The sequence below is a fragment of the Neobacillus niacini genome, assembly GCF_023715785.1.
GTDB lineage: Bacteria > Bacillota > Bacilli > Bacillales > Cytobacillaceae > Neobacillus > Neobacillus niacini_E.
In genome coordinates this window covers 1-115,343 of record NZ_JAMBOX010000010.1, presented here as the reverse complement: position 1 = coordinate 115,343, position 115,343 = coordinate 1, and the positions used below count along the sequence as shown (strand labels likewise).

108 protein-coding genes and 1 pseudogene (1 of these 109 running past the window's edge) are annotated in these 115,343 nt (G+C 44.1%); 69 read left to right on the top strand and 40 right to left on the bottom strand.

The annotated features are described in order from the left end of the window. Nucleotides 1-163: the start of a PRD domain-containing protein gene (locus M3234_RS17885; protein WP_262306014.1), read on the bottom strand. Its footprint begins 653 nt before the window's first position; 163 of the gene's 816 nt are visible here — the first part of the coding sequence; its start codon is at nt 161-163; the stop codon falls past the left edge of the window. A 221-nt stretch (nt 164-384) separates the two neighbouring features. Here M3234_RS17885 and M3234_RS17880 point away from each other — a divergent pair, with 221 nt between their 5' ends. The 6 genes from M3234_RS17880 to M3234_RS17855 all read left to right on the top strand — a co-directional run bounded on the left by M3234_RS17880 (nt 385) and on the right by M3234_RS17855 (nt 6,259). Then, a complete protein-coding gene (locus M3234_RS17880; RefSeq protein WP_262306013.1) occupies nt 385-990 on the top strand; it encodes a class I SAM-dependent methyltransferase in 606 nt (201 codons plus the stop codon). Between the two features lie 19 nt (nt 991-1,009). Further along, complete coding sequence (locus M3234_RS17875) at nt 1,010-1,654, top strand: LytTR family DNA-binding domain-containing protein (protein ID WP_262306012.1); 645 nt, start codon at nt 1,010-1,012, stop codon at nt 1,652-1,654. A 141-nt stretch (nt 1,655-1,795) separates the two neighbouring features. Beyond that, a complete protein-coding gene (locus tag M3234_RS17870) occupies nt 1,796-3,310 on the top strand; it encodes an acetyl-CoA hydrolase/transferase family protein (RefSeq protein ID WP_262306011.1) in 1,515 nt (504 codons plus the stop codon). Nucleotides 3,311-3,678: 368 nt separating this feature from the next. Then, nucleotides 3,679-4,221, top strand: a complete 543-nt coding sequence (locus M3234_RS17865) for a histidine phosphatase family protein (protein WP_262306010.1) — start codon at nt 3,679-3,681, stop codon at nt 4,219-4,221. Nucleotides 4,222-4,266: 45 nt separating this feature from the next. After that, the gene (locus M3234_RS17860; RefSeq protein ID WP_262306009.1) at nt 4,267-5,142 is read left to right on the top strand and encodes an aldo/keto reductase; all 876 of its coding nucleotides are present in this window, start codon (nt 4,267-4,269) and stop codon (nt 5,140-5,142) included. Nucleotides 5,143-5,239: 97 nt separating this feature from the next. After that, nucleotides 5,240-6,259 carry a DUF418 domain-containing protein gene (locus M3234_RS17855; protein ID WP_262306008.1) on the top strand — a complete coding sequence of 340 codons (1,020 nt, stop codon included), beginning with the start codon at nt 5,240-5,242 and terminating at the stop codon, nt 6,257-6,259. Nucleotides 6,260-6,293: 34 nt separating this feature from the next. Here the strand turns inward: M3234_RS17855 and M3234_RS17850 are convergent, their stop codons facing one another. After that, nucleotides 6,294-6,749 (bottom strand): redoxin domain-containing protein, encoded by a 456-nt coding sequence (locus M3234_RS17850; RefSeq protein WP_262306091.1) that lies wholly within the window; start codon nt 6,747-6,749, stop codon nt 6,294-6,296. A 479-nt stretch (nt 6,750-7,228) separates the two neighbouring features. Between M3234_RS17850 and M3234_RS17845 the strand changes: the two genes are divergently transcribed. The 4 genes from M3234_RS17845 to M3234_RS17830 are packed head-to-tail and all read left to right on the top strand — an operon-like array spanning nt 7,229 to nt 10,875. Then, entirely contained in the window at nt 7,229-8,182 is a 954-nt protein-coding gene (locus M3234_RS17845) for an ABC transporter permease (protein ID WP_262306007.1), read from the top strand. After that, entirely contained in the window at nt 8,175-9,125 is a 951-nt protein-coding gene (locus tag M3234_RS17840) for an iron chelate uptake ABC transporter family permease subunit (protein ID WP_262306006.1), read from the top strand. The genes M3234_RS17845 and M3234_RS17840 overlap by 8 nt, the downstream gene beginning before the upstream one ends. Further along, nucleotides 9,122-9,883 carry an iron ABC transporter ATP-binding protein gene (locus tag M3234_RS17835; RefSeq protein ID WP_262306005.1) on the top strand — a complete coding sequence of 254 codons (762 nt, stop codon included), beginning with the start codon at nt 9,122-9,124 and terminating at the stop codon, nt 9,881-9,883. Before M3234_RS17840 ends, M3234_RS17835 begins: the two co-directional genes overlap by 4 nt. Before the next feature lie 41 nt (nt 9,884-9,924). Then, nucleotides 9,925-10,875, top strand: a complete 951-nt coding sequence (locus M3234_RS17830; protein ID WP_262306004.1) for a siderophore ABC transporter substrate-binding protein — start codon at nt 9,925-9,927, stop codon at nt 10,873-10,875. A 146-nt stretch (nt 10,876-11,021) separates the two neighbouring features. Here M3234_RS17830 and M3234_RS17825 read toward each other — a convergent pair whose 3' ends face one another. The 3 genes from M3234_RS17825 to M3234_RS17815 all read right to left on the bottom strand — a co-directional run bounded on the left by M3234_RS17825 (nt 11,022) and on the right by M3234_RS17815 (nt 12,675). Continuing rightward, nucleotides 11,022-11,558, bottom strand: coding sequence for a ribonuclease H-like YkuK family protein (locus tag M3234_RS17825; protein ID WP_262306003.1), 537 nt, complete (start codon nt 11,556-11,558; stop codon nt 11,022-11,024). Nucleotides 11,559-11,789: 231 nt separating this feature from the next. Then, complete coding sequence (locus M3234_RS17820) at nt 11,790-12,299, bottom strand: DinB family protein (protein WP_262306002.1); 510 nt, start codon at nt 12,297-12,299, stop codon at nt 11,790-11,792. 178 nt (nt 12,300-12,477) lie between these two features. Beyond that, a complete protein-coding gene (locus tag M3234_RS17815) occupies nt 12,478-12,675 on the bottom strand; it encodes a hypothetical protein (RefSeq protein WP_262306001.1) in 198 nt (65 codons plus the stop codon). A gap of 93 nt (nt 12,676-12,768) precedes the next feature. On the opposite strand from M3234_RS17815, the gene M3234_RS17810 reads away from it, so the two are divergent. Together M3234_RS17810 and M3234_RS17805 are read left to right on the top strand one after the other, a co-directional pair. Next, nucleotides 12,769-13,065 carry a hypothetical protein gene (locus M3234_RS17810; protein WP_262306000.1) on the top strand — a complete coding sequence of 99 codons (297 nt, stop codon included), beginning with the start codon at nt 12,769-12,771 and terminating at the stop codon, nt 13,063-13,065. 150 nt (nt 13,066-13,215) lie between these two features. Beyond that, nucleotides 13,216-13,809 carry a biotin transporter BioY gene (locus tag M3234_RS17805; protein WP_262305999.1) on the top strand — a complete coding sequence of 198 codons (594 nt, stop codon included), beginning with the start codon at nt 13,216-13,218 and terminating at the stop codon, nt 13,807-13,809. Between the two features lie 36 nt (nt 13,810-13,845). On the opposite strand, the gene M3234_RS17800 is transcribed toward M3234_RS17805, so the two are convergent. The 3 genes from M3234_RS17800 to M3234_RS17790 all read right to left on the bottom strand — a co-directional run bounded on the left by M3234_RS17800 (nt 13,846) and on the right by M3234_RS17790 (nt 17,127). Next, entirely contained in the window at nt 13,846-15,099 is a 1,254-nt protein-coding gene (locus tag M3234_RS17800) for a GGDEF domain-containing protein (protein ID WP_262305998.1), read from the bottom strand. A 318-nt stretch (nt 15,100-15,417) separates the two neighbouring features. Then, nucleotides 15,418-16,254, bottom strand: a complete 837-nt coding sequence (locus M3234_RS17795) for an aldo/keto reductase (protein ID WP_262305997.1) — start codon at nt 16,252-16,254, stop codon at nt 15,418-15,420. A gap of 138 nt (nt 16,255-16,392) precedes the next feature. Next, on the bottom strand, nt 16,393-17,127 hold the full coding sequence (locus M3234_RS17790) for an IclR family transcriptional regulator (protein ID WP_262305996.1): 735 nt from the start codon (nt 17,125-17,127) through the stop codon (nt 16,393-16,395). A 158-nt stretch (nt 17,128-17,285) separates the two neighbouring features. Here M3234_RS17790 and M3234_RS17785 point away from each other — a divergent pair, with 158 nt between their 5' ends. The 9 genes from M3234_RS17785 (at nt 17,286) to M3234_RS17745 (ending at nt 29,458) form a co-directional block, all read left to right on the top strand. Beyond that, nucleotides 17,286-18,140: a dimethylarginine dimethylaminohydrolase family protein gene (locus M3234_RS17785; protein ID WP_262306090.1), complete on the top strand. Its 855-nt coding sequence runs from the start codon at nt 17,286-17,288 to the stop codon at nt 18,138-18,140. 20 nt (nt 18,141-18,160) lie between these two features. Further along, nucleotides 18,161-18,922, top strand: a complete 762-nt coding sequence (locus M3234_RS17780; RefSeq protein ID WP_262305995.1) for a dimethylarginine dimethylaminohydrolase family protein — start codon at nt 18,161-18,163, stop codon at nt 18,920-18,922. 26 nt (nt 18,923-18,948) lie between these two features. Next, the gene (locus M3234_RS17775) at nt 18,949-20,568 is read left to right on the top strand and encodes a M20/M25/M40 family metallo-hydrolase (RefSeq protein ID WP_262305994.1); all 1,620 of its coding nucleotides are present in this window, start codon (nt 18,949-18,951) and stop codon (nt 20,566-20,568) included. Between the two features lie 23 nt (nt 20,569-20,591). Then, complete coding sequence (locus tag M3234_RS17770; protein ID WP_262305993.1) at nt 20,592-21,995, top strand: amino acid permease; 1,404 nt, start codon at nt 20,592-20,594, stop codon at nt 21,993-21,995. 310 nt (nt 21,996-22,305) lie between these two features. Beyond that, on the top strand, nt 22,306-23,688 hold the full coding sequence (locus M3234_RS17765) for an L-cystine transporter (RefSeq protein ID WP_262305992.1): 1,383 nt from the start codon (nt 22,306-22,308) through the stop codon (nt 23,686-23,688). Nucleotides 23,689-24,015: 327 nt separating this feature from the next. Next, complete coding sequence (locus M3234_RS17760) at nt 24,016-24,963, top strand: ATP-binding protein (RefSeq protein ID WP_262305991.1); 948 nt, start codon at nt 24,016-24,018, stop codon at nt 24,961-24,963. A gap of 410 nt (nt 24,964-25,373) precedes the next feature. Further along, complete coding sequence (locus tag M3234_RS17755) at nt 25,374-26,606, top strand: Zn-dependent hydrolase (protein WP_262305990.1); 1,233 nt, start codon at nt 25,374-25,376, stop codon at nt 26,604-26,606. A 310-nt stretch (nt 26,607-26,916) separates the two neighbouring features. Beyond that, a complete protein-coding gene (locus M3234_RS17750; RefSeq protein WP_262305989.1) occupies nt 26,917-28,542 on the top strand; it encodes a PAS domain-containing sensor histidine kinase in 1,626 nt (541 codons plus the stop codon). Nucleotides 28,543-28,696: 154 nt separating this feature from the next. Continuing rightward, nucleotides 28,697-29,458 carry an NRDE family protein gene (locus M3234_RS17745; protein WP_311315663.1) on the top strand — a complete coding sequence of 254 codons (762 nt, stop codon included), beginning with the start codon at nt 28,697-28,699 and terminating at the stop codon, nt 29,456-29,458. Between the two features lie 146 nt (nt 29,459-29,604). Here M3234_RS17745 and M3234_RS17740 read toward each other — a convergent pair whose 3' ends face one another. After that, nucleotides 29,605-30,510, bottom strand: a complete 906-nt coding sequence (locus M3234_RS17740) for an SDR family oxidoreductase (protein WP_262305988.1) — start codon at nt 30,508-30,510, stop codon at nt 29,605-29,607. A 227-nt stretch (nt 30,511-30,737) separates the two neighbouring features. Between M3234_RS17740 and M3234_RS17735 the strand changes: the two genes are divergently transcribed. Then, nucleotides 30,738-31,472, top strand: a complete 735-nt coding sequence (locus M3234_RS17735) for a sulfite exporter TauE/SafE family protein (RefSeq protein ID WP_262305987.1) — start codon at nt 30,738-30,740, stop codon at nt 31,470-31,472. A 49-nt stretch (nt 31,473-31,521) separates the two neighbouring features. Here M3234_RS17735 and ahpF read toward each other — a convergent pair whose 3' ends face one another. The 4 genes from ahpF to M3234_RS17715 form a co-directional block, all read right to left on the bottom strand. Continuing rightward, entirely contained in the window at nt 31,522-33,102 is a 1,581-nt protein-coding gene (gene ahpF, locus M3234_RS17730) for an alkyl hydroperoxide reductase subunit F (protein ID WP_262305986.1), read from the bottom strand. A gap of 14 nt (nt 33,103-33,116) precedes the next feature. Continuing rightward, a complete protein-coding gene (gene ahpC / locus M3234_RS17725) occupies nt 33,117-33,677 on the bottom strand; it encodes an alkyl hydroperoxide reductase subunit C (RefSeq protein WP_262305985.1) in 561 nt (186 codons plus the stop codon). Nucleotides 33,678-34,076: 399 nt separating this feature from the next. Then, nucleotides 34,077-35,048 (bottom strand): NAD(P)H-dependent flavin oxidoreductase, encoded by a 972-nt coding sequence (locus M3234_RS17720; protein ID WP_262306088.1) that lies wholly within the window; start codon nt 35,046-35,048, stop codon nt 34,077-34,079. Nucleotides 35,049-35,185: 137 nt separating this feature from the next. After that, the gene (locus M3234_RS17715; protein WP_262305984.1) at nt 35,186-35,674 is read right to left on the bottom strand and encodes a hypothetical protein; all 489 of its coding nucleotides are present in this window, start codon (nt 35,672-35,674) and stop codon (nt 35,186-35,188) included. A 191-nt stretch (nt 35,675-35,865) separates the two neighbouring features. Here M3234_RS17715 and M3234_RS17710 point away from each other — a divergent pair, with 191 nt between their 5' ends. The 7 genes from M3234_RS17710 (at nt 35,866) to M3234_RS17680 (ending at nt 43,459) form a co-directional block, all read left to right on the top strand. Further along, nucleotides 35,866-36,633 (top strand): YhfC family intramembrane metalloprotease, encoded by a 768-nt coding sequence (locus tag M3234_RS17710; protein WP_262305983.1) that lies wholly within the window; start codon nt 35,866-35,868, stop codon nt 36,631-36,633. A gap of 127 nt (nt 36,634-36,760) precedes the next feature. Beyond that, a complete protein-coding gene (locus M3234_RS17705; protein WP_262305982.1) occupies nt 36,761-37,750 on the top strand; it encodes a LacI family DNA-binding transcriptional regulator in 990 nt (329 codons plus the stop codon). A gap of 218 nt (nt 37,751-37,968) precedes the next feature. Beyond that, the gene (locus M3234_RS17700) at nt 37,969-39,372 is read left to right on the top strand and encodes a sucrose-specific PTS transporter subunit IIBC (RefSeq protein ID WP_262305981.1); all 1,404 of its coding nucleotides are present in this window, start codon (nt 37,969-37,971) and stop codon (nt 39,370-39,372) included. Nucleotides 39,373-39,430: 58 nt separating this feature from the next. Continuing rightward, nucleotides 39,431-40,894, top strand: a complete 1,464-nt coding sequence (locus tag M3234_RS17695) for a glycoside hydrolase family 32 protein (protein WP_262305980.1) — start codon at nt 39,431-39,433, stop codon at nt 40,892-40,894. Between the two features lie 462 nt (nt 40,895-41,356). Further along, nucleotides 41,357-41,704, top strand: a complete 348-nt coding sequence (locus tag M3234_RS17690) for a PadR family transcriptional regulator (protein WP_066320298.1) — start codon at nt 41,357-41,359, stop codon at nt 41,702-41,704. After that, nucleotides 41,691-42,689, top strand: a complete 999-nt coding sequence (locus M3234_RS17685; protein ID WP_262305979.1) for an HAAS signaling domain-containing protein — start codon at nt 41,691-41,693, stop codon at nt 42,687-42,689. Before M3234_RS17690 ends, M3234_RS17685 begins: the two co-directional genes overlap by 14 nt. A gap of 146 nt (nt 42,690-42,835) precedes the next feature. Continuing rightward, nucleotides 42,836-43,459 (top strand): histidine phosphatase family protein, encoded by a 624-nt coding sequence (locus tag M3234_RS17680; protein ID WP_262305978.1) that lies wholly within the window; start codon nt 42,836-42,838, stop codon nt 43,457-43,459. Nucleotides 43,460-43,614: 155 nt separating this feature from the next. Here M3234_RS17680 and M3234_RS17675 read toward each other — a convergent pair whose 3' ends face one another. Further along, nucleotides 43,615-44,598 carry a Gfo/Idh/MocA family protein gene (locus tag M3234_RS17675; RefSeq protein WP_262305977.1) on the bottom strand — a complete coding sequence of 328 codons (984 nt, stop codon included), beginning with the start codon at nt 44,596-44,598 and terminating at the stop codon, nt 43,615-43,617. 870 nt (nt 44,599-45,468) lie between these two features. On the opposite strand from M3234_RS17675, the gene hflX reads away from it, so the two are divergent. The 3 genes from hflX to M3234_RS17660 all read left to right on the top strand — a co-directional run bounded on the left by hflX (nt 45,469) and on the right by M3234_RS17660 (nt 48,166). Next, nucleotides 45,469-46,728, top strand: coding sequence for a GTPase HflX (gene hflX / locus M3234_RS17670; RefSeq protein WP_262305976.1), 1,260 nt, complete (start codon nt 45,469-45,471; stop codon nt 46,726-46,728). Between the two features lie 76 nt (nt 46,729-46,804). Then, nucleotides 46,805-47,707 (top strand): GNAT family N-acetyltransferase, encoded by a 903-nt coding sequence (locus tag M3234_RS17665; RefSeq protein WP_262305975.1) that lies wholly within the window; start codon nt 46,805-46,807, stop codon nt 47,705-47,707. Nucleotides 47,708-47,719: 12 nt separating this feature from the next. Beyond that, the gene (locus M3234_RS17660; RefSeq protein ID WP_262305974.1) at nt 47,720-48,166 is read left to right on the top strand and encodes a GNAT family N-acetyltransferase; all 447 of its coding nucleotides are present in this window, start codon (nt 47,720-47,722) and stop codon (nt 48,164-48,166) included. 171 nt (nt 48,167-48,337) lie between these two features. Here M3234_RS17660 and M3234_RS17655 read toward each other — a convergent pair whose 3' ends face one another. Continuing rightward, nucleotides 48,338-49,801 (bottom strand): purple acid phosphatase family protein, encoded by a 1,464-nt coding sequence (locus tag M3234_RS17655; protein ID WP_262305973.1) that lies wholly within the window; start codon nt 49,799-49,801, stop codon nt 48,338-48,340. 229 nt (nt 49,802-50,030) lie between these two features. Between M3234_RS17655 and glpA the strand changes: the two genes are divergently transcribed. The 6 genes from glpA (at nt 50,031) to glpK (ending at nt 57,315) form a co-directional block, all read left to right on the top strand. Then, on the top strand, nt 50,031-51,644 hold the full coding sequence (gene glpA / locus M3234_RS17650) for an anaerobic glycerol-3-phosphate dehydrogenase subunit GlpA (protein ID WP_262305972.1): 1,614 nt from the start codon (nt 50,031-50,033) through the stop codon (nt 51,642-51,644). Then, nucleotides 51,637-52,788: an FAD-binding protein gene (locus tag M3234_RS17645; RefSeq protein ID WP_262305971.1), complete on the top strand. Its 1,152-nt coding sequence runs from the start codon at nt 51,637-51,639 to the stop codon at nt 52,786-52,788. Before glpA ends, M3234_RS17645 begins: the two co-directional genes overlap by 8 nt. Beyond that, nucleotides 52,781-53,989, top strand: coding sequence for an anaerobic glycerol-3-phosphate dehydrogenase subunit C (locus tag M3234_RS17640; RefSeq protein WP_262305970.1), 1,209 nt, complete (start codon nt 52,781-52,783; stop codon nt 53,987-53,989). Before M3234_RS17645 ends, M3234_RS17640 begins: the two co-directional genes overlap by 8 nt. Nucleotides 53,990-54,143: 154 nt before the next feature. Continuing rightward, complete coding sequence (locus M3234_RS17635) at nt 54,144-54,725, top strand: glycerol-3-phosphate responsive antiterminator (protein ID WP_262305969.1); 582 nt, start codon at nt 54,144-54,146, stop codon at nt 54,723-54,725. A 256-nt stretch (nt 54,726-54,981) separates the two neighbouring features. Beyond that, a complete protein-coding gene (locus tag M3234_RS17630; protein ID WP_262305968.1) occupies nt 54,982-55,806 on the top strand; it encodes an MIP/aquaporin family protein in 825 nt (274 codons plus the stop codon). Nucleotides 55,807-55,824: 18 nt separating this feature from the next. Beyond that, on the top strand, nt 55,825-57,315 hold the full coding sequence (gene glpK, locus M3234_RS17625) for a glycerol kinase GlpK (RefSeq protein ID WP_262305967.1): 1,491 nt from the start codon (nt 55,825-55,827) through the stop codon (nt 57,313-57,315). A 67-nt stretch (nt 57,316-57,382) separates the two neighbouring features. Here the strand turns inward: glpK and M3234_RS17620 are convergent, their stop codons facing one another. Next, nucleotides 57,383-58,672, bottom strand: coding sequence for an NCS2 family permease (locus M3234_RS17620; RefSeq protein ID WP_262305966.1), 1,290 nt, complete (start codon nt 58,670-58,672; stop codon nt 57,383-57,385). Between the two features lie 185 nt (nt 58,673-58,857). On the opposite strand from M3234_RS17620, the gene M3234_RS17615 reads away from it, so the two are divergent. Then, nucleotides 58,858-59,658: a VOC family protein gene (locus M3234_RS17615; RefSeq protein WP_262305965.1), complete on the top strand. Its 801-nt coding sequence runs from the start codon at nt 58,858-58,860 to the stop codon at nt 59,656-59,658. A 46-nt stretch (nt 59,659-59,704) separates the two neighbouring features. On the opposite strand, the gene M3234_RS17610 is transcribed toward M3234_RS17615, so the two are convergent. Together M3234_RS17610 and M3234_RS17605 are read right to left on the bottom strand one after the other, a co-directional pair. Beyond that, nucleotides 59,705-59,893, bottom strand: a complete 189-nt coding sequence (locus M3234_RS17610; protein ID WP_262305964.1) for a hypothetical protein — start codon at nt 59,891-59,893, stop codon at nt 59,705-59,707. A 115-nt stretch (nt 59,894-60,008) separates the two neighbouring features. Then, a complete protein-coding gene (locus M3234_RS17605) occupies nt 60,009-60,791 on the bottom strand; it encodes a GNAT family N-acetyltransferase (protein ID WP_262305963.1) in 783 nt (260 codons plus the stop codon). A gap of 152 nt (nt 60,792-60,943) precedes the next feature. Between M3234_RS17605 and M3234_RS17600 the strand changes: the two genes are divergently transcribed. The 3 genes from M3234_RS17600 (at nt 60,944) to M3234_RS17590 (ending at nt 63,745) form a co-directional block, all read left to right on the top strand. Then, complete coding sequence (locus tag M3234_RS17600) at nt 60,944-61,627, top strand: response regulator transcription factor (protein ID WP_262305962.1); 684 nt, start codon at nt 60,944-60,946, stop codon at nt 61,625-61,627. Then, nucleotides 61,620-62,714: a sensor histidine kinase gene (locus M3234_RS17595; RefSeq protein WP_262305961.1), complete on the top strand. Its 1,095-nt coding sequence runs from the start codon at nt 61,620-61,622 to the stop codon at nt 62,712-62,714. Before M3234_RS17600 ends, M3234_RS17595 begins: the two co-directional genes overlap by 8 nt. 104 nt (nt 62,715-62,818) lie before the next feature. Then, entirely contained in the window at nt 62,819-63,745 is a 927-nt protein-coding gene (locus M3234_RS17590) for a D-alanyl-D-alanine carboxypeptidase family protein (protein WP_262305960.1), read from the top strand. Between the two features lie 44 nt (nt 63,746-63,789). Here M3234_RS17590 and M3234_RS17585 read toward each other — a convergent pair whose 3' ends face one another. Then, on the bottom strand, nt 63,790-64,989 hold the full coding sequence (locus tag M3234_RS17585) for a CynX/NimT family MFS transporter (RefSeq protein ID WP_262305959.1): 1,200 nt from the start codon (nt 64,987-64,989) through the stop codon (nt 63,790-63,792). A gap of 222 nt (nt 64,990-65,211) precedes the next feature. Between M3234_RS17585 and desA the strand changes: the two genes are divergently transcribed. Then, nucleotides 65,212-66,243, top strand: a complete 1,032-nt coding sequence (gene desA, locus M3234_RS17580) for a Delta(5) desaturase DesA (protein WP_262305958.1) — start codon at nt 65,212-65,214, stop codon at nt 66,241-66,243. Nucleotides 66,244-66,321: 78 nt separating this feature from the next. Further along, nucleotides 66,322-66,858 (top strand): response regulator, encoded by a 537-nt coding sequence (locus M3234_RS17575; protein ID WP_262305957.1) that lies wholly within the window; start codon nt 66,322-66,324, stop codon nt 66,856-66,858. A 49-nt stretch (nt 66,859-66,907) separates the two neighbouring features. Here the strand turns inward: M3234_RS17575 and M3234_RS17570 are convergent, their stop codons facing one another. Further along, on the bottom strand, nt 66,908-67,498 hold the full coding sequence (locus tag M3234_RS17570; protein ID WP_262305956.1) for a guanylate kinase: 591 nt from the start codon (nt 67,496-67,498) through the stop codon (nt 66,908-66,910). Between the two features lie 430 nt (nt 67,499-67,928). Between M3234_RS17570 and M3234_RS17565 the strand changes: the two genes are divergently transcribed. Together M3234_RS17565 and M3234_RS17560 are read left to right on the top strand one after the other, a co-directional pair. Further along, nucleotides 67,929-68,474, top strand: a complete 546-nt coding sequence (locus tag M3234_RS17565) for an RNA polymerase sigma factor (RefSeq protein WP_262305955.1) — start codon at nt 67,929-67,931, stop codon at nt 68,472-68,474. Next, complete coding sequence (locus M3234_RS17560) at nt 68,464-69,576, top strand: hypothetical protein (protein ID WP_262305954.1); 1,113 nt, start codon at nt 68,464-68,466, stop codon at nt 69,574-69,576. The genes M3234_RS17565 and M3234_RS17560 overlap by 11 nt, the downstream gene beginning before the upstream one ends. 50 nt (nt 69,577-69,626) lie before the next feature. Here M3234_RS17560 and M3234_RS17555 read toward each other — a convergent pair whose 3' ends face one another. The 3 genes from M3234_RS17555 to M3234_RS17545 all read right to left on the bottom strand — a co-directional run bounded on the left by M3234_RS17555 (nt 69,627) and on the right by M3234_RS17545 (nt 72,921). After that, complete coding sequence (locus tag M3234_RS17555; protein ID WP_262305953.1) at nt 69,627-71,549, bottom strand: endonuclease MutS2; 1,923 nt, start codon at nt 71,547-71,549, stop codon at nt 69,627-69,629. A 419-nt stretch (nt 71,550-71,968) separates the two neighbouring features. Then, a complete protein-coding gene (locus tag M3234_RS17550) occupies nt 71,969-72,091 on the bottom strand; it encodes an anti-repressor SinI family protein (protein ID WP_262305952.1) in 123 nt (40 codons plus the stop codon). A 131-nt stretch (nt 72,092-72,222) separates the two neighbouring features. Continuing rightward, on the bottom strand, nt 72,223-72,921 hold the full coding sequence (locus tag M3234_RS17545) for a response regulator transcription factor (RefSeq protein WP_262305951.1): 699 nt from the start codon (nt 72,919-72,921) through the stop codon (nt 72,223-72,225). Nucleotides 72,922-73,077: 156 nt separating this feature from the next. Between M3234_RS17545 and M3234_RS17540 the strand changes: the two genes are divergently transcribed. Next, on the top strand, nt 73,078-73,392 hold the full coding sequence (locus M3234_RS17540; protein ID WP_262305950.1) for a hypothetical protein: 315 nt from the start codon (nt 73,078-73,080) through the stop codon (nt 73,390-73,392). A 101-nt stretch (nt 73,393-73,493) separates the two neighbouring features. Then, a complete protein-coding gene (fabF, locus tag M3234_RS17535; RefSeq protein ID WP_262305949.1) occupies nt 73,494-74,732 on the top strand; it encodes a beta-ketoacyl-ACP synthase II in 1,239 nt (412 codons plus the stop codon). Between the two features lie 61 nt (nt 74,733-74,793). Here fabF and M3234_RS17530 read toward each other — a convergent pair whose 3' ends face one another. Beyond that, the gene (locus M3234_RS17530) at nt 74,794-75,876 is read right to left on the bottom strand and encodes a branched-chain amino acid aminotransferase (RefSeq protein ID WP_262305948.1); all 1,083 of its coding nucleotides are present in this window, start codon (nt 75,874-75,876) and stop codon (nt 74,794-74,796) included. 84 nt (nt 75,877-75,960) lie between these two features. Between M3234_RS17530 and M3234_RS17525 the strand changes: the two genes are divergently transcribed. The 5 genes from M3234_RS17525 to M3234_RS17505 all read left to right on the top strand — a co-directional run bounded on the left by M3234_RS17525 (nt 75,961) and on the right by M3234_RS17505 (nt 82,792). After that, complete coding sequence (locus M3234_RS17525) at nt 75,961-76,419, top strand: hypothetical protein (protein WP_262305947.1); 459 nt, start codon at nt 75,961-75,963, stop codon at nt 76,417-76,419. A gap of 229 nt (nt 76,420-76,648) precedes the next feature. Further along, complete coding sequence (gene licT / locus M3234_RS17520) at nt 76,649-77,497, top strand: BglG family transcription antiterminator LicT (RefSeq protein WP_262305946.1); 849 nt, start codon at nt 76,649-76,651, stop codon at nt 77,495-77,497. A gap of 308 nt (nt 77,498-77,805) precedes the next feature. Beyond that, nucleotides 77,806-79,749 carry a beta-glucoside-specific PTS transporter subunit IIABC gene (locus tag M3234_RS17515; protein ID WP_262305945.1) on the top strand — a complete coding sequence of 648 codons (1,944 nt, stop codon included), beginning with the start codon at nt 77,806-77,808 and terminating at the stop codon, nt 79,747-79,749. A 107-nt stretch (nt 79,750-79,856) separates the two neighbouring features. After that, nucleotides 79,857-81,287, top strand: coding sequence for a 6-phospho-beta-glucosidase (gene ascB, locus M3234_RS17510; RefSeq protein WP_262305944.1), 1,431 nt, complete (start codon nt 79,857-79,859; stop codon nt 81,285-81,287). A 74-nt stretch (nt 81,288-81,361) separates the two neighbouring features. Continuing rightward, entirely contained in the window at nt 81,362-82,792 is a 1,431-nt protein-coding gene (locus M3234_RS17505) for a glycoside hydrolase family 1 protein (protein WP_262305943.1), read from the top strand. Nucleotides 82,793-82,914: 122 nt separating this feature from the next. Here the strand turns inward: M3234_RS17505 and M3234_RS17500 are convergent, their stop codons facing one another. Next, nucleotides 82,915-83,502, bottom strand: a complete 588-nt coding sequence (locus M3234_RS17500; protein ID WP_262305942.1) for a hypothetical protein — start codon at nt 83,500-83,502, stop codon at nt 82,915-82,917. Between the two features lie 518 nt (nt 83,503-84,020). Between M3234_RS17500 and M3234_RS17495 the strand changes: the two genes are divergently transcribed. Next, a complete protein-coding gene (locus M3234_RS17495) occupies nt 84,021-84,800 on the top strand; it encodes an SDR family NAD(P)-dependent oxidoreductase (protein ID WP_262305941.1) in 780 nt (259 codons plus the stop codon). Nucleotides 84,801-84,916: 116 nt separating this feature from the next. On the opposite strand, the gene M3234_RS17490 is transcribed toward M3234_RS17495, so the two are convergent. The 5 genes from M3234_RS17490 to M3234_RS17470 all read right to left on the bottom strand — a co-directional run bounded on the left by M3234_RS17490 (nt 84,917) and on the right by M3234_RS17470 (nt 91,218). Next, nucleotides 84,917-86,050 carry a Ger(x)C family spore germination protein gene (locus tag M3234_RS17490; RefSeq protein ID WP_262305940.1) on the bottom strand — a complete coding sequence of 378 codons (1,134 nt, stop codon included), beginning with the start codon at nt 86,048-86,050 and terminating at the stop codon, nt 84,917-84,919. Continuing rightward, nucleotides 86,037-87,140 carry a GerAB/ArcD/ProY family transporter gene (locus M3234_RS17485; RefSeq protein WP_262305939.1) on the bottom strand — a complete coding sequence of 368 codons (1,104 nt, stop codon included), beginning with the start codon at nt 87,138-87,140 and terminating at the stop codon, nt 86,037-86,039. Before M3234_RS17485 ends, M3234_RS17490 begins: the two co-directional genes overlap by 14 nt. Next, a complete protein-coding gene (locus tag M3234_RS17480; protein WP_262305938.1) occupies nt 87,130-88,629 on the bottom strand; it encodes a spore germination protein in 1,500 nt (499 codons plus the stop codon). The genes M3234_RS17485 and M3234_RS17480 overlap by 11 nt, the downstream gene beginning before the upstream one ends. Nucleotides 88,630-88,847: 218 nt before the next feature. Continuing rightward, on the bottom strand, nt 88,848-89,975 hold the full coding sequence (nspC, locus tag M3234_RS17475) for a carboxynorspermidine decarboxylase (RefSeq protein ID WP_262305937.1): 1,128 nt from the start codon (nt 89,973-89,975) through the stop codon (nt 88,848-88,850). A 1-nt stretch (nt 89,976) separates the two neighbouring features. Next, entirely contained in the window at nt 89,977-91,218 is a 1,242-nt protein-coding gene (locus tag M3234_RS17470; protein ID WP_262305936.1) for a saccharopine dehydrogenase family protein, read from the bottom strand. Nucleotides 91,219-91,989: 771 nt separating this feature from the next. Between M3234_RS17470 and M3234_RS17465 the strand changes: the two are divergent. The 9 genes and pseudogenes from M3234_RS17465 to M3234_RS17425 all read left to right on the top strand — a co-directional run bounded on the left by M3234_RS17465 (nt 91,990) and on the right by M3234_RS17425 (nt 100,202). Continuing rightward, nucleotides 91,990-92,665: pseudogene (locus tag M3234_RS17465) on the top strand (uracil-DNA glycosylase). Between the two features lie 105 nt (nt 92,666-92,770). Continuing rightward, nucleotides 92,771-93,166, top strand: coding sequence for a VOC family protein (locus M3234_RS17460; RefSeq protein WP_262305935.1), 396 nt, complete (start codon nt 92,771-92,773; stop codon nt 93,164-93,166). 9 nt (nt 93,167-93,175) lie between these two features. Continuing rightward, entirely contained in the window at nt 93,176-93,547 is a 372-nt protein-coding gene (locus M3234_RS17455) for an MmcQ/YjbR family DNA-binding protein (RefSeq protein ID WP_262305934.1), read from the top strand. 197 nt (nt 93,548-93,744) lie between these two features. Beyond that, nucleotides 93,745-94,401 carry an acetate CoA-transferase subunit alpha gene (gene atoD, locus M3234_RS17450; RefSeq protein ID WP_262305933.1) on the top strand — a complete coding sequence of 219 codons (657 nt, stop codon included), beginning with the start codon at nt 93,745-93,747 and terminating at the stop codon, nt 94,399-94,401. Nucleotides 94,402-94,418: 17 nt separating this feature from the next. Continuing rightward, nucleotides 94,419-95,054, top strand: a complete 636-nt coding sequence (locus M3234_RS17445; RefSeq protein ID WP_262306087.1) for a 3-oxoacid CoA-transferase subunit B — start codon at nt 94,419-94,421, stop codon at nt 95,052-95,054. A 258-nt stretch (nt 95,055-95,312) separates the two neighbouring features. Beyond that, nucleotides 95,313-96,752, top strand: a complete 1,440-nt coding sequence (locus tag M3234_RS17440; protein WP_262305932.1) for a GntP family permease — start codon at nt 95,313-95,315, stop codon at nt 96,750-96,752. Between the two features lie 19 nt (nt 96,753-96,771). Next, a complete protein-coding gene (locus M3234_RS17435) occupies nt 96,772-97,557 on the top strand; it encodes a 3-hydroxybutyrate dehydrogenase (RefSeq protein WP_262305931.1) in 786 nt (261 codons plus the stop codon). Between the two features lie 117 nt (nt 97,558-97,674). Beyond that, nucleotides 97,675-99,108 (top strand): sigma-54 interaction domain-containing protein, encoded by a 1,434-nt coding sequence (locus tag M3234_RS17430; RefSeq protein ID WP_262305930.1) that lies wholly within the window; start codon nt 97,675-97,677, stop codon nt 99,106-99,108. 116 nt (nt 99,109-99,224) lie between these two features. Beyond that, nucleotides 99,225-100,202 (top strand): outer membrane protein assembly factor BamD, encoded by a 978-nt coding sequence (locus tag M3234_RS17425; protein ID WP_262305929.1) that lies wholly within the window; start codon nt 99,225-99,227, stop codon nt 100,200-100,202. 132 nt (nt 100,203-100,334) lie between these two features. On the opposite strand, the gene M3234_RS17420 is transcribed toward M3234_RS17425, so the two are convergent. From M3234_RS17420 to M3234_RS17400, 5 genes are all read right to left on the bottom strand, one after another. Further along, the gene (locus M3234_RS17420) at nt 100,335-101,042 is read right to left on the bottom strand and encodes an ABC transporter ATP-binding protein (protein ID WP_262306086.1); all 708 of its coding nucleotides are present in this window, start codon (nt 101,040-101,042) and stop codon (nt 100,335-100,337) included. Continuing rightward, nucleotides 101,035-101,814 (bottom strand): ABC transporter ATP-binding protein, encoded by a 780-nt coding sequence (locus tag M3234_RS17415; RefSeq protein WP_262305928.1) that lies wholly within the window; start codon nt 101,812-101,814, stop codon nt 101,035-101,037. The genes M3234_RS17420 and M3234_RS17415 overlap by 8 nt, the downstream gene beginning before the upstream one ends. Before the next feature lies 1 nt (nt 101,815). Continuing rightward, nucleotides 101,816-102,751: a branched-chain amino acid ABC transporter permease gene (locus M3234_RS17410; RefSeq protein WP_262305927.1), complete on the bottom strand. Its 936-nt coding sequence runs from the start codon at nt 102,749-102,751 to the stop codon at nt 101,816-101,818. A 10-nt stretch (nt 102,752-102,761) separates the two neighbouring features. Beyond that, nucleotides 102,762-103,640, bottom strand: coding sequence for a branched-chain amino acid ABC transporter permease (locus M3234_RS17405; protein WP_066320089.1), 879 nt, complete (start codon nt 103,638-103,640; stop codon nt 102,762-102,764). Between the two features lie 69 nt (nt 103,641-103,709). Beyond that, entirely contained in the window at nt 103,710-104,894 is a 1,185-nt protein-coding gene (locus M3234_RS17400; protein WP_262305926.1) for an ABC transporter substrate-binding protein, read from the bottom strand. A gap of 384 nt (nt 104,895-105,278) precedes the next feature. Between M3234_RS17400 and M3234_RS17395 the strand changes: the two genes are divergently transcribed. Beyond that, nucleotides 105,279-105,677 (top strand): hypothetical protein, encoded by a 399-nt coding sequence (locus M3234_RS17395; protein WP_262306097.1) that lies wholly within the window; start codon nt 105,279-105,281, stop codon nt 105,675-105,677. Here the strand turns inward: M3234_RS17395 and M3234_RS17390 are convergent. Next, complete coding sequence (locus M3234_RS17390) at nt 105,622-105,972, bottom strand: helix-turn-helix transcriptional regulator (RefSeq protein ID WP_262305925.1); 351 nt, start codon at nt 105,970-105,972, stop codon at nt 105,622-105,624. The two genes, M3234_RS17395 and M3234_RS17390, sit on opposite strands and share 56 nt — an antisense overlap. 142 nt (nt 105,973-106,114) lie before the next feature. Between M3234_RS17390 and M3234_RS17385 the strand changes: the two genes are divergently transcribed. Then, nucleotides 106,115-107,365 carry an MFS transporter gene (locus tag M3234_RS17385; protein ID WP_262305924.1) on the top strand — a complete coding sequence of 417 codons (1,251 nt, stop codon included), beginning with the start codon at nt 106,115-106,117 and terminating at the stop codon, nt 107,363-107,365. A 49-nt stretch (nt 107,366-107,414) separates the two neighbouring features. Here M3234_RS17385 and M3234_RS17380 read toward each other — a convergent pair whose 3' ends face one another. Then, nucleotides 107,415-108,584 carry a solute carrier family 23 protein gene (locus tag M3234_RS17380; RefSeq protein ID WP_285858518.1) on the bottom strand — a complete coding sequence of 390 codons (1,170 nt, stop codon included), beginning with the start codon at nt 108,582-108,584 and terminating at the stop codon, nt 107,415-107,417. A gap of 178 nt (nt 108,585-108,762) precedes the next feature. Continuing rightward, a complete protein-coding gene (locus M3234_RS17375; RefSeq protein ID WP_262305923.1) occupies nt 108,763-109,227 on the bottom strand; it encodes a CoxG family protein in 465 nt (154 codons plus the stop codon). 258 nt (nt 109,228-109,485) lie between these two features. Between M3234_RS17375 and M3234_RS17370 the strand changes: the two genes are divergently transcribed. Beyond that, a complete protein-coding gene (locus M3234_RS17370; RefSeq protein WP_262305922.1) occupies nt 109,486-109,977 on the top strand; it encodes a YehS family protein in 492 nt (163 codons plus the stop codon). Between the two features lie 67 nt (nt 109,978-110,044). Here the strand turns inward: M3234_RS17370 and M3234_RS17365 are convergent, their stop codons facing one another. Next, complete coding sequence (locus M3234_RS17365) at nt 110,045-110,461, bottom strand: DUF1284 domain-containing protein (protein WP_262305921.1); 417 nt, start codon at nt 110,459-110,461, stop codon at nt 110,045-110,047. A 201-nt stretch (nt 110,462-110,662) separates the two neighbouring features. Between M3234_RS17365 and M3234_RS17360 the strand changes: the two genes are divergently transcribed. The 3 genes from M3234_RS17360 (at nt 110,663) to M3234_RS17350 (ending at nt 115,098) form a co-directional block, all read left to right on the top strand. Continuing rightward, nucleotides 110,663-112,447 carry a sensor histidine kinase gene (locus M3234_RS17360; protein WP_262305920.1) on the top strand — a complete coding sequence of 595 codons (1,785 nt, stop codon included), beginning with the start codon at nt 110,663-110,665 and terminating at the stop codon, nt 112,445-112,447. Continuing rightward, complete coding sequence (locus M3234_RS17355; protein WP_262305919.1) at nt 112,422-113,159, top strand: LytR/AlgR family response regulator transcription factor; 738 nt, start codon at nt 112,422-112,424, stop codon at nt 113,157-113,159. Before M3234_RS17360 ends, M3234_RS17355 begins: the two co-directional genes overlap by 26 nt. 133 nt (nt 113,160-113,292) lie before the next feature. Continuing rightward, complete coding sequence (locus M3234_RS17350) at nt 113,293-115,098, top strand: carbon starvation CstA family protein (protein ID WP_262305918.1); 1,806 nt, start codon at nt 113,293-113,295, stop codon at nt 115,096-115,098. 38 nt (nt 115,099-115,136) lie between these two features. Here the strand turns inward: M3234_RS17350 and M3234_RS17345 are convergent. Then, the coding region (locus M3234_RS17345) for a hypothetical protein (RefSeq protein ID WP_396953965.1) at nt 115,137-115,343 on the bottom strand (207 nt) is incomplete at its 5' end.

Below are 115,343 nucleotides of genomic sequence, written 5' to 3'. Positions count from 1 at the left end.
ATTTTTCGTTTCCCTTAAGAACAAACAGCTTTTCAATTTTAGCCGGATTGACGATGTCATGCTTCTTTTTTTGAAAAGCGATGCCGGCGCCGATGGCGATCTTTTCTTCATTTTGATCCATAACGACAACGGCGTTGTTATTGAGGATTTTTTTGATTTTCACGGTCGAAATCTACTCCTTGGCAACCTGCCGGATAAATGGTTGATTATAGTTTTTAAAGGAATGATTTCATGCATGAATAACTTTAGGAATAAATCATTCTTAAAAGAAATTCGACATAATTTTTGTTTCTCCTGCAGGTACGGTCTCAAATCTGATAAACTGATGATGGCAGGCAGTTTTTTAGTTGATTAATGTCTATTTTACCTGACTGGGAGCCGTTTATGAAGGAATATTACTATGATAAATTGTTGAATATCAAAACAAGAGGCGAGCAGCAAGGCTTTTACAAGTCACTGCATTATCATCGCTACGAGCCAACTCCATACAGTGCGCTGGAGGAATTGTTTAAAAACTATGAGTTAAAGAGCAGGGATCATGTGGTGGACTTCGGCTGCGGCAGAGGCAGGCTGAACTTTTATATCGATTGTTTTTTCCATGCTTCGGTTGTGGGAATCGAGATGGATGAAACGCTGTTTGAGGCGGCGGTGGTGAATCGGACGAATTATTGGAGAAAAACAAAGCATCGTCGGGAAGGGATCGTGTTCCATTGCTGTTTAGCGGAAGAGTACCCGATTGCCCCATCGGACAACCGGTTTTATTTTTTCAATCCGTTTTCGGTACAGGTCTTTCGTAAGGTGGTCAATCGGATATTAATGTCGCTAGAAGAGTTTCCGCGGGATGTCGATTTGATTTTGTATTATCCGTCAGAGGAGTATGTTTATTTTTTGGAACAGGACACTGCCTTTGAATTGTTGCAGGAAGTGAGGGTGCCGTTTGTTTACGAGCACAATCAGAATGAACGATTCCTAATTTACCGGCTAGAATAGTAAAGGGGACGGGAAGTGGATGGAGAGTATTACGGTTGTTTCGTTATTGGACGTGATTAGTGAGCTGTTTTCTGAGGAGATTTCGATTGCCGTTTCGAATACACGGGAGTACATCTATTACCGGCCGAGCAAGCGGATTGATTTGAAGATTCGTCCGGGCGATTTGCTGAAGGAGGGGACGATTGCTTTTAAGGCAGTGCAGTCGAAGCAGAAGGTGTCCGAGTTTATTGACCGCGATGTTTTCGGTATTCCCTATCACGGGATGGCGGTACCGTTTTTTCATGAAGGGAAGCTGGAGGGCTGTGTGACCGCGATTTTCCCAGCGCTGACGAGTGGCAAATTGGTCGTGACGATTAAAACACAGGATGGCTGGGTTCCAGTGCCATTCTCACAGGTTATTTATTTTGAGGCCAAGGATAAAAAGACCCATGTTTACACCGAGTGGCACAGCGGCACCCATAAATATTCGCTTCAGGATTTTGAGTTTCAACTGCCGAAAGACGATTTTATCCGCTGTCACCGCTCGTTTATTGTCAATGTGAATCAAATAAAGGAGATTCATCCCGATACCCATTCAACGTTTATTTTAACCATGAAAAATAGCGATCGTGTGCCGGTGAGCCAATCCTATTCCAGTTATTTTCGCAGACTGTTGGGATTTTAGCATTTGGATGAAATTTGCTGCTTTAGACTATGGATTTTCTGTTTCATCTGAATTTTCCGTAATTAATCCTCGATTTTACAAGTTGAAAACCTTTATCGGTTAAAATTAGTATAAAAATTCCATTGGGGAGTGGGATGATTTATGGAAAATAATTTGGGGCGTATTAGAGACAAGCGGCTGTTGGACCGTATTGTAACACCTGAAGAGGCCGCATCATGGATTGAGGACGGCATGACGCTGGGGTTGAGCGGTTTTACACGTGCCGGTGATGTGAAAGCGGTTCCGTTTGCGCTGGTAAAGCGTGCCGAGACGGAATCATTCAAGGTAAATGTTTATACGGGGGCTTCTTTGGGCTCCGACGTAGATAAGCTTTTTGCCGAAGCAGGAATTCTTGGGAAAAGGCTGCCGTTTCAGGCTGACCCGACTATGCGCAGCAAAATCAACTCGGGGGAGATGCTGTTTGTCGACCAGCACTTATCGCATACAGCGGAATTGGTTCGGGCCGGGGTCATGGAACCGGTTGATTTCGCTATTTTGGAAGCGTATTCAGTTGCCGAGAATGGCATGGTGATCCCAACCACATCTGTAGGGAATTCATTATCGTTTGCATTAAACGCCAAGGCCATTATTATTGAAATTAATATGGCCCACCAAGCCAACCTGGAAGGGCTCCACGATTTGTATGAACCAGGGAAGCAGGGAGAGCGCGGCCCGATCCCGTTAATGGGGATCAAAGACCGGATTGGCACGATGGGGATTCCGGTGGATCCTGAGAAGGTGAGAGGAATTGTGTTTACGAACCAGCAAGATTCACCGTCAACGATTGTTCCGCCGGATGAGGAAACCGTGGTCATGGCCAACCACTTAATTCAGTTTTTGCGTGAAGAAGTGAAGGCCGGCCGTTTGACAGAACAGCTTGCTCCGCTGCAATCGGGGATTGGCTCGGTTGCTAATGCGGTGCTGCACGGTCTTTTGGATTCGGAGTTTGCCGACCTTGAGGTGTACTCAGAGGTATTGCAGGATGCGGTGTTTGATTTAATGGATGCCGGGAAGGTCAAGTTTGCGTCCTGCTGCTCGATTACGTTATCGGAGGAGAAAATGAAGGAGGTTTACGGGAATTTTGAAAAATACCGTGAACGCTTGGTTATGCGGCCGCAGGAGATTTCTAACCATCCGGAAATTATCCGCCGCCTCGGGTTAATCTCTATTAACACGGCTTTGGAGCTGGACATATACGGCAATGTCAATTCGACCCATGTGTTGGGGACAAAGATGATGAACGGAATTGGCGGCTCGGGTGATTTTGCCCGTAATGCCAGGCTGGCGATTTTTGTGACGAAATCCATTGCTAAGGGTGGAAACATTTCAAGCATCGTACCGTTTGTTTCGCACGTTGACCATACTGAGCATGATGTGGATGTGATCGTGACTGAACAGGGCTATGCGGATCTGCGTGGGCTGGCTCCAAGGCAGCGGGTGGAATTGATTATCGAACGATGTGCCCATCCGATGTACCGCCAACAGCTGCGCGAATACTATCAAGAAGCATTGACAAGAGGGGGACAGACCCCGCATGTGCTCGAAAAAGCCTTTTCCTGGCATACCAGCTTTGCGACGACCGGGACCATGCTTCATAGGGTGGAGGAAACGGTTTAAATAGTAATAGAAAAAGAGGCTGATGGGGGTGTTGGTGCCATACAGCCTCTTTCTTTTATTTATGGCACTACCGGTAAAACGATATGTGATGGATAAGCTTTGCTGTTCAGAATGGTGGCGATTCCGCCAAACTGGTTAAGCAACTGCGGTGCAGGAGACATCGAGTGCGGGAAGTCGCTTGGCCCAATCGAGACGCGTAGGCGGCACCACTCGTGGACATTTATCTTCCTGGGGTGGTCAATCCTAAGGATAGAGGATTTTGGGCCGGAATGGAGAATTTTAGTTTTAGAGTTTATTATTGTTATCAGCGAGAGGTACAGAGGTACAGAGGTACAGAGACACTGAGGTACGGCCAGGGAGGCGTTAGGATGGAAAAGCGGGTTTATGTTGTTAGGCATTGTGAGGCAGAGGGGCAGCCAAGTGAGGCGCCGCTGACGGAGATCGGATTTCGGCAGGCGGCAACTTTAGCCAAATTTCTTATCGAGGAGAAGGTGGACCGAATTATTTCGAGTCCGTTTTTACGGGCGGTTCAGTCGATAGAGCCAACGGCAACACTAAAAGGGATGCAAATTGAGACGAATGACCGGTTGGCAGAGCGGATTCTTAGCACCCATGTTCTAGATGATTGGCTTGTTAAGCTTGAGGCCACCTTTGCTGATTTAGAGATGAAATTCGCAGGCGGGGAGTCCAGCCGTGAGGCCATGAACCGAATTGTAAGTGTTGTGGAAGAGATCCTAGAAGGTGAGGCAGTGAACACTCTTATCGTGACTCATGGGAACTTGATGGCACTATTATTGCATCACTATCAGCCTTCCTTTGGGTTTGAAGAGTGGAAAAACCTCGGAAATCCGGATGTGTTTTTGTTAAAGTTTAGAGAAGACCATGTGACTATTGAACATGTTTGGCGGTAGATTATTAATTTTGAAATAGATTTAAAAGATACAGAGGTAATGAAGATGATATATACAGATTTAGGTGGAACAGGAGTCCAAATCCCAAGAATTGGCCAAGGAACCTGGACCTATGGGGAACAAAAGAACGAGGCCAAGGAAGAGGTAAAGGCATTAAGATATGGGATTGAGCATGGCATGACCTTAATCGATACGGCGGAGGAATATGCCAACGGCGGTGCGGAACGGATTGTCGGGGAGGCGATTCACGATTGCCGAAAAGAGATTTTCTTAACAACAAAGGTTTCGGCAAAGAATTGTTCTTATGAGGGTGTCATCTCGGCAGCGGAACGCAGTCTGGAAAGATTGGGAACAACCTACATAGATTTATATTTGCAGCATTGGCCAAGTCAACAGCACGAATTGGAAGAAACCATGCGGGCGATGATTTATTTGGTTGAAAACGGCATGGTGAACTATATTGGTGTAAGCAATTTTACGCCTGAACTATTAGAAGAAGCACACCGGGCCTTGGGGAACCATGTGATTGTCTGCAACCAAGTGGGCTATCATCTTTATGACCGGAGAATTGAAAATAATGTTCTGCCTTTCTGCAAGAAGCAGGGGGTCACCCTCATGGCATATTCCCCATTTGGGTATGCTCCTCAATTTTTTGGTGGGCAGGGCTTTCCGGAACAAGGCTCAGCGGACCGAGCAGTGTTGGAGGACATTGGCTCGAAATATGGCAAAACCGCCTATCAGGTAGCGCTTAACTGGATTTTAAGGCACGAAGGCATCGTCACCATCCCAAAAGCTAAAAACATCATCCACATCGAAAGCAACTTAGAAGCGTTAGGCTGGGATCTGCCAGCGGAGGATCTGGCCGAAATTGATAGAAACTTTCCCAAACCTCTAGATGGTATGCCTTTACAAACGTATTAAAGATGCAAAAGGTTGTATTGGTGTCAGGCACCAATGGGAGTAATCCCACAATGCAAACAGTGGAAAACGGTGTCAGGCACCGGCAAGGAGAGTTAAGATGGATGTGAATCGACGGATTGATGTGCTTGATTATTTGCGAGGGTTTGCGCTCTTGGGGATTATTTTGGTTAATATGGGACCGCTATTGTTGGTGAAGGTGCCGGAGACAGCCTCCCCGGACGCCACTTATTGGCGGTTTTTGTATTTGTTCGTAGAGGGCCGCTTTTATACAATTTTTACGTTTTTGTTTGGGGTTGGATTTTATATTTTTATAACCAGAGCCAATATGAAAGGGAAGAATGGATTCCTGTTGTTTTTGAGACGAGCTGCCATTTTATATCTAATTGGTTCGGTCCATGTTCGGTTTCATCCGGGTGAAGCATTGACGGTATATGCCATCTGCGGTCTGCTCCTTTTGCCATTTTACAAGGTACATAAAGTGATCAACCTTGTCGCGGGTTTCATCCTGTTAGTTGTATTCGGATTGGTGTCTTTCAAGCTGTTCATCGTGGCTCCCGTTATGCTTTTGGGAATTGCCGCGGGACAGTTTCGAGTATTTGAAGTGATTCCTAATAACATCCGAAAAATCGCTGTTTTTACGGGGATTATGCTTGTCCTGAGTGTTGCCGGGCTGATTTATCAATATAAGTATGCCCCATTCGTTTTTGGGACTGTCACGGAAGCGGAATTCCAGAGAACCCAGCAGTTTATCGACATCGGTATCACGATTGGTCCGATTGTTTCGGCGGTTTATGCCGGGACTCTAATCTTGTTATTACAAATTCCAATTCTCCAAATGCTCTTATCGCCGTTAAAAAGCTATGGGCGGATGGCGCTCTCAAATTATATCTTGCAAACTGCTTTCATTAACCTGGCGGGGGCGTCATTCGATTTATTCGGAAATATTACCTATCTGCAAACTTTGTATGTTTGCATTTCAATCCTCCTGGTGGGGCTTATTTTCAGCGTAGTCTGGCTCCGATATTTTCAATACGGGCCGTTGGAATGGCTTTGGCGGGCCGCCACCTATTTGACGCTTCCGCCGATAAGGCGCGTTAAGTTCCAGAAAACAATTTGACACAAAGATAAAAGCCGGGATCGTGGACCCCGGCTTACTTTAGTTTTTCCAACTCCATAAAAACTGCTTCATAATCTTCCTTTTTATCAGCTTTAAACGAAGTATTCATATAACTGATAATTCCGTCCTTGTTAATCACAAAGACAGAGCGAATGGCGACTTCGCCTTTTTCATTAAACACGCCATAGCTCTTAATTGTCTCCCGATGCCAATCGGACAATAACGGGTATGGCAATGTCCCCATACTGGCAGCAAAGACACGGTGGGAAGGGAGATGGTCGGCACTAATGCCGAGTACCTCTGCATCCAACTCCTCAAATCTTTTGTAGTCCTCTTTCCAAGAGGAAATTTCTTTAATTCAGCCTGGTGTAAAGTCCATGCCGTAAAACGCGAGCACGACACTCTTCTTTCCCCGATAATCCGAGAGCGCAATTGTCTCCTTTGTGGTTGCGGCGAGAGAAAAGTCCGGCGCAGTATCTCCAACCTTCAAATATGGTTCCAAGCATACTCCTCCTTCCTTTAAAAATAAAGAGCCCTACTATTTTCCCCATCATCATAAAAATTAAGACGTTCAAAAGGTACTCGAAGCATTTGCGGTATTTATTAGATTAACACTATATTAATGTCATAAAAATGTTCGAAATCGAGTGAAAATAATTCTCATTTATATATTGACTTAAAATTGGACTTTGCTATAATCAAACATGTAAGTGATAATGATTTTCACTGTCACTCATTTATTAGAAAATTGTAAGGCCTTCTTTTTTTGTACTCAGATGAAAATAATTCTCATTTAAACTGAATAAGTTAATCATGAGAATTTTTTTTACCTTACAAATGATAAAGATTCTCACCAATGGTGATAATGATGCATAACCCTTTTTTTATGTAAACGGGTGATAATGATTCTCAATGAAGCGCCGTTAGTTTACCAAAAAAGCTAGAAAAATAGAATGTTTGGGGACAGCCATGAAAAAACGATATTTACTTCCAGCTTTAATCATTTTATCTGTCATATCATTATTCGTTGGCGTTAGCAGTATATCGCCTATGGATTTGCTGGATGTCCAATCCGATGAAACGCAAATTTTCCTAATCAGCAGACTGCCTCGGCTTGTCGCCATCCTTCTCGCGGGTGCGGGAATGAGCATTGCCGGCCTGATTATGCAGCAGCTAAGCCGGAACAAATTTGTCTCGCCGACCACGGCGGGAACATTGGATGCCACAAGGCTTGGAATTCTTGTCTCGATGCTGCTGTTTGCAAATGCTTCTATGCTTGAAAAAATGGCCGTAGCCTTCCTGTTTGCCCTTGCCGGGACGTTCCTGTTCATGCAGATACTGGACCGGATCAAGTTTAAGGATGCCATCTTCATTCCGCTTGTCGGTCTGATGTTTGGGAATATCTTAACCTCGCTCACGACATTTTTTGCTTACCGGGCCGATGTGATTCAAAATATGGCGGCATGGCTGCAGGGAGATTTTTCAACGATTATGAAAGGTCGCTATGAGCTGCTTTACATAAGTGTCCCGATTTTAATTATCGCATATCTATATGCAAATCGATTTACGGTTGCCGGGATGGGGGAAGATTTTTCAAAAAATCTCGGGCTTGCCTATCGCAAGATTGTCAATATTGGCTTAATCCTAGTTGCCTTGATTACGGCAACGGTTGTTTTGACAGTAGGGATTATTCCGTTTTTGGGCTTAATCATACCAAACATCATTTCGATTTTTAAAGGTGATCATTTACAAAAAACGTTGCCGCATACCGCGTTCCTTGGAGCGATATTCCTTCTGGTTTGTGACATTTTGGGCCGATTAATCATTTATCCGTATGAGATTTCAATCAGTCTCATGGTCGGCGTCATCGGCAGCGGAATTTTCTTATATCTGTTGTTCCGGGGGAGGGCCGCCAATGCGTAACTCAATGAAACTTGCGATCCTCGCGATTGTGGCTGCGGGATGCTGTGCCTTATATCTATTCCATGAATTAAACGGCAGCTTTGATTATGCCTTGCCAAGGCGGGTATTAAAGGTGCTGGCGATGGTCATCACCGGATTCACAATCGCTTATTCAACGGTTGTGTTTCAAACCATTACCCATAACCGCATTTTAACGCCAAGCATAATGGGATTGGATTCACTATATTTACTGTTACAAACTGTGATTATCTTTTTCCTAGGTTCAGGTCACACCATTATTGTAAATAAGCAGCTAAACTTCTTAATCTCAGTTGCTGTGATGATAGTGTTTGCGTTATTGCTGTATAAGTTTCTTTTTAAAAAAGGCGGACAGCAAATCTACTTTTTACTGCTGATTGGAATCATTGTCGGAACATTTTTCTCAAGCATTTCAACGTTTTTCCAGGTGCTGATTGACCCGAATGAGTTCCAGATTGTCCAGGACCGGATGTTTGCGAGTTTTAACAATATCAACTCGGACTTGGTTTGGCTGGCAGTGGGAATTGTCGGTGTGGTCACAGTGTATGCCTGGCGCTATCTGCGATATTTGGATGTCTTGTCGCTTGGTCGTGAAGTCGCCATCAACCTGGGTGTTCCTTACGACTCCATTGTTAAACAAATGCTGATCATTGTTGCCATCTTTATTTCAATTTCGACAGCACTTGTTGGTCCGATAACCTTTTTCGGCTTGATTGTTGCCAATCTGTCGTACCAATTTTTCAAGACATATAAGCATCATGTGCTGATTACTGGGGCAGTGGTAATGAGTATTATTGCCTTGGTCGGCGGCCAGTGGGTGGTCGAGCGGGTATTTACTTTTTCAACAACACTCAGTGTGATTATTAACTTTATCGGCGGTGTCTATTTCATTTATCTACTACTGAAGGAGAGGAAAGCAGCATGATCCAAGTCTTATCACTGTCAAAGTTTTATGGGAAAAAGGCGGTTGTTGAGGATGTGTCGGTAACGATTCAACCAAGAAAAATAACCTCTTTCATCGGTCCAAACGGCGCAGGGAAATCGACCTTGCTTTCGATGGTCAGCCGACTCCTCGATGCCGATACGGGTGAAGTGCTAATGGACAAAACCGATGTGCGTAAAATGAAATCAAATGACTTTGCTAAACGGGTGTCGATTTTAAAACAATCCAATTATATGAATGTCCGCTTAACTATTCGTGAGCTGGTTTCGTTCGGCCGATTCCCATATTCAAAGGGACGGTTGACGGAGGAGGATGAGCGGATTGTGAATCAATCGCTTGAGTATATGCACTTGACCGATATGCAGGACAGATATTTGGATGAACTGTCAGGCGGTCAGCGCCAGCGGGCATTTATCGCGATGGTCATTGCCCAGGATACCGAGTATATTTTGCTCGATGAACCACTGAATAATCTGGATATGAAGCACTCGGTTCAGATTATGAAGATTTTGCGCCGGCTTGTTGATGAGCTGGGAAAAACCGTTGTCATCGTCCTGCACGATATTAACTTTGCCTCCGTATATTCCGACTGGATTGTCGCGATGAAGGATGGCAGGGTAGTGAAGGATGGTCCGACAGAGGAGATTATTCAGTCAGATGCCTTAAAGGAAATTTACGATATGGATATTCCGATTCAGGAAATGGGCAGCTGTCGCATTTGTGTTTACTTTAATTCTTAGACCACAAACTTTAATTCATAAATTACAAGGAGAGAACAGCTATGAAAAAATGGAGTTTATTTGGGATTATTTTTTCAATTATTCTTGTGTTAGCTGCATGTGGCGGTGCCAAGGAAACTTCTGAGTCTGAGAAAACATCAGGCAGCAAGTCAACCGCGGAAAAAGTGACAATTAAGCATAAATACGGGGAAACTGTAGTGAAGAAAAACCCGAAGAAAGTCGTGGTGTTTGACTTTGGTATTTTGGATACATTAGATGAACTAGGTGTGGAAGTGGCAGGTCTTCCTCAAGCGACGATTCCTGATTATTTGAAAAAATATGGTGATAAGAAATACACGAATTTAGGCAGCTTGAAAGAGCCTGATTTTGAGGCAATTCACGCCATGAAGCCGGATGTCATTTTTATCTCTACACGCCAAGCCGAGTTATATGATCAGTTCGCAGAGATTGCTCCAACCGTTTATATTGAATTTGACTATAACAAATACATGGACTCCTTTGAGAAAAATATGAATCTTGTCGGTGAAATTTTCGGTAAAGAGGACCAGGTTGCTGGGGAATTAAAAGAGGTTAAAGCTGACATTGAAGCGTTAAATAAAAAGGCTAAAGCAGCGAATCAAAAAGGCTTAATTTTATTGGCAAATGAAGGGCAAATCAGCGCATACGGCCCAAGCTCACGCTTCGGTTTAGTTCATGATGTGTTTGGATTCGGTGCTGCTGATGAAAAGATTGAGGTTTCAACACACGGGCAGGTAGTCACCTTTGAATATGTTATGGAAAAAAATCCGGACGTACTGTTCGTGATTGATCGAAACGTAGCCGTAGGCGGCGATGCAGGCGCGAAAAAAGTCGTAGAGAATGAGCTTGTTGAAAAAACGAACGCTTACAAAAACAACAAAATCATCTACTTGGATGCCAACACTTGGTACCTAAGCGGCGGCGGCCTAAAATCAATCAAATTAATGGCTGAAGAAATCGAAGCGGCACTATAAACTTTATATTCAGTGTGATAAAAATAGATATGGTGTCAGGCACCACTCGTGGACAAAATGCACAATTTGTCCACCGTGGGCGGACACTTTTTTTGTTGGGGCGTCTCTGAAAGCTTTTTCGCTCAGGGTGCGGGAATGGGTGGTCTTTATTTTGTGTAGCGGTTGGCGTAGCTGGAAGCGACGAAGGCGTCGGGTTTGATTTTGGGCTCGACGCCCATGGATTCCATTCGAGTGACCATTTCCGCGACAAATTCACTTGTTTTGTTGCGTTTGCCTTCGCCAATGTCGATATGCCCTTCCATTGTAAAGGTTGCCCCTGCATAGACATTGGGCAGAACAATATTAATCAACGTATTTTTTCGTTCCTCTGTAAACATGGCAACAATTTCTTCGGTTAAGGAAAGCTCCAAAGAGATCCGCTCATGCAGCTGGGTCATTTTTCGGGGGACAATGACCCTTCGGATACAAGCCCAAACTCCTTTCCCCATATTTTGAATAACAATTCCAGTAATAAAAGTAGTGTGGGAACGGTGAACCTGTGAATCCGTTCCGACCATTAACCGGTAATGTCCGCAAGGGTCACTCCCCATAAATTCCACAATCCTGTCAAATACCTGCTCAAAGGTCATTCTTTTTTCCAGAAGATTTTTAAACAAGGGGCCGCTTAGCCTGGAATTTGTCATAAACACCACATCTTTCCGTTTCAGTCTTGATGTTGATAATGTATTTTATGGAAAAATAATAATCGGCGTGCAACAGATACATGAATCAGGGGCTGGCTGTTTTGGTAAGGACTCTTGTTAATAAATATTAATGGATGCTGACAGGTATGTATAATTCTAAAAAATAGGAACAGGCACCCAAACTGGGAGCCCTCTTTAATAGTCCCTGATTTGCGGTGCCTGACACTTCATTTATTCGATTTCCGCTTTGATATCTTTGATTTGTTCGATATGACGTTGTTCGTGCAGGTAGGTGGATTCGATCCATTGGTAGAGAGGAAGGTAGCCGAATACAGGGTGTTTAACTGATCTTTCCACTAAAATGGATGGTTGGTCAACGTGATCCAGAACCTCTAGTAACATTGTTCTTGATTCCGCCAACATGTCTACAAGCTGTTGCCTTTCATATGGCTCCCCACTAGGAATAACCATCTCGGGGGCAATAAGTTTTTTCGAACGGTCGTTAAGAAGGTGAATAGGTTTGGGCTCAGCTTTTTTGGCATCTTCTTTCTTGAGACCGTATAAGATTGCCTTAGCAAAAGATATTTCTACTAAGTACAGGTGATGGCAGACCTGTCCCACACTCCATACATTTTCATCAGGAGCTTTATTAATATCCTCAAAACTGAGTGAACCAATTTCATTCAACAACTGTTCCCGTGTTTCTTCTAAATTTTCCTTCATCCATTCCAATTGAACCATATCCTCTTCCTCCTTACACATAATTGTACAGTCTTTTCTATTACCATACTGTTTATATTCGGGGAGTCTATAAATATTCCTTTATGACTGTGACTTTAGGTGCAAATTTTCCATTCATCCGTGTACTAAAAGAAATGGTCATTCATAGAATAGTAAGGTTGGCTCTGTAACTATTAGCCTACAAATATTTAGGATGCGATGTATCATGGAGCCTATGGTCATACGCTGGAAGCGCCGACAAATGATTGGGATGGCGTCCGCTGGATGTACAATCAATCATGGGGGCACTTAAATTTGCCACTGAAAACAAACAAGCGATGATTCGGACCAGATTGAAATGTTCAAACGCGGCATTGATTTTGATCATCCGTTCCATAAGGATGGCTTCTACCCAAAAGCTTATATACATCCTGTTGACGAAAAGGACCCAACCTAATGGTTAAGGGGAAAAATAAAGACGTAACCCTGATTGACTTGGAAGCAGGATTCCGTGATCACACTGATTACCTGTTCCGACTCCTGTCCAATGCAATTTTTGAGAAATAATCTTCAGAAAGTCTGGATCAATCTAAGGACTTACCGGTTAGAGGTACAGTATTATCCCAAAAAGTTAAAGAATGAACTGAAAAAATATGATTCCTTGCATCAGTTCGATAATGACTTTTCTCAGGAAGGCCTATTTGACTGCAAGCTGCATGGCAAAGTGGGGGAAGAGGACTCAATTGCCGCCCTAGAGGATTTGGCAAAGTTCTGCAGGGAGAAATAGGTTTAGACAGTGAGCGGGTAACGCCAATAGGCCTATGCCAGGTACTCATGTTTATCTTAATTGTTAACCTAAAAAAAAATAGGTTGACAATTGTTGTTTGCCCCCGTTATTTTAAATATAGAGAATGAATAGTTGGGTGGGGGAAAGAGAATGAATAAGTTTAGGGCACTTGATATTACACTTGTCGGAATGTTTGTGGCATTAATGGCGGTTGGGGCAAATATTACGGCGATTGCGCCGTTTTTGGTGGTTGGCGGGGTTCCGATCACATTACAAACCTTTTTCGCGATTTTGGCGGGGTTGATTTTAGGCAGCCGGTTGGGAACTGTGGCGATGATTGTTTATACGCTGGTCGGCATGGTTGGGGTCCCGGTTTTCGCAGGGTTTTTCGGAGGCTTCGGAATTATCGTCAGGCCTACTTTTGGTTTCATTATTTCCTATATTCTAATGACGTTTATTATCGGAAAAATCGTCGAGAAGTACAAGAGTCTGCCTGCGTTTATTACAGCCGCTTTGATTGGAATGGTCATCAACTACCTGTTCGGGACAAATTGGATGTATTATGCCTACAAGCTTTGGGCCGCCGCGCCGGATGGTTTTACCTATAAAATGGCCTGGTTGTGGATGGTTCCGCCACTGCCCAAGGATGTGATTTTGGCCGTATTCGCTGGCATTCTGGCGTTTAGGCTTGAAAAAACGGTCCTTTCAAAAGGGCAATTCAAAAACCTTAAACGCGCCTCATAAAAAATGAAGCCCGGAACAAAGAAGAGGTCCGCCTTTTTAGGCAAGGACCTCTTCTTTGTTTGTTAGGCCGTTGATATACGATACGCGGTTTTTTCCAAGCTGCTTTGAATCGAACATCAGCTCATCGGCAAGTATATAGGCTTTTTCCATGGAGATGTATTCATTGACCTTGTAGTAATAGAGTCCGAATGAGGCAGTATAGTGTATCGAAATACTTTCGCCATTGTACTCGGTATTGACCGAACTAGACTCAATTGCGCTTTGAATTTTATGCACCAACGCAACGGTTTCCTCGAAATTACGGTTCCTTAGGCAGAGGGTGAATTCCTCTCCGCCGCTCCGGAAAAGGTAGTCGTCTTCATCAAGAAAGCTTTTTAATGTCGCCGCAAAGTGCTGAATCACCCGATCACCGACAGCGTGATTATAAGTATCGTTGATGCCTTTAAATTTATCGATATCGGTTACCACGATGCCCATTTTTTCGCCCGATTCGCTTAACTCGGCCATTTTTTTATCCATAAAGGTACGGTTGTGGACGCCCGTCAGAAAGTCGGTATACGCCATTTGCTCAAACTTGTCCCGTTCCAATTTCGTCTGGATATTTTGAGATTTTTCATAGAATGAGCGGCTGACCACATAGTTTAACAAAAAGACAATAATCAGCAACTCCCATTTTCCATCTTTAAGGAAGAGATACAGTAGTCCGTTCGAAATCGCAACCTTCCCGAAATCCAGAAAGCTTACCCTTTTAAAAATAAAATCGAATGCTTCTTTGGATGATTTCAGCTCACCTATAATAAGAAAGACAATGACCATAAATGTACCGGAAAGATAGGAGGTAATGCAAGCCAATAAAAATACTAAAATCCAAAATCCAAAAGGGATGGACTGAAAATTATCGTATAATAGTCGGAACAAGTAAAAGGCGAGCGAGTTGGTCATCACAAAGGAGCCAATATTATAGAATGTATCAGTGAATTCACTGGGGTCCGCGGTTTTGGTCAATTTGCGATAAAAGTAAATGGTAAACCGGTAAATAGTCTCAAAAATAAACAGGCCAAGCGGACCGGCAAACAGAACCAAGGATAAATCGTAGCTGATTCCATACTCAATATTGGTGCTGCCATTTTTATAGAATACTCTCAGACTGTAATAGAGGCTAGAAAATAACCAGTATATGAATAAGGCCTTTAGAAAGGTTAGGTTATCCACCAAAAGAGCAGCTGAACCTAGAGCTATTGCTAGGGCGGTAACAAATAATGATATGTCGTATAGCTTAGCTTTTTGCAAAATGGTTCAGCTCCTTTCTTGATTTTATTTGTGGTTGCTTTATGGTGTGACGGATAGCTTTAAACGCTTAGCCTTTTTATTCTACCAGACATGGAGCTGAGGAGTGAATGTGGAATCATTTCCAAAAAATGAAAGCATATTATCCAAAATATATACTTGAATCTACTTCCATTTTACAATATATCGTATAGTTTTTTAAACTATTTAAACAATAAGGCAATTCAAATATACTCAATAATGATTATGAAAGGAAAAGGCACCCCCCCTCCATTAATAATGAGATTGGTGCCCTTTTGCATAATAATTGCCGCCGGGGTCCTAGATGGTTGGATAAACTTGGTCCGGGTCGGAGCCGGTACGCCTCTCCTGGTTTAGTCTACTGATTGCCGCCATGTCTTCTGCCGAGAGTTCGAATTCGTAAATGCCGACATTCTCTGCGATTCGGGCAGGCGTGATTGATTTAGGAATAATAATGATATTCTGCTGCAGATGCCAACGAAGAATGATTTGCGCGACCGTTTTTTGGTGACGCCCTGCTATTTCTTCAAGCACTGAATCGGCTAAAATCCGGCCTTTTGCCAGCGGGCTCCATGCCTCGACGGCAATTCGGTTCTCCCGCAAATATTGCCTTAATGGCTCCTGGGTTAGATAGGGGTGCAGTTCAATCTGGTTCACCATCGGCAGTACATTTGCCTTTGTTTTTAATTGCTCAAGATGATGAATTTGGAAATTGCTTACGCCGATTGCCCGCACCATCTTTTCCTCATACAACCGCTCGATCGCCCGCCATGTCTCAAATAAATGCTTTTGGCTTGGCCAATGGACAAGCAGCAAGTCCAACTGGCTTAATTGCAGGTCGGCCAACGATTCTTCAAAAGTAAACAACGTTTGGTCATAGCCTTGGTTGCTGTTACCGATTTTTGTCGTAATGAAAAGGTCTTTCCTTGCTATGTCGCAATTATGCAAAAGCTCCCCGAGCATTGCTTCATTTTGATACGCTTGTGCGGTGTCAAACGAACGATAGCCAACCTCCAATGCCTTCAATACTGCCGTTTCCATTTCGCTCGGTTCCGTAATTTTGAAAACGCCAAAGCCGTGCTGCGGCATTTCAACGTCATTAAGTAATCTAATCGTATCTTTAAACGTTTTATTCATGCTGTGCCTCCTAAAAATTCTCCTGTCCCTAAGTATAGCGTTTGCAAAATCTTAATGAAAGCCACGTTGTTATCTTTCCGTTAAAAAACAAAAAGGGCCGAGTACCCGGTCCCGTTCCCCTTATTTTTATTCTCTTCATCATTTTGCGCCTAATCGATTGGATATTCGCATCCCATATTGAACTGCTTTTTCAATGATGAGATTTTTCCGTTCCTCCGCCACATTGAAATTTACATAACCGATACTGAGTGCCCCGATGAGTTCACTTTGGTGGTTAAAAATCGGTGCAGCAACGGAAGATGTCCCCGGGGTTCTCTCCCCGTGACTTTCCCCATATCCCTGCTTTCGGATTTTGTTTAATAATTCTAGGAAAGATTCTCTCTCATCCGCAGATACCAACGACTGTACGATTTTTAGCATGTCACCCTTTGGCATATTGGCTAACATGACTTTATTGGCCGCCCCGATATTCAAGGGGATCTTGATCCCAAGCTGGTCATAAATGCGGATCGGGTTATGCGGACAATCAATCCGTTCCACTACCAGTGCTTCTAATCCAATTGGCTTACTAAAATACACACTCTCTTCCACTTCATGCATTAATTTCTCCATTTCAGGGCGGATGAGGCCGATAAAATCAAAGGTATCATACATTTGTAAGCCATACTCAAGCCAAGCAGTCCCCAAGGAGTAAAGCTTATGCTCCGGATCTTGTTGTATAAGATCGTGCCTTTTCATGGATTGCAGCAGCCGATGTAGCGTACTGACAGGCAGATCGCATTCTTTTGATAATTCAGTAATGGAGAACCATCTCTTTGTATCGCTTCCGGCGAGAACTTTGATTACTTTCATTGCCCGATCGATAGTTTGCATTGAAATCCCCTCCAGCCAAGGAACTTTTTAGTATTTCAGTAAATTCAAAAAATATTGACATCCATTTATTAGCACTATAATATCATATTATAGATTTTCCTGTCAGGGGAAATGAATTCCACTATGCGGAAAAAGGGGGATGTTCTTTGCTGTCTTCTATGTATAAAAAACTTAACTCCGTCATCATTAAACATCCAAAAGATGCCTTTATCAGTCAGGAGCATTTGGGTAATGAATGGAAGCGATTCAACTATATCAATGAACCTGATTTTATAAAGGCTCAGCATGAGTACGAGCAATTTCTGTCCATTGTGAAGGAACATGTGGACCTGATTGAATATTTGCCGTCATCCGATCGGGTGGGACTGGATTCGCTCTATGCCCATGACCCTGTCAAATTCACGAAAAATGGCGCGATTATTTTAAAATCCGGAAAAACATTGCGGCAGCCGGAAGCAGAGGTCTATAAAGAATTTTTACAAGAAAAACAGATTCCGATAGTAGGAGAGTTGACGGGCGAGGCTGTGGCCGACGGCGGCGACCTTGTTTGGCTCGATGACCGGACTTTGCTGATTGGACGAGGTTATCGGACCAACGATGAAGCCATCCTGCAAATCAAAGAAATGGTGAAGGATATAGTCGATGAAGTGATCGTTGTCCAGCTCCCGCATGACCAAGGGGAGAACGAATGCCTTCATCTGATGTCGATTATCAGTATCGTTGATGAGGATTTGGCGGTTGTCAATTCACGGTTAATGCCTGTTTTTCTCAGACAGCTGCTGATCAAACGCGGATATCAATTGATTGAGGTTTCCGAGGAGGAGTATTTAACGCTTGGCTGTAATGTCCTGGCATTGGCGCCCCGGGTTTGCATGCTGGTTTCCGGAAACCCTGTCACGAAACAACAGTTAATCGATGCAGGGGCTACCGTATATGAATATGAAGGAAACGAAATATCTTATTTGGGAACAGGCGGCCCGACCTGCTTAACGTGCCCGGTTGTTCGCAGCTAAAGAAAATAAGGGGGAAAATCATGTTTAAACATACCATTGTCAAAACACCGGGGAAAACATATATCAATGGATTAACGACTTCCAACTTGGGTGCACCCAAGTTGGAAAAAGCCCTGGAGCAGCACAAAGCGTATATTGAAGCGCTGAAAACTTGCGGCACGGAAGTCACCGTCCTGGAAAGCAGTGATGAATTTCCTGACTCTACCTTTGTGGAGGATACTGCGGTTTTGACACCGGGATTTGCGGTCATTTCCAACCCTGGGGCTGCATCTCGCAACGGAGAAATCCGTGATATGGAACCGGCAATCAAGTCCTTCTACGAAAAAGTTTACTATATCAAAGCGCCGGGAGCATTGGACGGAGGCGATATTTTACAAATTGAAGATCACTTTTATATCGGGATTTCCGCCCGGACCAACCAGGAAGGTGCACAGCAGCTAAAAGAAATCTTGGAATCTGAAAACTATAAAGCTACGATTGTACCTTTAAAAAAATTCTTTCATTTAAAAACAGGTATCGCCTATTTAGGGAATCAAACGATAGTGGTGGCCGGCGAATTTATCGATCACCCTGATTTTCATTCGTATAAAAAAATTATTGTCCCGCCGGAAGAGGAATATGCAGCCAATTGCATCCGGGTAAATGGCTATGTCATCATTCCGGCGGGCTATCCAGAAACAAAACAAAGGATTGAAGAGGCTGGTTATCAAACGCTTGAGCTTGATACATCGGAGTTTCGAAAATTAGATGGCGGCTTGAGCTGCTTGTCATTGCGTTTTTAACAATGAAAATGAAGGGGTCTGGGACCATGAAACAGCTTAGATGGGGAAATCCCGAAGCATTGAGGGAATTACTGTGCGAAGTGGTGAGCTGGAAAAGCATGACGCTGACCGAGGGAGAACGCGAATTTCCGTCCAAGGTTATGGTGGAGCTCGGTAAAGTGGACTTTTTTCAGAAGCATCCAGAATACTTGGAACTTCATGACGCCGATTTGGGCCGGTCCTTTTTAACGGCGTTGTATAAACATCCCAATGCTTCGGATACGGTGGTATTAATCAGTCATTTTGATACGGTAAATGTGGAGGAATTTGGTGATCTTCAAGAGTATGCGTACAAGCCGGAGGAATTAACGAAGCTGCTTTTTGACAGAATGGACGAACTGCCGGATGAGGCTCGGGAGGATCTTTTATCTGGTGAATACCTGTTTGGCCGCGGCACAATGGATATGAAAATGGGCCTTGTGATGCATATGGGGCTAATCGAAAAAGCCTCGGTCGAACAATGGAAAATTAACCTGCTCCTGCTGACAGTTCCGGATGAAGAAGTTAATTCCGCGGGGATGCGGGCGGCTGTTCCAAAGCTGTTGGAATTAAAGGAGAGGCATCAGCTAACCTATAAGCTATTTTTGAACGGGGAGCCGGTATTTACCCAGGATCCGGGTGACAGAAACTATTATGTTTATTCAGGTTCGATTGGAAAAATCATGCCGTCTGCGCTGTTTTACGGCAAGGAAACACATGTTGGCCAACCGCTCGGCGGCATAACTGCGCCTTACATTGCGTCGTTTTTAACACAGCGAATGGAATGGAATCCAAGTTTGCAGGAATCGGTGCTCGGGGAAACGACACCGCCTCCAGTCACACTGCAGCAAAAGGACTTAAAGCTGGAATACTCGACCCAGACACCTTACCGTGCGGCTGCCTTATATAATGTGTTTTTAATGAAGCGGAATGCGGAAGAAATCATGGAGCTTTTTGAAAAAGTGGCGCAGGATGCGGCACTGGCATGCAACGAGGCCTACCAGGAAATTTGCCGGGCCCAGTCGGCAACCGCGGTTGGCGCTGTCAAGGTTTTGCGTTATGAGGAATTGCAGAAGTATGCACAGCAAAAATTGGGGGCGGCGTTTGTCCAGTCAGTTAAGGCTTCGGTTCAGGGGAAATCGGAATGGGATGACCGAGAAAAGTCTTTCCGAATTGCGGACACGTTGATGATTGAGTGTCAGGAGCTCGCACCGGCGATTGTCCTTTTATATGCACCGCCCTATTATCCAGCAGTGAATTCATCTGATGATCCGCTAGTGAAGCAATGCATCGATTTTATAAAGAATTTTGGAATTGAAAAATTCGGGCTGCCAGTCCATCAAGTCCATTATTTTAACGGAATCAGCGACTTGAGCTATGTGAACTATCAAGATGCGGGTGAAGGATGGACGGTTTTTAAAGGAAATACACCGGTTTGGGGCACAAGCTACTCCATACCTTTCGATGAAATGAAGCAGCTGAAGGCACCGGTTCTAAATGTCGGTCCGTTTGGGAAAGACGCCCACAAGCGAACCGAGCGGCTTCACATCAAAAGCGCGTTCGAAGAAGTTCCTGCACTAGTTGAGGGTATGGTGAAATCTATTATTTGCAAGGAAGTTAAATGTTAATCCACTAAAAAGGGGTGTGGAAAATGGTTGAAAAAGAAGGGCAGCAGAACCAGTTAAACAGATCCATGAAACGGCGTCATTTGTTTATGCTTTCTTTGGGGGGAGTTATTGGGACAGGATTATTTTTAAACGCAGGCTATACGATTAACCAAGCTGGTGCAGGCGGGGCGTTAATCGGGTATTTATTTGGCGGCCTAATTTTATATTTGGTGATGGTGTGTCTTGGTGAGCTGGCCGTTTATATGCCTGTAACGGGATCGTTCCAAACCTATGCAAGTAGATTTATTAATCCCGCTGCCGGCTTTTCGCTGGGCTGGATGTACTTTATCGGTTCGGCGACCACTGCGGGAGTGGAATTTACCGCAGCAGGAATTTTGATGCAGCGATGGTTTCCCGACGTCTCCGTGTGGATTTGGTGCGCGATTTTCATTGCCCTGTTGTTTGTTCTGAATGCGCTTACGACCAGAGGTTTTGCCGAGGCCGAATATTGGTTTGCGGGGATTAAAGTATTGGCTGTCATCTTCTTTATCATTATTGGAGCAGGAGCTATTTTTGGCATCATTCCACTGGCGGACAGACCCGCGCCATTCATGGATAACCTGGCTCCTAAAGGACTGTTCCCTGCGGGAATTGCCATCATTTTTGTTACGATGATGAATGTTATTTTTTCTTATCAAGGATCAGAGTTAATTGGAATTGCTGCCGGCGAGAGTGAAGAACCTCATAAGAATATACCCCGAGCCATTCGAAATGTCCTTTTTAGAATTATCATTTTTTATATAGCTTCTATTATTATCCTATCAGCCGTGTTTCCAACCAAGGAACTCGGTTTATTGGAAAGTCCCTTTGTCACGTTGATGGATATGGCAGGAATACCATTTGCGCCTGATATCATGAACTTTGTCATACTGACAGCGATTCTATCAGTTGGGAACTCATGTATTTATGCTTCAACTCGTCTGCTTTGGGCGATGGCGCATGATGGGATGGCGCCAACGGTTTTCGGAAAATTATCTAGGCGAAAGGTTCCGTTTACTGCCTTGGTATTTACCATGATTTTCTCGCTTCTATCCTTGCTGACAAGTGTGTTGGCTGCCGATACGGTGTTTGTATTGTTGATGTCGATTGCCGGAATTTCTGTTACCATCTCATGGATCGGAATTGCCTTTTCGCAGTTCATGTTCCGCCGCAAGTATTTACAGGCCGGCGGGAAATTGGAAGACCTGCAATATAAAGTACCGCTTTACCCATTAGTCCCACTTTTCTGTATCATCTTCTGTGTATCCATATTAATCTTCCTAGCCTTCGACCCGACACAGCTCACAGGGCTCCTCATCGGTCTCGGCTTCCTATTAATATGCTACCTGTCCTACCACATCAAGAACAAAAAAACAGGAGCACCATCCAGCAAAATCGAAACCTTTTAATATTTACAATGTTAGTTTATATGTAATGGTGGTAAGGGTGTCAGGCACCGTTCATGGACAAAACCCCATTTTTGTCCTCCCCAGGTGGACATTTATCATGAAGGCTGATTCGCATTTTAGGCGGATCAGTTTTTTTGTAAATTTTATTGTTTGGGGCTGGCGGAATGGTATTTTAAATTTCCATTATACATATGTATGAAATATCAAACGTTTGATGAAGTAACAAAGAAAGTGAAATTGGAATTCCGACTTAGCGCATTGGGATATTCAGTGTTAGCGTTTCCTACTATCTAGGAAGGGAAGGAAGAAGATGAATACTGTTCTGATCATCGTTAACATTGCCGTTCTGCTACTGCTAATGTATGGCCTGTTCATGATGCAAAAGAAGCATGTTTCGTTTTCCAAGCGCGTATTTGCGGGATTAGGATTAGGTATTATTTTTGGTATTATTCTTCATTATATTTATGGAACTGAATCCGAAATAACAGCGCGCTCGATTGAATGGTTCAATATCGTCGGCAACGGTTACGTCAAGCTGCTACAGATGGTAGTCATGCCGCTCATTTTTGTCTCCATTGTCGGGGCGTTTACCAAATTAAAATTAACAAAAAATATTGGCAAAATTAGTTTCCTTGTCATTGGTATTCTGCTTGGCACCACCGCGATTGCGGCAGCCATCGGAATTGGTTCTGCCCTTAGTTTTAACCTTGATGGTGTTCAGTTAACAGAAGGAGATGCGGAAAAGGCGAGGAATGCCGCACTTGAGGAGCGAGTTCCACAAGTGGAAAACTTGACCTTGCCACAACAAATCATTGACTTCATTCCAAGTAATCCGTTTCAGGATTTAACTGGCGCCCGGCCGACTTCAACCATTGCGGTTGTCATTTTTGCTGCCATGATCGGAATAGCCTACCTTGGGGTAAAGCGTAAAGAACCAGAGCATGCCGAGCTCTTTGCCAAAATTATCGACACGGTGTATGCAGTCGTCATGCGGGTCGTTACCTTAATCCTAAGGCTGACACCTTACGGGATTCTCGCGATTATTACGAGAGTGGCGGCAACGAGCGACTATGATGCGATCGTGAACCTAGGGACTTTTGTGATTGCTTCCTATGTCGCGCTTGCCATCATGTTTATCGTTCATATGCTCTTGTTGATGTCGGCAAAACTCAATCCGTTCAATTATGTTAAAAAATCATTGCCGACTTTGACTTTTGCATTTACGTCGCGTACCAGCGCCGGAACGCTGCCGATGACGATAAAAACACAGACGAAGGATTTGGGTGTGTCGGAGGGAATCGCCAATTTTGCCGGCTCATTTGGATTGACGATTGGCCAGAATGGCTGTGCCGGGATTTATCCGGCGATGCTTGCCGTCATGGTCGCACCGGCAGCGGGAGTTGACCCTACCAGTCTATCATTTATTCTGACGCTAATTCTTGTGGTGACCATCGGTTCTTTCGGTGTCGCGGGTGTTGGCGGCGGCGCAACCTTCGCAGCCCTCATCGTCCTGTCGGTGATGAATTTGCCAATCGCCATCGTCGGCTTGCTCATCTCCGTCGAACCGTTGATTGACATGGGCCGAACTGCCCTAAACGTCAGCGGCGCAATGACAGCGGGCGTCCTCACCAGCAAAGCCACAAGCGAACTTGAAACCGACGTTTATCATCAGCCGGACATCGTTGAGGGGTAACTTAATTATGGAAAAAGAGCTCCGAGCACCTGCTTGGGGCTCTTTTTGAGTACTCTAAACTGAAAACAAATCCACTAGACTAATATACTAATAGCATGAAGAAGTGGGTGCCGAATTTCACATGTATTCCGATGAGGACACTTCTAACGAATTTTGGGAGATTCTCGAAGAGGATTTGAAGGTAGAATCTTCGGAAGTGAAGCTGCTTAGCTAATTCACAAAGAAGGAGAAACACGGACGATATCGTCCAACCACACCGATAAGGCACTAGAGTTTATCATCAAACCGAGAATTGCCAATGGACTCTATTATTATCCGGCCTATCGGGTGGCGCTTTGCCGTGTATGGACCTTCCAAAGCGACGGTGAACTTCACCGTGACCTGATTTTTGCCGAAAATGATTCTTGCCTTGTGTCGTTCCTGCAATATGTGTTGAAACGAAAGCGGGATTATATTAAAAACTACGTCACCGTTTACACTGATACGGAGGATGGTGTCGAGACCCAAATCGAAAGTATTAATAGTCTGGTAAAACGAGAGGATGTCTTTTTGGAAGAATCGATGAAAAAGGAAATATACCGCTCGATTGACCAGTTTTTCTCGGAGAGCGGTGAATTTTTCAAAACGTATAATATTCCGTACAAACGTGGGATTTTATTATATGGCAGGCCGGGAAATGGCAAGACGACACTCGTGAAATCTATCGCCAGTAGTATCAATGCTCCGGTGGCGTACTGGCAGATTACCGAGTATACATCTAGCTATACGATTAAAGAGGTATTCAGCTCTGTTCTAAAGCTGGCGCCGATGGTTCTCGTGATAGAAGATATTGATTCGATGCCGTCAGGAGTTCGCTCGGTGTTCCTGAATACGCTTGACGGGGCAACCTCGAAAGAAGGGGTATTCCTGATTGGCACGACGAATTATCCCGAAAAAATTGACCCGGCCCTGATGAACCGCTCAGGCAGGTTTGACCGCGCTTATAAAATCAAGCTGCCGACGACGGAACTTCGATACCAGTATTTAATTGCGAAAAAGTTGGACCGGATTTTAGCAGATGAGAGGATTAGGGAAGTCGCGGAGGTGACGAAGGACTTGTCGTATGCCCAGTTGAACGAACTGTACACTTCTATTGCTCTTGAATGGCACTACGAACAGCAGGTCGACATCGCCAAATTGTGCGGCGACCTTAAGTCGGTCCAGTATAAGCAGCAAATACAATCTTGGGATGATGATGTGGCTTCAATTGGTTTTATCGGATTCCAGGAAGATTAATGTGTTTTGATCGGATAGCCCTTGGGGTTATCCGATTTTTTATGAGATTAAGGGTCATTGATATAGATAAATCCTATGTGCACGAAAGCATGAAAAAATATGTGACCCGGTAAAAAAGAGAGGCCCTATTTGCCCGAGAGCAAGAAAAAACAGGTGATCCTGTAAAAAAGAGAGGTCCAATTTGCCCGAGAGCAAGAAAAAATAGATGTCCCGGTCAGATTGGACATTTATAAACCGGTAGCACCTAAATCATACAAACTATAAAACAATTGCTATGAATTTTATTATGATTTGTCTAATGACAACCTCCATAGGGGGGATATAATTAAAGTTAACTGAATATTTTTAAAAGGACATTATTGTCATGGTATTTTTAAAAACGCTATCAAATCTTAAAGGGGGGCTAAAAAATGCAAAAACAAAAGATATTGATTAACGGGGAACGACTGAAGCAGGAGTTAGAGCGATTCGCCGAGTTTGGCCGCACGGAAAACAATGGTGTTACCCGGCTATCGTTATCAGATGAGGATCGCCGGGTGCGCGATTATTTCCGCTCCTGCTGTGAGGAGCTGGGGATGACGATTAAAGTCGACGATATGGGCTGCATGTACGCCACTCTGGAAGGCACGGAGAATAAACCGCCGATTTTAATTGGTTCCCATCTGGATTCGGTAAAAAAGGGCGGCCGCTTCGATGGCGTTCTCGGTGTCGTAACCGGGTTGGAAGTCGTAAGAACACTCGTCGACCAAAATATTAAGCCTAAATATCCCATTACTGTTGTGAATTTTACCAATGAAGAAGGGGCAAGGTTTGAGCCTTCAATGATGGCCTCCGGAGTCCTCTCGGGGAAATTCGATAAAGCGGCCATGCTGCAAAAGAAGGATGCTTCCGGAACAACCTTCGGTGAAGCACTTAAGGCAATCGGTTACGAAGGCAGTTCAGATAACCGCCTCAAGGAAGCATCAGCCTTCCTCGAACTACACATCGAGCAGGGACCGATCCTCGAATCGGAAAAGCTGACCATTGGAGTGGTTGAATGTGTGGTCGGAATGGCCTGCTTTGAAATTGAAGTTACGGGCGAATCCGATCATGCCGGGACGACCCCAATGACGATGCGCAAGGATGCTCTGTTTGCCGCAAACAATCTCATCAACGATATCCGCAATCACCTCAGTAACCTTGATCCGGAGCTAGTTTTCACCATCGGCAGGGTCAATGTGTATCCAAGTATTCATACAGTCATTCCTAATAAATTCGTCTTTACACTTGAGGCACGCCACAAAGACATGGAAATCGTCAACACCTTCAAGGACTTCGTTCAAGGGTTGCAGAACTTTACCGAAAACGAAGGCTGCGAGATCAAGGTAACGAAATTGTGGGATCGTGATACGGTCTGGTTCGAGCCGGAGTTGTGCAATCTTTTGGAACAATCAGCACAGATGCTTGGCTATTCCCATAAACGAATGGTCAGCGGAGCCGGCCATGACGCCCAGTTCATCGCTAACTATGTTCCAACCGCGATGCTGTTCGTTCCAAGCGTGAATGGAAAAAGCCACTGTGAGGAAGAACTCACGTCTTGGGAGGACTGTGAAAAAGGGGTAAACGTCGTTTTGGATACCGTTCTTAGCCTGCTGGCACGGTAGCGCAAAGAAAATACGTGATATCGCAAATTAAACAGCGACATCCGCAAATAACATCATTCATTTTTTAAGCTCTGCCACAACCGCGGCAGGGTTTTTCCTTTTTATAAAAAATAAATCCTCTCACCAAACTCTATTAGATTGTCGACACTCACCGAGGAACGATCAGCGTGGAAAGCGCTCTTAGAAAAGGCAGCACATTTATCATGGAGATTCCGCAAATAAACTTAAATGTTAGATAAAGGAATGTATTCCAATAAAAGATTATCTGATATATGATAGAAAATATACTAGATAATGGATGTGGGGTCCGTTGAATCTGCTGGATTATGTTGTTAATCTCTCGCTTTTTTCCTTATTTGCCAGTACACCATTAGTACTCCGATCCTTCATTGCTTTTAGGCCGATTAAACACTATCGGATATTTGGAGGAATCTATGCGGGAATCATCACTGCCGTCCTTGTAGCGTTATCCTTCGAACGTGAAGGGTATGTGTACGATTTACGCTACGCTGCAGTCATTCTCAGTTTTGCCTATTTAGGCCCGGTGGGCGGCCTTATTACAGCTGCTTTTTCAATTGCCGCACGACTTTTGGCGGGCGGTCACTGGTTAACACCTATAATTGGCTGGTTAGTCGTCATTGTAGGTTTTCTTATCGTATATTTATTGACACCCAAGCTCAATGCCGTCAAAAAAACTGTTGCCTTGTTTTTGATCTATTTGGTTGTCTATGTCATTGATGTTCCGATCATTTTTAAGGTTTTTCCAGACAAACCGCTGTTTCATTTACAATACATTCTGTTTATTATGTTAGGAGTTGTCCTGGGAGTTTTACTAATCGAGTCGTATCTAAAGCTGTATCGGTTGAATGATAGACTGCTAGAAACGTATAAAATGGTGGAAGAGAGTGAGTTTAATTATCGCCTTATCGCCGAGAATACCTCCGACCTGATTAAGGTAATGGATAAGCAACATTCCATCAGCTACTTTTCCCCATCACACCAGCTTGTTTTGGGGTACGACCTATCCGAATTAGAGGGTGCGGATTTATGCGAGTTTATTCATCCTGACGATATCGGGATGTTCAGAAATACCATTCAGGGCATGTTTGAATCGAAAGAATCGCAATCGATGGAATTTCGTTTCCTGCACAAGGGTGGCCGCTGGATTGAATTTGAGTCCCGTTGTGTGCCCGTTGAGGGGGAAAATCACGCTGTCGAGCATATCGTCATTATTAGCCGCGATATTTCGGAACGAAAAAAATCCGAGGAAATTCTTCTGCAATCTGAAAAACTATCAATCGTCGGTGAACTGGCGGCGGGGATCGCCCACGAAATCCGTAATCCGTTGACAACGATTAAAGGATTTATTCAGCTTTACAAATCGACCAATAACGATTTTGAGTTTAGTGAATTGCTCCTGGGGGAGTTGGGTCGGATTGAAACCATTACGAGCGAAATGCTCACGTTGGGCAAACCGCAGGCGGTTAAGATGGTCGGTGCTGATTTACGGGAGTTGATTGAAAATACGATGGAGCTGTTGTCTCCGCAAGCGTTGCTGAACGGGATCCAGTTTCAAATGGTATCGGAAAAATCTCCATTTTTTATAACTTGCGAAAAAAATCAGTTGAGACAAGTGTTCTTGAATATTTTCAAAAATGCCATGGAGGCAATGCCCGAAGGTGGGGAGATCCATATCCAGCTTCGAAATGGCGCTCCGGGTGAGTGCGTTGTGTCTGTCAAGGACCATGGATGCGGCATCCCGGAAGAGCTGTTGCCGCGTTTGGGAGAGCCGTTTTACAGTTTAAAAGAAAAGGGAACAGGACTCGGCATCATGATTTGCCATAAAATTATCAAGCAGCACCACGGCAGTATCACCTATCATAGTAAAGAAAACGAAGGAACCCTGGTAGAGATTAAATTGCCATTAGTAGAATAAGGGAAAAAGCGAAGCGAATCTCTGGAGAGGAGGTTTCCTTCGCTTTTTTAATAGACTATACTAATCAAACGTTTGATTAGTCTGAGCATTATCATAGTAATTCATAGAGCTGACGGGATAAAATATAAGAAGGTAAATTTTTCAAAAGGCTGTGATGGCGATGTGTTTAATTCTGTTTGCTTATAAGGTACATCCTGATTATAAATTGATTGTGGCAGCGAACCGAGATGAGTTTTACAAGAGACCGACGGCTCCGGCCCATTACTGGGAAGACCACCCTGAAATTCTAGCAGGGCGTGATCTTGAAAAAATGGGCACGTGGATGGGAATCACTCGCAATGGTCGATTTGCCGCCCTAACGAATTATCGTAATCCGCAGGAGCAGGCAGACGGAAAGCATTCCCGTGGCGAATTAGTGGCAAATGCACTTTTATATGAAGGAAATATGAAAGAGTATATGGAGAAGCTGAGCGAAAACAAGGAGCAGTACCCGGGCTATAACCTGCTGGCGGGGGACATAGATGAACTCTACTATTTCTCCAATATTGGTGGAGAGCTTCAAAAACTTGAACCGGGGCTATATGGTGTCAGCAATCATTTATTAAATACTGACTGGCCAAAGGTGATTAAAGGCAAGGAACGATTATCGAAACTCATGAATGGCAATCTGGAAGGTTTGATAGACGAGCTATTCACGCTGCTTCAAACATCTGACCCTGTTGCAGATGAACAGCTGCCGAAAACGGGGGTATCGTTGGAGATGGAGCGAATGCTGTCACCACTATTTATCAGCAGTGAACACTACGGAACAAGAAGCTCAACTATCTTATTAATGACCAATACCGGAATTCAGTACATTGAACGTACATTTACAAGTGACAGTACAAAGGAACAACAATTCAAAATTCAAATATAACAACAGGTCAAAAACTAAATTAAGAAAAGTGTTAAAGTGATAAATGGTGTCAGGCACCACGCGTGGACATTTGTCCGCCAGTGGTGGACACCATTTTTTATTGATTCGTTCTCAGATTATTTGCGCGAATAGCTGACCCGTTTCTGCTACGAGGTGATAAAGTCGCCGCCGTTGACGTGGAGGGTTTGGCCGGTGACGTATCTGGAGTCGTCGCTGGCGAGGTAGACGTAGGCGGGGGCGAGTTCGAAGGGCTGGCCGGCCCGTTTCATGGGAGTGTCGGTTCCAAAGGTTGTGACACGCTCTGCGGAAAAGGATGAAGGAATGAGCGGTGTCCAAATGGGCCCCGGTGCTACCGCATTGACGCGGATACCTTGATCCACAATCGACTGGGAGAAGGAGCGAGTAAAGGAAACGATAGCCCCTTTCGTCGCAGAGTAATCGATTAATGTTTTTTCACCCCGAAAAGCGGTGATCGAAGTAGTATTAATAATTGAACTACCCTCTTTTAAGTGTGGCATTGCCGCCTGTGTCATAAAGAAATACGAAAAAATATTGGTTGCAAAGGTATGGATTAGCTGCTGTTCCGAAATATCCGCTAACCGGTCCTGTGGGTATTGAACAGCGCAATTGTTAACGAGAATATCCAGTTTTCCAAATGTCCGTACCGCCTGATCCACCACCTTCTGGCAATTTTCCTTAAAGCGCAGGTCTGCAGGAATCGTCAAGCAGCGCCTGCCGATTTCTTCCACTCTTGCCTTCGTTTCATCGGCATCCCGTTCCTCATACAAATAGGAAATCGCGATATCTGCTCCTTCCTTGGCAAAAGCGTAGGCTACCGCGCGGCCAATCCCGCTGTCACCGCCTGTTATAATGGCAACTTTGCCATGCAGCTTGCCACTCCCTTTATAATTTGGATTCTCCGATATGGGTCTTGGATTCATTAAGTATTCTAATCCAGGCTGCTGATCCTGATGCTGGGGTGGAAACGGTAGCATTTGCTCCTCGCATTTTGTTTCTTTTCCATAGTATGGATACATCGGATAGTCTCTCATATCAGTTCCTCCTTGGGCGGTTTATCTAGAACACTATATGCCTGGGAAACTGGGAAGTTCCAGTAAATAAAATTCACTAAATTCTACTAAGAATATTTTAACTATTCACAGCCATCGAACGTTTTTTTTTGATAAGATTTTCTTATTGTTTTTCATAAAAAGAGCGAATTTTATTTATCTTTAAGAAAGGAATATACTGTAAAAGAAGGAACAAGGGGGTGCAAAACATGGAATATATTGCTCTTTTTATCATTGGGATTTGTGCGACAACGCTCGGAACACTTGCAGGAGGAGGCGGACTAATAAGTCTTCCGGCAATGCTGATTCTAGGTTTTCCGGTTCACTCCGCTATTGGTGCGAATAAAGTTTCAAATACAATTAGTTCATTTTCTAGCTTCTATCATCTTTATAGAAGGAAGGAAATCTCGCTAAAGGAAGCATGGTGGATCATCCCTGTCAGCCTTGGCGGCGGGGCAAGCGGCGGTTTTATTGCTTCAAAAATATCTGCAGAAAATATGTCTATCATCGCAATTATTTTATTATTCTTTGCTTTCATTACATCGTTTCATAAGAAGGGGAATTTTACGGGGCAGGAGCCATTGAAGCCAAACAAAATCAGTGTGCCCGGTCTTTATGGCATCGGGATGTATGACGGCTTGTTTGGTCCGGGGCAGGGAACATTAATGCTGTATTTATTCGGTTTTCTGAATATCGCCTACATCAAGGCAGTAGGATTGGTCCGCCTAGCCACTTTTTCAAGCTGTTTTGGCGCCGCCATTACCTACATCGCTACCGGAAAAATCATCTGGCCGCTGACGCTGGCTTTGCTGCTCGGTTCCCTAACAGGAGCGCAAATCGGCGTCCGCATCGCCGAAAAACTGCAGCCGAAATTTGTGAGACCAATCCTTAGGGTCGTCACAGTCGGACTGATTTTCCAGATAGTAATAGGGAAGGTGCTGTAGGGCTTCAATATAAAAAGGGAATTGGACGAGTCCAATTCCCTTTGACCATTTATTGATGAACAGCTTCCTTTTGCTCGCTAGCTGAATCAACGTTCGACCAATCGTTTCTGATAATATAATCGAAAGCACCCAGTGCCGCTGTTGCACCTGATCCCATTGAAATAATGATTTGCTTATAGGCACTGTCTGTACAGTCACCGGCGGCAAATATACCAGGAACGCTGGTTGCCCCATGCTTATCGACAACGAGTTCGCCCATGCGGGTTTTTTCGAATGTGTCATCGAGCCAATCGGTATTCGGCACAAGGCCGATTTGAACAAACACACCTTGCAATTCAACGTGATGTTCTTTGCCAGTACCACGATCAATATAAGTAAGACCGTTCACTTTGTCAGTACCGGTAATTTCCTTTGTTTGCGCGTTCTTGATTACTGTTACGTTGGAAAGACTGTATAGACGATCCTGCAATACAGAGTCTGCCTTCAGTTCCGGAGCAAACTCAATTACTGTTACATGCTTTACGATACCTGCAAGGTCAATGGCCGCTTCAATCCCGGAATTCCCGCCGCCAATAACAGCAACGTCTTTTCCTTCAAATAACGGACCATCACAGTGAGGGCAGTAAGCCACGCCTTTGTTCTTGAACTCCGCTTCGCCAGGAACGTTTACATTACGCCAGCGGGCACCCGTTGACAGGATCACGGTTTTACTTTTCAAAACAGCGCCGTTCTCCAGTTCAACCTCGATGTAGTCGTTCTTTTCTATACGCTTAGCGCGCTGTAAATTCATGATATCGACGTTGTATTCTTTTACATGCTCTTCAAGACTGGCTGCAAGCTTAGGGCCTTCAGTATATTTTGTACCGATGAAGTTCTCGATGCCAAGAGTATCCATGATCTGGCCGCCAAAGCGCTCGGCAACAATACCGGTACGAATGCCTTTACGTGCTGCATAAACTGCTGCACTTGCACCCGCAGGGCCGCCGCCGACAACCAATACATCAAACGGATCTTTACTATCAAACTCTGATGCATCAGCCGTGCTGCCCATCTTGGCAAGAATTTCTTCGAGCGACATCCGGCCGCCGCCGAAAGATTCCCCATTAAGGAATACGGTTGGCACAGCCATGATATTTTTGCTTTCGACTTCCGCTTTATAGGCCGCACCGTCAATCATGGTATGTGTAATGCCAGGATTGAGAACACTCATCACGTTTAGTGCTTGGACAACATCGGGGCAGTTATGACAAGTTAAGCTGACATACGTTTCAAAGTGAAATTCGCCCTTGAGTTTTTTCACTTGGTCAATGACCTTTTGATCAACCTTAGGAGCTCTGCCACTCACCTGCAAAAGCGCCAACACTAATGAAGTAAATTCATGTCCAAGCGGGACGCCGGCAAAAGTAATGCCGTTTTCCTCGCCAGGACGATTGACACTAAAACTTGGTGTTCTTTCCAATGTTGTTTTTTCTGCTTTAATTTTAGGCGACATCGCTGTTAGCTCATCAACGAGAGCAAGCATGTCCTCTGACACCTTGTCAGATCCTGTACTGACTTTCAGAAGCACGTCGCCTTCCATTAGCTGAAGATACTGAGCTAATTGTGCTTTTATATCTGCATCTAATATCATTATTATCCTGCTCCTTAAATTTTGCCTACAAGGTCAAGGCTTGGCTTAAGTGTTTCGCCGCCTTCTTGCCATTTAGCCGGGCAAACTTCACCTGGATTGTTGCGCACATATTGCGCTGCTTTGATTTTGTTCACGATTGTGCTTGCATCACGGCCAATGCCGTCTGCGTTGATTTCCATAGCTTGTACGACGCCGTCTGGATCAATGATGAAAGTGGCGCGTTGAGCAAGACCTTCGTCATCTAAAACATCGAATAAAGTAGAAATTTTGTGTGAAGGGTCGCCAATCATTGTGTATTCGATTTTGCTGATGGCAGGTGAGTGATCATGCCATGCTTTATGTGTAAAATGAGTATCAGTTGAACAAGAATAAACTTCTACGCCAAGTTCTTTTAGAGTTGCATATTGGTTTTGCAGGTCTTCAAGCTCAGTTGGGCAAACGAATGTAAAGTCTGCTGGGTAGAAGCAAAGAACGCTCCATTGACCTTTGAAAGTTTCTTCACTAACTGATTTGAAATCACCGTTTTGGTATGCTTGTGCTAAGAATGGTTGTACTTCTTTTCCGATTAAAGACATGATAAATCTTCCTCCTAAATGATGTTTATATAACAACTAATTATTTGGTTTTAATAATTAGTTATTTAAAATAATTCTAATACAATACATATTATTATATATATTTAACCATATTGTCAAGAATTATAACCTTAAAATTTTCCAGTGACTTTCTGTATAATAATGTAAACGCTGTCATTTAGAAGAGCCAGCGTTGGCTGCAGGCCGCTTTTTTACAATAAAAAATTAATTTTGATAGAAGAGCATTGATTTTCAATTAATATATATATTCTCAATTAATAAAGTTGAAAAAGGTACTTTTTATAGTTTTCCAATAAAAGTAATGGGTCCAATTTAATAGGTAAAAAAGGTACCTGACTTATAAGCGCTAATATGCTCTAAAGTCGGTACCTTCTATAATTAAATACAAGCTTCATATTCCCTTATGATGTTGTTGATGATTGTTTTAACCGGGAGGATTTCATTGATTTCGGGGACCCGTGCGCCGGCAAAAACAAGACCGTTTTCACAATCGCCGTTCATCGAGGTGACCAAAGAATCCATCGTGCAAAACCGATAAGAGCAATTTTTCAGGCAATCGATGCACTTCTTTATTCTCACCTTTTTTTCATCCGAAATCAGGTCGGTAAAATGGTTTTTGATCGCCCGGCCCTGAAGGCCAACTGTCGTTTTTACCATAACTATATCTTCCTGACGGGCATGAACATATTTTTCTTTAAAGGATAACGGTGCATCGCATTCCTCGCTGGCAACAAATCTGGTTCCCATTTGCACGCCGGAAGCTCCCATCTTAAGGGCGCGGGCAAGATCTTCGCCGTTCATGATCCCTCCGGCAGCAATCACGGGAATCTTCACTGCTTCCGCTACCTCCGGTAAAATATCGAATAAGGGCCGATCCGTTCCAAGGTGTCCGCCGGCTTCATGGCCTTCGACCACCACAGCCGCTGCGCCAAGACGCTCTGACATTTTCGCCAGCCTTGCCGATGAAACAATGGAGATGACAGGGATGCCGGCTTCTTTGCCCCAGGCATACATATCTCTCGAAATGCCTGCTCCTGAAATGATGAAGTCGACCTTCTCTTCAATGGCTGCCTTCATTTTTTCAGCAAAGTCACTCATGGCAAAGAGAACATTAACCCCGATATAGCCTGCACCTTCTATACTTTTTCTGGCCTTCCGAATATGGTTTCTCATCTCGTCAACTGTAATTCCGGTTCCTGAGATGATTCCGATCCCGCCGGCGTTGGCAACTGCAGATGCCAGCCCGCTTAGGGAAATTCCTACTCCCATGCCGCCTTGCATGATGGGAAATTTGGGTAACATGTGACCTATTTTCAACTGTGGGAAATTCAAGCAAAAACCCCATTTCATCATTATTTTTAAGGATACCATGTCATTGTATCAATAAAACTGCATTGATGAAGTGAGATAATTAACACCTGCTCCTAATAGTTGATGATACTCAATGCTTTGTCACATACCATCCCTTTGTGGAACAAGTCTTGTTTTTAGGACTCACCTTTATTTTGCAAGTCCATTTCAGGTTGTGGATATATTTTTTCAAAGAACTTTTGGAAGCCAAAATTTAAACATGCATCCGCTAAAAGTAACAGGAAAAAATAAATGGATTTCACTTTAATGTGAAACACGTTGAATTTTTTGAATAAAGCAATGATTGGAAAGGCATAAACCAAATCGGCTGCGATATTGATCAATGCATAGTATAGAAATTTGCCTTTTGATAAATAAAAAACCCATATATTCATCACAAGGTATGGCCCAAATAACAAAAGGAATGCCGTATGGGTCATATTTTTTTGACCGCCTTTTACTTTCCACAATCGATGTGTGCTAAAGAAAAATATCTCGCACATCACCGTCAAGGCGGAGAATAAAGAAACCGGAAGATACTTGACGAACAACTTCTTTTTATTAGGAAGGAATAAAACCGAAAGCCAAGAACCAACAAAAAAAGCAATCCTAATCGCAATAGGCATCGTATCATCATCTCTTTTTTTAAAAGTAGTTTGCTAAGAAACCGGTATCCTTATTCAGAGAAACGGGGGGGGATTTTTTTTATATAAAAAATTTTAAAAAACATATTGACGGATATCAATAATTATAATATTATCATTCTTGAGAATGATAATAATTAAAACAAAGGGTAACCTTAAGGGGGAGAAATAGTATGGTCAGTACTGGAACGATTGTTGCAATGGTATTTCCGATTGTGTTTTCATTTGTTTTATTCGCGGGATTGATTTTGTTTTATCGAAAGAGAGCAGGGGTTGCGGCAAAGCCGGTCATCATAGGTGCAATTGGATTTGTGGTGATTACACAGGTGCTGGAAAAAGTGTTGCACCTGGCTGTTATCACGGCCTTTCCAAACTACGCCGATCATCCTGTGCTTTGGGGACTATACGGCGGGTTGGCAGCTGGAACATTTGAAGAGCTTGGCCGATTTTTGTTATTTGTATGGCTGTTGAAAAAATACCATGACTTCAAAGGCGGAATCTCATTTGGGATTGGCTGGGGCGGCATTGAAGCAGTTGTCCTGATGCTGATGTATATGGGTACAAATATTGCGTATGCGGTATTAATCAATTCAGGCACATTTGAGTCGACATTAGGGTCTCAAATACCCGCTGACCAAGTGGCAGCCATTAAGGATACAGTATTAAACCAGGGAATATCTTTCTATTTATTGAGTGCTGTGGAACGATTCTTTGCGGCATTCCTGCAAATAGCCTTCAGTTTATGGGTATTAATCGGTGTGGTGAAAAAGAAATTTTCTTATGTGATTTACGCTCTGCTAATACATGCGGCCATTGATTTTCCATTGGTATTTGCGCAAACAGGATTCTTCACAAATATGTGGGTCATAGAAGGCTATTTGGCCATCCTCTTTCTTATCTCGCTTGTCCTCATTAAAAAGGCAAGACCACATTTGCAGTAAGTGCTTAAGGGACTCTTTCGCGGTGCGGAAGGGTCTTTATTTTTCAAAAAATCCAAGAAGCATTTTCTTTTGACCTTATTTGTGTAAAATAATGATAAGTACAATTCGGAATAAAGGGGGGGAATTCATGCTCACGATTAAGGAAATTGCCGAACGGGCCAATGTCTCGCGGACGACGGTTTCCAGAGTATTAAATAATTCGGGTTACGTTAGTGAGGAAGCCAAAAGAAGAGTATTAAAGGTGATTGAAGAAACAGGCTATATCCCGAGTGAAAATGCCAAGTCGCTTAGGACAAAAAAGACAAAGGTCATCGGGGTCATCCTGCCGAAGATCAGCACGGAAACTTCCAGCAGGCTTGTGAAAGGAATCGATGAAATATTGGCCAAGGGCGGCTATCAAATTCTGCTTGCCAATACAAATCTAAAACCCGAAAAAGAAATAGAATACCTGAAGCTGTTGAAAAGCCGCCATGTCGATGGCATTATTCTGTCCGCAACAAACGTAAACAGGTCTTTAATAGAAGAAATTTATCAGCTGAAAATCCCATTTGTCACAGTCGGCCAATATATCTCAGGCCTGGCCAATGTCGTATTTGATGATTATCAAGCAGCAAAGGATATGGTGCAGCTCCTGATTAAAAAAGGGCATAAACGGATTGCTTTTATTGGAGTGGATGAAAGTGACCGGGCTGTTGGGTACCTGCGGAAAAACGGCTACTACGATGCAATGAAGGAAGCGGGATTACCGGTAGAAGACAGCTGGGTGCAAAAAGGCGTCTTCAACTCGGAGTCCGGCTATGAATCGATGAAAGAGATTATCGAAATCTCGGATAACCGGCCAACAGCGGTTGCAGCCGTAACCGACCGGCTGGCCATTGGCGCGATGCAGTTTATCCAGCAGATGGGCCTTTCAATACCTGAGGATATGGCCTTCGCCGGAATGGGTGCTTCCGAGTTATCGAGGTATATTACTCCATCTTTAACAACAATTGATTTTTCAATGGAAGATGCGGGGCGTGAAGCAGCGGCGTTATTACTGGAACAAATCAGTAGGGAAATGAACCAAGAAGAAATTAGAACAATAAATTATAGACTTCTTGAACGAGCTAGTATATAATAAGTGTGTAATCGATTCCACAGTGCGAGATTCATCGATTACACTTATTTTTTGTTATTTAGGGAATCGATTCCACGCGAATCGTACCAAATTTTTATTAAACATGAAACCGATTTCACATGAATATAATTAGCCATCAGCAACAGACTAGGACTAATATTTTTTTTGAGGAAATGTGTAATCGATTCCACAAATACAAATACATGGGGGGAAAGAAAATGTCTGAAAATCGCAAAATCGCAGAGCAAGTGATTGAAGCAGTCGGCGGCAAAGAAAACATTCAATCCGTCGCCCATTGTGCCACAAGACTGCGGATTATGGTAAATGACAAGGAAAAAATCAACCAGGAACAGGTTGAGAACATTAATAAAGTTAAAGGTGCATTCTTTAACTCCGGCCAATACCAGATTATCTTTGGGACCGGTACCGTAAATAAAATTTATGAAGAAGTTTCGGGGTTGGGACTTGAGACCAAGTCAGCAACTGATCAGAAAAAAGAGGCTGTAAAAAGCGGCACGAGATTTCAGCGAGCGATCCGCACCTTTGGTGATGTATTTGTACCGATTATTCCGGTGCTGGTAGCGACCGGTCTATTTATGGGGCTTCGCGGTCTCGCCATGCAGGAGCAGGTCCTCGCTATATTCGGCATGAAGCCAGATGACGTATCACAAAACTTCCTATTATTCACGCAAATCCTGACCGACACGGCGTTTATCTTCCTGCCGGCACTTGTGGCCTGGTCGACATTCAGGGTCTTCGGCGGAACACCAATTATTGGGTTGGTGCTTGGTTTGATGCTTGTCAGCCCATCACTGCCTAACGCGTGGGGCGTTGCCGGCGGTGATGTCGAACCGCTTAAATTCTTTGGCTGGATTCCGGTTGTCGGCTATCAAGGCTCTGTTCTGCCAGCGTTTATCGCCGGTATTATCGGGGCGAGATTGGAACGTTTGATTCGTAAGCGTGTTCCGGAAGCACTTGATTTAATTGTTACACCGTTTTTAACACTGCTTGTGATGATTGCTTTATCGTTACTGGTGATCGGACCAGTCTTTCATATTGTTGAACAAGGCATTTTGTCTGGTGCTACAGCCGTTCTGTCATGGCCATTAGGCATCAGCGGCTTGTTAATCGGCGGGCTTAACCAGTTGATTGTTATTACAGGTGTCCACCACATTTTTAACATGCTCGAAATTCAGCTTTTGGCCAAATATCATTACAACCCGTATAACGCCATTGTTACCTGCGCGGTAGCGGCTCAGGGCGGTGCTGCTCTTGCGGTAGGATTAAAGACAAAATCAACAAAATTAAAAGCGCTGGCGCTGCCATCTTCGTTATCAGCATTCTTGGGGATTACCGAACCGGCTATTTTCGGGGTTAACCTGCGTTATGGAAAACCATTTATTATGGCGCTAATCGGCGGTGCGGCAGGCGGGTTCTTGGCCTCGATCCTCGGCCTTAAGGCAACAGGGATGGCGGTTACCGTTATTCCTGGGACCCTGCTTTATCTAAATGGACAAATCTTGCAATATATTTTGGTCAACCTGGTCGCAATTGGAGTCGCATTCGTTTTGACATGGATGTTTGGCTTTTCAGATAAGGTAAAGAAGGAAATGGAACAGTAGCGTGAGTGAAAAGAAGGCAAGCATGATTCTTGCCTTTTCTTTTTAAAGGAGGATGGTTATGACAGCAAAAGAAGGTCGACTTATGCAGCAGGCTTATCATCAAGTCGCTACGTATAAGGACAAAGTCGTGAGCGATCCGTATCGATTAGATTATCATCTGATGCCTCCGGTTGGATTATTAAATGATCCCAATGGATTAATTCAATATAAAGGTGTTTACCATGTATTTTATCAGTGGAACCCGTTTGAAACGGCACATGGAGCGAAATTTTGGGGGCACTATAGCTCGATGGATCTCATCCATTGGCGGGAGGAGCCGATCGCGCTTGCTCCAAGCGAGTGGTATGAAAAGAATGGGTGCTACTCCGGAAGTGCTGTGGAGGCGGATGGAAAGCTTTATCTTTTCTATACAGGGAATGTAAAGAATGACGACGGCACCCGCGAAACGTATCAATGTCTGGCCGTTTCATCGGATGGCATTCATTTTGAAAAAAAAGGCCCGGTTCTCAAGCTGCCGGAAGGTTATTCAGCGCATTTTCGTGACCCGAAGGTTTGGAAGCATGCCGACCGTTGGTATATGATTGTTGGTGCGCAGACTTTGGACGAAACAGGTGTGGCCGCCCTGTTTACTTCGAAGGATTTGTACAATTGGAAGGAAGTGGGCAGGGTTGCCGGCTCTGGTCTGAATAGCCTCGATGAGTTTGGTTACATGTGGGAATGTCCCGATTTGCTGCAGTTGGACGGGAAGGATGTATTGCTGGTTTCGCCGCAAGGGCTGGAGCCTGCGGGGCATGCTTATCATAATTTGTTTCAATCAGGGTATTTTATTGGCGAGTTGAATTACAAAAAGGGAACGTTCCAGCATGGTGACTTTGTTGAGTTAGACCGTGGATTTGATTTCTATGCTCCGCAAACGTTTGTGGATGATAAGGGCCGCAGGATTCTTTATGGCTGGATGGGCATGACAGACGATGCTGAACAGTTTCAGCCGACAATTGAGAATCATTGGGTTCATGCCTTGACAATTCCAAGAGAATTGAAGCTTCATGACGGGAAGATATTTCAAAAACCACTTGTGGAGCTGGAAGCGCTAAGAGAAAATCAGGTTATGGTTGAGAAGGCGAAGGTAGATGGGCCGGTGGTTAAGTTTGAGGGGATAAGCGGGGCATCAGTTGAACTTCTTCTCGACTCGATTCAGGTGAAGGAAGGGACCTTTGCGATGGCGTTTCGCAATGAAGCGGTGTTGCGCTTTGATGCGGACAAGCAGGAAATCAGTTTGAAAAGACGGAATGTTAAAACGTCGGAGCCGGAAGCCAGAACTTGTCCATTGGCGGCATTGTCCAAGCTGCAAGTCTTTATGGACCATTCTTCTTTGGAGGTTTTTATAAACGACGGGGAAGAAGTGTTTACTCTACGATTTTTTCCAAATCCAGAGGATAAAAGTATTTCTTTTCTGGGGAAAGCCAAGTTCGATTTATATAAATGGGATATTGGCAGAATTATGATGTTAGGAGAGTTATGATGAGCGGTGTCCGGACAAGTTTAATGCTTTTCACGGACGAGGCGTGAACGGATATTTAAATAGCTAATTTACTAAGGTACCGTCGAAGCAGGCGGTGCCTTTTTTGCATACCCGTGGTCTATGTGCCACCAACGGAAAGCCTTCATAACCTTTAAGGAAAAGTTAAGGAACAACAATAATAATAGGCTTATTCCAAAAATAAAGCATGTCCGGGTAGTGGAAGGCCGGGATTAGAAAGGGAGTAAGCCAGAATAAAAGTGAACAGTACGCTCGGAAAAGGCACTGCGATTGAAATAACTTTTCCTAAGACGCAAAAGGGCTAACGCTTGGATTTTATAAAATCCAGGTGTTTTTTTATTTCTGCCCAAGCATTTTTTAGATTTTTAAATAATATGTATGGAGTAATGATGGATGAAATCTATTACTGTATCTCATACAGTATCGAAAAGAGGTGAAGGCTGGATGAGTTCTTTGTTGGAATCGTTCATGACGGAGCTGAGAAGAGGGACGCTCACGCTTGCTGTTTTAAGCCAGTTAAGCACCCCACAATATGGCTATTCGCTGGTACAGCGCCTGGAAGAAGCCGGTGTGGCCATTGAGCAAAGCACGCTGTATCCGCTGTTGCGCCGTTTGGAAAAACAAGGACTCGTGACGAGCAGCTGGGATACAACCGAAAGCCGGCCGCGAAAATATTACGTTTTATCGGACTATGGCATGGAGGTTTATCAGGAGCTGAAACAGGAATGGCACAAGATGACGCTTGAGCTGACAACCTTATTAAAAGGAGAGGATAATCATGAAGCTGATTGAGGCTTATGTGTATGAAGTGACCAGAAGGCTTCCCGAAAAATCCCGCGAAGATATCGCCCGGGAACTGCGGTCGACAATTGAAGATATGCTGTCAGAACAATATACAGAAGATGAGGTGAAAGCTGCGCTTGGTAAACTTGGTGACCCCGCCGTGCTTGCCGCCAGTTATCGTGATGCCCCGATGTATTTGATTGGACCCAAAGTTTATGACGTCTATATTCGAACCTTAAAAAAGACGGTGCCTTGGGCGGTTCTGGTGACGATTATCGTTCATTCGGTCATTGGTATCTTGGGGTTTACGGGTGAGGAAGCGGTATTGTACTTCGTGATTAAAATGTTTGGAACCATCATTGCCAATGTCGTCATGGTGCTGATGTACGTTTTGTTTTGGTTTACTGTAGTCTTTGCTGTGATAGACAGAGTTGATTTTTCAAAAAGTGGGCAACCGTTGCCGACCGGCAAGGCTCCATGGTCGCCGGATGATTTGGAGAAAGTCGAAATATCGCCGCGTAAGTGGACAATTTTAAAAGGGGAAGCAGTTTTCGGCTTGGGTTGGACCTTGTTATGGACGATTGTTTATTTCAATGCCGATCATCTCTTGGGAAGGTACCAGTCAATAGAAGGCGGTGGACTGAAGTTTGTCATGCCGTTATTCAATCAAGACGTATTATTGTCCTATTGGCCAGCGGTCTTGTTGCTAATCGGGATGGAAACTTGTCTGGTGGTTTATAAATGGAAGGCGGGTCATTGGACAGTGAAACTGGCGGCTGCCAATACGATCATACATGTAATCGGTGCCGGTATTTTTCTTGTTATGGCAAGTGATCCGCATTTGTATAATCCGGCTTTCATCGCATCTTTCTCCAACTCGATAGACACTCCTGCTTCCTTTTTAGAATGGCTGTGGCTGATTATTATCGCCGGTGTTGCTGTTTCAATCATCATTGAAGCCTTTGATAATTTTCGTAAAGCCAGGCGCCCGTAAAAATTTTTTGGCCGATGGCCGGCTAATCATGTTAAAGACAGGGTGCAGTTCAAAATGGGGGTGCCTTTTGCTTGGCTTTTTTTGAGGTTTTGAATTATAGTTAAAATATTAAATATTCAGAAAAAACCAACGAGGGGTGGAAGTAGTTGAATCTTTATGTAATCCGTCATGGGGAATCACAGCACAATGTCGACAGGACGGTAATGGCGCATACCCATGATTCGCAGCATAGCTTGACCGAACTAGGCTTCAAACAAGCCGCCATTACAGCCGAATTTATGAAACCATTGTTAAATGAAAAAACGGTACTATATAGTTCACCTTATTTGCGGACGAAGCAAACGGCTGCGGCCATTCGCGCCCTGCTCCCGGAGCAGGTGCCATTTTTCGAAAACCCGCTGATCAGGGAATGGGAGCTGGGCAACCTTTATGACTTTAACAATCGCACGCCCGAGGCGAAGAAGGAATATAAGGCCGCTGGTCAATTCTACTTTCGTTTTCAAAACGGGGAGTCACTCGCTGACGTGTATCTAAGGGCCACGATGTTCATGAACACCGTTGTCGATCGACTGAAGCAGCAAGAGCGCTACGAAAATATCGTCGTTGTCACCCACGCCGCCTTCATGCACATGCTGCTCGCCTTCCTCATGAACATGCCAGTAGAAGACCTGTTAGACTTCAAACCTATTGAAAACGCCGCCGTCCTCAAAATCAACGAGGTAGAGGGCGACTACCAATATGAAAAAATATTTGTGCCAGTTGTGGAATAGGAAATAAAAGGGAAATGGTGTCAGGCACCAGCCGTGGACAATTGTCCGTGTGGGGTGGACATTGGATATTATGGTGCTGATAAAGGGAAAGAGCCGATTTCGTTGTCGGCTCTTTTTTCTTTATATGTGGTTTTCTTGGTCATCCGTTAACGATGTTATTTTTGTTGATCTGCCGCGAATACGATGCCGGCGTCTTTTCTGGCTTCTACGAGCATGTCCATGACGGACCGGCTGTAATCTAGCAGCTGGTAACAGCGGTCAAAGTCCTGGCTTTTGTAGATTTCTCTGAACGCCACAAGCTCGTAGTACAGTGAATTTTGGGTAGTTTGCTGATTTAAAGTGGTCTCGGTGCCTTCTGCATGCACCACCACAGTTTGGCAGCCATTTGCCCCATCTACATGTATATAGCCCTTTTCACCTTGAATCAAGGCAAAGTTCATACTGTTCGTATCCTTGCACCCAACGCACTCGGCGATAAAGCCTGGGTATTTCATGACCAATACCCCCGATGTATCAATGCCATTCGGATGTTTATTGGCCGTGTAGCGGATGGATTCCGGTGTGCCAAACAGGTTCATGACAAAATGCAGGTTATAAATGTTGATGTCAACAAGGGCGCCTCCCGAGAATTTCGGGTTAAAAATATTTGGTGTCTCGCCTGCTAACAAGGCATTATATCTACTTGAATATTGACTGTAGTTACACTGAATAAATTTGATCGGCCCAAGCTTGTCAACATTTTCTTTGATTAATTGGTAGTTTGGCAGGTGGATTGTCGTAATTGCTTCGAATAACAGTAACTGCTTTTGTTTTGCCAATTGGGTCAAACTTTCCAATTCCTGAAGTGTTGATGTGAAAGGTTTTTCGCAAATGACATGCTTTCCAAGTTCAAGCGCCCTGTAGGCCTGTTCATAATGCAGGCTGTTTGGGGACGCGACATAAACGAAATCGACATCGGGGTCGCCATACATTTCATCCAAATTTGTATAGATCTTACCGATTTCATATTTTTCCGCTAACGGTCTGGCTGATTCCTGTTTGCGGGAATACATCGCTACGCATTGGGCGCCATCAACCTTGCTTAGTGCCGAAAGAAAGGTATCGACAATGAAACCTGTTCCGATTGTAGCAATATTCATTTTAAGCCCCTCCAATTCTTTGTTTTTCCTTTGAATATGTACTGCTAACATCATAAAGGATTTTGAGTGGCTTGCCAACTTGGAACAGTATTGCTTATAAAAGACATAATCGGTTGGGTCTATGCCGAAAGTGTCTAATAGAAGCGGTCTAAAAGACAAAATTGGATGTACACCCTCGAAAGTGTCTAATAGAAGCGGTCTAAAAGACAAAATTGGATGTACACCCTCGAAAGTGTCTAATAGAACCGGTCTAAAAGACAAGATTGGAAGTACCACCCTCGAAAGTGTCTAATAGAGCCGGTCTAAAAGACAAGATTGGAAGTACCACCCTCAAAATGTCTAATAGAACCTCTCTAAAAGACAAAACCAGCCAGCCCAACCCCAGAAATGTCTAATAACCTAAGCACACCCCTGCTGGAACATTGCCCGAAAACTAATCCTTACAAACATTTCATTGATTTCCAATTACTGTAATGCTATGATTATGGTAATTAGAGTGAAACGGAGGTTTTCCTGGTGTATTTTTGCAGATTGCGATTCCTAAATTTGAACTGTTAACTGAATAACGTTCGAGTCTCTGCCTGGCTGCAGAGTAAATGGGATTGGTCTGCCTATATGAGGAAACCTTTATTTAACATATGTGAAATAAAGAGGGCTTAAGCGACCCTCTTTTTTGCTGTCTTTAAAAACAAGTTGCTCGAAATGGTTTCGGTGGAAACGCCATTCTCCATCTTGAGCCAAAAGATCCCAGCCCGAATCAACTCCATTCCCCAATGGAGGTTTTTCGTGATGCTCCTTTCCCTTTACTTTGCCACAGGCGGATTGCCCTGTGTTTTTTATTTTTCAAAAAGGAAACGGAGGAATCAGGCTATGAGACATAAACAAAAAGCACTTATTGTCGGGGTCAACACCAATCACCAAACGGATTTCCAGTACTCCATGAAGGAGCTGGAGAACCTCGCGGCCGCCTGTGACATTGAGGTGTCCGGAGAAATCACGCAAAATTTAAATCGCATCAATAAAACTCATTACATCGGTACCGGAAAAATCGAAGAAATCATTCAGTTATTAAAACACACTGAGGCCGAGCTAGTCATCTTTAACGATGAACTGTCAGCCTCGCAAATCCGCAATCTGGAGGAGGCGCTTGACCGGACTGTCATTGACCGGACCCAGCTAATTCTGGACATTTTTGCCCAGCGTGCCAAAACAAGAGAGGCCCAGCTTCAAGTCGAAGTCGCGCACCTGAAATACATGCTTCCTCGCATCGTCGGCAGCCGGGAATCATTAGGTCGCCAAGGTGCTGGCGTAGGCTTGAAAAATAGAGGAGCGGGTGAGACCAAGCTGGAGCTGGACCGCCGAAAAATAGAAGGAAAAATCGCAGCGCTGAACAAGGAACTGAAAACCCTCGTCGCGCAGCGCGAAACCCGGCGCAGCCAGCGCAGGAAGAGCGGCGTGCCGCTTGTTTCGCTCGTGGGCTACACGAATGCCGGCAAATCAACTATCATGAATGCGTTGCTAGGCCGTTCACACCAAGCTTCAGCGGCCAAACAAGTTTTTGAAAAAGATATGCTCTTTGCCACTTTGGATACCTCAGTGAGAAAAATAAAGCTGCCGAACCATCCGCCGTTCTTGCTTTCGGACACGGTCGGGTTTGTTGATAAACTGCCGCATCATCTCGTCAGAGCATTTCGCTCGACCCTGGAAGAAGCGGCCACAGCCGATTTGCTCATCCATGTCGTCGATTACTCGAGCCCGCAGCATCAAAAGCTAGCCGAAGTAACGCATAAGACGCTACAGGAGATTGGCATTAAGAATATCCCAATTATTTATGCCTTCAACAAGGCGGACATGGCGGATACGGAATATCCGAAGGTGGAAGGGAACAAGGTTTATCTTTCTGCAAAAAATGGTTTCGGTATGGAGGAACTGATTGACCTGATCAGCGCACATTTTTTTAAAAATCAAATCCACTGTGAAATGCTGATTCCATTTGACGACGGGCGCCTGGTAACCTACCTCAATGAAAACGCCAATGTCCTGGCGACCAGCTTTGAAAGCGACGGTACCAAGCTAACCATCGAATGCAACCAATATGATTTTGAAAAATATCAGCAGTATTTAATATAGAAATGTAGCCCTCCAGTTTCAATAGGGTTTTGCAATCTTAAGAAAAATAGGGGGAAGAGTTAAGGGGGAAAAGATAATGACCGTTGAAGCGTTAAAGCATAATAGAGTAGTTGATTTTGTTGAGTACTGCAAAAAACATCGATTGGCGGTTGACGATTCTTTTTTATACGACGAGGATTTGGAAACATTTGAACCAAACGCCGACAACCCTACCTATGTCATCACCGGTCAACAGGGGGAAATTATCGCTGCCGCATCACTAATCATGGATGAATATCAAAAACGTGGAAAACGGGCGCGGTTTCGAATTTTCCTTTCCGAAGCCAATGACAAAGACCAATATAAGCTGCTGTTGGAGTCGCTGCTAAAACATACCGCAGGCTTGGAAAGGGTATATATTTTTGTACCGCTGGCGAATAAGCTGTTGTCGGAAGCAATCAAGCAGTTGGATTTTTCCGTAGAAAGATATGCATTCGTAATGGTTAGAGAGGACTTGGATGTACCTGAACTCAATTTACCGGATGGATATAGTATTAGAAATTTTCAACCGGGCCAGGATGAAGAAGTTTGGTGTGAGGTGCGCAATGCTGGATTTGCCACCCTGAAGGGAAGTGAAACACCGCGTACGCCGGACATGATTGCAAAAATGGTGTCAGAATCGGATTACATCGAGGGCGGCATGAAAATCCTATATCACATCGATAAACCGGTTGGTGTGGCTAGGGGTGCAGCGGACGAATACGAAAATGCGCCAATCATGAATATCGGCCCGCTTGCCGTTTTGCCTGAGTATCAGGGTAAGGGACTGGGACGCCTTCTGCTAAGGGCCGCGCTCCATGTTGCCAAGGATAAGGCCTATAAAAGAACGATTCTCTCGGTGAACGGAGAAAATGAGCGTGCCCAAGCCTTGTATATTAGGGAAGGCTTTAAGCAGGTCGAAGGTGCAGTCTGTTATGAATATCGTTTGGTGTCTTGTTAGGGGGGGAATCCGTTGCAGCAATATGAAGTGACCCAGGTAAAGGATTTGCAGCAAATGGATTTGACTCATTTGCAGGAGGAAAGCCGGGAAGAGGGCTTTCGGTTTCTTGATCGATTAGAAGCGGATTATCACAATGGGACCAATACCTTTGATGGGATTGGAGAGGCATTGTTTGCTGTGGTAAGCAAAGAAGGCAAAGTGCTTGCGGTTGGCGGCATAAACATTGACCCGTTTTCGGATGACCAAACAATTGGCAGGATCAGACGATTCTATGTTTCAACTAAGCACCGAAGAAGCGGGATTGGCAAACTCCTATTAGATACACTCAAATCCCATGCAAGCTGTCATTTCAAACTATTAGTTCTAAACTCATCATCACAAGCTGAAAAGTTCTATCAAACTTGTGGATTTACTAAAACCGAACAGTTCACAAGGGTAACTCACATACTAAACTTGTAACTGCCGTGAGCAATTTAATGGTTACCTAATCGATTTTTATCTGAAAGCAAGAAACACAAGCGAAACTGTAATGAGTGAATGCCCAATACTGGTACCCGCAACAAAAAAGCAGAATGACCGCATCCAGTCATTCTGCTTTTTGCTATTCCGAGTAAAAATTTACCGCGCTAATTACTTCTCTTTATAATCCTCATTCACAACCGTAAACTCATCAATGACCTCACCATCAGAGGTGACTGTCTTAATCGTGATCCGGTCTTTGTCGACCTTGGCCCTCAGAGAAACAGCGATGTTGTCCATATTGACGTATTCAAATTTCTCATCGGCCACAGCATCATAGTGTTTCAGACCCGTTGTTCCGGACACGATATAGACCGTACCGTTCGGGTCATCCATGCCATTTTTCAGCTTTTTCGTTCTGCCGTATGAATGATCATGACCGGAGAACACAATGTCTATCCCCAGCTCATCGACAACAGGCACCAATTTTTCTTTCATAATCTCATTGCCGCCAAACGGATTCGTAAAATATGGCGGCTTATGGGTAACAAGGATTTTCCAAGGCTTATCGGACTGCTTCACATCCTGCTTGAGCCATTGGAGCTGCTGCTCCAAAACCTTGTCATCGCTCGTAAACCCTAACACGCTGATATGGATATTATGATAATCCACAGAATAGGTGCCGCCCTTGTCAAGGTCCGGCCCATTCCCAGTCGAGTTAAAAATTACCCTCGCGGCCTGGGCATTGACGTCACCCATATATTCATGGTTGCCTAACGTGGCAACCAGATTGGTTGAGCGGATTCTGTCATAGCGGCTAAGCGTATTTAACGCATCATCCCATTGTTTAAATTTGGATGCGTCGTCAATTAAATCTCCAACATGGATCATGAACGCCATATCCTTGCTATTTAAATCTCCCAAAATCTTATCAAATAAACTTAAATCGGATGGGGACTGTGTATCTCCCAAAACAGCAAACTCAAAGCTTTGCTTCCTTTTTAAAGTGGTAAACTCCTTCAGGTCAGTCCAGTTCTTGCCATCACCGACACGGTAAACGTAGGTCGTGCCTTGCTGCAGCTTCGTTAGGGTCACTTCATTCACCCTGACTATCCCGTTTTTCTTGATATCCTGCTCCCCGGAGAAGACTAGGTCGCTGGAAGCGCCAGCAGCAAGCTTCAGCTCCTGTTCTCCCTTCTTGTCAAAATCCTTTTTCCGGGCGTATTGGATGATGGCCGATTTGCCTTCGGCTAACGGACTCGACATCCAGGTGAAGCCTTTGGATTTATAAGGGTCGCCCACAGCTGTCGCAATCACATTTTTGAGTTCTGTCTTACCGGCGAGAGGCGGGTAGGTTTGCGTGTTGACTTTGAACGAATATTTCCCATCCTTTACGGCATATAAAGCAATTTTCTTCACTTCGTCCGTGATTGCATCAACCTTCAGAACTTCGTCCGTATTGGTTTTTCCAAGCGAAATGGGGTCCTTCACACCTTCAATGGCCGCAAAAACTTCGACGCCCTTGACCAATTCCCCGGCGGCATCCTTGACGGTCATTACCGCTGGTTTTCCAAGCAGAATCGGTTCTGCCGTAACGGTGAACGCTCCAGACACGGCGATTTCTGCCAGTTTCATTGAATAACTGGTGACGTCTCGGAAAATGTTCAAAATATTGCCATGGTATTTTCGTTTTTAAACAACTAAATTTGGTATTCTTAACGTAGAAAATATGATAACCGGCATGGAGACTTGGAGAGGCCATAAAAACAAACGGGAAAAAGTTCGAATGATTCCTGTGTGTTTTTTTGGTCTTTTTTGCATGCAAAAAAAACCCTTTGTATTAATGGATTTGGAGGGAAATGAGATGGGATTGACATTGGAAACAGAAGTGATTGTCATCGGCGGGGGGATGACAGGGGCAGGCGTGCTCCGTGATTTGGCATTAAGGGGATTGAAAGCAATATTAGTCGAGCAGCAAGATTTGGGTCATGGAACATCAACAAGGAATCATGGCTTACTGCATTCCGGTGCGCGCTATACGGTCCGTGACGAAGAGGCCGCAATCGAAAGCTATCGTGAGAATCTGATTTTGAAAAAAACCATCCCTGGCTCTATTGAGCAAACCGGCGGATTATTCGTCAAAGTGCCCGAAGACGAGAATAGCTATGTTGAAAAGTGGCTTACCTCATGCAAACGTGTAGGGATTCCCGTTCAAGAAATATCAGTTGCCGACGCCTTAAAGCAAGAGCCTTACTTAACTAAGGAAATCCAGGCAGCCTTTCGGGTTCCTGATGGTGCTGTGGACTGTTTTACAATGGTGGTTGATGTCGTCGCCGATGCGGTAAGACATGGGGCAAAAGTGTTGACGTATCATGAAGTTGTGGATATCTTAACCGAACAAAACCGAGTGAAAGGTGTTCGGGTCCGTGATTCTTTTTCAGGAGAGGAAAAGGAGATTTATTCACAAATGGTGGTAAATGCATCGGGTCCTTGGGGAACGAAGCTTGCCCAAATGGCCGGAATCCCATTAAAAATAATTAATAACAAAGGCATGCTTGCGATTTTTAGTCATCGCTTTAATAAGCAGGTCATTAACCGGCTTAGGCTGCCGGGGGATGCTGACATTTTTGTGCCTGCCCATAACGTAACTATTTTTGGAACGACCGGCATCAATGTGGAAGACCCGAATGATTTCTCCCTAGACCGGCAGGAGTTGGAAGGAATGCTGGCGGAGGGGAAGAAGCTAATCCCAACCATAAACGAGATGCGCCTGATTCGGGCCTTTAGCGGCAGCCGCCCGCTTTATCAGGAAGTGGCAGCATCCGATGCAAGTGGCAGAAATGTAACCAGAGGGATTGCACTCCTCGACCATTATAAACGTGATGGCTTAGATGGTCTGATCACAATCACTGGCGGGAAATTAACGACCTTCCGTTTTATGGCGGAAAAAACGGTTGATTTAGTTTGTGAAAAACTGGGGGTAAAGGCAGTTTGCACCACGGATCAGCAGGCAATTCCGCATCGCAATGCTGGTGAGTTTTTTAAGAATGCGGATATTGCGCCCGCGGCAAAAAACAAGCTGTTCAACTGGGCTGGAACAAATGCCCCAAAAATTGAATCCTCTTTACAGGAATCCAAGGTTATTGTTTGCGAGTGTGAGCAGGTTACATGGGCAGAAATCGAAGCGGTTTTACCGGAAGGTGGCCGTTTTCATCTGGGGGATGTTCGGCGCAGAACACGCCTGGGCATGGGACCTTGTCAAGGAACCTTTTGTAATCACCGTGCCGCTGCGCTTGCGGTTGAGAAAAAAAAGGCAACGATTGGAGAAGCAGAAAGGGCTATTCACCACGCTATTTCTGAAAGGAAAAAAGGAATGGATGTCGTGGCAACTGGGGAGACAGCCAAACAATTACAGTTAATGGAGACGATATATAAAGTTTCGTTAGGAATGGGAGAGGAGGACGTGCAATATGTATGATGTTGTGGTAGTAGGTCAAGGATTATCAGGCATGTTAGCCGCCATTTGGGCAAAGGAACAAGGATTCAGTACGGCGTTGACTGCAACTGGTACAGGGAAAATCATGCAATCAACCGGGGTAATGGACTTGATTCCCGGCTCTTCGGGGGGATTAGAGGACTGGGTTCATTTTTTTCAGATTGATGGTTTTAGGAAATCACAACTTTCGGAAGCAATTGACCAATTTAAGGCTCTGACAAACAAATTAAACTATTCATATAAAGGGGAGCTGGACCACCCCATATCCATTGTGACAGGTTCAGGCCATACAAAAAAAACGTTCTTGTACCCTGAAACGATTTCGCCGCTTCCTGATAAAGGCCATGTCGTTATAATTGGTTTCGAGGAAATCGTTGATTTTCAACCAACATACGTCATGAAAAATTTAAAAAGGTCGTGCCCAGCACTTTCTGTCGATGCAATCAAGATCCAATTAGGGGAACACTCCCAGCGCACGATGTCACAGCTGGATGCAGCACGATTGCTGGATCAAAAGGAAATTCGCAGTCACTGCATTAAACAGATTAAAGAACAGATGACAAACAGAAACATTTCTCAGCCAAACCTGTTTGTTTTTCCGGCCTCTCTCGGGGTGGAAAACTGGAAAGAGACAACCGGGCAGTTTTCTGTTGAACTAAAAGCACCAGTTACAGAGGCACCAGGAATGCCGCCAAATACGACAGCGATTCGCCTCAATGAAAAATTAAAAAAAGAAGCAGTTAAACTGGGCGTCAGATTCTACGCCGATACAACCGTTGTCGGCTGTGAACTTGAGGGCGATGAAGTTAAGTCATTGAAAATCAAAACATCCAATCAAATGACAGACCTATGCGGAAAGCATTTTATCCTTGCAACCGGAGGGATTCTGGGCGGCGGATTGCAGGTGACCTCCAGCGGCATCAAGGAAACAGCATTAGGGCTTGAAACGGATCGTACAGGTGCACTCCTTCATTGCCCTGTCAATCTCTATCCCGTTGGAGCCAGTATGGGAACGCAGATGACGCTTAATGGGATCACGGGCGGCGTATTTACCATTTTCTCGATTCGTGAAATGATCGGGAAAATGGATCAGAAACAAATGCTGGGAGGGATCGTCAGTGCGTAATCTGCCATTTTTTGAAGATACATTTGACAAGTGCCTTAAATGCAATGCCTGTGTCGCCAGCTGTCCGGTTGCCAATACGACGCTGGAATTTGGCGGTCCCAAGCATCTTGGTCCCGAGTTAAAAAGATTGATGGACAATCAAACCATTATTGATGACAAATCCATTGAATATTGTACGCTATGCACCACCTGCGATATGTCCTGTCCTGAAGGAGTCCATGTCTCCACATTGACGGCTTATGCCAAAGCCATCCACGCGGACATGTCCGGAACAAAATTTCGCGATTGGGTCTTAAGCAATGCCGAAATGGTCGGCAAGCTTGCCTCCTCCTTTGCGCCAATTACAAATTTGGCGATGGGGATGAAACCAGTCAGAAAAGTAATGGAATGGGTAATGGATATCCCTTCAGAAAGGCAGTTCCCGAAATATCGCTTTAAAAATTTCAACCGCATTTACAAGAAGAAAGAGGCTCAAACAGAACGGAAGGTCGCCTATTTTGCGGGCTGTTCTGCGACGTACAATGCCCCGGAAGTGGCGATGAGCTTTATCAAAGTAATGGAGTACAATGGCATTGATGTCGTGAAGCCTGACCAAAAATGCTGCGGTGTTCCGATGTTCGCCAATGGAAAAATGAAGCAGGGACTGAAAAATGCTAACGATAATATCAACAGCTTTTTGGCGTATACACGTCAAGGCTATGATGTTGTATTAACATGTACCAGCTGTACAATGGCCTTTAAAAAGGAATACGTCTCATACCTTGGCACCGAGGAAGCAAAAGAGCTTGCCAGCCATGTTTATGATGCCGACGAATATTTACGGATTTTAAAGGAAAACGATGAACTGAACATGGAACTGGCACCGATGAAGGAGAGGGCCGGATACTACGCCCCTTGCCATATGAAAGCCCAAGGGATAGGCAACCCGGCAATGGATATTTTAGAGCTGATTCCCGGATATGAAATTCAGGATGTGGGGGCAGGCTGCTGCGGCCAATGCGGCACATTTGGTTTTAAAACCGAAAAGTACGATGTTTCCATGAAAATTGGCCGGCCGATGGCGGAGGCTGTCAAGGAAGTGAATGCTAACTATACTGTGACAGAATGCGGAATGTGTAAAAATCAGCTTGATCAATTGACCGACAAGCCAGTAAAACACCCAATGCAAATTTTAGCGGATGCCTATGAAAGAGCAAATTAAGGAGTTTAAGGTAGTAAAGGGAAATGATAGTCGATGGTGGAACGGTTTCTAGTAACTATATTCATAATTTCTACATTTTTAAGCTTTGTAAAGTCGCCAATAGTTATAAAAAATTTAGTAAAATAATGGTAGAGTTTGATAGGGGGGGAAATCGATGTGCTTTTATGGGCAGAAGGTATTACCGGCCATACGCAAAATAGAGAATGTCGAAAAAATGATGCACAGCAATTATAACTATTTTGTGATTATGGAAATGCATATTTCCAGACTAAAACCCATTTTCCAAATGGCTGCAGCTAATAATAAAAAGTTGTTCGTCCATATGGACCTCATCCATGGGCTAAAAAATGATGAGTTTTCTACAGAGTATGTTTGCCAAGAATATAAACCGTTTGGTCTCATTTCTACCAAGGGAAGCGTTATTATAAAGGCAAGACAAAAAGGGGTAAAATCCATTCAGCGCCTATTTTTATTGGATTCAAGCTCAGTTGAAAAAAGCATAGCTCTAACAGAGCGGACACAGCCGGATTACATTGAAGTGCTGCCGGGAATCATGCCGAAAGTGATTAGAGATATTCGAAATCGGACAGATAAAGAAATTTTTGCCGGAGGTTTAATCGATTCCATTGAAGAAGTAGAACAAGCCTATCTGGCTGGAGCTACATCGATTACCACATCTAACCCCGAATTATGGAAATATTTTGAGCCGACAAAGAGTAACCACCTGCCCAGTTAATCAACCTTTCTTAAAATGCATTCGTGACTTTGGCGAATGCTTTTTTTCTTCAACAATTAAAATATATCAATATTGTGAACATGATTGACAGCGTTTACAGTCACCTATTATACTCTTAATTAAGTTGATAATATGTGATGGAGATCTAGGAGACTCACGATAATATCCCTTACTAATGGGATTGTTCGTTGTGTCTCCTTTTTTTTTGCCTCATATTTATTTACTTGCAGTGTTAAAAAAAGAGGAGGCTTCTATTATGACAGCATTTTGGGGTGAACTGGTAGGAACGGCAATTTTAATTTTGTTTGGGGCAGGCGTTTGTGCAGGCGTAAACCTGAAACGCTCGCTTTCCAACAGCAGCGGATGGATTGTTATTACCTTTGGTTGGGGCTTGGCAGTTGCCATCGCGGCTTATTCTGTGGGGAGTATAAGCGGCGCACATCTTAACCCGGCCTTGACAATTGCCTTAGCATTTACAGGTGATTTTGCTTGGAGTCAAGTACCATCCTATATTATTGCACAAGTGCTAGGTGCCATGATTGGTGCAACACTTGTGTACTTTCATTATCTTCCTCATTGGAAGGTTACTGACGATCCGGGTGCAAAGCTTGGTACTTTTGCAACGGGTCCATCCATTCCATACACGTTTGCAAACTTAATTAGTGAAATGATTGGTACCTTCGCACTTGTTTTAGGTATTTTAGCCATTGGGGCAAATAAATTTACAGACGGTTTAAATCCATTAATCGTAGGTTTCCTTATCATCAGCATTGGTTTGAGCTTAGGCGGAACAACTGGATATGCGATCAACCCGGCACGTGACTTTGGACCAAGATTGGTGCATGCACTGCTTCCGATTCCAGGTAAAGGTCCTTCCAACTGGGGCTATGCGTGGATTCCGATTGTGGGGCCAATCCTTGGTGGAAGTCTTGGAGGATTATTTTATAAAGCAGCATTTTTAGGAAAACCAACAACAAGCCTATGGGTTATCATCGCTTCGATCGTGGTGGTTCTTGTCGCAGCATCCTTTATGGGCAAGAAGCCTCAGGAAATGACAGTTGTAGAAAAAATAAGCGCTTAAGAAAAGGGGACTAAACCTATGGAAAAATATATTTTGTCATTAGATCAGGGTACAACAAGTTCACGTGCGATTCTTTTTAACAAAAAAGGAGAGATTGTCCATGTAGCTCAAAAAGAGTTCACACAGATTTTTCCGAAGCCGGGCTGGGTAGAGCATAATGCCAATGAAATTTGGGGCTCCATATTAGCAGTGATTGCTTCTTGTTTGGCAGAAGCAAATGTAAAACCGGAACAAGTAGCCGGAATCGGGATTACAAACCAGCGGGAAACTGCAGTCGTTTGGGATAAAGAAACAGGACAGCCCGTTTACAATGCCATCGTATGGCAATCCCGCCAAACAGCAGAAATTTGTGAAGAATTAAAAGCAAAAGGCCATGACCCATTATTCAGAGAAAAAACCGGATTACTAATTGATGCCTACTTCTCCGGAACAAAAGTAAAGTGGATTTTGGACAACGCGGAGGGTGTACGGGAAAAGGCCAACCGTGGTGAATTGTTATTCGGTACCATCGATACATGGCTGATTTGGAAGCTTTCTGGGGGACAAGCCCATGTAACCGACTACTCCAATGCTTCTAGAACATTAATGTACAATATTCACGAGCTTAAGTGGGATGAACAATTACTTGAAATTCTTACAGTACCAGCATCTATGCTTCCAGAAGTTCGTCCTTCTTCAGAAGTATACGGTATGACCGTCGATTACCACTTCTTCGGCTGCAATGTACCCATTTCCGGTGTTGCCGGTGACCAGCAGGCAGCGTTATTCGGACAGGCCTGCTATGAAACAGGTATGGCGAAAAACACGTATGGAACTGGCTGCTTTATGCTGATGAATACTGGTGAAAAAGCAGTAAAATCAGAGAATGGTTTATTAACAACCATCGCATGGGGCATTGATGGAAAAGTTGAATATGCCCTAGAGGGTAGTATATTTGTGGCAGGATCTGCGATTCAATGGCTCCGTGATGGCCTCCGCATGTTTACTAACGCAGCAGAGAGTGAGAAGTATGCAACAAGTGTAGCATCGACAGATGGAGTATACGTGGTTCCGGCATTCGTCGGATTAGGCACTCCATATTGGGACAGCGATGTCCGAGGTGCAGTGTTTGGATTAACCCGGGGCACATCGAAAGAACATTTTGTTCGGGCAACATTGGAATCGCTCGCATACCAAACGAAGGATGTCCTGACCTCGATGGAGGCCGATTCCGGAATCCAACTCAAAGCATTGCGTGTTGACGGCGGTGCGGTGGCCAATAATTTCTTAATGCAATTCCAAAGTGATTTATTAAATGTGCCAGTACAGCGTCCGGAAATTAAGGAAACAACCGCGTTAGGTGCAGCATACCTGGCCGGATTGGCAGTAGGGTATTGGGATAGCAAAGAAGAAATTGCTGCTCAATGGTATATGGATCAATCATTTACACCAGACATGACTGAAGAGCAACGGGATGAACTTTATACAGGATGGAAGAAAGCAGTAAATGCTGCTCGGGCGTTCAAATAAAAGAAGTTTAAAATAAAGGAAGCCGAAAATAGGCAATAAGCTTATTTTCGGCTTTTGTGTTTAATTTCTACCCAACCGAATGCAGCAAGAAATTGGTCAGGAACAGGAACGATATGATATAGATGGATAGGGAAAGCTGCTGTTTTTTGTTGGTAAACAGCTTTACCAGCGGGTAAGCGATAAATCCGAACGCGATCCCATCAACGATGCTGTAGGTTAGCGGAATCATAATAATCACCAAAAATGCCGGAAATGCCTCGGTAAAATCGGTGAAATCGATATTGACGATATTGGTCAGCATCAAGCCGCCGATAATAATTAGGATTGGCGCGATTGCTGTTGCCGGAACTATTTTGATTAATGGCATGAAGAATAGTGATGCTAGGAATAGCAATCCTGTTACCACAGAGGTTAACCCTGTTCTTCCGCCTGCCGTAATTCCTGCCGCGGTTTCCACCGTCGAAACGGACGGACTTGTGCCGAACAGGCCGCAGACAATCGTTGATATAGAGACGGCTTTAAGTGACTTCCCGTTCTTTTCCGGTGCCTCGAGCATACCGTCTACCTGCGAATGCAAAAGGCCGATATTTTCAAAAACAAGCACTAACACTAATGAAAAGGCCGCTGTCCAGAACGGAATGGTGGCAATTTTTCCAAAATCGACACTGAGGAAAACATCCTTGTATTCCGTGAAGGAAACCAAGCCGCTATCGATTCCCGAAAATCGAACCAGACCAAAAAAGTAGGAAACAATCGTCCCGAGGATAATGCTAATTAAGAAATTCCCTGGCACCTTTTTTAAAAATAAAAACAACGTGATGACCAGGTTGATCAACGAAGCAAGAACAACGGGCGATGCCAAATTGCCGAGCGCGACGAAGTTCGTCGGGTTCCCCACGATGATCCCGCTTTTTTGCAAGCCGATGAAGGCGATGAATAGGCCAATCCCGACGGAAATCGATTCTTTTAACGAAGTTGGAATCGCCCTCGATAAGATGGTTGATAGTTTCGTAAAGGCAACAATCACGAACAGGATGCCGGAAATGACAACCGCTCCCAACGCCTCCATATAGTTCAGCCCCATTGAACCGACAATCGTATAGGTAAACAAAGCGTTTATGCCCATTCCTGGTACGAGGATCAATGGCGCGTTGGCGATAAACGCCACTAATATACAGCCAACCAGCGAGGCAAGGACGGTTGCGATAATTCCGGCTTCAAGCGGAATTCCGGCATCCTGGAGGATACTCCCGTTAACGGCAATAATATAGACGATTGAAAAAAACGCCGTTAATCCCGCGACAACCTCCTTTTTCAAATTCGTACCATGCTGCTTAAGTTTGAAAACTCCCTTCATTTTTTACTCACACTTTCTTGTGTGTCCCTCTCCCACCCGCATTAAGTTTAATAGTTTTTTTCGTTTAACTTATGCCGGGGAATATTATAACACAGAATTTGGGAGAGGTAATCAATGGAGGTGATTTCCAATTTCTTGCGTAGTAAAATGAGTAATAGAAACGAACATAGGAAGAGGTGTCCAAAATGCAATTTTCATTCGATCATTTGGTTTGGTTTTCTAAGAAGCCGGAGGATGCCATCGCCCCGCTTGAACAGTTGGGAATACGTGTAATCCGGGGCGGCAGGCATGAAACGTGGGGTACATATAATACACTGAGCTATTTTGGGTTAAGCTATCTCGAATTTTTGGGAATCGAAGACCTGAAACTGGCGGAAACTCACCACGAGAACCGCCTTATAACCCACATCGTGGAGCGGCTCCCCAAAGAAAACGGCAAGGGGCCGGCAACCGTTGCGATTCGCACAGACAGAATGGAGGAATTGGCGGAAAGGCTGAAACGGGAAGGTTTGACAGTTTACGGCCCAATTCCCGGAGAGCGGGTCCGCACCGATGGGCAAACAATCAGATGGTCGCTGTTATTTCCGGAACTCGACTCTGAGGGGCTGAAGCTGCCGTTTTTTATCCAATGGGAAAAATCCGATGAGGAACGCTTGGCGGAATTTCAGGAGCAGGCTCTGCTTAACGGGCAGCCTAAATTCGAAAGCGTTGGTGTAGCAGTCCATGACCTAAACAAAACCGCAGCGGCCTGGGGTAAACTCCTCAACCTTAACCCAACCGAGGAATTCATCGACCCTAACCTGAATGCCAGATGCAGAAAATTAACCCTGCAGGGAACGGAACTGCTGTTTTGCAGCCCGCTTGGGGATGGCCCGGCAGCTGACGTACTAAAACAAAAGGGCGAAACACCTTTTCTGATTGCGTTATCCGAAACAAGGAAAACTCAATTTTTAGAAATGCTGAACGGCTACTGGCAGTTCCAATAAAAAAATCAAACCCCACCTCGTCTGAAATCATGAAGTGGGGTCAACTTTAAGCTTTCTCAGGAACTTGCTTTTCCCGCTCCAGCTCAAACGCAGTGACAATATAAGCAAATCCGTTCATCAAGAAATAGATCACATTGGATTGTACCCGATCTGATTCCCCTAAATAGGTATTTGCAATGATGAAAAATGAATACAAAACGACAAAGAATAATGCGATTTTGTTAAAGATAGCCATCTGTATACAACCCCTTTACTAGGATACTTATTTAAGCATATTTGTCTTTAGCCTATTTTATGCAACAGGCCGGATCATCCGTGCTTGAAAGTATCCTCACAAAGGGAATTCTATTCTATCGATACATCGTCCACTTGCCGATATCTTTAAAGCCTAACCGCTTATAAATGCGGCCTGCCTCCGGGTTATCGTAAAACAGGCAAAGCGTTTTCCCTTCGTCGAGGACAACTTTGAATAGTTTTTGCATAATCGCTGTCGCCAGGCCCTGACGGCGATATTCTTTGTGAGTGCAGACGCCGACAATCATTGCCGAGATGGAATTTTCCGCAGTCGTCGAGACGCAAGCTGTCATTACATCTTGGTCCTCAGTATAATAGGTTCTGCCAGTCTTGGTTTCCATCGCCTGCTGCAGCATCGCGCGGGCATCGCTGCGAATATGGAATTCCTCGATTGTTTGCCGAAGCTCGATGATTCGGTCCACATCCTCAAGAGTTGCCTGTTTAATTTCAGCTTCATTGGTACCCAGGTTTTCGTCAGAGCGGCACTCGGCAAAGTAGGTTACTTGTTTTAAACCAAGTTGCAGTTCCCCAGAAACTTCAAATTTTTCCACAATATCGGACTTCCCGGATAGGAGAATTGGTTGGTTGAATTGTTTCATGATGGAAACAAACCCGTTTAAATCGAATTCCCCCTTTGCATAGGGGATGAACGATTGATGGTATCTTAGCAGTACCGCTTTAATCGCGTCCTGTTCGTCGAAATCACACCAAAGTTCTTGAAACTCCGAGGAGTATCCGAACGCTTCGATGTCTCCGATGATAAAAAGATTGATAGAAGGTTCTTCGCTTAAAAAAGCAAGCACCTGCTCATGATCGCGCTCTGTTAGCTTTCTAATCACGCTAAATTCCCCCTTTACTTTTTAATAGATTAAAGGTACAATCCGGAAATTTCAAGCCATTTTTTGGCCCAACTTCCAATAAGTGCATCATCCCGGCATACCTGCTATACTTGTGGTGATTATTCCAAAAAATTCCTCAGGGAGACTAGAAAATGAGACATATTTTAATAGTCGATGATGATAGAGAGATTGTGCAGTTGATTGCGATTTATTTACAAAATGAAAGCTTCAGAGTTTCCAAAGCGCATAATGGCGAGGAGGCCTTGGCAATTGTTGACCGAGAAAAAATTGACCTGATGATATTGGATGTGATGATGCCAAAGCTGGATGGATTGGAAGTGTGCCGGAGAATTCGGTCCAGGAATCACGTCCCGATTTTGATGATCAGCGCCAAATCGGAGGATATCGATAAAATCACCGGATTGATGAGCGGGGCCGATGATTATTTGACCAAACCATTTAACCCGCTGGAATTGGTGGCACGTGTGAAAACGTTGATTCGCCGGGCCTATCTCTATCAGGAAGAGCAGCCCGAAGAGGAAGTGATTCGCCTCGGGAGCCTTGAAGTGAATAAGACGTTCCATAGAGTAACGGTGAACGGGAAGACCATTCCCTTAACGGCAAAAGAGTTTGACATCCTCTTTTTAATGGCTTCCCACCTTGGGCGGGTTTTTAGCAGCGAGGAGATTTTTGAGCAAGTTTGGAAGGAACGCTATTTTCAAGCTAACAATACAGTCATGGTCCATATTAGCAATTTGCGCGAGAAGCTGGAAAAAGAACTTGGCTACAAGCTGATCAAGACCATTTGGGGAGTGGGATATAAAATTGATGGCTAAAAAATCGGCTTCTCCATTTGTCAGGCTCGTTATCGTTGTCTTAATTTGTATCCTGAGCGCCGCAGCGTCCACAGCCTTGCTGGGGTACCTCGTCAAATTAATCTATTACAATGTCCGGTTCCCATCGGAACTGAATTATTTCATTACCCAAACCTATGCAAACTATGGATTTTGGAATCTATTCTTTAGCGGAATGGCGATTCTAACACTTCTATACTTTGCTTTTTGGATGGCAAAACAAATTGCATACTTTAAACTGATCAGTCAATCGATTGAAAAATTGGCAGAAGGGCAGTTTGACCTTGATCTTCCGGTTAAAAAACGGGGGTCCTTAACGGAGGTTGCCCAAAATCTAAACCAGGTGAAAGGGCAGCTGGAGTCGTTAATCGAAGAGGAAAAGCGGGCCATCCGTACCAAAAACGAACTGGTGACGAATGTTTCTCACGATTTGCGGACTCCGTTAACCTCGATCATCGGCTATCTGAGGTTAATCGAAGAGGACCAGTACCAAGATGAAGTGGAGCTTCGCTATTATGTCGATATTGCCCATGAGAAAGCAAAACGGCTGAATCTCATGGTCAATGATTTATTCGAGTTTACCAAAATCAATAACCGGGAAGCGGTGCTCCAAACTGTTTGCTTTAGTTTAACGGAACTGTTGCGCCAGCTTTCAGCGCAATTTATTCCCGAACTAAAAGCAGCGTCGATGGAGATGGAACTGCATGCACCCGAACAGGAAATCATGATCGAGGCGGATCCGGATAAATTGATGCGGGTGTTTGAAAACTTAATTTCTAATGGGATTAAGTATGGCAGGGATGGCAAAAAAATCGACCTGTTTGTCGAGGGAAAAGAGGCCCAGGCCATTGTGAAGGTGGCCAATTACGGCGAACCGATTCCCGCCCAAGCTCTGCCGCTTATTTTTGAAAGAATGTACCGCATCGAGCAATCGCGGTCAGAAGCGACTGGCGGCACCGGACTCGGGCTGGCGATAGCCAAAGGGATCGTGGAGATGCACAACGGAGACATCACTGTCACAAGCAATGAACGGGAAACGGTTTTTCAGGTGCGTTTGCCGCGACATTAAAGACTACTTAAGTAATCTTTAGGTTTTCTTTAGGTTTAGTTTCAGTTCTCTTTAGAAATAATGGCTATATTTGGATTAGACCATTATATCTGGGAGTGCTTTATATGAAAAAAATAAAAACAATAATTATAGGATTAATTGTCTGCGTCATGTTAGTTCTGGGGCTGCAAGGCATGCAAGCACTGCGGGATAACCAGCAGCTGCAGCAAACACAGCCTGATGAACTGAAACTGCAGGAAACAGATAACAGAAGCATATTCATTAGAGGAGAAGCGGGTCTATTGCTTGAAATGGACTCCGGTAAGGTCCTTTATGAAAAAAACAAACATAAGCGGTTGTTTCCGGCAAGCACGACGAAAATTTTGACCGCGTTACTGGCAATTGAAAATGGCAATCTGGATCAGCAGATTACAGTTGGCAAAGAGGTTCGGGTAAAAACACCCGGTGAAAGCACGGCATGGCTGAGGGAAGGCCAGGTCCTCACTCTAAGGGAATTATTGGCGGGGTTAATGCTGCCTTCCGGGAATGACGCGGCCCGAACCATCGCCATCTATACGGCAAAAACAAAGGGAGGCCAGCTTTCCGAAGAAGAGGCATTGGATTATTTTGTTGACATGATGAATGAGCGGGCGAAAAAACTGGGCGCCGAGAATTCTCATTTTATGAATCCAAATGGATTGCATCATCCAAACCACTATTCGACAGCCCATGATTTGGGCTTGATTGCAAAAGCGGCCATGGCGAATCCCGCTTTTAAAGATATTGTCAGCAGCAAAATTTTTTCCGATGAAAGGATTACATACCAAAATCGAAATCAGCTGCTTGATGACAATGGCCCGTTTTATTTTGAGGGAGCCAATGGCATCAAGACCGGGTTTACCAACGAAGCTGGCTACTGCCTGGTATCGTCTGCCGAACGGAACGGGAGCAGATTCATTGCTGTTGTCTTAAAGTCTGACAAAGACAACATTTGGAATGACTCTATTTCCTTATTAGAGAAGGGATTTGCATCAGAATACGTCAAAAAGTAATCTAATAAAGGCACCTCCCACGTTGTGGTTGGTGCCTTAAAAATTTATACAAACCTATTGCGCCCGGATAACATACTGAAGCACATCACCAGAACTGAGATGAGAATCAAGGTAATCAACGGCATGGTCCATAAATGGGTGGCATCATATAAAATGCCTATCAATGAAGGCCCGACTGCCGCCAAAATGTAGCCGGTGGATTGTGCCATCCCTGATAGCTCAACGGCTTGGCCTGCATTTCTGGCTCGAAGTCCAATGTAGCTTAATGCCAAAGGAAAACTGCCGCCTAGGGTAATCCCGATAAAAAGAATGCTTCCATATAAAATGACCGGGGACGAGCCTAACCATAAAGCTGCATAACCGACGAGCGAACACAAACTTAGCGTGAAGGCAATCCATACTTGGGAACGATACCGTCCTGCAATGACAGGGATGAAGAAGCTCGCGGGCAGCCCGATTAGCTGCATAATGGAAAGCATCCAGCCTGCTTTCTCCATGCTCATGCCATGGCTATGTAAAATTTCCGGGAGCCACGAAATTGTCACGTAAAATAAAAATGATTGAAATCCCATAAAGGCCGCCACCTGCCAGGCGAGCGGCGAGCGCCATACCCCGGTGGAACCAGACTGAGTTCTGTCAATTTCTTTCCGGTTTCCTTGATTTCTTTTTACAATGGCAGTCCAGACAAAAATGGCTGCCAGGGCCGGAATTCCCCAAACAAGCAAGGATCCCTGCCAGCCAAGGTTCATGCCGACGGCCAATGGAACGCTAACACCGGAAGCCAATGAGGCAATCAATCCCATCGAGGTCGAATACACACTTGTCATCAGGCCAAATTTTTGCGGAAATTTATCCTTGCAGATGGCCGGCAACAGCACATTCCCAATGGCAATCCCGACGCCAATTAAAAAGGTGCCGGAGAACAAGAAAAGTGTCAGCGGGATGGAGCGAATCCCGATTCCTGCGAGCAGAATCATTAATCCTGCAAGCAATGTCAGCTCATTGGTGATCCGTCCGGCGATTTTCGGCACAAGCGGTGACATGATGGCAAACACAATTAACGGCAGGCTCATCAACAAACCTGCGCTCCAGTGCGCCAGCCCGACATCCTTCTGAATCATGCCGATCAGCGGCCCCATCGAGGTAATCGTCGGGCGCAAATTAAACGCCACTAGGACAATCCCGACCACAAGCAAATAAATATATAACGATTTCGGTTGAGCATACTCTTTTTGCGACTCCACTCGAAGAACCCCCCTAAGCTGAAAAACTTTATAAATTATAACATAAAAGGGGTCAGACCCACAGAACGGTAAAAGCCGCGGCTTTCTTGCGGTCAAATTTCAGGCGAAATGATTGCATATATGACATTTATCATGCCCAGCACATGACACCTGCTACTAACAAGATCGAATTTCTTCCTTCATAATGATGTTAACGACATTACGAGAAGGGAATTTGATTATATGACAGTAGAAAATACGAAAAATTTGAGAAAACAAGTTGCCCCTTTTGAAAAAGCAACGGCAAAAGAAAGTGTTTGGCAAATGATCAACACAATCGTACCATTTTTTATCCTATGGTATCTTGCCTATATAAGCCTATCCGTTTCCTATTTGTTAGCATTAGTTCCAATCGTGATGGCTGCCGGCTTCTTGGTAAGGATATTCATTATTTTTCACGACTGTACCCATTATTCCTTTTTTAAAAGCCGCCGCGCCAATCGGATTGTTGGAACGTTTACGGGTGTTTTAACGTTATTCCCATTTGAGCAATGGGGGCATGACCATGCCATCCACCATGCGACAAGCGGAAACTTGGATAAGCGGGGGACAGGGGACATTTGGACCCTTACAGTGGATGAATATTTGGCTGCACCACTAAAACTACGATTAGCTTATCGTTTTTACCGCAATCCTTTCGTTATGTTTGGCTTGGGCCCAATTTATCAATTCCTGCTTAAAAACAGATTTAACCATAAAGGTGCCAAACAAAAGGAACGTAACAATACCTATTTAACGAATATTTTAATCGTTGCCTTCATAGGATTACTATGCTGGGCAATCGGTTGGCAGTCGTTTCTGTTGATTCAAGGCTCGGTATTCATGATTGCAGGGGCAGCAGGCATTTGGTTGTTTTATGTGCAGCACACGTTTGAAGATTCCTATTTCGAAGAAGACAAAGATTGGGAATATGTCAAAGCTGCAGTGGAAGGAAGCTCCTTCTATAAGCTTCCAAAAGTTTTGCAATGGCTCACAGGAAATATTGGCTTTCATCATGTGCACCATCTAAGCCCAAGGGTGCCAAACTATAAACTTGAAGATGCGCACAATAACACGCTTCCTTTAAAAAATGTACCAACTATAACACTTGCAACAAGCTTAAAATCACTGCGTTTCCGTTTATGGGATGAGGAAAATAAGAATTTTGTAAGTTTCAAGGAAGTGAAAGGCTTAGCAAAAAGCAGTGTTTCAACCCAAGTAAAACCTGAACTATAAACAACACCATTTAAGGTAGACTCTCCTTAATGGGGGAGTCTCTGCTAAGTACATCTGCCAGATAAGGAGAGAACATCAATGATTACAATTGTCATTGCAGAGGAACAAGAAATGCTGTTAGGGGCAATTGAGTCCCTGCTTAATCTGGAAGATGATATGAAAGTGGTAGGGCAGGCCAGCAATGGAGAAGAGGCTATAGCGCTTGTGCGCCGGCTGCAACCGGATGTTTGCATCATGGATATTGAGATGCCTGAAAAGAGCGGACTTGAAGCGGCGGAAGCTTTAAAGTCGGTTGGATGCAAGGTCATTATTTTAACAACCTTTGCAAGGAAAGGCTATACTGAGCGGGCAGTAAAGGCAGATGTCAGGGGCTATTTATTAAAAGATAGTCCAAGCGAGGAGTTAGCAAGCTCGATTCGCAGCATTATGGATGGTGAGCGAATTTTTTCTTCCGAACTTATCGAAGAAGCTTCCGGTGTATTCGAAGGAGAAATGGGAGGACAGCTGGAAAATCCCAGCATCCATCAAACCTCTATTCAGAAAAGAAACACAATCGGAATGGTTAGAAATTATTTTTCAACCATCATGGAAAAAATAAAACAGCCAACAGGGTAACAGGCATCATCCACTAGCTGGATGGTGCCTGTTTGTATTTTTACTGGGTTTAATAATCGGTAACGGTGAGATTTCGGTCCAAATAGGATTCAATTAATTCGCTTACTTGGTAAGAAACCTGCGGGGAATCAAAATTTTCAAATGCGTGTTCACAGTTGTTTTTATAACCCATAATTTCGTCATAATGGCTCATATGCCGCTCGATGACTTCATCGCTGTCCTGCCGGATTTTTTGCCTTTCGATGACCGTGTCGCGGTCAGCGTATACGAAAATCCGTACAACATGGTTACCGTACATCTGTTTTAATTTATCGGCGCCTTCGGGATTCAATGTTAAATAAACGAGTTGATGGTTTTTAAAGGCATCAACGATATCCTGTTCACGAATTCCATAATGGATGCCATCGATTTCAACGCTTTCGATAAATTCTTGCTGTGCTTGAATCTGCTTGAAGGTTTCTTCTGTGACAAAGTGATAGTCTTCACCATCTTTTTCATAATGCCTAGGGGAACGTGTAGTGTAGGAGAGGACAGTTTCCATGTCAAACGCGGTTGCGACCATTTTCGCAATCGTTTTTCTTCCGGAGCCATCGGGTCCTGTATAAACGAATATCAGTTCTTTTCCTTTGATTTGGTACATAGAAGGGCCTCCTTTTAAATTGGATGAAAAAAGTAAATACGACCTATTATCTGAAGGAGAATTATCAAAGGTGAAGTGGGTCTGCTATTATTATAGCAAAACGGCAACCCATTGGGAAAGTTTGGATTGGAAAAGTGAGAAAAAGGTACCAGGAGTTTTTTTGAGGGGGAGATTCTATAGTACCTAGGTATGACTGGTTTGTCTAAATTGTGAACTTTGTAGATATATTAAAAAATTGTAGATATCCGCTATAAATTTGTAGATATATTTGAATAATTGTAGATATCCATTAAAAATTTGTAGATATCTTTGAAAAATGGTAGAAATCGGATGCTCGGTTCTTTTATCATTTTTTCAAATTCATGCAACGATTTTACAATTAATAAGGTCGTACTTTATAGAAGGCTATTGAGGGGGATGTGGTTTCTGATTGGGTATTCAAAATAACGGTTATAACATAAATAGCCCAGTGGAATTCACTAGGTTTTGTGAGGATGTGGGCCCCGAAGCGTTTCGCTTGGCACTGTATTGGGCCGGAAATAGGGATGAAGCAGAAGATATTGTGCAGGAAGCATTCTTGCGGACCTGGAAATCTGGCAAAGATGTCCGTGTGAACCTGAAGGGCTGGTTTTTCCGAATATTGTGGCATGTCTTTCTTGATAAAAGAAAAACCGCTTCCCAAGAAACGCTTCAAGACTTGGAGTGGAAGAGCTCGGATGTGCATTCGTCCTATCAGAAGGTAGATGACCGCGGTGAAATTGACTGGCTTCTTCAAACAGTAGCGGAGGATGACCGCCATTTGCTTGCGATGCATTATTCGGCAGATTTAACTTTTCGGCAGATGGCCGAAATCACCGGGATGCGGGAAGGAACGATTAAATCGCGAATTCACCGGACACTTAAATCGATCCGTAAGCGGCTGCCAAAGGAATATAAGCACCACTTTGGAAAGGAGCGGACAAAACATGAATCATGACCCTGCTAGATTTGGGACAGGAAGGGACCCTGCTGAATTAAAGGTTGAAAACAGGCTAAGAACCTATTTTCAAAAAGAAATCAGCCACTATCCTGATTTTGCAAAAATGGCGGAACAAGCCATGGCAGAAGGTGATGCCATGCCGGACACAAGTGTTAGGGTGCACTCAAAAACAAAATCTTGGCACCAAACGGTAAAAAAAATGTTTCTTACTGCAGCTGCACTAGTATTGGTGTTTGGCCTGCTGAAATTAAGTTTCCATGCTATTCCAAGATGGCAGGCATTTGCCTTTGCGGCCGTCCAGTCCATCCCATTTGCGGATCATCTTATTTCCGAACAGGATGTCGGCCTCCTGCGGGAGGCGGAAAAAGGGAATATTCAGGCGCAGCAGCTGACAGCAACGGTTGATCGGTTCCGTATCGACATCCTCGGAACCTATGCCGACAGCAACCGCACCGTTGTATTTTTCCAACTATATCCTCCGGAGGTAAAGCCTTATGCAGAGAAAGGCAGCTGGATGCCGGAGAATATAAGATTGGTCGATCAATTTGGTATACCCCGTGACAAGTCCTATAGCGTGAGTTTGGATACCAATACTTATAAGGGAAATATTGAATTTTCTGCTGTACCGGGCTGGCTGCGCACTCTTGGTGTCCGGTTTCAGTTAGAAATAGGGGCATTGAATTGGACGAGTGACAAGGCCGATTTTTCAACAAATAAGACAGGGCCTTGGACGATGGAATGGGTGCAGGAATGGCGGGATGCCGAGAAAACGATTCATCCAGGAGCCACTGTATCTAATGAGGAAGTAGTAATAAAGCTTAACAAGGTAACATTGACCCCAAGTTCAACAAAGTTAGACTATACAGCACAATATAAAAAATCCGTCGTACAAGAAAATTTGGAAATGTACCTTGAAAAAGCCTCAGACGGCACCCGTTATCCATTCCTTTCCAGCGGTTTTAGAACCAGCGGATTTACTAAGGCAGGAACGGGGGATATCCTTTTTCCGCCGCTTGAAGGAGCCGGTGACTATCGGTTGGTCATCGAGAGGACAGGTGGAGTCGAAGGGAAATGGGTTCTTCCATTTACGGTTCAATGAAGCTAGGGACGGTTCGCTGCTTCCATTGAAGAGCAAACCGTCCCTTTGTTTCAATCATGTTCAATCGTGATGTTTTCGTCATGTCGTTTTGAGAGAATTTTGCTTTTCTTGCGATTTTCTTTCGTTTCAAAAATAATGTCAAAATCATAGTCTTCCGGATAAAGTTCGCTGGCAGCGATGTAAAGGCTGATTCGTTTATAGTTGACCGTCTGCTTCTCGCCTTTCATCTGGACAACATAGTTTCCAAGTGGGTCCGGTCCCGTATAAACAATGCCAAACTCACCGCTAGGCGAGATTTTTACGTTATCTCCTTGGCAGTAGTGCGTTACTTTCGTTTCTGTCTTCACGGCCTTCGGTTTGTCTTTAGACTTATTGATGATGATTTGTTTTTCCAAGTCACGCCGCTTCCAGGCGTCCATTGCCTCGATTTGATACTCTTTCTCTTCTTTATAGGTAATGGCGTGGGCACGTTCAATGATTTTTGGATGCATGCCCAGCTTTAAGGCGATAGCAAACGCTTGGCTCTCGCCACCGCGGCCAATAATTAACCGGTAAGTTGGGCTTAAAGTGGTCAAATCAAATTCCATCGAACCGTTAATAAATCCTTCATGTATCTCGGCAAATTCTTTGATCTCGCTGTAATGGGTTGTTGCAAAAATGACGGCGCCTTTATCATACAGCATCTCGAGGATGGAGGTTGCCAAACCCATTCCTTCACCTGGGTCCGTGCCAGAACCGAGTTCATCCAGCAGTACCAGGGTCCGGTGGTTGGCTTCTTTTAAAATTTCTATAATATTGACGATCCTTGAGCTAAACGTACTCAGATTGTCGGCAATGCTTTGCCCATCACCGATATCGACGAGGATACGTTCAAAGATACTGATCCTGCTCTCCTTTGCGATCGGAATGTGCAAGCCGCATTGCACCATCAACGTTAACAATCCGACTGTTTTGATCGTCACCGTTTTACCGCCTGTATTTGGCCCGGTAATCACAAGCGCCTGCTGCTCTCCGGTCAATTGAACCGATAGCGGGACTGCTTTTTCTCCCAAAAGCGGGTGCCGTGCTTCAATCAATTGAATTTCACCAGATTCATTGATACCGACATTGGTTCCTTTGATTGCTCGGCTATACTTGGCCTTGGCGAATAAAAAGTCATAATGGACCATCGTTTCAACTGCCAAGCGGAGTTGATGTTCCTGTTCCTCGACCAGGCCGGTCAGGTAGCTCAACACCTTTTGCTCTTCGATTTCTTCGTCGGCCAGCAGCCAGGTTAATTGATCTTGAAAAGTCGCAATTTCTTCCGGCTCGATAAACAGGGTGGCACCAGAGGCAGAAGAGTCTAGCACGGTTCCTTTTATTTTTGTGCGGTACTCTTTTTTAATCGGAATCACATAACGTCCATTCCGTTGGCTCACGACATTTTCCTGCAGATACACCTTATACTTGTTGGAGCGCACCAGCTGGAGCGTTTTTTCCTTTAACCGCTCCTCCTGAATCGAGATTTGTTTTCTGATTTTCAATAATTCCTTGCTCGCATAGTCATCAACCCGGCCATTGCGGATGCAGCGGATGACTTCACTCGCCAGACCGGGCAGCTCATCGATTACATCGATATAGGCAGAAACCCGTGGTGCAATATATTCCTTATCCTTCATATATCGGCGCATCTTGCCGCAGCAATCTAAGAAATCATAAAGCTTCATGAACAAATCAGCCTTTAACACGGCCCCTTTATTCAGATTCCCCAGTAGCTGCTCCATTCCGTCCAACCCGTGAACCGGGACGCTGGCGCTCTTTTTCAAAATCTCGACTGCTTCCGATACTTCATCCAGCCATGCTTCGATTTGTCGTTTATTAGAAGAAGGTGTAAGGCGCTCGATTTTAGCTCTGCCTTCTTTCGTCAATGCATATTGGGCGATGGCGTCCTTGATTTTATTGAATTCCAAAGTGTTAAATGTATGCTGATTCAACTTGAATTCCTCCTAAAATAAAAATAGCCGCAATGAACAATGTCATTGCGGCTTTAATACATGGGGGAGTTGACTACCGCCCATGTCCATACCTAAATTAATCCAAAATAAAAACTGTCTACAAAAAATGTACACAGCAGCATTGGAAGAAAGAATGTATGCCTATGTCTGCCATTGTTCTTAACCTCATTCCCAAACCATCATCAAATAAACCTTCATCGTCTGATTTTAAAAAAACGAAAAGGCCTGATGGGAATGACTCTATCCAATTGATTGGATTAGTTAAGAACGACACCTAACATAAAACATACTCCTTTTACAGAAAAACAATATTTACCTTTAAAGGATACAACAGGATGGAAGTGCTGTCAATGGGCGCAGCAGGAGTCGGGTACGAAAGGGGCAATCCCCACACATTGTTACTTCGTCAACACCTGGCTATCCCTGTTTGAATTTTGCGTTAAAAACTCTTTAATTTCTTCAATTGTCAGGCCCAATTGCTTTGCTTCTATAATGAGTTTAATCCATTCCTGGTCTAGCATGGAACTGCCACTCCTTCCATTTTTCAGTCTTCCTACATTTACTACTACGAATGTACTACTTCTACGATATAGCAAATAGGTTAAAAACAGGTTAAAAAATGGAAGATTTTTATTTATCAAAAAAGTGATTTTTATAGTTTAGAAAAAGGCATCGGGCAGAAAAATTTATAGCCGAAACCCCTTATCGTTTGAATATATTGCGGACTTTTTGGGTCATCCTCAATCTTTTTCCGGAGTGTGCTTAAATTGACAAGCACTGTTTTTAAGTCTGCATCGGAACTGTATCCCCATAACAGCTCATATAACTGCTCGGCACTAAAAATTTGATTGGGATGCCGGGCTAAATAGAAAAGCAGCCGTTTTTCTTTGGTGAAAAGCTCGAGAAGTTTTCCATTTTTGTAGACGGTTTTATCAGAAAAATTGATGGTAAGATTACCGAGAGTCAAGATATTAGAAGCCTGAGGAGTTAATCTTCTGAGGTTAGCCTTGATTCTGGCTATTACCTCAGGGGGATCAAACGGCTTGGTGATATAGTCATCACAGCCAATTTCAAACCCTTGAAGGATGGAGGTTTTGGTTTTTTCACCGGTAATAAAGATCAGAATGCCATCTGAACGTTCCCGATACTTGCGGGCAAGGTCAAATCCGCTTTTATCCGGCAGCTTTAGATCGAGCAAAACAATAGTAGGAGTTATTTCTTCCATTAGTTTCAAACCATCTGCCGCATTTGTTGAAGAGAACACTGAAAATCCTTCCCGCTCAAGATAAAGACGCAAAATTTCATTAGTCGAACAATCATCTTCGACGATTAAAATAGTGAAAGACCTCATAGGACATTCCTCCTTCAAAAACAAATCTCTCAACCTATCTAAAATATAGCACAATGGTCGCATAAACTTCCAATACTATCCAAAATCAATGACCATCAGTGTCGAACCATGGTACTATTGAGCCGGGATGGAGTTTTTTGGTAAAGGGTGTTTTTGATGAAGTGGAAATTACCTGCTGTATTCACAATTTTCGTCATCACTAGTGTTTTTTTAACAATCCCTTTAGTATCAGTAGACACAAATCACGCCGCTTATAACGGAGTGATAAAGGTTTCCGAGCTTTCAAAAGAAAATATCATCAATCTGGATGGCGAATGGGAGTTTTATTGGCGACAGCTTTATACGCCCAAGGATTTCCGTCAGAATCGTCTTCCAGCCTATCAGCAGTTTGTAGATGTACCGCATACATGGTCCGGCACAAAAATTGCGGGTAAGCAGTTGCCGCGCTTCGGTTATGCAACCTACAATTAATGCAGAAACCAAATGCTTGATTATTTGCGGTTTAACACCATACACCTTACAATGAATCCAATGGAATCGGCAAGAGTATAGGAAATGGAGAGGGATTGGAAATGAAAAAAAGAGTCGTGATTACCGGGTTAGGGGCAGTGACACCGTTAGGCAATGATGTTGTGACCACATGGGAAAATATTAAAAACGGGGTGTCCGGAATCGGGCCTGCCACCATCTTTGATACAGACAAAGTCGATGTCAAAATTGCAGCGGAAGTAAAAGGATTTTCACCCGAAGAATTTATGGATAAAAAGGAAGCGAGAAGGATAGGCCGTTACAGCCAATTTGCAGTGGCCGCAAGCAAGATGGCCGTAAAGGATGCAGGCATTGAAATTGGCGTCGATATTCCCGCCGAAAGGGCAGGGGTTTGGATTGGTTCCGGTATTGGCGGCTTGGGCGAGTTCGAGGAGCAGCACCGAAAGTTTATTGAGAAAGGCCAAAGACGGGTCAATCCATTTACGATTCCGATGTTTATTCCCGACATGGCCGCAGGGCAGGTTTCCATCGAATTGGGCGCAAAAGCGATTAACAATTGCTCGGTTACCGCATGTGCATCTGGAGCCAACTCGATTGGTGATGCCTTCCGGGTGATTCAAAACGGGGATGCCGACCTGATGATTTCCGGCGGTACCGAGGCGACGATTACTGAGATGACTGTTGCTGGGTTTTCCAATATGACTGCGCTTTCGAAAAATCCCGATCATCACAACGCAAGCAGGCCTTTTGATAAAAATCGTGATGGGTTCGTGATCGGTGAAGGTGCAGGAATTCTTATTTTAGAAGAGTTGGAGCATGCGCTGGAGAGGGGCGCCAGCATCTATGGAGAACTGATTGGGTATGGGGCGACAGGGGATGCCCACCATATTACGACTCCGGCACCGGAAGGAGAGGGGGCTCAGCGAGCGATGAAGCAGGCATTGGCAGATGCCGGAATTTCACCGAATCAGGTTGACTATATCAATGCACATGGAACGTCGACTTTTTATAATGATTTGTATGAAACGCTCGCCATCAAGGAGGTTTTCAAGGAGCATGCCTACCAGTTGGCCATCAGTTCAACGAAATCGATGACAGGACATTTGCTTGGGGCTACCGGGGCCATTGAGGCGATCTTTTCGCTATTGGCCATCAAGGAGGGGATTATCCCGCCGACGATTAATTACGAAACACCTGATGAACAGCTTGATTTGGACTATGTCCCCAATACAGCGAGGAAGAAAGAAATCGATGTAGTTCTATCAAACTCACTGGGATTTGGCGGCCATAATGCTTCCCTGATTTTTAAAAAATATAGTTAGAAAAAAGTGCCTGACCTCCGCTGTATAAACAACGGAAGCCAGGCACTTTTTAGCAGAAATGTTAAACTTCAACAGCATCTGCTTTAACTGTCCATCCAAACGGATCTTCCAGTTTCCCGTACTGGATGCCTGTAATCGCATCATATATGCGTTTTGACAGCTGTCCGATTTTTTGATCATTAACCGTAATGGTCCTGCCGTTCCACGTTAATTGCCCAACTGGCGAGATGACGGCTGCTGTGCCGGCACCGAACACTTCCTCAAGTTCCCCTCGTTCATGTGCCTTGAAAATTCCTTCAATGGAGATTTTGACTTCGCGGACAGGCAGTTCCCAATGCCTTAATAATTCAATAACTGAATCACGCGTCACGCCAGGCAAAATGCTGCCATTCAATTTCGGGGTGACCACTTCGCCATTTATTTTGAAGAAAATATTCATGCTGCCAACTTCTTCAACATATTTATTCTCTTTCGCATCAAGCCAAAGAATTTGTGCGTATCCATTTGCCTCCGCTGCTTCTTGGGCTTTCAAGCTGGCGGCATAATTTCCGGCAGTCTTTACATGGCCGACGCCCCCAATCACCGCCCGGACGTATTGCTCTTCTACATAAATCTTAACAGGGCTTAATTGGTCACCGTAATAAGCGCCAGAAGGTGAAAGAATAATTAACAATTTATATTCCCGAGCAGGCCGAACCCCAAGGTAGGGCTCGGTGGAAAAAATAAACGGGCGAATGTAGAGGGAAGTCCCTTCACCCTCCGGAATCCAATCCTTTTCCACGATAAGTAATTGTTTAATCGCCGATAGAAGAAACTCCTCATCTATTTGTGGAATACAAAGCCGGTCACAGGAGCCGTTCAAACGTTTCATATTTTTTTCTGGCCGAAATAGCTGAACCGATCCATCCGGTGCCTTATATGCCTTCAGTCCTTCAAAGATAGCCTGTCCATAGTGGAAAACCATTGCGGCCGGATCAAGTGTCAATGGCTGATAAGGAACAATCCGCGGGTCATGCCAGCCGAGGTCGGCATGGTAATCCATCTCAAACATGTAATCGCTAAAATACTTCCCGAAACCAAGTGCAGCGGAATCAGGTTTGACCTTTAATTCTTCTTTTTCAATAAAGGCAATATCTTGTTTCATTACCAAACCTCATCTCCCATTATTAATATAATATTCAGACTACGCTAAATTCTAAAAAAATACAAGACCGCGGGGACGGTTCTCATGGTACAAATTTTGGAAATAGAATCAGTAGAACAGTCCCCATGGTTTTGGTATATAATTGTAGTACTAGATGTTAAGGGGAGATCAATCATGTTCCTGGCAGAACTTAATCAAGAGGAGCAACAGGCATTTCTAGAGTTGGCTGAAATAATCGCATCAATAGATGGAAATCTTTCGATATTTGAAAACACGATACTTAGTAAATATAAGAAGGAAGTGGGGATGGAGGATTATAAAATTAAAGGCCTTGCAATCGAAGAGATTTTAAACGTTTTTAAAACGGAACGCTCCCAAAATATTGTCCTAGCCGAGCTTTTAAAACTGATCTATTCCGATGGAGTATTTCATAATCAAGAAAGTGAGTCCATCCGCCTGATCAAGGAGCACTTCGGATTTAATCCTGAAGAATACGGTAGTTTTAAGGACTGGATTGAAAAAATAAGGAGACTTTCCATTTGACATCTAAACTGAAGCAGAGAACCGTTAGATTGCTTTTCCTTGACATGCTGATACCCCTATGTTAAAAACAGACTTAGAAACGTTTTCATTTTTAATATGGATTGTTACTGTTCGGCAGGCAAAACCTAAGTTTGTGGTAGAATGACTGAAGTGTTATTCTTTTTTCAAATTTGGGTTTTTTATATTTTTATCAACACTTTTCAAATAATTCAATCAAGGGCGAGTGGAAATGAAAATAGAAAAGATTTTAAACAACAATGTGGTCGTGTCGAGAAATGAATCAAAACAAGAAATTGTCGTCATGGGCCGGGGTTTGGCTTTTCAAAAAAAGGTCGGCGAGTCGGTCGACACGTCTAAAATAGAAAAGACCTTTGTTTTGGAGAACCAGGGAATTTCCGAAAAGCTTGCCAAATTATTGAAGGATACATCTGAGGTGTATTTAAACATTTCGTCGAAAATCCTGGACTATGCCCAGTCTCAGCTGCCTTATAAATTGGATGAATACTTATATGTGGCGTTAACGGATCACATCAGCTTTGCCATCACCAGGCATAAACAGGGAATTCATTTGAAAAATCCGCTTGTTTGGGAAATCCGCAAATATTATAAGCCGGAATATCAAGTTGCCATTAAGGCCATCGACATTATTGAACAAGAAACCGGAATCACCCTGACAGAAGACGAAGCGGCAGCAATCGCCCTGCATTTGGTCAACAGCCAGCTCTCAGGGGAAAATATGGCGGCTGCCATTCAAATCACGGAAATGGTCAACACGATTCTCAACATTGTCAAATATCATTTTAAAATGGAATTAGATGAGAGCTCGATTAACTACGAACGATTTTTAACCCATCTTCGCTTCTTTGCGATTCGATTTATCCGCAAAGAGAAATTGGAGGAGACGGTTGATCAATTTTTCTATGAGCAGATTAAGCAAAAATATTCACAAGCTTATGCGTGTACGGAGAAAATTGCCACCTATTTAGATAATCAATTCCATTGTAATCTGACGAAGGATGAAGAAATCTATTTAACAGTTCATATCCATAGGGTAACCAACCGGCATAAACTAAAGTAATCTGAATATCTCGAAATTTGTCGAAGTAACTGTTGACACTGATGAAAGCGTATGCTAAATTATAAATATAAACTTCATATCAACCCTTTTTATTAGGATTGTTACTGATTATGCAGGCAAAACCTAAATTGCAACCGCCATCATACTTTGGCGTGCAGTTTAGGTTTTTTTGTTTTTCAGTAACGAAAATGGAAGGAATGTTACCTTAAGTGGGCATAACCTGATCTAATCCGTTTGACACTTTTAATGGTGTTATATGGATTGGCTCAGGTTTTTTTATTGAAAAATTAAAGAAAGTAGGGGGAAAAATGAAATACGAACAATTAGCCAAAGACATTATTGAAAATGTCGGCGGAAAAGAAAACGTTAACAATGTTGTTCACTGTATCACCCGCTTGCGCTTCAAGTTAAAAGATGAAGGCAAAGCCAATACAGAGGTATTGAAAAATATGGATGGGGTCGTGACCGTTATGAAGAGCGGCGGCCAATACCAAGTGGTTATCGGCAACCATGTGCCGGATGTTTATAAGGCTGTTACAACGGTTGGCGGCTTCCAGGCTCAGGGGGCAGTTGACGAAGAGGAAGAGGATGGCAAAAAGCAAGGAGCATTTAACAAATTTATCGATATCATTTCTGGTATTTTTACACCTGTTCTGGGTGTATTGGCCGCATCTGGTATGATTAAAGGCTTTAACGCATTGTTCTTGGCACTAGGCTGGTTATCTGATAAATCAGGAACCTACCAAATCTTAAACGCGGTTGGTGATGCGTTGTTCTACTTCTTCCCGATCTTCCTTGGTTTCACAGCCAGCAAGAAGTTCAAAGGAAATCAGTTTATCGGGATGGCCATTGGTGCCGCATTGGTCTATCCGACGCTGTCAGCTTTAACTCAGGGCGATCCATTGTACACCTTGTTTGAAGGGACTATGTTCCAATCACCGGTCCATATAACCTTCTTGGGAATTCCAGTTATTTTAATGAGTTATGCATCTTCGGTTATTCCGATTATTCTTGCCGCCTATGTTGGTGCTAAAGTTGAAAAATGGCTTGCGAAAGTCATTCCTGATGTAGTCAAAACGTTCTTGGTGCCATTCTTTACATTACTTGTTGTTGTTCCGTTAACATTCCTTGTCATCGGACCAGTTGCCACATGGGCAGGTCAGCTAATTGGACAAGTAACACTTTGGTTGATTAATCTAAGCCCTGTCATCGCAGGTCTTTTCCTTGGCGCTTTATGGCAAGTATTTGTTATTTTCGGCCTTCACTGGGGCCTTGTACCGATTGCCATTAATAATATGATGGTAATGGGTGAAGATCCAATCCTGGCATTGATTTTTGCTGCATCCTTTGCGCAAACAGGGGCTGTTCTTGGCGTTTGGTTAAAAACAAAAGACAAGAAGCTTAAAACACTAAGTATTCCAGCATTCATTTCCGGTCTTTTCGGTGTTACCGAACCAGCGATTTACGGTATTACGCTTCCTAAGAAAAAGCCGTTCATCATTAGCTGTATTGCAGCTGCCGTCGGTGGAGCCATCGCTGCCATCTTTAATTCGAAGAATTACATTTTGGGCGGACTGGGTATTTTTGGTTTCCCGAACTTCATAAGCCCTAAAGAAGGAATTACGATGGGACTATGGGGGGCAGTCATTGCTGTCATTGTAGCGTTCATTCTTGGTTTTGTTCTCACTTATTTATTTGGATTAGGAAAAGGAACAACAACGGAACCATCAGCTCCTGAAAAAAAGAAAGCTGATCAAAATCCTGCTGGGGAAACAGGCAAAAAAGAAGTCATTGCAAGCCCATTTAATGGCGAAGTGAAGCCGTTAGCCGAAATTAAAGATGCTGCATTTGCATCTGGAGCGCTTGGCAAAGGCGTAGCAATTGAGCCATCTGAGGGCAATTTATTCTCACCTGTTTCCGGTACTGTTTCTGCATTGTTCCCAACAAACCATGCAATCGGGATTACTACGGATGACGGTGCTGAAATTTTAATTCATATTGGCATGGACACAGTTCAATTGGAAGGCAAGCATTTTACAGCCCATACTACTCAGGGCGCCCGCGTTGAAAAAGGCCAGCTGTTGATCGAGTTTGATATTGCCGGAATTGAGGCTGCAGGCTATCCTGTGACAACACCAGTTGTTGTGACGAACCATACGCAGTACGAAATTGTTCCAGGATGTGAGAAAACAGTCAAAGCTGGTGACATCATACTAGAGGTTAAGGCGAAATCAAATTCTGTGGCCGTTTAATTAGAAAAATTGTGCTAAACGACAGTAAATGAGTGCCATCCGACAGTAAAGGTTGTTTATCCGACAGTAACCGGGTACCACCAAACAATAGTAAAGGAGTTTTGAACATGACGAAATTTCCTGAAGGCTTCCTATGGGGCGGCGCGATTGCTGCCAACCAAGCGGAAGGCGGTTATTTAGAAGGCGGCAAGGGGCTGACAACAGTTGACCTCATGCCAACTGGCAAGAGACGTTGGGATGTTTTAGTAGGTAATCTTGATTCCTTTGAGCCTGTTGAAGGTGAATTTTATCCTTCCCACGAGGCAATTGACTTTTACCATCGTTATAAAGAGGATATTGCGTTGTTTGCCGAGATGGGGTTTAAATCATTTCGCTTGTCGATTTCTTGGGCGCGGATTTTTCCAAATGGCGATGAAACCAAGCCGAATGAGGCAGGGTTAAAATTTTACGATGATGTATTTGATGAGTGTTTAAAATACGGGATTGAGCCGGTGGTGACAATCGCTCACTTTGACGTACCTGTGCACCTGGTGAAAGAGTATGGCAGCTGGAGAAACCGTAAGCTCGTGGAATTATTCGAAAAATATGCCGTGACGCTCTTTAAACGTTACAAAGACAAAGTGAAATACTGGATGACGTTTAACGAAATCAATATGCTGCTGCACTTGCCGTTTGTAGGAGCGGGACTTGTGTTTAAAGAAGGAGACAATAAGGTGCAAATTCAATACCAGGCAGCGCACCATCAGTTGGTTGCCAGCGCATTGGCGGTAAAAGCGTGCCATGAAATCATTCCGGATGCGATGATTGGCTGCATGCTTGCAGGCGGCGCGACTTATCCTTACACTTGTCATCCGGATGATATGTTTAAGGCGATGGAAAAAGACCGTGAATCTTTCTTCTTTATCGATGTTCAGTCACGCGGTGAGTATCCTGGCTATGCGAAGCGTTTCTTCAGAGAAAACAATCTGACGATCGAAATGGAACCGGGCGATGAAGAGCTGTTGAAAACAGGCACGGTTGACTACATCGGCTTCAGCTATTATGGCAGCCGGGCGACAAGTACCGACTCTGAAGTGTTAAAACAAATTAGCAGTGGCAACGTGTTTGCTTCTGTCGAAAACCCATATCTGGAAAAATCGGAATGGGGCTGGCCGATCGACGCGAAGGGCTTCCGCTATACATGCAACCAGTTGTACGATCGCTACCAAAAGCCATTATTCGTTGTGGAAAATGGATTGGGTGCAGTTGATGAGGTAACACCGGACGGACAGATTCATGACGATTACCGCATCGAGTACTTGAGAAAGCACATCGCCGAAATGGGCGAAGCGATTCAGGACGGCGTCGAAATCCTCGGTTACACAAGCTGGGGGCCAATCGATATCGTCAGCGCTTCAACCGGCGAAATGAAAAAACGGTACGGCTACATCTATGTCGACAGAGACAACCAGGGAAACGGCTCGTTGAAGCGCTTGAAAAAGAAAAGTTTCGGCTGGTACAAGCAGGTTATTGCATCTAACGGGGAAAACCTCGATTAAATCACAAGGAAGGTTCTTCTGCCTCATTTACAACAGAAGAAGCTTCCCCAGAACTCGTAAGGAGGAATTGGAAAATGACAAGATTTCCTGAAGGTTTTTTATGGGGCGGCGCTACCGCCGCAAACCAATTGGAAGGCGGGTTTCACGAGGGCAATAAGGGCTTGAACATTGCCGATGTGTTGCCTGGCGGCAAGGAGCGCCTGAAAATCCTGGCAACACCTGGATTTGACTTTGAAATTCATGAAAACAAATATACGTATCCCAACCATGAGGCAATTGATTTCTATCACCGCTATAAAGAGGATATTGCCTTGTTTGCAGAAATGGGCTTCAAAACGTTCCGTTTGTCCATCGCCTGGACGAGAATTTTCCCGAATGGGGATGAACTGGAGCCAAATGAAGAAGGATTAGCTTTTTATGATCGCGTACTTGATGAATTGCACAAGTATGGCATCGAGCCGCTTGTGACCATCTCTCACTATGAAATGCCGGTTTATCTTGTGGAAAATTACGGCGGCTGGAGAAGTCGCGAGGTTGTGACTTTCTTTGAACGTTATGCAAGAACAATTTTAACGCGCTATAAGGATAAAGTTAAGTACTGGTTAACTTTTAACGAAATCAATTCCGGGTTGCACATGCCGATTATGGGCCTAGGCTTTGCCATTCAAAAGGAAGAAGACAAGTACCAGCCTACTTTCCAGGCTTATCACCATCAATTTGTGGCAAGCGCCTTGGCGGTGAAAGCATGCCATGAAATCATTCCGGATGCGCAAATCGGCTGCATGCTGATTTATGCACCTACGTATTCCTATGACTGCAACCCTGAAAATGTCATGAACGCCCTGCAGGAAAGCCGCTTCTTCAACAACTTCTGCGGCGATGTCCAGGTCAGAGGGGAATACCCGGCATTCATTAAGCGTTATTTTAAAGAACATAATATCAACCTTGAAATTCAGCCTGGCGATTTGGAATTGCTCAAGCAGCATCCGGTTGATTTTATCAGCTTCAGCTACTATATGTCCCGTACGGACAAGAAGGTGAAATCTCCAGAAGAGCAAGGCGAAGGCAATATTATCGGCGGCGTGAAAAACCCATTCCTGAAAGCAAGCGAGTGGGGCTGGGAAATTGACCCGATCGGTTTAAGGGTTTCCCTGAACGAACTCTATGACAGATACCGTAAACCCTTATTTATTGTCGAGAATGGTTTAGGGGCGAAGGATGTTGTCGAGGCGGATGGTTCGATTAATGACGATTACCGGATTCAATACTTGCGCGACCACATCGAACAAATGGCCGAGGCGATTGAAGACGGCGTGGAACTAATGGGTTACACTCCATGGGGCTGCATCGATTTAGTCAGTGCTTCCACCGGCGAAATGTCCAAACGCTATGGTTTCATTTATGTCGACAAGCACGATGATGGCAGTGGCACATTGGAGCGGAGCCGCAAGAAGTCGTTCTATTGGTATAAAAATGTGATTGCGACGAATGGGGAAGAACTATAAAGCTGTTCAAAAAGGAAAGCTCGGAAAACGAGCTTTCCTTTTTCTTAGTGAGGACAAACAGGGTCGGCAAATCAGTGGAACTGTCCCCATAAAACTGTTAGCGAGAACAAAACCAACTACAGCTAATTTTCTTGGTGTTTTTTCACGCTTACCGCGAAGCGGCTGTTCGGGAGATAGTGGACTTCTAATGGTTTTCCGGCGAGATTTTCTATGTAATATGCCCTCGTTATGTCCTGGTTATAGACGTCGATGGTGAGGTCGTTAAATTGCAGTTCCATTACATATTCGGGACCAACATCAGCGTCATCATACTCTGCATGTGTAGGTACGGCGATTAATTCTTCAAACTGTTTCAATTCAAAAGCCGTCTTATCCTTAAATAGAAGGATTGAGGTTTCTACAAAGGAATAGCCGGCAGAAAAAATGATAGCTGCTGCAAGAAAGGATGCAATCCTTCCAAACCAGTTCTTCGTCCCAATCATTAATCCCGAAAAAATTAACGAAAAGCAGAGGCACATACTGGCGGCGCTGAAGGCACCGAAGATTTCCGACAAAATGAAATTTTCTTCAAACAGCTTGGAAATGCCCCAAAAAATAAACGTCAACACGAAAAACAGCATACCGACAATCATTGGCAGAACGGTAAAGGTATCCCTATCTTTTAGCCAAGAAAGACGGCGCTTCTTTTTCAAAGTTGGTATGGGACTCACCGACATCGCCTCCATCCAATTAGACTATATTTTGTTATCATAGCATATTAATTGGGTTGCAAGACCGGTCCTTTTGACTCATATTTTAAGGCGAAGAATTTGAGCGAGTCCTATATTTACAAAAGAAAGAGACACCAGAACATAATTGGTGTCTCTTCTCTTTAAAAATTAATTCAACCATAGAGTAACAACAATTTTGGGAGTATCGCAGCTAACCATCCTCCTCGGAATAGGCTTCAGTTGTTTTCGTGTCCCTGCACTCCCAGCATTCGGCTCGGTTCCTTTCCATGATTGATAATTCTGTCCCGCAAGAAATGCAGAAGTCCATGTGAAAAGTCCTCCTCTCTGGTAAAAATGTAATGGTTACATATGTATGCGAAAATGATGGCAGATATTTCTCCAAAAGTTCGACAAAACCAGTTGGACATGCAAAGGCAGACAACTTGTTAAAATATTTCGAAAGTATGATAATAGTAATTAAAGGAAAAACATGGACACTTACGTGAAAGGGGATCATTATGGACTTAGGTTTACAAGGAAAAGTGGCCATTATTACAGGCTCAAGCAAAGGAATCGGTTTGGAAACAGCACTTCATTTAGTAAAAGAAGGTGCGGAAGTAACCATTTGCGCAAGAAGTGAGGACCGCTTAAAGGAAGCGGCCGCTTACATTTTTGAACAAACAGGGAAAGAGGTTTTGTACATCGTCACGGATGTGACCAAGGAAGAAGATTGCCAACGAGTGGTCCGGGCGACCGTCGAAAAGTATGGGAGACTGGATATTTTGGTTAACAATGCCGGCACTTCCCAAGCCCATCACTTTGAAAAAGTAGAAACGGACCTTTGGCAGCAGGATCTTGATTTAAAACTGTTTGGCGCGATTCATTGTTCCCGTTATGCTGCACCCTATATGCGTCAGGCAGGTGGCGGGGCAATCGTCAATGTGACCGCAATCTCCGGAAAAACACCACCAGCGTCGTCATTGCCGACATCGGTCAGCCGGGCAGCAGGAATGGCACTGACAAAGGCGATGAGTAAGGACCTCGGTAAGGACAATATTCGTGTCAACACTGTCTGTATCGGTTTGATTCGCAGCGAACAAATCGAAAAGATGTGGAAGCGGCAGGCACCGGAATTAACATGGGAGGAGTTCTCCAAAATGGACCGTGGGATTCCGCTCGGCCGCGTTGGAAATACCGACGAGGCTGCTAAAGTCATTAGCTTCCTTGTCTCAGAGGCAGCATCTTATGTAACCGGGACGTCGGTGAACATTGATGGGGGAATGGCGGGGACGTTATAATTATTTGTCCTACTCGATAATGTTTTTTCTAGAAAATAGGGGGATGCCAGCTAGGCATCTCCCGTTTCAGCATAGGTATTTAAGCATCATGCACCATATCCCTGCTTCCCATGTCTCTAATTGATAATTCCGGAATTTATAAACTCAAATTGAAGGTCGGCCTTTATTGGGACCTCCCTCAGGTTGATGTTTCTATATTTTTCTTTCCAAAGCTTGTTGTGATGGACCCTTAATTCCTCCTCAAGCCCAAGGCCATCACAATTGGCCATCTGCAATTGGGAGATCATCGATTCGGCTGTCTTCATCAACCCAGTTTTGATATCATGAGTTAATTTGCTCATTACTTGCGGATCCGTTAATTGATCCTTTGGATACTCGGTGACACGATACTGAAGCTTAGCGGAGATGCGGGCGGATACAGACTTGTTTTTCACTTCAACGGTGGTCTTTTGGCTGCCGCCCAGAATTTCTACGACTACATCATTTTTTCGGCCCTTCCCGATCTGGTGACTGGATTTAACAAAAAAAGAAATCTTTTGTTTTTGCTCACCGCTGAGCAGTGTGTACATTTTTGATTCTGGAATCGATAGTTTTCCAGTCATTTTTCCATTATTGAATAACGCCATTCCGACCGAAACGGCACGCTTGTGCTTTCGATCCAGTTTCAAGAGCGGCAGCAGGGGGTCTTTCGTGTGATGTAACAGTAGCGGGCGGACGGATTGGACATTATAATTCGTGTAAAAGCCAGTCGCTATACCGCTTTTTAAAAATTCATCATAATACTGAGCGTTTAAATCAGCCTCCTCCTGATTAATGCTGACCGCATCTATGACCTGTCCTTCAATGATGGCAACCTTCGAACTTAAAGCGCCTTTGGGATTTCGGTAAATATGATCAAGTTCCGGGTAAATTCCCTTTCTTGCGGCTTTTTCGCCGAATAGGATAACATGGGCTTTGGAAATGTCAATTCTCTCGGAGATTTTCAGGTCGGCGTGCAGCAACGAATCCATTGCCGTTTCACCAGAGGTAGAGAGAATCGTACTTTTCGGAGCTGCCGGCGCATTGGACGTTCCGCTTTTTCCTTTGCTGATTGGGTAGGTAGTACTGGTGATGATTTCTCCCTTTGAATTCAAATCATATCCAAGCAGCAAGATTAATTTTTGTTCCTTTAACAGTCGCTGGTCCCAGCAGCCGCATAATAAAACAGATAGGGAGATGACTAAGACAAACCGCATGCTAGTTTTCCACATCGATTTCCCCCCTTTGCCTTTTCTGAAATAGAAAGGAGATGAACAGCAGGGCTGCAGGAATGACCATTAAGAAAATCAAACCTGTATAGGTGACATACTTTGTCAGTTTCGTGATTTCCTGTACACTATTAAAAAACAAGGCTGCCACAAAACATGTAATAGCCGATAAATAGACATAGGACCGGCGTGGCCATTTTTTAAAAAGAAAAGCACCGGCCATGGAAGCGCCGTAAAGATAGCTGATGAACGAAGTCCCGACAAGAATAATCCAGAAGGAAATGAGCACCAAGTCGGGTCGTTCAATAATGGTAAAAGAAAACGACTTTAACAGATAAAGAACAGGCTGAGGCAATAACACCAGTTCATTCCCGCTGAAGTAAATGAGGCAGGTAAAGGTGATGAATGCGTAAAAAAGCGTGATAAATAAGTTTGCCAAAGTAAAAACTTTCATCTTTTCCCGGCCCGTCGAAATGACAAATGGGGCGATGAGAAGGAAGAGCTCCATTCCCTGCCATGCCAACGTGGCATGTGCGGCCCCATTGATAATGTTCATTAGTCCGGCATCTCCCACAGGCATAATATAATGAAGATTTCCATCTTTAAATGCGATGGGGGCAACGACGATAAACGTTAAAATAACAATGGTAGCTATAAAAGAAAATCTGGCAATCACCTGCAAATTTTCAGTGGCAATGTAGATACCAATAGAAACCATCAATAACAGGATGACCCAATAAGGAGTATAAATGAGCATCCATTTCTTTAACATCGAGACAAATAATACGAGAATCGTTGTCCCAGTTAATAAAAAGTAGCCTGCATAAATAAGAGTCAAGCAGCGGCCAACGATCTTACCCAGCACAGATTCGAGGATAGTGAATAAATGCTGTTTGGGAAACCGGTTCGTTAAAAGAATATAAAAAATAATAAACAGCTCCATAAACACCCCCGTAAGCAAGAGAGACATCCAGCTATCCCCTTTGGCATAGTTGTGAATCTCATGGGGGAGTGACAGAAAGGCTACCCCGATTTGCGTTTGAATTAAAAAGGTAAACATCTGAAGTTTAGTTATTTGAGTATCAATTTTCATTGTTTTCCCATCTTCTTGGACGATAGAGTCGCCGTTTATTTTTTACACGTAATTCTCGCGGCCGATCTTTTAACAACCAAATCGGAAAGCGGATGATGGCATCCTTCAATCCTTTGATATTAAACGGAGCAAGTGGCGTAAAGTATGGAGTTCCCAATGATTCCAGCTTGCAAAGGTGGCCAACGATAAACATTAAAGAAAAAATGATTCCGACAAACCCGAAGGTAGCTGCAGAAAGCATGATGGGATAGTTTAAAATTCGTACGGTATTGCTCATTTCATAAGAAGCAATCGTAAAGGAAGAGATGGCTGTCAGTGCGATCACGATCACCATAATATTGGACACCAAGCCTGCTGACACAATAGCATCCCCGATAATCAGACCACCGACAATACCAATTGTTTGCCCAATCGGCGTTGGCAGACGAATCCCCGCTTCCCGGATCAGCTCGATGGTAAATGCCATAATCATCGCTTCGATAAGCGGCGGAAACGGGATGTTCTCGACAGAGTTTTTTACTAGTACTAAAATTTCCTTCGGGATAATCTCAAAATGAAAACCGATAACAGCAATATATAAGCTGGGCAGCAATAAAGAAATAATAAAGCTAATTAACCGCAGGAAACGAAAAAAGGAACCGGTAATGATTCGGCTGTTATAGTCGTCCGTTGTTTGAAAAAAGGAAAAAAAAGATACAGGCAAAACAAGCACATCCGAGCTTCCTTCCGCCATGATTACGATTCTACCCTCAATAAGCTGGGCAATCGCCCTGTCCGGCCTCTCAGTATAAAGCAAATGAGGAAATGGGGAATATGGCACATCCTCCAGTAACTCCTCCAAATACCCGGGGCTAAACGTCATGTCGATGGACAGGGTAGAAATTCGCTCCTTCAGTTTCCTTACGAGTGCCGGGCTGGCGATTCCATCTATATACACAATCGCAATCTGGTTGTTTGTGTATTGGCCAATCCGCTCGTAATGAATCCTTAGGTGTCTACTTTCAATCCCCCGTCTGATAAAGCCAAGGTTGGTTGACAGGTTTTCAACAAATCCGATGTGTGAACCTCGCACCGTTTTTTCACTATCGGGTTCAACCGAGCTGCGGGTATTTTCCTTCACGGTATTAAATGAATAAAGCTCCTCGCACCCTTCAAGAACAACGATTGAATTACCTTGAATCAAGGTGTAAATCGAATCTTTAAGCATGATTTTGCTTTTTGCTTCAGCAGTAAGTGGAATTTGTTCAACTTCTAGATCCCGATATTTCATTAAAGGAAATAAAATGCTTCGCTGAATTTTCTCCAAATCGGAAATAACGGCTAAATAAAATAGGACCCCTTGTTTATTGTTGAATGAGAGCGGAACCTTCATTAAATCTTCGGTACTGCCAAATGCACGCTGGATGAAGGCAGCCCGGTCCTCGAACGTGGCATCATCCTCGGCAGTAGGCAGGACATTTTCATTATTAGAAACGGAGGAATGGCTCATAGTTGGACCCCTTAAAATGGTATATACACTTAAAGTTTTAGTAAAATTGGGTTTTTTATTCCTTTATTGAAGAATTTGTGAATTTCCGGGGAATGGTAGGTATGAAATGAACTGTAAAAATGAGGATTTGGGGGACTTGTTCAAAAAAAATCCAGCAGCTCACTTGGAACTGCTGGATTTACAAGTATATAGACTTTAAAAAGAAGCGGCCATTCTATTTAAGCCAGCCGCATTTTAAAATCTTGATAGCCGAATTCACGGACGACTTGGCAATCGCCGTTTTTATCGCGAACAGCAATGGCCGGTAACGGCATGCCGTTAAAGGTTGTGTTCTTTACCATGGAGTAGATCGCCATATCACCAAATACTAATCTGTCGCCGCTCTTTAGCGGCTGATCAAATGAGTAATCCCCGATGACATCGCCTGTAAGGCAGGTTTGGCCGCCAAGGCGATACGTATATGGTTTCTCGCCCGCTTCACCAGAACCGAATAATGGCGGGCGGTAAGGCATTTCCAAAACATCCGGCATGTGGCAGGTAGCCGAAGTATCGAGAATCGCAATGTCTACTTCATTACGATGCAGATCGAGAACGGAGGTTATTAGGTAACCGGCATTGAGCGCAACCGCTTCGCCTGGTTCGAGATATACTTCCAACCCATACTTTTCTTGCATTCTTTTAATGCAAGCTTCCAATCTTGGAATATCGTAGTCTTCTCTTGTAATATGGTGGCCGCCGCCAAAATTAATCCATTCCATTTGCGGAAGCCATTCGCCAAATCGTTCTTCCACTGCATTAAGCGTCGTCTCTAAATCGTCAGAGTTCTGCTGGCAAAGGGTATGGAAATGGAGCCCTGATACACCGTCAAGTAAATCCGGACGGAAATCCCCTGCCTTGACGCCAAATCGGGATCCAGGCGAACATGGGTCATAGATAGCATGTCCAATTTGGGTGGAGCATTCAGGGTTAATGCGCAAGCCCACTTTTCTGCCGGACTTTAATGCCTTTTCTTTAAACTTTTCCAACTGTGAAAAAGAATTAAAGATGATATGGTCACAAATCTCGATGATTTCATCGATTTCATCGTCACGATAGGCCGGGGCAAAGACGTGATTCTCTTTGCCCATTTCCTCATAGCCCAGCCGTGCTTCGTATAAACCACTTGCAGTCGTTCCGCTTAAATACTTACCAATGAGGGGATACATGGTTGTCATCGAAAAAGCCTTTTGGGCCAATACAATCTTCGCGCCTGTCCGTTCCATAACACCGTTCAGGATTTTAAGGTTTTTTTCGATAAGCGCCTCGTCGACTACATAACATGGTGTAGGTAGTTCTTCAAATCGCATGTTACCGAACAAGCTCCGGCTGTTTTGAGTCTTCTGGCAGCTCATCCACAAGCACAGGATTGAAGTCTTCTACCCATGGAAGTCCCCATTTGTTCAACTCTTCCATGAATGGATCTGGATTAAACTCTTCAATATTGAATACGCCCGGTTTGTTCCACTTGCCAGTCAGGATCATTGCGGCCCCAATCATGGCAGGAACGCCAGTTGTATAAGAGATGGCCTGTGAGCCAACTTCGCGATAGCACTCTTGGTGATCGCAAACATTATAGACGTAATAAGTCTTATCTTTGCCGTCCTTTTTCCCTTTGAAGATACAGCCAATGTTGGTTTTACCGACAGTACGTGGTCCAAGGGTAGCCGGATCCGGCAATACTGCTTTCAAGAATTGAAGCGGAATGATTTGCTTGCCTTCGAATTCGATTGGCTCGATGGAAGTCATGCCAACATTCTCAAGCGCCTTTAAGTGTGTCAAATAGCTTTGACCGAATGTCATGAAGAAACGAGCACGCTTCAGGCCAGGGATATTTTTTGCAAGGGATTCAAGCTCTTCATGGTAAAGCAGGTACATATCCTTTTCGCCAACTTCTTTGAAGTTGTAAGTACGCTTGATTTCCATTGGCTGTGTTTCAATCCACTCGCCATTTGCCCAGTAACGTCCGTTAGCGGAAACTTCACGGATGTTGATTTCCGGATTAAAGTTAGTTGCGAATGGATAGCCGTGGTCGCCGCCATTGCAGTCAAGAATGTCAATATATTCGATTTCATCAAAGTAGTGTTTTAATGCATAAGCGGAGAATACGCCAGTTACACCTGGGTCAAAGCCTGAGCCCAATAGCGCGGTAATGCCGGCTTTTTCAAAGCGCTCTTTGTATTCCCACTGCCATTTGTACTCGAATTTCGCTGTATCTTCAGGCTCGTAGTTAGCAGTATCCATGTAGTGAGTTTTCGTAGCAAGACATGCATCCATGATCGTTAAATCTTGATAAGGCAATGCCAGGTTCATGACGATATCCGGCTTTACTTCATTGATTAACGCGATTAGTTCATCCACGTTGTCCGCGTCTACTTGTGCAGTGGTAATCTTGGTTGTGGTTGTGCCCTCTAATTTTGCTTTAAGATCATCACATTTTGATTTCGTACGGCTTGCGATGCAAATCTCTTCAAATACTTCACTGTTTTGAACGCATTTATGAACTGCTACCGATGCTACGCCGCCGGCTCCGATAATAAGTGCTTTACCCATTTTGGTATCCCCTCGCTTAAAATAATTTTTTTCTGCAACAAAAAAAGCAAGTGTGAATCGCATATTCCGCGCACAACACTTGCTTAAGATAGTATTCTCATATTAAATAGCACAAGTATCCCGTAAAAAGTCACAGTGATACCTTAACCATAATTGTCATTTGGACATTATGAAGAAAGCTATTAATATTCAAATATATCAAATTTGATCAGAGTCTATATAGCAAATAATTTACTTTTACCACTCTTATTGACCGTTTCACAAGTTGTGTGCATATGCACTGGTTGTAAAGTAACCAACTTATAAAATTTGAGCTTTTAACTCAATCAATAGGGCAACTAAGTTGCCAATCGGCATTTGACCCGGCTGTCCGTATGGCCTTAACTCCCTAGTGGAAGTGGTCAAAATTATCTGCTTGGAAAGACTCAGAACCAATAGATATATTAGCTTTCCAAAATAACGCTACTTTATAGTAGCAGTAACTGAATCAAATAGCAACTGTTTTTTTGGGAAAGAAGCAGAGGACTTTTTTTGCTTCCTACGGACAAAACCGGATGAGGATTGGGCGAAACTGTCCGTAGGAAGGCGTCTTGAGGACAAAATCGCGTCAAAAAAGGGTTAAAGTGTCCTCGATAAGGAGTCTTAAAGACAAAACTGATGGAAAATCTGATGAAACTGTCCGTAAGGGAGTCCACCTTTAAGGACAAAACAAAATGAAACCCTTTATAATTTATATGATTACCAAACCTAGAAATGAGCGTGGCAAAAACAATGGCTATTTTAAAAAATGATTGGCTCCCCGTTGCTGGAAGGAGAATTTCAGAAACCGTATTATCAACGGTTGAGGGGAATTTTAAAAGAAGAATATCAATCCAAAGTCATCTATCCGGTTCAATATGATATTTTCAATGCGCTTCATCTTACTCCGTACAACGAAACGAAAGTGGTGATTATTGGCCAAGATCCCTATCATGGTCATGGGCAGGCTCATGGATTAAGCTTTTCCGTTAAACCGGGCGTCGCAGCTCCGCCATCCTTGCAAAATATTTATAAGGAGCTGCAGGCTGATTTAGGCTGCTATATTCCCAATAACGGTTACTTAGTGGAGTGGGCGAAGCAGGGGGGATTGCTGTTAAACACAGTATTGACGGTCCGGGCTGCGACCCCAAACTCGCATAAAGGACTAGGCTGGGAGACCTTCACGGACAAAGTGATTGAAACCTTAAATCAACGGGAGAAGCCGGTTGTGTTTTTTCTGTGGGGGAACTTTGCCCAACAGAAACAGCAATTGATTACTTCATCCAGGCATTTCATTCTTAAGTCACCGCACCCCAGCCCGTTTTCAGCGAACAAGGGCTTTTTTGGAAGCAGGCCATTCTCACGGGCAAATGCCATCCTGAGGGAAATTGGTATGCAGGAAATTGATTGGCAAATACCGAATTTATAGATTGGTATTATTATTGATACCGTATTAGTCGTTTTCTATTTGTCTATACTGTTGGACAGTGAAACTTCAAGAAAACCTTAATTTTTAAAAAAATGGGAGGCTCTCATGGGAAGATTAGTGCATTTTGAAATTCATGTAAGCGACATGGAACGGGCAAAGAAATTTTACGGCGAGGTATTCGGCTGGTCCTTTCAGGATTGGAGCGAGTACGCTGGAATGCCTTATTTCGGGGCGGTGACTGGCGATGAAAAGGAACCGGGGATCAACGGCGCGCTGATGCAGCGCCAAGGTGCGGCGCCAGAACCGAACCAGGCTTTAAATGGGTACGCTTGCACAATGGGTGTGGAAAATTACGATGCAACAGAGGTTAAAATTCTCGAGAACGGCGGCAAGGTCGCTATGCCGAAATATGCTCTACCAGGCATGGCGTGGCAAGGCTACTACATCGATACAGAAGGAAATGTATTCGGTATTCATCAACCTGATGAGAATGCAAAATAGGTGCTAAGCATGAACTCAGTAAACACGGCAGGCATGCTTGAAAATGTTCGCAAGATTTGTCTCGCACTGCCTGAAGCCGTTGAAATCATTGACGGCTTTGGCCACAAAACGTTTAAGGTCAACGGAAAATCCTTTGTTATTACAGGGGAAAGCGAGAAGGGATTCAACTTGTCGTTCAAGTCGGATCGGGAAACCCAAGCACTATTGCTGCAGAAAGAGTATTTTTACAAAACCCCGTATATCGGACAACACGGCTGGGTGTCGATTCAAAATCCGCATGGTGAAGTTTGGGGTGAATTGGCCGACCTCCTTCAAGAAGCCTACCTAAGGGCGGCGCCGAAGCGTTTGGTGAAGAAGTGGAAAGAATTGCACACAAATTGAATGGTAATTAAATGAAAGAGGGTGCCTTAAAAGAGGGCATCCTCTTTCCGTAAATCCGGAATCTCGCTCACCGAAATTCCGTCATCCGGGAAATTTCCGGCACTGCGGAATAACACAAGCTAGATTATCAAGTCATTTCAGTTGGTACGATACTTGCAAATACCTAGATTAATAGAATCTTAGGAGGTGCAGGAAACATGCAAAAACTGATGACAATGGAAGAGGTTCCTTCCATTTTAAATGATGGCATGACGATTATGGCAGGAGGATTTATGGGAGTAGGAACCCCAGAGAAGCTAGTCTCGGCTATCCTTGAAGCAAACCTTAAAGATCTCACGCTTATCGCTAATGACACGGCCTTCGTAGAAACTGGCGTGGGGCCGCTCGTGGTAAACAGACGCCTAAAGAAAGTAATCACTTCCCACATAGGGACAAATCCGGAGACCGGCCGGCAAATGCTCTCCGGCGAACTGGAAGTAGAGCTCGTTCCGCAGGGCACTCTTGCGGAGCGAATCCGGGCAGGCGGTTCCGGGCTTGGCGGGGTTCTGACACCAACAGGGGTAGGGACCGTTGTCGAAGAAGGAAAGGAAAAGATTGTTGTCGATGGCCGCGAATACTTGCTGGAAAAACCGCTTCGCTGTGAAGTAGCGCTATTAAAAGCATTTAAAGCGGATAAAGCAGGAAATCTAGTCTACCATCGCTCGGCCCGAAACTTTAACCCGTTAATGGCGCTGGCCGCCGACACTGTCATTGTTCAGGTAGAGCACCTCGTGGAAATCGGCGAAATTGACCCGGATGAAGTCATGACGCCGGGGATTTTAGTGGACAAAATTGTCGTTGCAGGAGGTTGTTAAAGATGAAAGCCACTCTAATGAATCCAAAACAGATTATTGCTGCTCGTGTGGCAAAAGAATTGAAAGACGGTGACGTGGTAAATCTGGGAATCGGCTTGCCTACCATGGTGCCAAACTACCTCCCGGAGGATGTGAGTGTCATCCTTCAATCGGAAAATGGCTACGTCGGACTTGGCCCAGTAGAAGGTGAAATTGACCCTGATATCGTAAATGCCGGGGGACAGCCCGCTGGAATTATTGAAGGCGGTGCCTTCTTTGACAGCTTGTTTTCGTTTGAACTGATTCGTGGCGGTCATGTCGATGTGACCGTTCTTGGCGGACTTGAAGTCGATGCAGAAGGGAATCTGGCTAACTGGATGATTCCGGGTAAAATGGTGCCTGGTATGGGGGGCGCGATGGATTTGGTGACAGGGGCAAAGAAGGTGATTGTCGCCATGGAGCATACCGCTAAGAACGGTGCGCCGAAAATCCTGGAACAATGCAGGCTTCCATTGACAGGAAAAGGGGTAGTCGATGTGATTATTACCGAGCTCGCGGTATTCAGGTTAACAGAGGAAGGATTAGTCCTGGATGAGCTCCAAGAGGGAGTTAGTCTGGAGATGGTCAGAGAAAAAACAGAAGCCTCCTTTCAAGTAAACGAAAATATTTTTTAAGAAATGGTTCCGAAAACCCGGAAAGTTCCGAATTTGCGGACCGATATTTTCCGGGTTTTCGGAAATAGTTGAGCTAATTTTCCTCATTAACAATTGTAGAATAGTAGAAACCCTTTAAAATACAGTATTTCAAATTTTCTAAAATATTTGGCACAATAGTTGCATTAAGAGATAAATGTAAAGACCAGCTTCATCATTTTTGAAAACGTTTACTTTAAAAAGCTGCTCTTTATAGATTTTAGTTCAAGGGGGATTTATATGGAATTATTGGTCATTTTATTGGCACTGGGGTTATTAATGTTTGTGGCGTACCGCGGTTATTCAGTTATTTTGTTTGCCCCAATTTGCGCCCTGCTGGCGGTGGTGTTAATTGCACCACACCACGTACTGCCATTTTTCTCAGGTGTGTTCATGGAAAAAATGGTCGGATTTATTAAATCTTATTTTGCTGTCTTCTTATTGGGAGCTATTTTTGGTAAGGTAGTTGAAATGTCGGGAATTGCTGAGTCGATAGCCAAGACGATTGTGAGCTGGCTCGGGGCGAAACGCGCGATTCTGACAATTGTATTGCTTGGCGCCATTTTAACTTACAGCGGTGTCAGCTTGTTCGTAGCCGTATTTGCCATATATCCATTTGCCGCACAAATGTTTAAGCAAGCAGATATACCGAAACGGCTGATCCCGGGAACGATTGCGCTTGGTGCGTTTACCTTTACGATGGATGCGTTGCCGGGAACACCGCAAATTCAGAACGTCATCCCGATTTCCTTTTTCAAAACGGATATTTATGCAGCCCCGATTCTTGGAATCATCGGTGCCATCGTTGTTCTATCAGCAGGCTTGTTTTATCTGGAAGCAAGAAGGAAGAAGGCTGAAAAAGCTGGTGAGGGCTATTACGGGTTTGGCACAGAAACAGCGGCTGCTGTAGAAAAAGAAAAACCTGTTCATGATGAACCGGCCCTGCCTGACCTAACTGCCCAGCAATCATTAGCACGACAAATTCTTGCCTTTGTTCCGCTCATTTTGGTCGGGGTCACAAATAAACTGTTTGTCACGTATATTCCAAAATGGTATCCAAACGGCTTTGACTTTGCCGCACTCGGCCTAGATGCTTACAAAGTCGATGTTGCCGCCTCTGCCGCCATCTGGGCGATCATGATGGCGCTGATTGTCGGGATTGTGACATCGATTGCCTATGATTATAAACGAGTATTTAACGGCTTTAAAGAGGGAGTCAATACTGCGATTGGCGGGTCGCTGCTGGCTACGATGAATACTGGTGCTGAGTACGGATTCGGCGGTGTCATTGCTGCGTTGCCAGGTTTTGCGAAAATCAGTGATGGGATTTCCACCACATTCACCAATCCGCTAGTGAACGGCGCCGTTACAACGACGACACTTGCGGGGATGACCGGTTCGGCATCCGGCGGTATGGGGATTGCCTTGGGGGCCATGGCGGATAAGTATAATCAGGCGATTGCTGCCGCCGATATCCCACCGGAAGTCATGCACCGCGTCGTCGCAATGGCGTCAGGCGGGATGGATACCCTGCCGCATAACGGTGCAGTTATTACCTTGCTTGCTGTAACAGGATTGACCCATAAACAATCGTACCGGGACATTTTTGCCATTACCGTTATTAAAACCCTCGCGGTATTTGTGATCATTGCACTTTATACATTGTTAGGTATTGTTTAAAAGATTAGGAGGCGTACACATGAGTAAAGTTTTAGCAGGAAAAACAGCCTTTGTAACAGGATCGGCAAGCGGCATCGGCTTGGAAATTGCCAAGGCCTTTGCCTTGGAAGGGGCCAATATTGTCATCTCCGATTTACATGCCGAAAAAAGCGAACAAGTGGCGCTGGAGCTAAAAAATCAGGGTTTTGAAGCAATCTCTGCCCCCTGCGATGTCACCAATGAGGAGGCGTTTAAGAATAGCCTGGAATTGGCGCGGGGCACATTCGGAACAATTGATATTTTAGTCAATAATGCCGGACTGCAGTATGTCTCTCCAATTGAGGAGTTCCCGACAGAAAAATTTGAACTGATGATTAAGGTCATGCTGACCGCCCCGTTCATTGGGATTAAGCAGGTATTCCCTTATATGAAGGATCAGGGTTTTGGCCGGGTTATTAATATGGCATCGATTAACGGGCTTGTCGGTTTTGCCGGTAAAGCGGCCTACAATAGCGCTAAGCACGGGGTAATCGGCTTGACAAAAGTAGCTGCGTTGGAGGGAGCCCCTCACGGGATTACGGTCAACGCCCTATGCCCGGGTTATGTCGACACGCCGTTAGTTCGCGGCCAGCTGGCAGACTTGGCCAAAACAAGAAATGTCAGCCTGGAAAGTGTCCTTGATGAGGTCATCTATCCACTTGTCCCGCAAAAACGCTTGTTATCCGTGGCTGAAATCGCTGACTACGCTGTCTTTTTGGCAAGTGATAAAGGCAGAGGCATCACCGGGCAGGCAGTGGTTCTCGATGGCGGATACACAGCACAATAAACGAAAGTCAAGTAGAAAATGAGAATCCGAGCCAGGATTCTCTTTTTTTGCAATATTCGAAGAATACCGATATTTGCTATAATGGTTCTATTGAGTGAGGAACAAGGGGGACGCGGCGTGACGCAGGCATTTGAGCGGGTGCCAAGCAGCTGGCACGAGCAAATTATTAATCTATTGGCCGAACGTGTGGTCATTGTCGATGAAAACGGGATTATTCTCTATATTAACGAGGGATATTGTGAGTTTATTGGTACAACAATTGAAGAGGCGATTGGCCGGCCTGTCCAGGATGTGATTGAGAACTCGCGAATGCACATTGTTGCCAAAACGGGGGAGAAGGAATTGGCATCCACCCAAAAAATCAATGGCAGTGAGATGATTGCCAACCGCTTTCCTATATTGGAGAACGGGAAGACCGTCGGTGCCGTGGGAAATGTGATGTTCCGCAATCCAGAGGAATGGCGGATGTATAAAACAAAAATTCAAAACCTCGTCGAAGAGTTAAACTATTATCAGGCAAAGGCGCAGCGGGATTTGCAGAGTAAGTACGGCTTTGAGGACCTAATTGGCAGCAGTCCTGTTTTTCTGGCGGCAAAAACATTGGCAAAACGGGTGTCCGGGGGTGATTCATCGGTTTTGTTAATCGGGGAGTCAGGCACGGGGAAGGAATTGTTTGCCCATGCGATTCACCGCAATAGCCCTCGGGCTTCCGCTCCTTTTGTGGCGATTAACTGTTCGTCGATCCCTGAGCATCTGCTGGAATCCGAATTGTTTGGCTATGAGGATGGGGCATTTACCGGCGCGAAAAAAGGCGGCAAAAAAGGGCAGTTTGAATTAGCAAGCGGTGGGACGCTGTTTCTGGATGAAATCGGAGACATGCCCCTGTCGATGCAAAGCAAGCTATTACGGGTGCTGCAGGAGAAAGAAGTGGTCCGTGTCGGGGGGCATAAATCTGTTGCGGTCGATGTGAGGATCATCGCGGCTACTCACCGTAATTTGGAAAAAATGGTGGAAAAAGGGGAGTTTAGGCAGGATTTATATTATCGTTTAAATGTCATCAAAATCGATATTCCTCCGTTGAGGAGCAGAAAGGAAGATATCCCTGCGGTAGCCAAGCGGCTCCTAAAAAAATTGGAGGCGAGATTTTACCGCAACGGCCTTGAATTATCATCAGAAGTAACCGAAAGATTAATGCAGCATTCATGGCCGGGCAATATCCGGGAACTTGAGAATGTCCTGGAGCGGTCAATTAATGTCCTCGACGGCCAGACGGTCCGGTTAACTCACTTGCCGTTGTATTTACGTGATCTTGATCCAAAAGACAGGCAACAGAGCGAGGCTGCTATCAACTCAAATGATTATTCAACATATAGAGCAGCAACGGAGCCAGTCATTGTTAAGCCTTTAAAGGATACGGTGGCACAGGCTGAAAAACAAGCAATTCAACATGCGTTGCTCGTTGCGAACGGCAATAAGCAAGAAGCGGCCAAGCTCCTGGAAATAGGAAAGACAAGCTTATATGACAAATGTAAAATCTATGAAATAAAATGAGGCAGGGGATCATTCTCTTGCCTCATTTTCGTTTATTGGTACAAAGATATCATATAGTAAATTAGTCATGAAAATATTATAATAGCTTTGACTTTTATCTACTTGGGGTGAACAGGTTGAAGAAATTATTGATAGCTATTTTTACGATTTTTGTTTTGGCCGGTTGCGGGGATGATACATATGATCAGGCAATGAAACAAGGGAAACAGGCGCTGGCATCGGGTGATCTGAATAAAGCGATTGGCTTCTACGAGTCCGCCTTAGATGAGAATCCGAAAGACAAAGCGGCAAAGCGAGCATATGAAACTGTAGAGGCATTATTGGAAGTGGAACAGGCAATCAAGAAGGAAAATTGGGACGAGGCCATGACGAAGGCCAATAAACTGCTTAAGGATAAATCTTTACCTGACAGTATTAAAAGCAACTTAAAAGAATCTATCAAAACAGCGAAAACCGGAAACGAGCGGAAGCAAGCCATCCTGGAAAGAGTAGAAACAATTAAAACTCTTATAAAGGATGAAAATTATGCCGAGGCGCAAAAATTGATTAGCGGACTAAAGCAGGAACCGGCTCTTGCCAGTTTTTTAGAAGAAGTGAATAAATTAGAACTGGCGGTAAATGAAGGGCTAAAGCAACAACAAAAAGGCACTAATGAAGAAAAAACGACAGCAGCTGTGACTACACAGGTACAAGCGAAAGAAGAACAAAAGAAGGATCAGACAAATTGGGTAACGTATCATAATGAGAGATTTGGCTATACAGTCAAATATCCTAAGGGTTGGGTTTTGGGTCCAGAGCCAACTAATGGTGACGGGCGCTCTCTTTATCATGACAATGATACCGAAATCACTGTGTTTGCCTCTTATTTTATGGAGGAAACCAATCCTGACCTGTCTTCCTACGAAAAATTAACGACTCATTCTGGCAAGGACGCCTATTTATCAATTAATAAAGAAGGGTCAATGATTGATTTCAACGGTGTGGTGATGGACGGGACCATAATCTTCCAACTTGGAGGCTATATGTCAGAGGAGTTTTATAAAAAGAACGCTGCAATTTTAAAGGAAATGCTAGTAGATGTAACGCTATATTAATCAGATTCCTTATGAATCTTTCTTTCTTTTTGAAGATAACCGCAAATTTGGGAAAAATGAAACGCTGTCCCTTGGATTTGTGGAATGGCGCAAAAAAAACCATGGAGTAAATCCTCCATGGCTCCCTGGCACTTATAATCCCCCGAGGTAGGCTTTTTTGATGTCTTCACTTGCTTGAAGTTCTGCCGCTGAGCCTGCAATTTCGATGCGTCCGGTTTCGATGACGTAGGCGCGGTCGGCGACGGATAGCGCCATATTGGCGTTTTGTTCGACCAGAAGGACAGTCGTTCCGGTCTGATTAATCTGCTCGATAATGTTGAAAATTTGTTTAACCATAAGCGGTGCCAGTCCCATGGAAGGCTCGTCCAGCAGAAGCAGCTTTGGTTTGGCCATAATCGCGCGGCCCATGGCCAGCATTTGCTGCTCACCGCCGGAGAGGGTGCCGGATAATTGCTTGCGGCGTTCGAGCAATCGTGGGAACAGTTCATACACCTTTTCCATATCTTTGCGAATCCCGCTGGAATCCTTTCTGGTATAGGCGCCCAGCTCCAAATTTTCCTCTACTGACATATTGGAAAAAACACGGCGCCCTTCCGGTACATGAGAAATCCCTGCCTTGACAATCGCTTGCGGCGCCAATGCTGAAATCGTTCCGCCTAAATATTCGATGGTTCCCGATTTTGGTTTAAGCAGTCCGGATAAGGTTTTGAGCAGCGTGCTTTTTCCAGCTCCGTTCGCGCCAATTAAGGTAACAATTTCGCCTTCCTTTACCTCTAATGAAATTCCTTTGAGAGCCTGAATGTTTCCATAAAACACATTAATATTATTTATTTTAAGCATGCTCACTCGTAACCTCCTCTCCTAAATAAGCTTCGATTACCTTTGGATTCGTGCGGATTTCCTCCGGTGTTCCTGCCGCAATCAACTGTCCATGGTCAAGGACATAAATTCGTTCACAGATCCCCATGACTAAGTTCATATCATGTTCAATTAACAGGATGGTCAGATCAAACTGTTTCCGGATAAACGCAATCAGTTCCATTAACTCGTGGGTTTCTTGCGGATTCATCCCGGCAGCCGGTTCATCCAGTAAGAGCAACTTCGGACCAGCGGCTAATGCGCGGGCAATTTCTAATCTGCGCTGCTGTCCGTATGGCAAATTTTTCGCCTTTTCATCTTTTAAATTGTCTAAGTTAAAAATTTTTAAAAACTCGAGCGCCTTGTTCTCCATATTTTTTTCCTCGGAAAAATGGGAAGGGAGACGGAAAATCGAGCTCAAAATCGAGTTTTTCGCCAATGAATGATAGGCAACCTTTACATTGTCCAACACGGATAATTCGCTGAAAAGGCGAATGTTTTGAAAGGTTCTGCTGATGCCGCTTTGTGTTACCTTGTAGGGAGGCAGTCCGTTCAGCCGCTTTCCGTTAAAGATAATCTCACCTTCCGTCGGTACGTAAACGCCTGTCAACAAGTTAAAGCTAGTCGTTTTTCCGGCACCGTTCGGCCCGATTAATCCGACCAGTTCGCCTTGTCGCAGTTCCATATTAAAGCCGGAAACAGCCTTTAATCCGCCAAACTGAATGCCGGCATTTTTTACCTCAAGTAATGCCATCTTAATGGCCTCCTTTCGCCGGTTTCCACTTGAATAAATCGGTGATTTCCCGTGTGCCCAATAAGCCTTGAGGACGATAAAGCATGACGATCACCAATACTAAGCTATAGATAATCATCCGTGTTTCCGGATATTGCTGTAAGAACGCTGAAATGATCGTTAACAGAATCGCAGAAATGACGGATCCAGAAAGGCTGCCAAGACCACCCAGCACAACAAAAATCAGGATATCGAAGGATTTTAAGAAACCAAAATTCCCCGGCTGGATGATATAAAAGTTATGGGAATATAAGGCTCCGGCAACCCCTGCAAAAAAGGACCCGATCGCAAAAGCGGCGACTTTATAAAAAGTGGTATTAATCCCCATCGCATCAGCGGCAATTTCATTTTCTCTAATTGAAATACAAGCCCGGCCATGTCTGGAATTGGTAAAGTTTGAGATAACTAGTATTGTAATAAATAAACAAACAAATGTTGTCGTCCAAGTGGTAAAGTGCGTTACCTGCATGCCAGCGGCTCCGCCAACATAGTCAATATTGAATAGCATAATCCGGATGATTTCGGCAAAACCAAGGGTGGCAATCGCCAAATAGTCTCCTCGCAGTCTTAAAGTCGGAATCCCGACAATGAGGCCAGCAAGAGCGGCAACCACTCCGCCAATCACGATGGCCAGAACAAACGGCAATTCAAATTTCATCGTAGCAATCGCTGAAATATAAGCGCCAACAGCCAAGAACCCGGCATGGCCAATGGAGAATTGACCGGTGATGCCAATGACCAAATGGAGACTGACGGCCAAAATAATATTAATCGAGATGGTAATAATCAAGTTACTATAATATATATTTAGTAATCCTGAGACGGTGAAAAATTGGACGACTCCATACACAACCGCCGCCAGAATCACAAATGCCCAAAATGGTTTTGATTTCTTCATTATTTTTCACCTAAACTTTCTCTTTTGTATTTTTGCCAAAGATGCCTGAAGGTTTTAAGATTAGTATGAGAATCAAAATGATAAAGGCGGCTGCATCTCGCCATAATGAAAATCCTGCGGCACTGACAATCGCTTCGACGACCCCAAGGATAATTCCGCCAACCATTGCGCCCGGAATACTGCCGATGCCGCCTAGTACGGCTGCGACAAACGCCTTTAACCCAGGGATGACACCCATCAACGGTTCAATTTTTGTATAGTAGACCCCGAACACGACCCCGGCGGCTCCTGCTAATGCCGAACCAATGGCGAAGGTGAAGGAAATCGTTTTGTCGACGTTAATTCCCATTAAACGGGCTGCGTCCATGTCAAGGGATACAGCGCGCATCGCTTTTCCCATTTTTGTACGGTGAACAATAAATTGTAAAATAATCATTAGGACGATAGAAGTTAATAGGATAAATAATGACTGGCTATTGATTTGTACACCAAACAAACTAATGGCTTTGTTTGGTACAACGTCATCAGGATAGGCTTCCGGCTGCGCCCCGCGAATAAAAATCATTCCGTATTCAATCAGTAGTGACATTCCGATGGCTGTAATCAAAGCGGCAATTCTCGTAGCATTCCTAAGCCGTTTATAGGCAATCCGTTCAATTAAAACTCCAAATACGGCGCAAAAAGCCATTGAAATAATCAGAGCCGGAAAGAAGCCCAATCCCCATCCCGTAATCGCGTAGAAACCGATAAAGGCACCTACCATAAATACATCACCATGTGCAAAGTTGATCAATTTAATGATCCCGTACACCATTGTGTATCCCAATGCGATTAAGGCATAGATGCTTCCAAGTGAAATGCCGTTTATGAGTTGCTGTAACCAATCCATGCGCTCTCGCTCCTTTTTCTAAAAAGTAAAATGGAAGGGAGTAATCCTTCCATTTTATTGGTTCATTTATTAAGGATTAATTTTTGTGTTAAACACTTGCTTACCATCCTTGTACTCTAAAACGATGGCTGATTTGATAGGATGGTGATTTTTATCTAGTGACAATACACCGGTAACAAGTGATAATTCTTTGGTTTTAGCTAATTCTTCCTGAATCTTGACGGAATCTGTGCTTCCTGCACGCTTAATGGCATCGGCCAAGAAATAAACGGTGTCATAACCAAGAGCGTTGAACGCGTTAGGTGCTTCACCTTTATTCTTGTCTTTGAAGGCAGTCACAAAATCTTGGACCTTTTTATCCGGGTCTTCATTAGAATAGTGGTTGATTAAGTAGGTGTTATTTAATGCATCTGCACCGGCTAAATCAACTAATTTTGGCGAATCCCAGCCGTCAGCGCCCATTAATGGAGCCGTGATGCCTAGTTCACGTGCCTGCTTAACGATCAAGCCAACTTCCTCATAGTAGCCAGGAATGAAAATAAACGATGGATTCTTTGCCTTGATACGAGTCAAGGTGGCACGGAAGTCCGTATCCTTTGCTACATATGACTCTTCTCCAACGATTTTACCGCCTGCTTTTTCAAATGTTTCCTTGAATGCATTGGTTAATCCTTTTGCATAGTCACTCGAATTGTCTGAAAAAATCGCTGCATCTTTTACTTTTAATTTATCTAAGGCAAAGTTGGCAGCAACTGTACCTTGAAATGGATCAATGAACGATGTTCGGAAAACAAAGTCTCTTACTTTTCCTTTTTCATCGACGGTTACAGTTGGGCTAGTCCCCCCTGGAGCCATAAGAACAGTTTTCGTGTCATTTGCAATTTGTGCCTGGGCTACGGTATTTCCGCTTGTTGCTGCCCCGATGACTGCATTTACTTTGTCTTGGCTTGTCAGCTTAATAATTCCGTTCGTTGCTTCCGCTGCTTCCGACTTATTATCATTTTTAATCACTTCAATTTGCTTGCCCTCAACACCGCCAGCTTTGTTAATTTCCGCTACGGCCATTTCAATTCCTTTTGTCATGGATTCTCCGTAGGAAGCGACATTCCCGGAAAGCTCCATGTTTACTCCAAGTTTAAAGACATCTGAATTGCCGCCTCCGCCGCTGGCACCTTGATTTCCTGTGCCACAGCCGGCAAGGATTCCCGCAGCTAAAGCCGATGCCATAAATACTTTACTCCATTTCTTTTTCATGTCTAAAGATCCCCCTCTGTATTTGTTCCAATTTTCTGACATTATGACCCGAAATGGACTATCGGGATATAAAAGTAAAAAGTAATTTAATAGTTAGTATATTAAAACAATTTTTTTCATTCGTCTAGTATAATATCAAAATATTTTATAAATTTTATTTTTTCATAAAAAGATAGCGGTTTCATGTCGAATATAATCGAATAATATCTAAATATATACCAAAACAACCATAATTTGGGGTTGCTTGGTTAAGTTAGAATAATAATATGAAGAAAATAAAATTATTCAGTTTAGGGACCGAGGGGCTGTAAAGTAATAAAAATCGCAAATTTGGAAAAGAAATGAAATCTCTGCCTCTTTATAATGAAGCAGAGGTGGATGAAGATGAAATTATTACAGGCAAAGGACCCCTATACGGTCTACATTTATACTTGTGGTTTGTCAGCATTTATTTTTACGTTTATATTTACAGTCAATTTGCTTTACCATGTTCAAGTCGTAAAGCTGGACCCCTTGCAGCTTGTGCTGGTGGGGACCGTTTTGGAATTGACGGTGTTTTTGTTTGAGATTCCGACTGGATTGGTTGCGGACATGCTGCTGTCATTTGCGGCCCTTCACTACATTGGCAAGGGATCCATTTACAAGCAGCAACGGTATATTTATTTTGCATTGTTTATCGGCAGTGTTCTAATAATCGGTTCTTTATTGGGCTTTGCCTTGTCTACATTTACCGCAACGGCTTTTGCGGCAATGATAGGGGGCAGTGAAGCTTATACAAGCTAGGAGGACTTCCAAAGCATTTTTTGAACGCTTTCGTAAACCCGGCATGCGTTTCAAAGCCATAATCCATGGCAATTTCTACGACTTTTTTTCCGTTAATCAACTCGTATAAAGCAAACTGCAGTTTTCGTTTCAATACGTAATCCATCAGGGTATAGCCAATTTGTTTTTGAAAAAGACGATAGAAATGGTAAGGGGAGTAGCCCGCAAGCCTCGCTAGAAGCTCAGGCGCAATTTCCTCTTTTATATGATCGTCAATATAGTCAATTACTTGTTGGAGCATGGTTAGCTGTTCCATAAAATCACCGCATAAATATTTCAGAATTTTATATGGGTGTATTATAACAAAAGGTGAGTAAACAGGATAGGATATGAAAATCAAGCAGGGATTCGTCTCCTGCCACATATATATATGTAAAAGCCAACAGGAGAGAAATCGATTGGACAAACAAACTGGCAAATTCAGATGGGTTGTTTTTAGTTCTGTACTTTTTACGTATTTGCTCATGTCAAGCCAGCGGACAGCTCCGGGATTGATCACGGACCAAATTATGAGTGATTTTCAGGTGACAGCAACAACGATTGGGCTACTGGCAAGCCTCCAATTTTTTGTATACACCGGTTTGCAAATTCCGATGGGGATTCTGGCAGACCGGTTTGGACCTAACTTTTTCCTCATTATCGGGGCATTGCTAACAGGGGTGGGGACCATCATATATAGTCTCGGCGAGCATGAAGTCGTCCTGTTTTTGGCCAGAATCCTCACGGGGATCGGGGATGCGACAATCTGGGTCAATATGGTGATCATTTTGAGCCAATGGTTTACTGCGAAGGAATTTACTCGTTTAATTGGGGTGACGGCCATGACCGGGAGCCTAGGTTTTCTGGTGGCGACAGTCCCTTTTGTCGTCTGGATTGACCTGCTTGGCTGGAGGGCAGCATTCTTTTCGACGGGATTATTATTATGTTTGTGCAGCATACTTTTATATCTTGTCCTTGTGAAAAAACCGAACCAATCGGTGTTTGTAAAAAACGAACCACAGCATGAAAATACATGGGCATTGCTGCGAAGAATCGTTTCGAATCGGCAGGCCTGGGCGCTATTCCTTTGTCACTTTGGACTTGTTGGAACGTACGTAGGATTTATCGGTTCGTGGGCTGTGCCTTACGGTATGACAATGTATGGAATGACACGGTCGGAAGCGAGCCAGCTAGTTTTGCTTGGACTGGCTGGGGCGTTAATCGGCGCTCCGCTGGCGGGCTGGATTGCAAGCCAGTTGGATATGATTAAAAGGCCTTATATTGTTGTGCATGTCATTATTGTATTAAGCTGGACGGCCTTTCTTTTGTTTAGAGGAAATCCACCAGTTTTCATGCTGACCATACTTTTCTTTGTTATTGGGCTTGCCTATGGGGCGAATGCCTTAACCTTTGCTGCTGTCCGTCAGTCTTTTCCGGTCGCCGAATCCGGCCTTGCCTCAGGGTTTGCTAATACGGGTGGATTTCTTAGTGCCGTCTTCTTGCCAACCATATTTGGAAGGGTATTGGATTATTTTCAAGCTGCGCCAGGGAGCATCGGGAATGGCTACTATTATGGCTTCATCATTCCCGTTGTGTTCTCGATGCTTGGCTTGTTAGGGGTAATTTTGGTTAAGGAGGAGCGAAATGGAAAGGAAAGGAGGAGGGTTTAATAAATAGAAGGCCAATCCTCAGCAAGTGATGTGGAATGGCCTTTTCATATTATCCTTCGTTCTTTGTTGTAAAATTAGGGACGAGCCAATAGATAAGCAATCCAGCAACGGTGGCGTAGGCAATGCCACTATGGGCATAGCCAATTCCGATGATGAAGATGATGGCAACGATGACTAAATTTTTCATATTTGCCATATCCACCTTTTCTTCAACCATGTGACGTATTCCCATTGCGGCGATCATGCCGAACAATAGGATGCAGATGCCGCCCATCACAGCCACTGGAATGGATTGGATCGCCGCTCCAACCTTGCCGAACAAGCCGAGAAGAATGGCAATCACAGCGGCGCCTTGAATAATCCTGCTGGAAAACTGGCGGGTGATGGCTAAAACCCCGAGGTTTTCCGCATACGTGGTTTGCGCAGGTCCCCCAAGAAATCCGGAGATTAATGTGGCAAAGCCATTCCCCCAAAGGATGCTTGAAAATCCAGGGTCCTTGGTCACATCTTTTCCAGTAATCTCATTTAACACAAACATATGTCCAAGGTCTTCGATGATGGTAACCAGGGCAATCGGGGCCATTCCGAGAATGACGACCCATGTGAATTCCGGCATGACGAAATGCGGAAAAGCAATAGCTGGTGCGGCAGCAATCGTATCAAAATCAACAAATCCTCGTACCGCGGCATACACATACCCGACTGCAAGACCAATGATGATTGGCAAAAGGCGGATTACCTTTGTACCTGCAAGTGTTGCGATAATCGCTGCTAGAAGGCTGACAATTGCGACATCCCAATGGGTCGAAGCCATGTTGGTCACAGCCGTGGTTGCCAGCGCAAGACCGATGATACTGACAACCGGCCCGACGACAACGGGAGGAATGACTTTCCGGACTTTCTCAAAGCCGACTAATGAAATGATAATAGAAACAATGGCATAAACAATGGAAACACTGATAAGACCGGCAACCGCTTGGCCTGGCGATTTCAACTCTCCTACATACAACGCAAGCGGAGCAATAAAAGCAAAGGATGATCCTAGATACGTAGGAACTTTTCCACGTGTAATAAGATGGAAAATCAAGGTTCCTACACCACTGGCAATAAGTGCACTTCCTGGGTCCAGACCGGTTAGTGCCGGCACCAGCACTGTTGCACCAAACATGGCAAACAAATGCTGCAATGACAACGGTAATGCCCTTAGAAAGTTTTTCAAGCGTTTCCCCCCTTTTAAAATAAGCCCTCATTTATGATATATTTCTCCTATTTATTTTTAGAATAAAAATTCGTTAGAATCATAAATTTTATATTTTAGTGGTTACATTCTTATGTAATAGAATCAAAAATGGTCAGTCCTCCGATGCTTAAACAACGGCGGCCGACCATTTTTGCGCTTACACTTTAGAGATGATATTTCTATTTTGCTCCTCCAGTTTTACGGTAATGGCTGTTACCATTTGTTCTATGACTTTAGGAAGCTGCGACTTTAGCCATGCATTAACCATAGGTCCCATGGCTCCGCTGCCTGTCATTTCAAGAAAGCCTGTTATTCTCGTATTATTTTTATCGATGGCTTCTGCGTGAAAATAGCCTCCGCCCGAAAGCTTTTCATTCGTCCCCGTTAAAGTAAACGTAACCTTTGTCGGTTCCATCCATTCCTTAATCGTGATCATCAGACTAATCCTTTTCTTAATGAAGCCAATCCTGCTGTAAAAATCCCAACTGGACTGGCGGTTCGTATATTTCCGGTGTTGAATATAACCTGGAATCAGTGGAGCCCAGTTATCCATATTTTGAACAAAATTCCAAACCCGGCTGATTGGCACATTTACCTCAGCCTGATGCATTCCGCTTGGCATATGTTTTCCTCTTTTCCATTTTTTAAATTACTTCCTATATCTATATGTTCATACCGTCGATTGGGTCGGGATTAGGTCTTTTGCGGGGAAGAATATGTGCCCATTTTGGTTTCAAAGCGGCTAGTCATGAAGCAAATTTGCATATTTTAGTTCGCTTATCTATAGTTAGAATGACTGTTAAACAGAATTTTTTTCGAAGACTAAGCCAAGAGTTGCGATGGGGCGGCTGCGCTAGGTTAAAAAATCGGAGGTCTAATCATGGATAATAACGATATTCTAATTCGTTTGCGATATGCACTAGAAATAAAAAATAAAGAAATGGAGGAAATCTTTAAACTTGGCGGTGTGGACGTAACTGTGCCAGAAGTAATCCAGATCCTAACAAAAACAGAAGAGGATGAGGATGACTTTCAAATAAAATGCAATAACAGCATGCTTAATTCATTTTTAAATGGGCTGATTGTTTATAAACGGGGGAAACAAGAGCCAAAACCTGGACAGCCTGATACGCCAGAACCACCCATAAAGAATGGGGCAAACGTTAATAATCTCCTGTTAAAGAAAGTGAAAATAGCACTATCATTAACCACTGAGGATATGCTCGATATATTCGACAAGGCCGGAATCACGGTAACAAAAGGAGAACTCGGCGCTTTATTAAGGAGGGAAGGGCATAAGAATTATAAGGAGTGCGGAGATAAATTCGCTAGGAATTTCTTGAAAGGTCTTTCGATTAAATACAGAGGATAACCGGAATAAGGGAAAGGCCAAAGGGAGGCAGGAATTCTCCTGCCTTCATGCTTTATAGAGGGAGGACCTATTGCACCTTCCGTAAGCCCTTCCCTTCATGAATCTCTCGGATGCCTTCCTCGCAGACTCCGTACGAACGCCACGAACAGGTTTCACAAACAATTTGGATATCGGAGGGGACAACGGAATTACAAATGCAGGCCTCAATTTCCTCCCATGATAGAACCTGTCCAATTCTTAACCCCATTTTTTCTAAAATTGCAGCATCTCTAACATAAATATTGTCATCTTGACAGTGGTATGTTCCGGAGTTTGGGAATTTCGCGCACAACTGATCGGGTCCCTCCACCAGCTCAACCAATGTCTTGGGGTTTTCTCTTAAGGTCTGATGAAGAAGCGTCATATTTTTCACATACTCTTCGGAATAGCCCATTCCCCGATAGCCAAGAAGGCAAAAAAGGTGATGGCCTCGCAGCTTGTACATATACTCTCTCTCCCATTTTAACTAGAGTTAACTAAAACGCGGATTTGGTTAACATTTTTAATTTATAATAACACCTCGCCACTAAATCTGGAAATTTATATGGCTTTCGGAAAAATCAATCTTTTTTTATAATAGAGTAGGAAAACAAAGAATCTTGTCGAAATTTCTGCTAGTTTTATTGACAGCAAAGGAGAAGGAACCATGTTCAATTTAGCTCCATTAATGCTTGAAAAGGTTGGAATCATTGTCATTGTCGCTTTTTTGCTATCAAAAATGCGTTCTTTTCGCCAGGTTATTCAAAATGAGCACACCATAAAAGAAAAAATGATGCTCATTTTACTGTTTGGAGCCTTTGGGATAATCAGTAATTATACAGGAATCGAAGTACAGCATCAGACCATCGCAAGACCTGATTGGACCACTGAGATGCATAACGAGAGCGCATTGGCCAACACAAGGGTAATGGGGATTGTGATTGGCGGGTTACTGGGGGGACCCGCGGTCGGGATTGGAGCCGGCTTGCTTGCTGGGATCCATCGTTATACACTTGGAGGATTTACCGCCATTGCATGTTCACTATCTACTATTCTAGCTGGTATTGCAGCGGGATTCTTTGGAAAGCGGCGAAAACAAAAGGGGAAACCCATCAATGCCGCGTTTGCCGTCATAATGGGAATGGCCTTAGAAGCTGTACAGATGATGATTATTCTTGTGGCGGCAAAACCGTTTAACGATGCTTGGGAACTCGTTCAACTTATTGGCCTCCCGATGATATTCGGCAACGGTTTGGGCACACTGCTGTTTATATTTATCATTCAAATTATTAAACGTGATGAAGAGCGGGCACGTGTTAATCAAACGAACCTGGCCTTCCTGATTGCCGATCAAACCCTGCCTTTCTTTCGCCAGGGACTGAACGAACAGTCATGCAGGGGCATTTCAGAAATTATGTTAAAGCTGACAAATGCAGATGCTGTATCTATCACGGATAACCATCAAGTTTTAGCCCATGTCGGAGCGGCCTCTGATCATCATATCCCTAGGCGTAAGCCTGAAACGGGCTTGACGAAAAAGGTTCTCGAAGAAGGACTGATTTCCATTGCAAGATCAAGGGAGGAAATCTCCTGCTTTCATCCTCAATGTTCATTACAGGCAGCCATTGTACTGCCGCTAAAAGTAAAGAATGAAACGTTCGGTACCTTAAAAATGTACTATACGAAGCCTGAAAAACTGGATAAAGTGCAGCAGGAATTAGCTGAAGGGCTGGCCAATCTGTTTTCGACACAGCTGGAGCTTGTGGAGGCAGAGAGACAGGCTAAGCTATTAAAGGATGCAGAAATTAAGGCATTGCATGCCCAGATTCATCCGCACTTCCTATTTAACAGCCTAAATACGATTTCAGCACTCTGCCGGACAGATGCCAATAAAGCTCGTAAACTATTATTGGAGTTAAGCTCCTTTTTCCGCGGCAATCTCCAAGGAGCTCGGCAGATGCTGATTCCGCTGGAAAAAGAGATAGCGAATGTCAAAGCCTATCTTTCATTGGTACAGACGCGTTTTCCAAACAAGTTCACGATTGATTTTCAAATTGAAACGGGTTTAGAAAAAGTCGCGATTCCGCCGTTTACCTTACAGCCATTAGTGGAAAATGCGATTCATTATGGGTTTCCGCGCAGTAAGTCGGAAGGGAAAATCACGATCACGATTTTTACTAAAGACGATCAAATGCAAATTATCGTTGCTGATAATGGTAAAGGCATACCCGAAGAACAGTTGGCCGTGCTCGGTACGCAAGTGTTTGATTCTAAAAAAGGGAATGGTACAGCGATTTATAATATTACGGAACGCCTAAAAGGAATTTACAATGGCCAAGCCAGTTTAAACTTGACAAGCAAAATAAATCAAGGGACTGCGATCACCATATCCCTTCCACTCGAAAGAAAAGGAGGTTACGAGGTCAATGTTGAAAGCCTATATAGTGGATGATGAGCCTTTAGCAAGAGATGAGCTAAAATACCTGCTGATCCGGAGCGAGAAAGTGGAAATCTTAGGAGAAAGTGATTGTATCGACGATGCCGTTGCTGCTATCCGCGAGCTAAAACCGGATTTGGTTTTCTTGGATATCGAACTCGCTGAAGACAACGGCTTAAGTTTAGCAAGACAGTTAGAAACTCTTGAGCCAGCACCGGCCATTGTTTTTGCGACGGCTTATGACGAGTATGCCCTGCAGGCCTTTGAATTAAATGCAGTCGATTATATTTTAAAACCATTTGATGAGGAGCGGATTCGAAAAACTCTGGGGAAAATTAAGAAAATGCAAAAGCTGGGGAATAAGCAGGCGCCTGTCGAATCCTCCATGAATCATCGCAGAAATGGGAAACTGCCGGTTATGGTAGACGAGCGAATTGTTTTACTGACGATTCCGGATATTGTCTATTTAGAATCGAATGAAGGTAAGTGCAGTATCGTAACCTTGAGCCAGACTTATAAAGTAGCAGAACCTTTGGTCGTTATGGAGAAAAAGCTACAAGGCGCTAAATTTTTCCGGGTACATCGGAGTTTCATCGTCAACTTGGATCATATTATCGAAATCGAACCATGGTTCAACTCAACCTATAACTTGCTGCTGAACGACGGCTCCAAGGTTCCTGTCAGCCGGACCTATGTCAAGGAGTTAAAACAGCTTCTAGGTTTTTGACAATTTTGTAATTCATTTGTCGATTTTTGCAATTTACCCCCTTTTTTGTGCGTTTTATCCTGAAAATACAGATAAATCGCTTTCATTTTGTAAAATAGCTTTAGTTTCAAAATTGGAGGGGGAATAAACAATAATGAATGCGATTACAATTGTCATTGGTTCTATTTGTATCCTGCTAATTGTTTATCGATTATACGGAACTTTTATGGCAGCAAAAGTCTTGAAGCTTGATGATGCAAAGCAGACTCCTGCTCAAAAATTAAATGATGGACGAGATTATGTCCCAACGAACAAGTGGGTTGTATTTGGTCACCACTTTGCGGCCATTGCCGCAGCAGGCCCGCTGGTCGGTCCGATTCTGGCAGCGCAATTTGGTTATTTGCCAGGATTGATCTGGCTTCTGGTCGGTGCGGTTATTGGAGGGGCTGTCCATGACATGGTTGTTCTTTTTGCATCAATGCGACGGGATGGAAAGTCGTTATCGGAAGTGGCGAAGGAAGAGCTTGGTCCGGTGGCAGGATTTTGTGCAGGCTTGGCGATGTTATTTATTATCACCATTACCATGGCCGGGTTGTCATTGGTTGTTCTTGGGGCACTTGAACGTAACCCATGGGGAACATTTGCAGTCGGTATTACCATTCCAATTGCAATGGGAGTCGGTTTGTACCATAAGAAAACTGGAAACTTAAAGCTGGCAACGATTGTTGGCTTTGCCTTAATCATGCTGGCCATCCTCTTTGGGCACAATCTTCAAGGTACATGGTTGGGAGATTTATTAACGCTTGAAAAAAGTACATTAGCACTTATTTTACCTATTTATGCATTTTTTGCGGCGGCATTGCCAGTCTGGCTATTGCTGGCACCGCGCGATTACTTAAGTACATTTATGAAAATCGGTGTATTTGCCGCGTTAATCATTGGGGTATTTATTGTTAACCCAGATGTTCAATTCCCGGCATTTACAGAGTTCCTTAATGGCGGCGGCCCAGTTGTGGCGGGTCCTGTTTGGCCATTTATCTCGATTACGATTGCTTGTGGAGCGATTTCGGGCTTCCATGCCTTTGTTGGATCCGGTACGACACCGAAAATGGTCAATCGCTGGAGCGACATAAAAGGTGTTGCCTTCGGCGCTATGCTTGTTGAATGTCTAGTAGCGATTATGGCATTAATTGCCGCTGTGTCGTTGCAGCCTGGCGATTATTTTGCCATCAATTCTTCACCAGAGAAATATGCAACATTGGGAATGGAACCTGTTCATTTAGCTGAACTAAGTAAAGAGGTTGGAATGGATCTTGAAGGTAGAACCGGCGGAGCTGTTACATTAGCTGTCGGAATGACCTATATTTTCACCGCTGTTCCATTCTTTGCAAAACTAGCTGCCTATTTCTATCAATTTGTCATTCTGTTTGAGGCTGTGTTTATCTTAACGGCCATCGACTCAGGAACACGGGTTGCCCGCTATCTAATTCAAGATTTCTTAGGCGACTTTATTAAACCATTAAAACGTACGGACTCCTTAGGGGCGAATATTTTCGCCAGCGCATTAGCCTGCTTCGTCTGGGGGTACCTGCTATTCTCAGGTGATATCAGTTCCGTTTGGGCGCTATTCGGCGTATCCAACCAGCTGATGGCATCCATCGGATTGATTGTTGGGGCAACAGTCGTACTGAAAATCGCAGAAAAACGCTGGTATATGCTGACATGTCTCATTCCGCTTGCCTATCTGTTCGTGACAGTCATGACAGCAGGCTATTGGATGGTGAAGAACGTTTACTTCAACTCAGCTAACCCTGGATTTAACGTATTAAACGGTGTCCTATCGATTATCATGCTGATTCTTGGAGTCGTCATCCTGGTTACTTCCATTATGAAATGGACAAAACTATGGAAAATTCCACAGGATGTATTAGTGGAAAATTCCGCAAAAGAAGTGGCGTAAACAAAGCAAACAGCACCCAATCACTTGAATGGGTGCTGTCAGATTGTCGAGAAAGGGTATATTTCTCGGCAATTTTTTATTTTAATGGAAATTGAATGGCCGATTTTATTAAAATTGACCCTGCTAGGGGGCCTGTTGATTTCCGTTCCAGGTGCTTCGCTTTCCGCGGGCGGTTCGGGAAGCCTCCTCAGCGCGTTCCGCGCCTGCGGGGTCTCCCCTGTCCCGTACTCCCGCAGGAGTCTTCG

Excerpts from the sequence above, each read along its gene's own strand:
- M3234_RS17785 (WP_262306090.1), top strand. The coding sequence starts at position 17,286 with ATGTATAAAAAACTTAACTCCGTCATCATTAAACATCCAAAAGATGCC.
- glpA (WP_262305972.1), top strand. The coding sequence starts at position 50,031 with ATGGGATTGACATTGGAAACAGAAGTGATTGTCATCGGCGGGGGGATG.
- M3234_RS17495 (WP_262305941.1), top strand. The coding sequence starts at position 84,021 with ATGGACTTAGGTTTACAAGGAAAAGTGGCCATTATTACAGGCTCAAGC.
- M3234_RS17370 (WP_262305922.1), top strand. The coding sequence starts at position 109,486 with ATGGATAATAACGATATTCTAATTCGTTTGCGATATGCACTAGAAATA.
- M3234_RS17415 (WP_262305928.1), bottom strand. The coding sequence starts at position 101,814 with ATGGCATTACTTGAGGTAAAAAATGCCGGCATTCAGTTTGGCGGATTA.
- M3234_RS17655 (WP_262305973.1), bottom strand. The coding sequence starts at position 49,801 with ATGAAACTGGCAGAAATCGCCGTGTCTGGAGCGTTCACCGTTACGGCA.
- M3234_RS17770 (WP_262305993.1), top strand. The coding sequence starts at position 20,592 with ATGGTTGAAAAAGAAGGGCAGCAGAACCAGTTAAACAGATCCATGAAA.
- M3234_RS17815 (WP_262306001.1), bottom strand. The coding sequence starts at position 12,675 with ATGGAACGGATGATCAAAATCAATGCCGCGTTTGAACATTTCAATCTG.
- M3234_RS17570 (WP_262305956.1), bottom strand. The coding sequence starts at position 67,498 with ATGTACCAAATCAAAGGAAAAGAACTGATATTCGTTTATACAGGACCC.
- M3234_RS17435 (WP_262305931.1), top strand. The coding sequence starts at position 96,772 with ATGAGTAAAGTTTTAGCAGGAAAAACAGCCTTTGTAACAGGATCGGCA.
- M3234_RS17675 (WP_262305977.1), bottom strand. The coding sequence starts at position 44,598 with ATGAATATTGCTACAATCGGAACAGGTTTCATTGTCGATACCTTTCTT.
- M3234_RS17395 (WP_262306097.1), top strand. The coding sequence starts at position 105,279 with ATGAAATTATTACAGGCAAAGGACCCCTATACGGTCTACATTTATACT.
- M3234_RS17515 (WP_262305945.1), top strand. The coding sequence starts at position 77,806 with ATGAAATACGAACAATTAGCCAAAGACATTATTGAAAATGTCGGCGGA.
- M3234_RS17545 (WP_262305951.1), bottom strand. The coding sequence starts at position 72,921 with ATGAGGTCTTTCACTATTTTAATCGTCGAAGATGATTGTTCGACTAAT.
- nspC (WP_262305937.1), bottom strand. The coding sequence starts at position 89,975 with ATGCGATTTGAAGAACTACCTACACCATGTTATGTAGTCGACGAGGCG.
- M3234_RS17715 (WP_262305984.1), bottom strand. The coding sequence starts at position 35,674 with ATGCCTATTGCGATTAGGATTGCTTTTTTTGTTGGTTCTTGGCTTTCG.
- M3234_RS17720 (WP_262306088.1), bottom strand. The coding sequence starts at position 35,048 with ATGAAATGGGGTTTTTGCTTGAATTTCCCACAGTTGAAAATAGGTCAC.
- M3234_RS17575 (WP_262305957.1), top strand. The coding sequence starts at position 66,322 with ATGATTACAATTGTCATTGCAGAGGAACAAGAAATGCTGTTAGGGGCA.
- M3234_RS17550 (WP_262305952.1), bottom strand. The coding sequence starts at position 72,091 with ATGCTAGACCAGGAATGGATTAAACTCATTATAGAAGCAAAGCAATTG.
- M3234_RS17355 (WP_262305919.1), top strand. The coding sequence starts at position 112,422 with ATGTTGAAAGCCTATATAGTGGATGATGAGCCTTTAGCAAGAGATGAG.
- M3234_RS17480 (WP_262305938.1), bottom strand. The coding sequence starts at position 88,629 with ATGAGCCATTCCTCCGTTTCTAATAATGAAAATGTCCTGCCTACTGCC.
- M3234_RS17780 (WP_262305995.1), top strand. The coding sequence starts at position 18,161 with ATGTTTAAACATACCATTGTCAAAACACCGGGGAAAACATATATCAAT.
- M3234_RS17365 (WP_262305921.1), bottom strand. The coding sequence starts at position 110,461 with ATGTACAAGCTGCGAGGCCATCACCTTTTTTGCCTTCTTGGCTATCGG.
- M3234_RS17795 (WP_262305997.1), bottom strand. The coding sequence starts at position 16,254 with ATGAATAAAACGTTTAAAGATACGATTAGATTACTTAATGACGTTGAA.
- M3234_RS17530 (WP_262305948.1), bottom strand. The coding sequence starts at position 75,876 with ATGAAACAAGATATTGCCTTTATTGAAAAAGAAGAATTAAAGGTCAAA.
- glpK (WP_262305967.1), top strand. The coding sequence starts at position 55,825 with ATGGAAAAATATATTTTGTCATTAGATCAGGGTACAACAAGTTCACGT.
- M3234_RS17505 (WP_262305943.1), top strand. The coding sequence starts at position 81,362 with ATGACAAGATTTCCTGAAGGTTTTTTATGGGGCGGCGCTACCGCCGCA.
- fabF (WP_262305949.1), top strand. The coding sequence starts at position 73,494 with ATGAAAAAAAGAGTCGTGATTACCGGGTTAGGGGCAGTGACACCGTTA.
- M3234_RS17455 (WP_262305934.1), top strand. The coding sequence starts at position 93,176 with ATGAACTCAGTAAACACGGCAGGCATGCTTGAAAATGTTCGCAAGATT.
- M3234_RS17765 (WP_262305992.1), top strand. The coding sequence starts at position 22,306 with ATGAATACTGTTCTGATCATCGTTAACATTGCCGTTCTGCTACTGCTA.
- M3234_RS17695 (WP_262305980.1), top strand. The coding sequence starts at position 39,431 with ATGACAGCAAAAGAAGGTCGACTTATGCAGCAGGCTTATCATCAAGTC.
- M3234_RS17645 (WP_262305971.1), top strand. The coding sequence starts at position 51,637 with ATGTATGATGTTGTGGTAGTAGGTCAAGGATTATCAGGCATGTTAGCC.
- M3234_RS17790 (WP_262305996.1), bottom strand. The coding sequence starts at position 17,127 with ATGCAAACTATCGATCGGGCAATGAAAGTAATCAAAGTTCTCGCCGGA.
- M3234_RS17740 (WP_262305988.1), bottom strand. The coding sequence starts at position 30,510 with ATGAGAGACTATCCGATGTATCCATACTATGGAAAAGAAACAAAATGC.
- M3234_RS17665 (WP_262305975.1), top strand. The coding sequence starts at position 46,805 with ATGACCGTTGAAGCGTTAAAGCATAATAGAGTAGTTGATTTTGTTGAG.
- M3234_RS17710 (WP_262305983.1), top strand. The coding sequence starts at position 35,866 with ATGGTCAGTACTGGAACGATTGTTGCAATGGTATTTCCGATTGTGTTT.
- M3234_RS17745 (WP_311315663.1), top strand. The coding sequence starts at position 28,697 with ATGGCGATGTGTTTAATTCTGTTTGCTTATAAGGTACATCCTGATTAT.
- M3234_RS17865 (WP_262306010.1), top strand. The coding sequence starts at position 3,679 with ATGGAAAAGCGGGTTTATGTTGTTAGGCATTGTGAGGCAGAGGGGCAG.
- M3234_RS17700 (WP_262305981.1), top strand. The coding sequence starts at position 37,969 with ATGTCTGAAAATCGCAAAATCGCAGAGCAAGTGATTGAAGCAGTCGGC.
- M3234_RS17825 (WP_262306003.1), bottom strand. The coding sequence starts at position 11,558 with ATGACAAATTCCAGGCTAAGCGGCCCCTTGTTTAAAAATCTTCTGGAA.
- M3234_RS17560 (WP_262305954.1), top strand. The coding sequence starts at position 68,464 with ATGAATCATGACCCTGCTAGATTTGGGACAGGAAGGGACCCTGCTGAA.
- M3234_RS17375 (WP_262305923.1), bottom strand. The coding sequence starts at position 109,227 with ATGCCAAGCGGAATGCATCAGGCTGAGGTAAATGTGCCAATCAGCCGG.
- M3234_RS17410 (WP_262305927.1), bottom strand. The coding sequence starts at position 102,751 with ATGAAGAAATCAAAACCATTTTGGGCATTTGTGATTCTGGCGGCGGTT.
- M3234_RS17630 (WP_262305968.1), top strand. The coding sequence starts at position 54,982 with ATGACAGCATTTTGGGGTGAACTGGTAGGAACGGCAATTTTAATTTTG.
- ahpC (WP_262305985.1), bottom strand. The coding sequence starts at position 33,677 with ATGTCTTTAATCGGAAAAGAAGTACAACCATTCTTAGCACAAGCATAC.
- M3234_RS17525 (WP_262305947.1), top strand. The coding sequence starts at position 75,961 with ATGGTACAAATTTTGGAAATAGAATCAGTAGAACAGTCCCCATGGTTT.
- M3234_RS17880 (WP_262306013.1), top strand. The coding sequence starts at position 385 with ATGAAGGAATATTACTATGATAAATTGTTGAATATCAAAACAAGAGGC.
- M3234_RS17845 (WP_262306007.1), top strand. The coding sequence starts at position 7,229 with ATGAAAAAACGATATTTACTTCCAGCTTTAATCATTTTATCTGTCATA.
- licT (WP_262305946.1), top strand. The coding sequence starts at position 76,649 with ATGAAAATAGAAAAGATTTTAAACAACAATGTGGTCGTGTCGAGAAAT.
- M3234_RS17835 (WP_262306005.1), top strand. The coding sequence starts at position 9,122 with ATGATCCAAGTCTTATCACTGTCAAAGTTTTATGGGAAAAAGGCGGTT.
- M3234_RS17690 (WP_066320298.1), top strand. The coding sequence starts at position 41,357 with ATGAGTTCTTTGTTGGAATCGTTCATGACGGAGCTGAGAAGAGGGACG.
- M3234_RS17775 (WP_262305994.1), top strand. The coding sequence starts at position 18,949 with ATGAAACAGCTTAGATGGGGAAATCCCGAAGCATTGAGGGAATTACTG.
- desA (WP_262305958.1), top strand. The coding sequence starts at position 65,212 with ATGACAGTAGAAAATACGAAAAATTTGAGAAAACAAGTTGCCCCTTTT.
- M3234_RS17805 (WP_262305999.1), top strand. The coding sequence starts at position 13,216 with ATGAATAAGTTTAGGGCACTTGATATTACACTTGTCGGAATGTTTGTG.
- M3234_RS17870 (WP_262306011.1), top strand. The coding sequence starts at position 1,796 with ATGGAAAATAATTTGGGGCGTATTAGAGACAAGCGGCTGTTGGACCGT.
- M3234_RS17840 (WP_262306006.1), top strand. The coding sequence starts at position 8,175 with ATGCGTAACTCAATGAAACTTGCGATCCTCGCGATTGTGGCTGCGGGA.
- M3234_RS17685 (WP_262305979.1), top strand. The coding sequence starts at position 41,691 with ATGAAGCTGATTGAGGCTTATGTGTATGAAGTGACCAGAAGGCTTCCC.
- M3234_RS17460 (WP_262305935.1), top strand. The coding sequence starts at position 92,771 with ATGGGAAGATTAGTGCATTTTGAAATTCATGTAAGCGACATGGAACGG.
- M3234_RS17855 (WP_262306008.1), top strand. The coding sequence starts at position 5,240 with ATGGATGTGAATCGACGGATTGATGTGCTTGATTATTTGCGAGGGTTT.
- M3234_RS17405 (WP_066320089.1), bottom strand. The coding sequence starts at position 103,640 with ATGGATTGGTTACAGCAACTCATAAACGGCATTTCACTTGGAAGCATC.
- M3234_RS17390 (WP_262305925.1), bottom strand. The coding sequence starts at position 105,972 with ATGGAACAGCTAACCATGCTCCAACAAGTAATTGACTATATTGACGAT.
- M3234_RS17705 (WP_262305982.1), top strand. The coding sequence starts at position 36,761 with ATGCTCACGATTAAGGAAATTGCCGAACGGGCCAATGTCTCGCGGACG.
- M3234_RS17820 (WP_262306002.1), bottom strand. The coding sequence starts at position 12,299 with ATGGTTCAATTGGAATGGATGAAGGAAAATTTAGAAGAAACACGGGAA.
- ahpF (WP_262305986.1), bottom strand. The coding sequence starts at position 33,102 with ATGATATTAGATGCAGATATAAAAGCACAATTAGCTCAGTATCTTCAG.
- M3234_RS17420 (WP_262306086.1), bottom strand. The coding sequence starts at position 101,042 with ATGCTTAAAATAAATAATATTAATGTGTTTTATGGAAACATTCAGGCT.
- M3234_RS17875 (WP_262306012.1), top strand. The coding sequence starts at position 1,010 with ATGGAGAGTATTACGGTTGTTTCGTTATTGGACGTGATTAGTGAGCTG.
- hflX (WP_262305976.1), top strand. The coding sequence starts at position 45,469 with ATGAGACATAAACAAAAAGCACTTATTGTCGGGGTCAACACCAATCAC.
- M3234_RS17610 (WP_262305964.1), bottom strand. The coding sequence starts at position 59,893 with ATGGCTATCTTTAACAAAATCGCATTATTCTTTGTCGTTTTGTATTCA.
- M3234_RS17400 (WP_262305926.1), bottom strand. The coding sequence starts at position 104,894 with ATGAAAAAGAAATGGAGTAAAGTATTTATGGCATCGGCTTTAGCTGCG.
- M3234_RS17445 (WP_262306087.1), top strand. The coding sequence starts at position 94,419 with ATGAATCCAAAACAGATTATTGCTGCTCGTGTGGCAAAAGAATTGAAA.
- M3234_RS17590 (WP_262305960.1), top strand. The coding sequence starts at position 62,819 with ATGAAAAAAATAAAAACAATAATTATAGGATTAATTGTCTGCGTCATG.
- M3234_RS17540 (WP_262305950.1), top strand. The coding sequence starts at position 73,078 with ATGAAGTGGAAATTACCTGCTGTATTCACAATTTTCGTCATCACTAGT.
- M3234_RS17755 (WP_262305990.1), top strand. The coding sequence starts at position 25,374 with ATGCAAAAACAAAAGATATTGATTAACGGGGAACGACTGAAGCAGGAG.
- M3234_RS17620 (WP_262305966.1), bottom strand. The coding sequence starts at position 58,672 with ATGAAGGGAGTTTTCAAACTTAAGCAGCATGGTACGAATTTGAAAAAG.
- M3234_RS17485 (WP_262305939.1), bottom strand. The coding sequence starts at position 87,140 with ATGAAAATTGATACTCAAATAACTAAACTTCAGATGTTTACCTTTTTA.
- atoD (WP_262305933.1), top strand. The coding sequence starts at position 93,745 with ATGCAAAAACTGATGACAATGGAAGAGGTTCCTTCCATTTTAAATGAT.
- M3234_RS17440 (WP_262305932.1), top strand. The coding sequence starts at position 95,313 with ATGGAATTATTGGTCATTTTATTGGCACTGGGGTTATTAATGTTTGTG.
- M3234_RS17735 (WP_262305987.1), top strand. The coding sequence starts at position 30,738 with ATGGAATATATTGCTCTTTTTATCATTGGGATTTGTGCGACAACGCTC.
- M3234_RS17830 (WP_262306004.1), top strand. The coding sequence starts at position 9,925 with ATGAAAAAATGGAGTTTATTTGGGATTATTTTTTCAATTATTCTTGTG.
- M3234_RS17635 (WP_262305969.1), top strand. The coding sequence starts at position 54,144 with ATGTGCTTTTATGGGCAGAAGGTATTACCGGCCATACGCAAAATAGAG.
- M3234_RS17595 (WP_262305961.1), top strand. The coding sequence starts at position 61,620 with ATGGCTAAAAAATCGGCTTCTCCATTTGTCAGGCTCGTTATCGTTGTC.
- ascB (WP_262305944.1), top strand. The coding sequence starts at position 79,857 with ATGACGAAATTTCCTGAAGGCTTCCTATGGGGCGGCGCGATTGCTGCC.
- M3234_RS17350 (WP_262305918.1), top strand. The coding sequence starts at position 113,293 with ATGAATGCGATTACAATTGTCATTGGTTCTATTTGTATCCTGCTAATT.
- M3234_RS17860 (WP_262306009.1), top strand. The coding sequence starts at position 4,267 with ATGATATATACAGATTTAGGTGGAACAGGAGTCCAAATCCCAAGAATT.
- M3234_RS17615 (WP_262305965.1), top strand. The coding sequence starts at position 58,858 with ATGCAATTTTCATTCGATCATTTGGTTTGGTTTTCTAAGAAGCCGGAG.
- M3234_RS17600 (WP_262305962.1), top strand. The coding sequence starts at position 60,944 with ATGAGACATATTTTAATAGTCGATGATGATAGAGAGATTGTGCAGTTG.
- M3234_RS17360 (WP_262305920.1), top strand. The coding sequence starts at position 110,663 with ATGTTCAATTTAGCTCCATTAATGCTTGAAAAGGTTGGAATCATTGTC.
- M3234_RS17490 (WP_262305940.1), bottom strand. The coding sequence starts at position 86,050 with ATGTGGAAAACTAGCATGCGGTTTGTCTTAGTCATCTCCCTATCTGTT.
- M3234_RS17470 (WP_262305936.1), bottom strand. The coding sequence starts at position 91,218 with ATGGGTAAAGCACTTATTATCGGAGCCGGCGGCGTAGCATCGGTAGCA.